Here is a 115,343-nt window from a genome sequence, read left to right as displayed (position 1 = left end):
CCTCTTCAACCATTTCATAGGTTTCTTCAGCGGTGAACGCGGCGATGATTTCGCCATTTGGGCGGCGGTGGGTGCCGTCCATGGCGATCTTGATCAGGTCGACGCCATCCTTGGCCTGTTTGCGAATTTCCGCCAAAGCTTCGCTGCGGCTGGTGACCAGGCGTGCGGTGAAATACTCCGGTGCGCCGACGCGGCTCGGGAACCAGTCATTGAGGCTCTGCCGATTGGTGATGACCCGGCTGCTGGCGGCAATGCGCGGACCCTCGAACAAACCGGCAGCGATTGCGTTGCGCACAGCGATACTGAGCTGGCCGCTATCGCCGGGGCAGACCATGCTGGTCACACCCGCGGCCAGCACATGTTGGGCGAAAAACATGCCACGCAGCGCGCGGAACTCGTCACTGGTCCAGATATCGATGTCTTCTTCGCTCTGCGCGTTACCGAAGGCCAAATGGGTATGCACATCCACCAGACCCGGCATGACAAAGTTATCACCGGCGTCCAGAACGGTGTCTCCCGGTTGCGGCAGCGGCGCCAGGGCAGTTGGGCCGACATATGAGAGCAGGCCGTTTTCCACGACCAGGGTTTGCTGTTGACGAGTTTCCAGGCCGGTACCGTCGAACAAGGTCTGGCATTTCAGGTGCAGGGCGTTCATGGCGTTTTCACTTTGCGGATTGTTATGCAACGCGAGGCTAGGGTGCGGCCCTGGTCACCACCAGCCACTTGCATCAATGCTCACGTATTGATGGCGTCAATAGCGGCTGCACATCAGCAGTGACGGGGCTTTGCGGCGACGAGTGACCTCAAGGGACGAGTATCGCGAGTCACGATGGCTGGCATCGTGATCGGCGATTTTTTATCAGCCGAGACGGGCGTCTATGGTGCGCGCTCGTCATCCACAGAGATCCCTTCATATGACCATCGCCACTGTAAAAACCCAACTCCTGGCACTTGAGCAAGAACGCCGCCGGGCCCTGGTTGAGGAAGACTATTCGCGCGTCGCCGAACTGTTCGCCGATGACCTTGTGTATGTGCACACCACCGGTTTGGTGCAAGGCAAGGCGGACTATCTCGAGTACGCCAAAAGCGCCGTGCAGTATCTGGACATTGAACGTGGCGAACTGCTGATTCGCTTCTACGGCGAGCGCCTGGCGGTCATGACCGGTACGCAGTGCAACACCTTGCGTAAACGCGGTGGTGACCAGTCGATTCGCGGTGAAAGCTTTGCCACGCAGGTCTGGGCACTCGGTGCCGAAGGCTGGCAGATCAGCTCGTTCCACGGCACACGTGCGCCCAACTGAATTCGATTGCCCAACAACAAAAAACGCCGGAAACCCTAGGGTTTTCCGGCGTTTTTTTGTGCTTCGCGAAACCTGTTAAGCGGTGTGGCCACCCAGCGTTTCAGCAATCCAGTCAGCGATGTAGTGACCGGCGTTGATGCTGTTATCGAAGCTGGAATGCTGCACGCCACCTTCGCGTTCGGTGAAGATCTTCAGCTCGCGCTTAGGGCTATTGACCAGTTGCTCGTAAGTGCGCTGTGCCCACTTCAGTGGGATTTGCGAGTCCTTCTCGCCATGGGTCACCAGGAACGGCACCTTGATACGATCGAGGACGCCATCCAGGTGCACGTTTTCGGCGATGGCCATGAATTCATCCATGTCTTTTGCCCCCCACACCCAGCACACGTGCGCCCAATAGTGCGGTACGGGGAAGCTGCCTTCTTTTTCCAGGCGACGTTTTTGCACATCACGCCAGTCATGGTTCGCGCCCCACACCACACCGCAGGCAAATCGTGGTTCAAACGCCACCGCACGCGGGCAGTAATAGCCGCCGAGAGAGACGCCTTCCAGGCCAATACGTTTGGCATCCACGTGACTTCGGGTTTCCAGCCAGTCGGCTACGCGGCTAGCCCAATGCTCGCTGTCGAAACGGGCAATCAGGTTATGCAGGCGCAGCGCTTCACCTGTGCCGGGCTGGTCGATGATCAACGATGAGATGCCGCGTTTCGCCAGCCAGGCCGGCAGGCCGACGCGGTATTTCATTTCCTTGGTTGAATCCAGTCCGTTGACCTGCACCAGGATCGGAGCCGGACCGGTCACACCCTCGGCACGCACCAGCAGGCCGGAAATATGTTTGCCCTCGTAGGGGATTTCTACGCGCTCACAATTCTCGCGTGACAACTCGATGCCGCGTTTGAAGGTCTGCAAAAAACGCTGGTACAGCTCAGTCCGGCCCGGCGCGCCATGGGCCTGCAAACGTTCACAAGTGAGGTAATAAGTGGCGGCGCGGTTGTACTTTTCGCCTGCGGACAGCAGCCGGCCATTACCTTCATCTTCCTCAGCCAGGCCACACAGTTTGTCAGCCATCTTCGCCCAGGTTTCGCGGAACGCTTTGGTTCCCGCTGCATCTGGCTGCTGGGCGGCTTCCTGCAATGGCGCGCACATCTCTTCGATTTCGCCTATTCGGGCGCCCATCTCGATGGCCAGATCGACAGAAAGATTCCACACATAATTGGTTGGAAAGTAACGGAACATGATGGTTGTTGTCCTTGTGATTGTCTTGACGTTCACAAGGCACGTTAAGGACGCGCCGGCTATTTGGCCAATCGTGCCTCGGGATGGGAGGTATCGCGACCGGCGATAGGAGGATTCTCCAGGTGCTGGATAAATGCGCTGATGCGTTCGCGCAGCCACCGGTGCATCGGGTCGCCCTCGACGCTGCGGTGCCAGAGCATGAACTCGCGCATGACGGGGATCTTGACCGGTGGTTGCAGGATGCGCAGCGGCAGGTACTCGGCGTACAAATAGGCCAGGCGCTGATGCATGGTGGCGATTCGTTGGGTGCCCACGACCAGCTGCGGCAGGGTATTGAAGTCGTTGGTAATCACTTCGAGTCGGCGGTTGAACCCGTATTGATTCATGAACCACTCTTCGATACTCATGTGCCGGGTGCGACCAAAACCCACGGAGACGTGACCCATGTCCATGTACTGCTCCAGGGTCAGGGTATCGCCGACTTGGGTGTTGCCTTGCCACACCACACAGACGTGTTCTTCTTCAAAAAGCAACTTCGAGGGATGACCTTCGATGATGTAGCGCTCAGGCACGATCATCAGGTCAACCTCACCGCGAATCAGCAACTCACCGGAATTGTCGCTGGGGCCCAGCATCTCGAAGGTGATGTTGGGCGCTTCCTGGTGGATCTTTTGAATGACCTGGGCAAACAGCACGCTGATCAGGTAATCCGAGGTCACCAGGCGGAAGTGCCGTTTGCTGGTGGTGGGGTCGAACACGGGCTTGGCAGTGATCGATGACTTGATCGTCAACAGCACCTCGCGGATGGGCGTGGCGAGCTCCCTGGCATAGGGAGTGAGTTGCATTTTTCGGCCGACCTGCACCAGCAGTTCATCTTCGAAATAGGTACGCAGGCGTCCCAATACACCGCTGGTGGCAGACTGCGTCATGTGCAGGCGTTCGGCGGCGCGGGTGATGTTCTGTTCTTCGAGCAGCACATCGAGTGCGACCAACAGGTTCAAATCCAGGTGGTTAAAACGCATCAGGCACGTCCGTTTTTTGTATTTATTTTTGCGATACATTCGGATGAATACATCAACGCGTCAACCTCCCGCTGTTTCTTTTCCTCTCCCCCAAAACGTGCGCCCGGGGTTTTTCGGGTATCGCGTTTTCTGATAGGTCACATCCCGACACGCGATTAGTCAGCTGCCAAACCACCCGGCAATCTTCGTGGCAGTCGGCGCCCTTGCCGACACCACCACCGGACACCCTGCGTCACTGATGGGCCTATCGAGCCTGCGGCCGCTTCGTCCGGATACTAATTTCAATGGAGTGGTAGCCATGAACATCCTTGGCCTTGATGCCCTGATCTTTGGCGTCGATGACATCCAAGCCTGTACCGATTGCCTGCGTGACTACGGCCTTGCCGCTGTCGCTGTCGACAGCAACGGCGGGCGTTTTGAAGCATTGGACGGTACCGCCGTGATCATTCGACGGTCGGACGATCCAGACTTGCCTGTCGCCATTGGCCCGGCACCCTCGATTCGCGAAACTGTTTATGGCGTCGCCAACGCGGCTGACCTCGATGCCATCGAAGATGAGCTGGCGCGAGATCGTCAGGTCACCCGTGACGGCAATGGCGTGTTGCACAGTGTTGACGACATGGGTTTTGCGATTGCTTTCCAGGTCACAGTCCGCAAGGCGTACAGCGCTCCGGACGACCTGACCAACGCCGCCGGCCATGCGCCACAGCGTCCGCTTAATCAACCGGGCATCACCCTGGAAATGAATGCCACGCCGCGCACCTTGTCGCACGTGGTGTATTTCGTTCCCGATGCGGCCAAGGCCGAAGCGTTCTATGCCGAACGCCTGGGCTTTCGAACCACAGACACCTTTATCGGCGCCGGGCCGTTCATGCGCCCGGCGGGTTCCGATGATCACCACTGCCTGTTCATGATCCAGACCCCACCGCACATGAAGGGCTGCGAACACTTCACCTTCCACATGGGCAGCGGCACCGAAGTGTTGTTGGCCGGTACGCGCTTCGAGCAAAAAGGCTGGACCAGTTTCTGGGGCCCTGGCCGCCACCTCTTTGGCTCCAACTGGTTCTGGTATTTCAACAGTCCGCTGGGCTGCCACATCGAATATGACGCCGACATGGACAAGCACGATGACGCCTGGGAGGCGCGCCGTGCGCCACTGTCGGCGGATAACTCGCAGCTGTTCCTGTTCAACTCGAAAGAAAAATGGGCACCGGGCGGCCCGCCACCCAAGCACGGCTGAGTGCGGGTGTTGACCATGAGCCACAGCGATTTTTTTCTGTGCCGGATGGACGAGTTGGCAGAAGGGCAGGCGCGCGGTTTCGACCCGTTGCAGCGTGGCAAGGACAGTGTTTTTGCCTTGGTGCACGAGGGGCAAGTGCGGGTTTATCGCAACAGCTGCCCGCATCTGGACGTGCGCCTGGAGTACCGAAAGGACCGGTTTTTATCGGCCGACGCCCAGTTGATCGTCTGTTACGCCCACGGTGCGCAGTTTCTCCCGAGCACTGGCGAATGTGTCTACGGCCCGTGTCTGGGCCAGCGTCTGGACGCGTTGCCATGGCGTCTGGAGGAGGGCTGGCTGGTGCTGGAAATGCCTGGATCTACCGCGTTGTCGGGGCCGGTTGAGGTATCGCGTTTGGCGATACATCGCATCCCTACTCGCGATTAGTCAAATCCCTGCTTTGACCGGAAGCTGGACCTAACGACGTAGCGCCCGGCGCTGCATCGAATCACAAGAATAAAAAGAGAGTAAGCCATGAGTGCAGTGAACAAAGTTCTGATCGTGGGTGGTGGGATTGGCGGCTTGTGTGCGGCCATCGCACTGCGGCGCAAGGGCATTGAGGTCGACCTGATCGAGCTCAAGTCAGAGTGGACGGTTTACGGTGTCGGCATCATCCAGCAGAGCAATGTGGTTCGCGAGATGGCCAAGCTGGGCGTGCTCGATGGTTATCTCGATGCCGCGTATGCCTTTGAAGACGTCGCCATCTATGGCCCGGCCGGTCAGCAACTGGCGCGCATCCCGGGTCAGCGTCTGGCAGGGCCTGCCTATCCGGCGAACGTTGGCATCTCCCGTTTGGCGCTGCATAAAGTGCTCAGCGAAACCGCCCTCGAACTGGGCGCCAACGTACGGCTGGGCCTCAGTGTCGAATCTCTGAAGGACCTTGGCGACAGCGTTGAAGTGGTGTTTACCGATGGCAGCAGCGGCGGTTACGACCTGGTGGTGGGTGCCGACGGTTTGTTCTCCAAAGTTCGCGACCTGCTGCTTGGCGATACGTACACACCCAGATTCACTGGCCAGGCGGTGTGGCGCTACAACTTCCCGCGCGACCCGCACATCGATCACCTCGCCAATTACCAGAGCGCCGACGGCAATGCGGGGCTGGTGCCATTGGCCGGCGACCTGATGTACCTGTTCCTGACCTCCGATGAACCGACCAATCCGTGGATGGATCCGGCCACCCTGGCCGAGCAAATGCGTCAGCGCTTGCACGGGTTTACCGGCCTGATCGGCGAACTGCGTGAACAAATCACCGACAGCGGCCAGGTGGTTTACAAGCCGATGGAAGTGGTTTTCGTCGACGAACCTTGGTATCGCGGCCGCGTTTTGTTGATCGGTGATGCGGCCCATGCCACCACACCGCACCTCGGTCAGGGAGCTGGCATGGCGATCGAAGATGCCATCGTGCTCAGTGAGGAACTGACCGGTGAAGGCAGTGTTGAGCAACAGCTCAAGCGCTTCATGGAACGCCGTTTCGAGCGCTGCAAATACATCAGCGAAAGCTCGGTGCTGGCCGGCGAAAAAGAGATGCAGCACGACCGCGACTTCGACCGAATTGGCTTGGTCAAGCAGATGCTCGCACGCACGGCCGAGCCTATCTGATTCAACGCATCCGCAGCAGTTACCACTATAAAAACAAGAGGTTAACGCGATGGTCAATTCCACGACTGCGACGCTTGCGCGTCGCCCGGTCAGCACGTCTGCACCCTTTGGTTTCAGTTTGGCAGCGGTTTTGGTGCTGTGCAGCCAGGCTGCCCATGCCTTTCAAGTGGATACCGGCAATCCAGACTTCAGCCTGCGTTGGGATAATACGGTCAAGTACAGCGCCGCATGGCGCACCCAGAACCCCAGCAGCAAATTGACTGAAGGGCAGGTGTCACTCAATCAGGACGACGGTGATCGGGCCTTCAAAAAGGGCCTGATCTCCAACCGCACGGACATCCTTTCCGAACTGGATATGTCCTTCAAAAACGTCGGCGCCCGCCTCAGTGGCGCCGCCTGGTACGACACCGAATACCAGCAAGACAACGACAACACTGATCCGGCACGCGCCAACGCCCGTTCCGTGGCCTATGACCAATTTACCGATGACACCCGTCACTTGCACGGCGGTGACGGCGAATTGCTTGATGCATTCGTGTACTGGAACGGCGAGCTGGGCGATCACGCCACGTCCGTGCGCGCCGGCCGCCACGGGTTGGTCTGGGGCGAGAGCCTGTTTTTCGGTGCCAACGGCATTGCCGGTGGTATGGGACCGGTCGACGTGGTCAAAGCGCAGTCCGTTCCTAACACCCAGTTCAAGGAAATCACCCGTCCGGTCAATCAACTGTCGGGGACTTTTCAACTGACCGACGCCGTGTCGCTCGGCGCCTTCTATCAACTGGAATGGGAAGAGACGCGCCTGCCGGGCGCCGGCAGTTATTTCTCCACCAGCGACACCATCGGCGAAGGCAACGAACGCTTGATCGTGGGAGCACCTTTCCCCGCATTCCTCGGTGGCAATCCCAACAGCCCGGCGGCGTTTTTCCATGGCAATGACAAGGAAGCGAAAAGCTCAGGGCAGGGCGGCCTGCAGTTGAAGTACAACGCGGAGACCGTCGAATACGGCCTTTACGCGATCCAGTACAACGACAAAACCCCCAAGCTGTACCTCAAACCTTCTACGGGTGTGCCGAACTTCAGTACCGGGCAAATCGGTGAGTACTACTGGGTGTACCCGGAAGACATCCGCGCCCTGGGCGCCAGCTTTTCCACCACCGTGGATGAATACAGTTTCGCCGGTGAAGCCTCGATGCGCTGGAACATGCCGCTGGTTTCCAACGGCCAAACCGTGTTGCCCGGCGTTGACGCTGATAACGATAACAACCCGCTGTATGCCGTCGGCCGTACCGCCCACATCAACCTCAACGTACTGGCCTCGTTCGGGCCGAACTTCATTGCCAATGAGTCGGGACTCGTCGGTGAGGTTGCCTGGAACCGTCTGCTCAGCGTCACTAAAAACCGTGCAGCGCTTGACCCCAATGCCACCGATGACGGTCTCGGTTTCAAGGTGGTTTACACCCCGACCTACCGCCAGTTTTTCTCGGGCGTCGATATCGGCATCCCGGTCGGCCTCAGCTACTTCCCCCTGGGCAAATCCGCAGTGGTCAGCTCGTTCGGCCCGGACAACGGTGGCGACATGAACATCGGCATTACCGCCACCTACCTGGACCGCGTGACCGCCGGCCTGACTTACACGCACTACTACGGCCCCGAGGACACCAACCTCAATGGCGCCAACCAGTTCAATTTCAAGCAATCGCTGAAAGACCGGGACTACTTGTCTTTCTCCGTCAAGACCACGTTTTAAGAGGACTTGCGCATGACCCACTACAAAAAGACCGGAGCGTTCAAGCTCAAAGCCCTTTGCTTCGCGCTACTGGGCAGCCTGGCCATTTGCAGTCAGATGACCGTGGCAGCGACGGCTGAAGACGCGGCGAAACTCTCGAAAAACCTGACGCCTTTCGGTGCCGAGCGTGCCGGCAACGCTGACGGTTCCATTCCCGCCTGGGACGGTGGTTACACCAAGGTCGATCCCTCCTATAAGGAAGGTGGAAAACGCACCGATCCGTTTGCCGCGGACAAACCTCTGTTCAGCATCACCTCGAAAAATCTCGCGCAATACGCCGGCAAGCTCAGCGATGGCACCAAGGAAATGTTCAAGCGTTTCCCCGACACCTACCGCATCGATGTTTACCCGACCCGGCGCACGGCCGCCGCACCACAGTGGGTGTATGACAACACCCTGAAAAACGCCACCCGCGCCAAACTGGTCGACAGCAGCGCCGGTCCCGTGCCGCAAGGTGCGTTTGGCGGCATCCCGTTCCCGGTGCCAAGTAATGGCGCCGAAGCCATGTGGAACCACGTGCTGAACTGGCGCGGCACCTCGGTGGCGATGCATTTTCGTCACTACCTGATGACCGCCGATGGCAAACAGGTGATGACCACCGACGGCAAGGCCATTCAGGAAATGCCGTATTACTACCAGGATGGGTCGCCGGAAACGTTTGCCGGTGACTACTGGCTGTTCCGTCTGCTCAACGTCGGGCCACCGTTGCGTGCCGGCGAGCAAATCATGGGCCGCACCAACATCAATGGCGACTTGTCCCAGGCCCACGTTTACCTGACCGGTCAACGCCGGGTGCGCAAGCTGCCGAATGCCTGCTGCGATACCCCGACACCCGCCACTGCCGGCGTGATGTCGTTCGACGAGTTGAGCGTTTTCCAGGGGCGCATGGACCGCTTCGACTGGAAACTGGTGGGCAAGCAGGAGATGTACATCCCCTACAACACCAACAAGGTGCAAACCGCCAGCAAACCTGAGGACCTGTTCCTCGCACACCACATGAACCCCGATTACGTGCGTTGGGAATTGCACCGGGTCTGGGCCGTGGAGGCGGACTTGGCGCCGGGCAAACGTCACCAGTTGCCGAAGGGCCGCTACTACCTCGATGAAGACACCTGGCAAGCGATGCTGGGCGACCGCTGGGACGCCAACGGCCAACTGGCCAAGACCCTATGGTCGTTGCCGGCAGTCATGCCGGACCTGCCGGCTCAAGCGCAATTGTCCTCGGGCTTTTATGACCTGACCTCCGGCGCCTGGTTTATCCAGAACGTCTACACCGGCCTGCCAGAGCAGTACGGCTTGGTGGATCGCTACAAGGCTTCGGAGTTTTCGCCTGCAGCGATGGCGGGTGCCGGGGTTCGTTGAGTCAGGCCGGATCGCGGTTTGCGGAGCGCGATCCGGTTTTTAACGGTTTTTCGAGGTCGGTAATGAACAGAATCTGTCAGGTGGTTGGTCGGCTGATGTGGCTTATGGCGTTGCCTCTGGCGATGCCGTTGAGCCTGGCGCAGGCCGCGGCGGTGGGCGAGGTACTGAACACCCCGGCGATGCAGGTACCGCAAGCAACCTCCGCGGTGCTGCTGGATCTGGCCCGGGCGGGTTCACGCCTGGTGGCGGTAGGGGAGCGGGGCATCGTGCTGCTTTCCGATGACAACGGCGCCACCTGGCGTCAGGTCGCCGTGCCGGTTTCGGTCAGCCTTACGGCGGTGCAGTTCGTCAACGCCAGCACGGGCTGGGCCGTGGGGCATGGCGGTGCGGTATTGGCCACCCGCGACGGGGGGGAACACTGGATCGTGCAACTGGATGGCCTGCGAGCAGCGCAACTTGAGCTGGCCGCCGCCAGGGAGCAATTGCCTGCCGCCAACGATCAGGATGCAGCGGCCGCCCGTGTGCAAACGGCTGAACGCTATGTCGGCGAGGGCGCTGACAAGCCGTTTCTTGCCCTGCAGTTCGTGGATGACCAACACGGCGTGATTGTCGGGGCTTACGGCTCGGCCTTTCGCACCGATGATGGCGGTTCCACCTGGCAATCGATCATGGGGCAAATCGACAACCCGATGGGCGCGCACTTGTCTGCCATCGCTCAACAAGGTGACCACTGGTTTTTGGCCGGCGAGCAGGGCTACCTCGCGCGCTCGAACGATGCCGGCCAGTCATTCTCTCAGCTGCAAAGCCCCTACGCGGGCAGCTTTTTCACCCTGCAATTGCGCGATGACGGCACCTTGCTGGTGGCCGGCCTGAAGGGCAATGCGTTTTCCTCCGGCGATCTGGGCGACAGCTTCCAGCCAGCACCGGTGTCGATGCCAGTGTCGTTCAGCGATGCGATCCGCACCGATGACGGCCAGTTGCTGCTGGTCAATCAAACCGGCGCCTTGTTTCGCACCAACAGCCAACCCGGGGCACTGCTCCAACCTTATGGCAAACCGCTCGGCAAGCCCGTTTCCAGTGTTATTCAGGCCGCCGATGGCAGCCTGGTACTGGCGGGTTTCACTGGGTTGACGCGCCTTTCGCCGTCAATCGTTACCGCTTCGGAGTGAGGTTATGAAGTCTTTCGACAACGCCACGCAAAGCCTGGCGAATTTCGATCCACGCTCCGGTTCGGTGGTGGAACGCACGCTGTTCAATCACCGCCTGTGGGTGCTGCTGGTGTGTGTGCTGACAACCCTGGTATTGGGTTATCAAGCGACCCGCATCGAGCTCAATGCCAGCTTCGAAAAGATGATCCCCACCCAACAGCCGTACATTGCCAACTACCTTGAGCACCAGAAACAGCTCACCGGTCTGGGCAATGCCCTGCGCATTGTGGTGGCCAACCGGCAAGGCAGTATCTACGACGCCGAGTACCTGAAAACCCTGCAGGCCATGAGCGACCAACTCTACCTGCTGCCGGGTGTCGACCGGGTTTACATGAAGTCGTTATGGACACCCGCCACCCGCTGGGTCGCGGTGACCGAAGACGGTCTCGATGGCGGCCCGGTGATACCCGATGACTACAGCGGCACCGCGGCCAACCTCGATGCACTGCGGCGCAATGTGCAACGCTCAAATGAACTCGGTCAGCTGGTGGCGTTCGATCAGACTTCCAGCATCATTTACGTGCCGTTGTTGGCAACCACTTCTGACGGCAAGGCGCTTGATTACGCGGTCCTGTCCGAGCAGCTGGAGACGCTGCGCAGCACCCATCAAAGCGCAAAAATCGACATTCACATCACCGGTTTCGCGAAAAAAGTCGGCGACCTGATTGCCGGTCTGAAACAGATTCTGCTGTTCTTTGCCGTCGCGATCCTGATCACCACCGCCGTGCTGTTTTGGTACACGCGTTGCCTGCGCAGCACCGTGCTGGTGGTGTTGTGCTCGCTGGTCGCGGTGGTCTGGCAACTCGGTTTGTTGCCCTTGCTGGATTACCAACTGGACCCGTATTCCGTGTTGGTGCCGTTTCTGGTGTTTGCGATTGGCATGAGCCACGGCGCGCAGAAGATGAACGGCATCATGCAAGACATCGGTCGAGGCATGCACCGGGTGGTGGCAGCACGCTTCACTTTTCGGCGTTTGTTCCTCGCCGGGCTGACGGCGTTGCTGTGTGATGCCGTGGGGTTTGCGGTGCTGATGCTGATCAAGATCCAGGTCATTCAAGACCTCGCGGTGATCGCCAGCATTGGCGTCGCGGTGTTGATCTTCACCAACCTGATTCTGCTGCCGGTGTTGCTCTCCTATGTCGGCGTTTCACCCCGTGCGGCACAACTGAGCCTCAAGAGCGAACAAGCCGAGCAATCCGGTCAGGCGCGCCATGGGTTCTGGCGCTTTCTTGACCTGTTCACCCATCGTCGTTGGGCCAGCCTGTGCATCGCCATCAGCCTTGCGTTGGCGGTTGTCGGTTTTCTAGTGGGCCTGCAACTAAAAATCGGTGACCTCGACGTCGGTGCGCCGGAGCTGCGTGCGGACTCGCGCTACAACCAGGATGATGCCTTTCTGACCCGTCACTACGGTGCCAGTAGCGACCTGTTTGCGGTGATGGTGAAAACGCCGGCCGGCGGTTGTGCGCGCTACGACATCCTCGCCAAGGTCGATGCCCTGGACTGGCAACTGCGCGCTTTGCCGGGTGTGGATTCGACCAACTCACTGGCGTTGCTGAACCGTCGCATGCTGGTCGGCCTCAGCGAAGGCAACCCGAAGTGGTACGAGCTACAGAACAACCAGGCGATGCTCAACATGATCACCGCCAGTGCGCCGCGTGGGTTGTACAACGAAGACTGCAGCCTGTTGACCTTGTATGCCTACCTCACCGACCACAAGGCCGAGACGCTGACCCGCTTGGTCGACCACGTGGAAAAATTTGCCGCCGAGAACAACACCGACGAGGTGCAGTTCCTTCTGGCCGCCGGTAACGCCGGTATCGAAGCGGCGACCAATATCGTGGTCAAACAAGCCAACCGCGAGATGCTCGTCTGGGTCTACGGCGCGGTGATTGTGCTGTGCCTGATCACCTTCCGTTCCTGGCGCGCGACGCTGTGCGCGGTCATTCCGCTGATGCTGACGTCCATCCTCTGTGAAGCGTTGATGGTCTGGCTGAACATGGGGGTGAAAGTCGCCACGCTGCCGGTCATCGCCTTGGGTGTCGGCATCGGTGTCGACTATGCGTTGTACGTGATGAGCATTCTGCTGGGGCATTTGCGCCAGGGGGCAAGCCTGTCCGAAGCGTATTACCGCGCGCTGGTGTCCACCGGCAAGGTGGTGATGCTGACCGGTATTACCCTGGCCATCGGCGTAGCAACCTGGACGTTCTCACCCATCAAATTCCAGGCCGACATGGGTGTGCTGCTGGCTTTCATGTTCATCTGGAACATGGTCGGTGCCTTGGTGTTGCTGCCGGCATTGGCGTACTTCCTGTTACCCGTACGCAGCGCTACGGCCGATGCGGTTGTAGCGGTGAATGAGGTCAACGTGGCGGGTTCTGACACGCCGGTTATTGCGAACGTGCACAACTTGCGCATTAAGGATCACTGCCATGGTCGCTAATTCCTTCGTAGAAAACCCCTCCCGACACGCCGGGTTGCCGCAGTCGCTGTTGCTGCTGCTGGGAAGCTGTTTGCCGGTGCTGGGCGCCGTATTGCTGGCCCCGGTATTGCCACGGATGCAGGCGCATTTTGCTGAGGTGGCCGGCAGCGCCGTGCTGGTCCCCGTCGTACTGACCTTGCCGGCATTGGTGATTGCGATGCTGGCGCCGTTTGCCGGGCTGATAGCCGACAGGCTGGGGCGCAAGCCATTGCTGCTCGCCAGTATGTTGCTGTACGTCCTCTGCGGCGTGCTGCCGCTTTGGCTCGACTCGCTGCAGATGATTGTGCTCAGCCGAGCGGGCATCGGATTGGCCGAGGCGGGCATCATGACCTGCTGCACCACGCTGATGGGCGACTATTACAGCGGAGCCAGACGTGAACGTTTGTTCGCCTTGCAGATGGTCGCCACCTCGTTGTCCGCCGCGGTGTTTATCGCGCTGGGTGGCTTCCTCGGGCAAAACGACTGGCGTACGCCGTTCGCGCTGTACGCCGTGGGTTTGATTTTCCTGCCGCTGATGGCCTGGCAGTTGTGGGAACCACAGGCTCGCCCACAGCCAGAGCAAGCAACGCAAGCGGTGCCGACAGGCAAATTTCCATGGCGCGCGCTCACACCCTTGTACGTGCTGGCGCTGTTGGCAGGTTTGAGCCTGTTTATCGTGCCGGTGCAGGCCGGTTACCTGCTCAATCTGCTGCAAGTGGACGCCCCGGAAAAAATCGGCCTGACCATGGGCGCCAATCAACTGGGGGTTCTGGTCGGCGCACTGAGCTTTCGTTTGTTCAGCGGGATGCGCGGGCAGCACATGCTGCTGATCGCCTATGTGCTGGCGGGCATCGGCGGGTTGTTGATGGCTGATGCCTTGAGCCATGTGCAGGTCGTGGTCGCCGTACTGATCAACGGACTGGGCATTGGCTTGATGCTGCCGACGCTGATCACTTGGATCATGGCGCAAGTCAATTTCCATCAACGCGGGCGGGCGGCGGGGTGTTTTACCGCGGCCATTTTCGCCGGCGAATTTATCAGCCCCCTGGTCGTGCTGGGCATGACCCATGGCGCCGCCAGGGCGCTACCGCAGGCGTTGGCCATTGTCGGTGGGCTGCAACTGTTAGTGGCGGTGTTGTGTCTGGCCGTGCCCCGGATCGCGGGACTGCTGGACGACGCGAACATTGTCGTCGGTGACACCACCATCGGCGACGGCAACTGAACGAGGATTCTCCATGCAAGCGCTTCCTGAATTCAAACGAGTGGTCACCGGTCACGATCAACAGGGTCAGGCCATCGTCGCCATTCATGGGCCGACGCCCAATGTGTTCCCGTTGGCTTCCGTACCGGGCACGGTGTTTCATGAACTGTGGAACAGCAGCACCAGCCCGGCGTTACTCGACAACGCCAGTGATCCGAGCAGCAAACCTCTGCAACTCAGCCCCGGACCACAGGGCAGCGTCATTCGTGTGGTGGACATTCCTCCGGACAGCGTTCAGAACCAGGTCAGCGATGAAAACGCCGCGGCGGTGTTCGCTGAAATCGGCCAGGTCCACGCGGGTACCGGGCAGGGCAGCGCACGGCATAAATTGATGCACCGCACCGAAACCCTCGACTACGGCATCGTCACCGAGGGTGAAGTGTGGCTGGTGCTCGATGAGGAAGAAGTGCACCTCAAACGCGGTGACGTGGTGGTGCAACGCGGCACCAACCACGCCTGGAGCAATCGCACCGAAGCGATGGCGCGCATGGTTTTCATCCTCCTCGACGGGCGCTTCGCTGACGAGTTGAACCGTGAACAAGGAGCCTGCGCATGAAACTCGCCACCCTTAAAAACGCTAGTCGTGATGGCAGGCTCGTGGTGGTTTCACGGGATCTGGCGTGGGCAGTGGATGCCGGCTCCGTCGCGTCTACCTTGCAACAGGCGATAGAGAACTGGAGTAGCACTGAGCCGGGTTTGCAGGCACTTGCCAGCAAACTGAACGCTGGGGAAGCGGCGGATGCCTTTGCCTTCGACCCCGCTCAGGCCATGGCGCCATTGCCGCGTGCTTACCAATGGTGCGACGGCTCGGCATTCCTCAGCCACGGTGCGCTGATGCAGAAAGCGTTCAACCTTGACCCTATCGACGGCGTCGAACACACGCCGCTGATGTACCAGGGTGCCGGCGACGATTTCATGGGTGGGCGCGATGATATCGCGCTGCCAAGCGAAAGCCAGGGCATCGACTTTGAAGGCGAGTTTGTGGTGCTGGTGGATGACGTGCCCATGGGGTGCTCTGCCGAACAGGCGCTGCAACACATCAAGCTGATTCTGCAAATCAACGACGTCAGTTTGCGCGCCCTGGCCCCACGGGAAATGCACACAGGCTTTGGATTTTTGCAGGCCAAACCCTCATCCAGCTTCGCCCCGCTGGCCATCACGCCGGATGAACTGGGTGATGCCTGGCGTGACGGGCGCGTGCACCTGCCCTTGCAGGTGCACTGGAATGGCCAATGGTTTGGTCATCCGCACGGCGGGCAGATGAATTTCAGTTTTGGCCAGTTGATCGCCCATGCCGCCCTGACTCGCCGGTTGGGCGCGGGCACTTTGATGGGTTCCGGCACCGTCTCCAATGCCGAACGCAGTGTGGGTTCAGCCTGCATCGCCGAGCGTCGAGCGATTGAAATGATCGAGCTGGGTGCCGCACAAACCGGCTTCATGCGCTTTGGTGATCGTGTGCACATGGATGTTCAGGGGCGCGACGGCCAGTCGTTGTTCGGTGCAATCGATCAACGTGTGGTTCAGGCTCAGGGCTGAGGAGCGGCACATGCGAGTATTGATTACCGGTGCCAACGGTTTTGTGGGGCGTGAATTGGTGCGTTGCCTGCTGGCGCGGGGCAGCTTGCGCGGTCGCGTCATCGACTCATTGTTGGTGCTGGATACCGACCTGCAAGGCGTGACGGACGACCCGCGTTTGCGCCGTCATTACGGCAGCATTACCGATGTGGCCCTGATGCGCCGGGTGTTGGCCGATGGCATTGATGTGGTGTTCCACCTGGTCGGTGTCCCCGGTGGCGCCGCCGAAGAGCAGTACGAACTGGGTTATCAGGTCAACCTGTTGGCCAGCCTCGAGTTGCTTAACCAACTGCGCAATAAAGCGCTGCCACCGGTGCTGGTGTATGCCAGCAGTGTGGCGGTGTACGGCGCCCATTTGCCGGCAAAAATGAACGAGCAGGCTGAGCTGCGTCCGCAATTGTCTTATGGCACGCACAAAGCCATGGTCGAGAGCGCCATCATCGACCTCGGCCGGCGTGCGGAAGTGGACGGCCGCGTACTGCGCCTGCCGGGCATCGTTGCCCGTCCGCGTGAACCCAACGGCTTGCGCTCGGCATTCATGAGCGATTTGTTGCGCGCATTTGCCGAGGGCGAGTCCTATCGTTGTCCTGTCTCTGCGCAGGCAACAGCGTGGTGGATGTCGGCGCGTTGCTGTGTGAACAACCTGATTCACGCTGCCGAACTCGATAGCAACCAATGGGCGTCGCAACGGGTATGGCAGTTGCCGGTGCTGCATCTGTCCATTGCCCAGGTGGTGGACGCATTGGCGGCGAGTTATGGGCAGGAACGTCGCAGCCTGATCAGCCATGACCCCGATACCCAACTGGAAGCGTTGTTCGGGCGCATGCCACCCCTGAAAACCCCGCAGGCGCGTGCCGCCGGTTTCAGCCATGACGGCAATGCTGCCGCGCTGATTCGCAACGCCCTGAATCCCGCCAACCCACGCCACTTGTCGCTCACTGGAGACACGATTCATGTCGCAGCCAATCAAGCCTAAACGTCGTCTGGTAGATCTTTCGGTCACCCTCGACAACAACCCGTACACGGACCCACCTCCGTTGTTGCCGAAGATTGATTACATGGATCACCAGCAAGGCTGGCCCGAGATGGCGGCGATGTTCCCGGGGTTGCAACTCGATCAGATGCCCGGCAACGAATCCTGGGCGGCCGAGCGGCTGCACATCACCACTCACAGTGGAACGCACATGGATGCGCCCTGGCATTACGCCTCGACCACGAATGGCGGTGAGCCTGCGTTTGGCATCGACGAATTGCCGCTGGAGTGGTGCCTGCAACCGGGCGTGAAGCTGGATTTGCGGCACATGGCGGACGGGCACGTGGTCACCGCCGATGAAATCGAAGCCGAGCTGGCGCGAATTGGCCATGAGTTGCAGCCGCTGGACATCGTACTCATCAACACCCGGGCCGGCGCGCTATTCGGTCAACCGGGTTACCTCGATGCCGGCGTCGGAATTGGCCGTGAAGCCACTCTGTATCTGCTGGAGCGCGGTGTGCGCGTCGTCGGCACCGATGCCTGGAGTTGGGACGCGCCGTTCAAGTACACCCGCGAGCGTTTTGCCGCTGACGGTGATGCCTCGATTATTTGGGAGGGGCACAAGGCGGGGCGCGATATCGGTTATGGGCAAATGGAAAAGCTCGCCAATCTTGAAGCCCTGCCGGCCAGCGGCTTCGTGGTGTCGTGTTTCCCCTACAAGATCAAGCATGCGTCGGCGGGGTTTGTTCGGGCGGTGGCGATATTCGAAGAATAAGCACCGCGCCGGGCTCGTACCAAAATCCATGGTCTTCGATTGAACAGAATAAGAGAGAAAACATGCCTCTTTTGCGCATGCCCCTGACGTTACTGTTGGGTGCACTGACACTCAGTAGCAGCCTGGCCATGGCGGCCAGTGCTGATGCGAAGCAACCCAATATTTTGCTGATTCTGGCCGACGACCTGGGGTATTCCGACCTGGGTAGTTTTGGTGGGGAAATCAATACACCGACGCTGGATGAACTCGCCCATCAAGGCTTGCAATTCACCAGCATGTACGCGGCACCGACCTGTTCGATCACGCGCTCCATGCTGATGTCCGGCACCGACAACCACCTCGCCGGGCTTGGCACCATGGCGGAAGCCTTGCAGCCGTTTCAACGGGGTAAGCCGGGTTATGAGGGTTACCTGAATCAACGTTCCTACTCGATTGCCGAATTGCTGAAGGAGGGCGGTTACAACACCCTCATGGTCGGTAAATGGCACCTGGGGCTGGAAGCGGATCAGGGACCGGATCAACGCGGGTTCGAGCAGTCTTTTACACTGCTGGAGGGCGGGGCTGCACACTTCAAACCCTCGAGTATCGACCCGACAAAAATCGAGCAGGTGCACTATCGTGAAAACGGCAAAGCGGTGGAGGTGCCGGAGAATTTCTACTCCTCGGACTTTTATACCGACAAGCTGATCAGCTACCTGCAAAACAGCCAAAAGGATGGCAAGCCGTTTTTTGCCTACGCCGCTTACACCTCTCCGCACTGGCCCTTGCAGGCGCCCAAGGAATACCTCGATAAGTACAAAGGGCGGTTTGATCAGGGGTATGACAGCGTACGTCTGGCGCGTATCGAACGGATGAAAAGTCTTGGCCTTATGGCGAACGGCGCCCAGCCTGCGAACCCGCTCCCGGTGAATCCAAAACTGCCCGGCTGGCAGCAACTGAGCCCGGAACAGCAACGTATTGAAGCGCGGAAGATGGAAATCTACGCGGCCATGGTCGATAACCTCGACCATAACATTGGCCGAGTGGTGGATTACCTGCGCCAGAGCGGCCAGTACGACAACACGTTGATTGTATTTATGTCGGACAACGGCGCGGCAGCAGAGAACCACGCCCAGTTCTATCCCCCAGGCCCGCGCACCGATAACAGTTACGCTAACCTCGGTCAGGCAGGGTCGCAAATCGACTACGGCCTGCGTTGGGCAGAGGTCAGCGCCGCGCCGTTCCATTTGTTCAAAGGCACCACGGCCGAAGGTGGCATCAGCGTACCGGCAATCATCCAGCTGCCCAAGACACTGCGTCGTCAGGGTGTGGAACGCGGTATAGCGCGGGTGGATGACCTGGCGCCCACCTTCCTCGATCTGGCGGGTGTCGAGGCGCCCACCGACGTGAGCAAACACCCGATTACCGGTAAATCAATGCGCTCAATGCTCGCCGGAGAAGGTAGCCCGCACCGTCATGACAGCCTGGCCGGCGAACTGTTCGGCAATGCCTATTACCGGGAAGGAGACCTGAAACTGTTGGGCATCCGCCCGCAAGCAGGGTTTGGCGGCGACGCGCAGCCGCCACAATGGCAGTTGTTCGATGTGGCGCAGGACCGCGGCGAAACCACAGACCTGGCCGCCGCCCGACCAGAGACGGTGCAGCGGCTCAAAGCCGCTTGGTTGAAATATGCCGAGGAGGTCGGTGTGGTGTTTGCAACGCAATAATCAGCATCCGCTTTAAATAGGCGTTCCGCTGGGATGGAAAGGTTTTCATGTGCCTGACTTTTCGGTTAAGCACCGCCACAGCAGCTGATAGAGGGTTCAAGTAAACCATCTGGTTTGCTTCTGAAGTGACACATTGTTCTCAATTCGCAAACACTGAAGTCGCCGAGAATGGAATTGTTGGCGTAGTAGCAGGCTTGTAGCCTCCATTACGCCGAACACCACGATCCGCCAACGGTCGGGTGGAGCTCAAGCCAGGGCTCATCAAGACGTCATACCTTGCTTTCGGCCACATGCCCCTTCGGGGGATTGGCGCCTAATAAAAATAAGGAAGGCAGGTATGAGTATTCGTGCATGGGTTTGCGCAGCGACCCTGTTCGCTCCCGTTCTGGGGGCTGACGTTTTGTTTCCCTCTGTGGTCCTGGCGGCAGACGATCCCATGGGTTCGCTGGTGCGTAATGTCTTCGGCGACAGCCTTGAGCGTGAACACGGGATCAAGGTCTACGGCTGGGCTCAGGCCGGTGTGATCTACAACAATAACGGCACGGATGACGTCAGCAAGCAGAGCTTCTTCAATACCGACGAAGGCGTGAACCTCAACCAGTTCGCCCTCGCCGTGGAGAAAAAACCCAAGAGTAATGTGATCGGCCGCGTGGGTCCGTTTCCGGGTCCGATGCCGCAAGAGGCAGATTGGGGTTTCAATGTCACCACGGTGTACGGCAAGGATGCACGCTACTTCAAGACCTACGGCTGGGACGAAGATCTGAGCGCCAACCGCAGCAACAAGCCGGATAATCCGGCGCTTACCTTCGCCCAGGCCTACGTCAATTTTTACTTCCCGGTGCTCGGCGGTTCGGAGCTGATGGTCGGGATTTTCCACACGCCGCTGGAAAATGAAATCGGCTTCGCTTTGCCGTCACCTGCACCGACTGATTTCTACTCGCACACCTATTCCTTCATGCACGGCCCGGCCAAACATGCCGGCGCGCTGTACTCGTTCAAACTGCCTTCGGCGCCCGGCGAAAGCATGCTCGGCTTCGAGTTGGGTGTGGTGCAGGGCTGGAACAACCTGCAAGACCCCAACCACGATCCGGATGTGATCGCCAACGTGCGCTGGCGCTCGGCGGATTTCAGCACCTGGATCGACTGGGAAAACATCTACGGCAACGGCGCAGGTGACAGCTTTGCCGAATGCAGTTGCGGCTCGCCATTGCCCGCCGGGACCAAGGATGACGACTACAAACGCCTGGCGTCTTACCTGACGCTGTCGCAGGTGCTCGACCCGAACAACCGGGTGGCGCTGGAGTTGAACTACGGCAAGCAGGAGCAGGGGGCTTTCGCCGGGTTTGCCAACAAGAACGATGCCACCTGGTACGGCACCGACATCAACTGGTATCACAAACTCAGTGAAAACCTGATGTGGAACAGCCGAGCCGAGTGGTTCTACACCGATGCGCCGGTCCACGTGATGATGGCCAATATCGACCCTAACACCGGTATCCCGGACCCGACCTGGGGCAGTTTTTACGGCGTGACCACCAACGTGGCCTGGACGCCGACACCCAACGTGCGCCTGCGTCCGGAATTGCGTTACGACATTCATTCCGGTCCCGGTCGCGATGCCTACGCCGATGGGCAAAAAGACTCGCAGGTCGTGGCGTCCTTCGACGTCAGCTTCTTCTTTTAAACCGACTTCTTCCGTTTACCCCTGATCCTGCGTGATGGCCCGGCCACACGTGGCGACCCCGTTCGTCCAGGCTTTTGGAGTACTGACATGACAGACAACAACGATAACAACCTGTTTGGCCGCAACTTCTCCCGCCGCGATTTCCTGCGCAGCACCGGCCTTGCTGCCGGTGGCGTGGCACTGGCGAGCATGCCGTTCACCTTTGCCATCGGCAGTGAGCGGGTGATCAAGCTCGGCTATGTCAGCCCGCAGACCGGGCCGTTGGCGCCGTTTGCGGCGGCCGACAACTACATCATCGAATCGCTCAAGCAAGTGCTGAAGAACTCGATCAATGTGGGCGGCAAGGCCTATCGCCTGGAAGTCATCGTCAAGGACAGCCAATCCAACCCCAACCGCGCGGCGGAAGTGGCGAGCGAGCTGATTCTGTCGGATCAGGTCGACTTGATGCTGGTGTCGTCGACCCCGGAAACCACCAACCCGGTGTCCGATCAGTGCGAAATCAACGAGATTCCCTGCATTTCCACCGTCGCCCCGTGGCAGCCGTGGTTCTTCACCCGTGGCGGCAAGCCGAATCAAGGCTTTGAGTGGACTTACCACTTCTTCTGGGGCCTGGAAGATGTGATCGGCGCATACAGCTCCATGTGGGGCGCGATGCCGTCGAACAAAGTGGTCGGTGGACTCTTTCCCAATGATGGCGATGGCAATGCCTGGGGCGATCAGAAGCTCGGTTTCCCACCGGTTCTGGCGCAGAAGGGTTTCCAACTGGTCGACCCCGGCCGCTTTCAAAGCCTGACCGACGATTTTTCCGCGCAGATCGCCGCGTTCAAAAAGGCCGATGTCGAGATCGTCACCGGCGTGGTGATTCCACCGGACCTGAGCACGTTCTGGACCCAGGCTCGCCAACAGGGCTTCAAGCCCAAAGCGGTGTCGGTGGGCAAGGCGTTGCTGTTTCCCACCGCCGTCGAGGCGCTGGGCAAGGCCGGCAATAACCTGTCGACCGAAATCTGGTGGAGCCCGACACACCCGTTCAGCTCTTCATTGACCGGCGCCAGTGCCGGGCAACTGGCCCAGGGTTTCACCCAGGCCACCGGAAAACAATGGACGCAACCGCTGGGCTTCGTGCATGCCTTGTTCGAACTGGCGGTGGACATCCTCAAGCGCACCGAAGAAGTCGGTGATGCACACGCGGTTCGCGATGCCTTGCTCAAGACCAACCTCAACACGGTGGTCGGGCCGATCAACTGGAAGGGCGGACCGGTGAAGAACGTCGCCAAGACTCCGCTGGTCAGCGGTCAGTGGCGCCTGGGCAATGACAGCAAATACGACCTGATCGTGACCAGCAATGCCACCGCACCAGCGATTCCGTTGGGCGGTGAGATGCAGGCCATTACGTATTGATCGCGCAACAGGACACGGGTGCACCATGCAACAACCACTTCTGCAAATGACTGATGTGCACAAAAGCTACGGCTCGGTGAAGGTCACGGATGCCATCGACCTGACCCTGCAATCGGGTGAAGCACTGGGCATCATCGGCCCCAACGGCGCGGGTAAAAGCACGCTGTTCAACCTGATCGCCGGTGGCGTGGCTGCGGACAAAGGCACGATTCATTTCGAGGGCCGCAACGTCACCCGCGAACCGGTGTTCAAGCGCTGTAAGCAAGGCATTGGCCGTTCCCACCAGATACCGCACCCGTTCGTGAAAATGACCGTGTTCGAGAACCTGCTGGTGGGCGCGACCTTTGGTGCGCGGCTGCGGGACAAGGAGGCCAGCCAATGGTGTGCGCAGACGCTGGAACTCACCGGCCTGATGCACAAGGCCAACGTGCTGGCCGGTTCGCTGACCTTGCTCGACCGTAAACGCCTGGAAATGGCTCGTGCCTTATCGACTCGACCGCGTTTATTGTTGCTCGACGAAATCGCCGGTGGCCTGACGGAACCGGAGTGCCTGGCACTGGTGGAAACCATTCAGGGCATCCACAAGTCCGGTGTCGCCATTATCTGGATCGAACACATCGTGCACGCCTTGCTGGCCGTGGTCAGTCGCCTGACGGTGATCAACTTCGGCGCCAAACTTGCCGAAGGCGAGCCACGCAACGTCATGGCCGACCCTCGGGTCCAGGACATCTACATGGGCATCGGGAGCTGACGCATGCTGACCATCGAAAAACTCTGCGCCGGCTACGGCGATTTTCAAGCGCTGTTCGACATCAGCCTGACCCTTGAGGCTGGTGAAACCGTGGCGATCATCGGCTCCAACGGCGCGGGCAAATCGACATTCCTGCGTTCGCTCGCCGGGCTGATCAAGAACCAGCCGAGCGCCATTACGTTCAAGGGGCAGGCCATTGGCGACATGGCCGCCAATCAGGTGCTGGAGCGCGGCATCGCGCTGGTGCCGGAGGGCCGCAAGCTGTTTCCGTCACTGAGCGTCGAAGAAAACCTGCTGATTGGCGCCTACAGCAAACGCCCGGGACCGTGGACGCTGAAGCGCATCTATCAGCTGTTTCCGGTGCTGGAAACACTGCGCAAGCGACCCGGCACCGCACTGTCCGGCGGCCAGCAGCAGATGGTTGCGATTGGCCGTGGCCTGATGGCCAACCCGCACCTGCTGTTGTGCGATGAAATCAGCCTCGGCCTGGCGCCGACGACGATCAAGGACATCTACGCCGCATTGCCCTCGATCAAGGCCGACGGCACCACGGTGATTCTCGTCGAGCAGGACATCAATCAGGCACTGAGTGTGTGCGACCGCTTCTATTGCTTCCAGGAAGGGCGCGTGTCCCTGACCGGGCGCCCAGGAGACGCGGACAAAGCGCACATCAAAGCCGCGTATTTCGGGATCTAGTGATGGAATGGCTCAATACTTTGCTTCAAGGCGTATTACTCGGTGGCCTGTACGCGATGTTCGCGGTGGGGCTGTCGCTGATGTTCGGCATCATGCGCCTGGTCAACATCGCCCACGGCGACTTCATTGTGCTGGCGTCGTACCTGGCGCTGATGGTGGTCAATCATCTGGGATTCAGTCCGCTGGCCAGTTTGCTGATCGTGGTGCCGCTGATGTTCTGTTTCGGCTACCTGCTGCAACGGTTGTTGCTCAACCGCACGCTGGGCACGGACATTCTGCCGCCATTGCTGGTGACGTTCGGCCTGTCGATCATCGTGCAAAACGTGCTGCTGGAATTTTTCAGCGCCGATAGCCAGAAGCTGTCTCAGGGCGATCTTGAGGTCGCCAGTGTCGGCATCGGCAACCTGAGCGTCGGCGTGATGCCGCTGATCGTGTTTGGCAGTGCATTGCTGATCATCGGCGGTCTGCAACTGCTGTTCTACAAAACCTCGCTGGGCCGGGCGTTTCGCGCCACCTCGGATGACCAACACACCGCACGATTGATGGGCGTCAACAACGCGCACATCTTCGGCTTGGCCATGGCACTGGCGATGGCGGTGGTGTCGATTGCCGGAGTGTTTCTGGCGATCCGCACCAGTTTCGACCCCACCGTGGGGCCTGCACGGCTGTTGTACGGTTTCGAAGCGGTGATCATCGGTGGCTTGGGCAGCCTGTGGGGCACGCTGGCGGGCGGGGTGATTCTAGGCGTTGCGCAAACACTGGGCGCCAAAATCGATCCCGGTTGGCAAATTCTCGCCGGTCATCTTGTGTTTCTGCTGATCCTGGTCGTGCGTCCGCGTGGCCTGTTTCCCCGGAGTGTCGACTGATGAATGCCTTGAACAATCCCGCGCCGGTTTATCGCGTACAACGCACCACCACCAGCAGCACCATTGGCCTGGCCTTGCTCGGGCTCTGTGTGCTGGTGTTGTTCAGCGCGCCATTGTGGGCTGACCGCGCCAGCCTGCGACTGGTGGTGGAATTCGCCTACTACCTGGCCCTGGCACAAATGTGGAATTTGCTGGCGGGGTACGCCGGCATGGTTTCGGTGGGGCAGCAGGCGTTTGTCGGTCTCGGCGGGTATCTGTTGTTTATGCTGGCCACCCGGTTTGGCATTCCACCGTTGTTCGCGGTCCTGCTCTCGGGCGTGTTGGTTGCACTGTTGGCGATTCCCACGGCGCTGATCGTCTTTCGCCTGCGTGGCGCCTATTTCGCCATCGGCACTTGGGTGGTCGCGGAGGTCTTCCGCTTGGGCCTGGCGCAGATGAGCAGCCTTGGCGGCGGATCGGGACAGAGTTTGCCGGCGGCGATCGTGCGGCAAATCGGCAATGACCGTGACGGGCGTGAAACGCTGATTTATTTCACTGCCCTGGCGATTGCCATTGCCGCCGTGGCGGTGGTGTTCTTTTTGCTGCGTTCGCGGCAGGGGCTGGCCCTGGCGTCGATTCGTGATTCGGAACCGGCCTCCGGCAGCCTCGGTGTCGATACGTTCCGCACCAAACTGATGGTCTACGTACTGGCCGCTGGGTGGACCGGTGTGGTCGGGGCGTTGATCTTCCTGCAAAAGTTGCGGATTTCCCCGGATGCGGCGTTCAACCTGCAGGACTGGACCGCGGTGGTGATCTTCATCGTGATCATCGGCGGCATCGGCACCCTGGAAGGCCCGTTGATCGGCACGCTGATCTACTTCGTGTTGCGCGGTTGCCTGGCGCAGTACGGCGCGGTGTACATGATCATCCTCGGCGTGGTGGCGGTGGTGATGATGCTCAAGGCCCCGCAAGGGGTGTGGGGACTGATCAGCGAGCGCCTGGGCTGGCAGGTTTTCCCGATGCAGCGACGGTTGTCGATACAGCCCCGGCCATGACGCGCAGCATGGTTCTGGAGTGCGAGGTGCCGACAGGCTAACCTCGCTGTTCCTATAAGAACAAAAACATCCAGAGAGCCTGCCCCATGGATCGTTTACTCAGTGTCGAAGCCTTTGTGCGGGTGGCCGAAACCGGCAATTTCGCCAAGGCCGCCCAGCAACTGGGCGTGACCCGCTCGGTGATCACCCACCGTATCCAGCAACTGGAACAGTTCATCAACGCGCCGCTGTTCCATCGGAGCACCCGGCATGTGCGGCTCTCCGAAGTGGGCGAGACTTACTACAAGGAATGCGCCGACATGGTCGCGGGTTTCAACTCGCTGACCGAGCACATGCGTGAATTGCGGGCCAAGCCCACCGGCAAACTTCGGGTGCAGATGCTGCCGGGGTTTGCCATTGGTCACTTCGGCCGGATGTTGGCCGAGTTCACCCGGCTGTATCCGGACATCGAAGTCGACGTGATCGTCAACGACCGCGTGGTGGATCCCATCGAAGAAGGCTTCGACGTGGCGTTCCAGATGTTCCCACCGATGGCCGAGACGCTGATCGAGCGCAAGCTGTTCAGCGTGCGTCGTTTGTTCTGCATGTCACCCGATTACGCCAGCGAGTTCGGCGTGCCGACCCATCCCCAGGAACTGCTGCAACACAAAATTGCGTTGTACGAGGGTTATCCGTCGCGCAACCGCTGGATTTTCAGCCGTGAAGACGAGCAAGTAGAGCTGAGCTTGCCGGGGCAAGTGCGTTCGAACTCGGTGCATTTACTGCGCGATTACGCACAAACCGGGGTGTGCATTGTCTGCCTGCCGACGCTGGTGGCCAGCGATGATTTGCTCAGTGGCCGGTTGATTCCGGTACTCCCCGAGTACGCCTTGTCCTCCTTCAATTTCTCGGCGGTGTATCCCGCGACCCAGCGCCGGGCCTTGAAAGTGCGCACGTTGATCGACTTCCTGGTGGAGAACTTCGGCGATGAGCCATGCTGGGACAAGCCCTTGCTGGAGCGTGGCTGGGTGCGCTGAAAATATAGGTCGCTGGCTGAATACAAAACCTGTGGGAGCGAGCTTGAACTGGCGATAGCGGCGGGTCAGTCAACACTGATGTTGAACAGTAGTCCCCCATCGCGAGCAAGCTCGCTCCCACAGGGATTGCAGTGACCCCAATGTTTGCGTTTCGCGAACACTGTTGTCGCCGGTCCTCTAATTGTCCCAAGAGCAGCTGCGACGTACTGTTGGCTCACTGTTACTACAACAACAAAACGGTGAAAACCATGAGTAGCGCGGCAATCGAAACAGTCTTCGGCTCGCTGGACAACTACAGCAAAGGTTCGGTTGAAATCATCAGCGGCCAGGCCAGCCACTACGCCTTTTCGAACATTTTCGAAGTGGCGGAAAAATCCCTTCCATATGAAAAAGTCGTCGTCGGCCTGAACCTCGGCTACGTGATTGAAACCTTGCGCGCCGAAGGCCAGTCGCCTTGGTTCACCGCAGCGCACGACGAGTTCGCCATCGTCATGGACGGCGAAGTGCGGGTGGATTTCCTCAAGCTCGATACGCCGCTCAAGACCGGCGAGGGCACGCAATTGGCCGGTGACCTGCCGGCGGGCAAGCCAATGGGTTATGTGCTGCTCAAGCGCGGCCATCAATGCCTGTTGCCGGTGGGCACCGCGTATCGCTTTGAGGCCAGCCGCCCGGGTGTGATTCTGCAACAGACCATCAAAGGCCCGTTGTCGGTCGAGAAGTGGGCAGACATCTGCTTCAAGTGATCTGCCGAGCCCGACCGCCCATCCCACAACAACAAGAGGAAACCCGCCATGGCCATGCTTGAAACCGCCGCCGATACCGCCCTGTTTGCCGACGATGACGTCCAGGCCAGCGCGGCCCACGCCGTAACCGGCTACCGCTCATTCAAACTCGGCGCCTTCGAACTGTCGCGCGACGAGTATTTCGCCCGCATCACCTGGCCCGCCAAAGGTCAGACCCGCTCGCACCTGATTCCGGTCGATGCGTTCCTGCGCGCCATGATGCGCGACGTGGCCTGGGGGTTTTTCTACGGCTGGGTCAACTTCGACCAGGTCATCGGCACCCGCAATTACTACGGCAAAGTCGACCTGTACGCCGGTACTTTCAATGGCACGCTGAAGGCCGCAGGCGTCAACTACATCGAAAATTTCGAAACGCCGCTGATCATGGCCACCTTCAAGGCCATCCTGCGCGACTGGACCAACGCCACGTTCGACCCGTTCGCTGCACCGGAAGAGACCGGCAGCGCGTTCGGCCGCAAGAACGGTGACAACATCGAAGCCATCGAACGGTTCCGCATCGCCACTAAACGCATGCCGGGCCTGCCGGACGATTCGCCGCTGCGCAATGATCTGCCGGTCAATCGCCAGTTCATCGACGTGCCGCAGGACGAACCGCAGATCCACGCCGCCGAAGGTTTCGAAGGTGAGCTGCATGCGTTCAACCTGCACAAGTACCTGTCGCGCTCCGACGTGACCTGGAACCCTTCGGTGACTTCGGTGTGCAAGGCCAGCCTGTTCTGCCCAACCACCGAAGAATTCATCCTGCCGGTGTTCCATGGCAATGACCGGGTCGAGTGGTTCCTGCAAATGTCCGACGAGATCATCTGGGACGTCGGCGACAAGGACGACGGCAATCCCCGCGCCCGGATCACCATGCGTGCGGGAGACATCTGCGCCATGCCCGCCGACATCCGCCACCAGGGCTACTCGACCAAACGCTCAATGCTGCTGGTCTGGGAAAACGCCACGCCGAACCTGCCGCAACGTTACGAAAGCGGCGAGCTCAAGCCGTACCCGATCGAGTTCTAAGACCCCGTGTCTTGCCCGGCATCACGTCGGGCCATGCTTCCAGCCATTCAGTCAGACACTGCGCGATAGGCGCGGTGCGAGGAAACCATTATGCAAAATCAGCTCTATATCGATGGCCGCTTCGTCGATGCGGTCGCCGGTGGCACCATCGACGTGGTGTCGCCCCATGACGGCTCGTTGATCACCCGCATTGCCGCTGCTGAAGCCGCTGATATCGACCTCGCTGTCGCTGCGGCCAAACGCGCGTTCCCGGCCTGGTCGGCGCTGGGCGCGGCCGAGCGTGGACGCCTGTTGCTCAAACTCGCAGACAAGATCGAAGCGTGCAGCGAAGAACTGGCGCAGCTCGAATCCCTGAACACCGGGCATCCGATTCGCGATTCCCGCGGCCTCGACGTGCCACGTACCGCCGCTTGCTTCCGCTACTTCGGCGGCATGGCCGACAAGATCGAAGGCGCGGTGATTCCGGTCGAAGCCGGGTTCCTCAATTATGTGCAGCGCAAGCCGATCGGTGTGGTCGGGCAGATCGTGCCATGGAACTTTCCGCTGATGTTCACCAGTTGGAAAATGGGCCCGGCACTCGCAGCGGGCAACACCATCGTGATCAAACCTTCGGAAATCACCCCGTTGTCGACCTTGCGCATCGTTGAGTTGATGACCGAAGTCGGTTTCCCCAAAGGCGTGGTCAACGTGGTGCCGGGTTACGGCCACACCGCCGGGCAAGCGCTGGCGGAACACCTCGACGTGGGCAAGATTGCCTTCACCGGTTCAACCGCCACCGGGCGGCGGATCGTTGAAGCGTCGAAGAGCAACCTCAAGCGCATCCAGCTGGAACTGGGCGGGAAGGGGGCCAACATCGTTTTCGAAGACGCCAACCTGGAAGCGGCCGTGAATGGCGCGGCCTGGGCGATCTTTCACAACCAGGGCCAGGCGTGCATCGCCGGTTCGCGTTTGATTCTGCACAAGGACATCGCTGATCAATTCCTTGAACGCTTCATCGCCTTGGCCAAATCCATTCGCCTTGGCGACCCGATGGACCCGGAAACCGAAATGGGCCCGCTGACCTCGGCGCTGCACCGCGACCGCGTGATGGCCTACATCGATATTGCCATCGAGCAGGGCGGCAAGATTCTCGCCGGTGGCAAGGCGCCGGACGACAAGGCCCTGGCCAAGGGTTTTTATGTCGAACCGACGATTGTCGAGGCCAAGCCGAGTGATCGGGTGTGTCAGGAAGAAGTGTTCGGCCCGTTTGTCACCGTGGTGCGTTTCAGCACTGACGAAGAAGCCCTCGCCATCGCTAACAGCAGCGAGTACGGACTGGGCAGCGGCCTGTGGACGCAGAACCTCAGCCGCGCACACAAAATGGCAGACGCCATTCATGCCGGCATGTGCTGGATCAACTGCTACAAACGCGTCAGCCCTGGCAGCCCGTTTGGTGGCGTCGGTCAGTCCGGTTACGGCCGTGAGATGGGATTTGAAGCGATCCACGACTACACCGAAGCCCGTTCGGTGTGGGTCAACGTCGACGCGAAAATCCCGCCACACTTCAAACGCTGAGGCTTGTCATGAATCCATTTATCTACCAAAGCCTGCCGACCCGCGTGGTGTTCGGCTGGGGCAAACTCTCGGCGCTGGCTGAAGAAATCGAACGGCTAGGCGCGCGGCGAGCGTTGATCCTCACCACCCCTGAACAGCAAGGTCTGGGCGAACGGGTCGCCGCGTTGCTCGGTGACCGCGCTGCGGGGGTTTATGCCAAAGCGGTGATGCACGTTCCATTGGAAGTGGCGCAGGCGGCGCGGGTTGAAGCAGCGCGTCTGGATGCCGATTGCTGCGTGGCCATCGGCGGTGGTTCGACCATCGGTCTGGGCAAGGCGATTGCCATGGATTCCGGTCTGCCTATCGTCGCAGTGCCGACCACTTACGCCGGTTCGGAGATGACGCCGATCTACGGGCTGACCGAGAACCGCCTGAAAAAAACCGGACGTGATCCGAGGGTTTTGCCAAAGACGGTGATCTACGATCCGCAATTGACCCTGACCCTGCCGGCGCAAATCTCGGCCTGCTCAGGCATGAACGCCATGGCCCACGCGGTTGAGGCGCTGTATGCCCAGGAGGCCAATCCGATTATCGGTTTCATGGCCGAAGAATCGATCCGCTCGCTGGCGCAGGCATTGCCGGGCGTGGTCAAGGATCCCAATGACGCCGAGGCCCGCAGCCAGGCGTTGTACGGCGCGTGGCTGGCGGGCATTTGCCTGGGCTCGGTCGGCATGGCCTTGCACCACAAGCTTTGCCACACCTTGGGCGGGACCTTCAATCTGCCTCACGCCCAGGCCCATGCCATCGTTCTGCCGCACGCCGCGCATTACAACCGCGAGGCAGCGGCGGGGCCGTTGCAACGTGCCGCTCGCGCACTGGGTGGCAGCGACTCCAGTGAAGTCGGCGCCTTGCTGTATGCGCTGAACCAGAAGCTGGGTATTCCACTGGCATTGGCGGACATCGGCTTCCCCGCAAACGGTCCGGATGAAGCGGCGAAAATCGCCTGTGCCAGTCCTTATTACAATCCACGGCCATTTGAACAAGGCCCGATCGAAGCGCTGTTGACCCGCGCCATGCAAGGGCTGGCGCCAGCCTGACAGTCCAGCCATGACCATTCTCATCGGAATAACAACAATGACCGATCAAGACAAAGCTACGGAATCGCTGATTTCCGCGCAAGCCGTGAGCAGTTTCAACGACGCGCCCAATGCGCGTTACAAACAGATCATGCAAAGCCTGACGCGGCATCTGCACGCCTTTGTCAGCGAGGTCGAATTGACCGAACAGGAATGGTTTGAAGGCATCCGCTTCCTGACCGAGACCGGGCATAAATGCGACGGTCTGGTGCGTCAGGAATTCATTCTGCTGTCGGACACCCTCGGTGTGTCGATGCTGGTGGATGCGATCAACCACAGGCACAGCGCAACGGCGACCGAGACCACGGTGTTCGGGCCGTTCTACATCGACGGCATGCCTGATCGCGCTTTTGGAGAAAACATGGCCTTCACCCCAGGTGAGACCGCGCTGGTGCGTGGCCGCGTGGTCGATGTGCATGGCAATGCCTTGGCCGGTGCGGTGCTCGATGTCTGGCAGACCGCCGAGAACGGCATGTATTCCGGTCAGGACACCGAGCAGCCGTTCGGTAATCTGCGCGGTCGCTATCGCACCGACGCGGACGGCTGTTTTGCAATTCGCACGATTGTCCCGGTGGCTTACCCGATACCGACTGATGGACCGGTGGGGCGTATGCTCGATGCGGCCAGCCGTCATGCGTGGCGGCCCGCGCACTTGCATTTCATGATTGAGGTGCCCGGCTATCGCAAACTGGTCACGCACCTGTTCAATCACGATGACCCCTATCTGGCGTCCGATGCGGTGTTCGGCGTCAAACAGTCATTGCAGGTGATCTACGAAGACCGGATCAACCACGACGATGTGTCGGCCAGACTGGGTATGGACGTGCCGTTCAAACGCGCGTGCTACGAATTTGTGATGGAAGCCGAGTGAAGCATGGGCCAGTTTTTTGCGGTGTTTGCCACAGATCATCCGGATTCGTTGGCCTTGCGTCAGCGTTTGCGACCCAGCCATCAAGCGCATTTACGCGCGACCGAGCGCCATCGCGTGGTCGTGCGGTTCGGCGGTCCGACCCTCGATGAGGCCGGTGTGGCGATGAATGGCACGTTGCTGGTGATCGAGGCGCACAGCTTGCCGGAAGTGGAGGCGTTCGTTCAGGACGATCCGTACGTACAGGCCGGGTTGTTTGCGAGCATCCAGATCCGTCCGTGGTACTGGAGCCTCGGCAATCCGGAATTGCGTGGCTGAGCATGACCACGATCACGTTGTGCCAACTGGACGACATCGCCGACGGCGGCGCCCTCGGCCTGCCGCAGCATCAGCAACTGCATCCCGCCGGCCTGGTGGCGGTGCGGCAAGGCCGGCAGGTGTGGGTCTACATCAACCGTTGTCCGCATTTTTCGGTGCCCTTGGATTATCGCCCGCAGGAGTTTTGCACGTATCGTGGCAAGGTCTTGATGTGCGCGCACCACAGCGCGATGTTTCTTTTTGAAAACGGGCACTGTATCGACGGACCCTGCAAGGGCGCGCAGTTGGAGCCAGTGCCTGTGCGATGGGTCGACAACCGAGTGGTCATGGACGTCAACTGAGCGCTGCCGGCTTCTCCTCGTGCTCTTGCGCTACCCCCTCAGGCATCGCCAATGCCATAGCGAAATTTAACGCCGACATGTACATCAACCCTCTGCCAGGCTCGGCCAACCTGGCGTTTACACAAATAAAGTCGAACACCTCTTCTGCCTGAGCTACATCTACCACCACATTAACCATCCGGGTGAGCACCGCCTCTGGCACTTCGTAGCGGGGAGCTTTGGCGGCCTGCAGTATGGCCACGCCACGGCAATTAACGCTGTCCGCCCGGGTAATGCCATGCGTCTCTCGCAATAGCTGCAGCAGCGTGCGCTCGGTGCCATCGTCGGGCAACACGCAGGTAATGAGTTTTGCAGCCCCACCCGGTACGCCCGCGACCGCCAGACTCACGAGGGATTCTCCTGTTTCAGCATCTCGCGGGGGATGTAGGTCGCGACTTTTTCCACGGGGGTCGCATAGATCATTCCAGCGCCGGGAACATTCAAATTGGCCGCGTGATAGATCGCCTCGAGTACCGCGTCCTGGTAGTCGGCAGCGACCAGCAGGCTCACCACTTCCTTCTCCGCGTCGATGGCGATGCTCAGCAGGCCGAGCCGCTCACGGGGGCCAATCCCGCTGGCGTGGTAGACAATGGCGCCCGGCGCGCCCATGCCCTGGGCCGCCCGGATCACCAGATCGGCGCGCCCGACGGGAACAATGCAGGTGATCAGTGCAACGTCAGTGAGGTAGGTAATTCCTTCAGCTTTCATCCTGCTTCTCCCGTGTCCAAAAATTGCTTCGCAGGTTGTTCTGCGGCGGCCTTTGTCTGTCTCCACAACTGGAAACGCGCCCAGTGCCCGAGGAGCATGACGCTGATGACCGGGCCGACGGAGGCCATGCAAAGAATGCCGAAACCCTCGACGGCGTTGGTCGCATTGCCCAGTCCCAACCCCATGGCCAGAACGAGCGGAACGGTGATTGGCCCCGTGGTGACACCCGCGCTATCCCAGGCCACGTTGACGAACTCTTCGGTCGAAAAAATCGTCAGTACCACCGCGAGCAAGTAGGGCGGTACCACCAGCCAGACCAGTGGCAGGCCGAACACCAACTTGGCCACACCCAGGGCAATGCCGCAGGCGACACCTATCGATACCGCACGGATAAGGCCGCGCTTGCGGATAAAACCGTTGGTCAGCGTCTCGGCGGTGACGCCGAGCGCATTCAGCGCGGGTTCGGCGACGGTCGCCCCGTACCCGAGCACCCAGGCGAACACCAGTGCCACTACCAACCCCACCTCATACCGGTAGAGCGGGGAGTCGTCCGCGCCCGGCGTCTGCATGAAGGCCGCTGGAATCAGCGAACCGGCACTCCCGCCCAACTTCGACAGACCGTAGGTCAGGCCGAGATTGAACAGGCACATGCCCACCACGGTCAGGGCGATGCCGAGGAAAATCTCGCCGCGCCGTGGCAGGCTTTGCCGCAGCAGCAGTCTCAGTACGATCAGCAGGAAAATCACCAGTGGCACGATGGCCCGCAGTCCGGAAACGATCTCCAGTCCGGGGCTGACCGTGTACCAGTCAGCCGCCAGTTGTCCGGCGCTGGCCGCCGCCTGCGCCGCGGCGATGATGTCTGCCGGCGAGGAGATGGCAGACACATACAGGCCCAGCAGCATGACGCCGATGACGGGAAACAATGAGGCGAGGGTGACAATACCGAACCCGGACAGCCCGGAACCGCCCTTGCCGGCAGCCGCTGCGATGCCGATGCCCAACGCCAGCACCAGCGGGACAGTGACCGGCCCGGTGGTGACCGCGCCGGCATCCCAGGCCAGGCCGATAATCTTTGCCAGCTCAGGATCACTGCTCATGTACACCGTCAGCAGCAGCACGGGCGCCAGTGATAAATAGATCAACGGCTTCAGGCTCCAGCCGTAGAGGAAGCGCAGCGTGCCGATGACCGCGGCCAGGCCGACGCTGGCCCCCACCACCAGAACCAGTGCGCCGGTCCACTGATTGAGGATCGCCCAGAGGTAGGGCGCGCGCTCTGAAGAAACGTTCTGCCCGGCGGCGCGCAGCGCGCCAATGGCGGGCTCGGCGAAGGTTACCCCAATGCCCAACAACAGGGTCACCAGCAACACCACCGGCAGGGATAACTTGCGTGGAAGGTTGCTGCCGATGATTTCGCCGAAAGGCATCAGGCCAAGTTTCAGGCCTTCCATGAACAGCATCAGTCCGACGATGACGGCGAACAGGCCGGCCGTGACAAGCACCGAGTCCTCGACCAACTGGCGCAGGATGATGATCTGAAACAGCACCAGGTACAGGGCCAGCGGCACCACGGCGCGAAGCTGCTCCATGAAACGGACATTGAGATAGGGCTTGAGGATGGCGGCGATCTCGCCTCCATGTAATTTCACCGCTTTGTGGGGGGCGGCCTGCCAGTGGCCATCGGCATCGCGAACCGGTGCGGACACCAGTTCACGCATGGGTATTTCGCGGCGACCCGCTCCGATCTTATGCAAGTATTCGGCGTAGCGAATGGTGTCTTTCATAGAGTCATCTGTTGAGGTTGATCTACGGGTGTTCGACCATCAGGCGGTCTCGAATTGTTGCGACTTTTCTGCCCTCCGTTGAGTCATCAGCGTAGCAGTGGAGTTGAGGAGTGAGCCGATGTGAACCCGTTCCCCTTTAAACCCAGTTCCAACTGAACCAGATTGATCAACTCGTAGGCATCAATAGGCTTCAACAGAAAATCGACCACATTCAAATGCATGGCCTCGATGGCATCTCGAACCTCTGCATCTGCGGAAACGATGACAACGGGCAGGTCCGCCCACTCCGACTTTCGGATCTTGCGAATCAACGCCAGGCCATTGAGCGGGTACATATTCAGGTTAGTAATCACCAGCCCGATTGAACTGTCGATTTCCAACAAACACAGAGCCTCGGCAACACTGTCAGCCGTCACACACGCGATGCCGTTGACCTGGAGAATTTCGGCCAGTAACTCACGTGTAGCGTCGTCGTCATCGACGATCAAGGCTGTTTGAAGTGGCAATCCCGGGCCCTGAATGGCGGCGTTGATTGCCGCTCGCTCGGCGTCACTTAAAAGGTCGTAGTCGATCATCGGCTTCTTGGTAGGGAAGAGGGTTTCGAGGGTTTGAATTGAGCGACCAGCACGGCCGCTCAATTCAACTGCGCATTACCAGAGAATGTAAGCAGAGGCCGTTGTTTGATTCAGATCGATTTCACCGACTTGCAGTACTTCATATTCGGCACGGATACCAATATTGCGGAATACATCAAATTCAACACCGGCACCGTAAGTCAGGTCCACGCCAGTGTCGTCATCGCTGGCATTACCGTCCGCATCCCAAGCATGGGCACCGACACTACCGAACACTCGCAGGCGATCTCCTATTGGAAATCCAATATGAGTAGCGGCCTGAACTGATTTGCCATCGAAATCAAGATTCTTGTCCTCGAACTGCCCGAGATCAACAAAGGCACCTTCGAACGCCAGATAACTGTTGAGACGATAGCCTGCAAAAACCTTATAGCTGGTGTCGTCACCGCTCAGCTGGGATTTGTCGGCTTCAATGCTGCTGACGCCAGCGCCAAGATACAACCCTTTGTCATCCGCAAATGCCTGAAAAGACAGTAACGAAAGCAGCGAAACGAAGCCAAGGTTTCGAAATAACATGTGAGGTGAAGTCCTTCTACAGGTTGTCGGTGGTGAGGTGAACGCTAAGAATTTGAGTGATCGCGAAGGTTGATAGAAATCAATGATTGATATTTTGTGCGCGTTATAAGCCGTCAATCAGCCAGGCCAACGCCACGCCACATAAATACGCAGCCAGGCAAAAGAAAATCTTCTGTTTGAGCGGTAATGAATTCAATCGATAGCGCATGTTTGTCCCTTCGAGTGAGAAATAAGCAATGTTGGCCATTTGACTTGGCGAAGGAAAATTAATGATTGTTATTTTTGGGTCAGGTGCTTATCGAAGTTGCAGCTTTGTTGAGTGGCGCCGGGCGGTTTCCGAGGGCACTTCCCCATAAGCGTCGTGATACGCCTTGGAAAACCTGCTCAGGTGATGGAAGTTCCAATACATTGCCGTTTCAGTGACGGTTGGCCAGGTGTTGCGGATCAAGTCTCGGCGAACATTGGCGAGCCTTACATTCCTGATGTAGGCAATCGGCGTCACGCCGAACGTTTCGACGAAACCATGATGCAACGTGCGAGTCGTCGTGCTGAGTTGTTTGACCAGCGCTTTCATGCACAGCGCTTTTTTTGCATTGGCGTGGATGTATTCGATTGCTTCTAGCGCAACCTTTCTTCTCGTTGGGATTTTAAGCGCGGAACGCCCAACCGGCGTCAGTGCACGTAGCAATGAAGTCAGCAGTGCACTTTCAATGCCTGAAGCTTTTGAACTGCCACGCGGTTCTAAAGAGGGGGCTTTGACGTCGACAGCGCAAGCGCTGATGGCTTGAATGGCAGATTGTATTAATTTGAAATTGGCTACCTGAAAGCGCTGTTCCTTTCGATTGGCCAATACGTCGACAGCAGGATGATTTTCGACACACTGGGCGTAGTGCTCCAGCGTCGTGGTCAGGGTGAACAGCGTTTCATTCGGCTCGCAGGTGTAATGCACGGGTTCATCGCTGTGCAGCGCAATGATTTCGTTAGGGCGCAGTTCATGATCATTGACGATAGGGCGGCCAACGGACGTCTGTGAAATGGCGAAGCTCACACAGCCATGAGGAACAGCGCTGATCATCGTGACAGCCGAATCAAACTCCAGTCGACTGCATTGCACTCTGGGGCTGTGCATGAGCTTGTGCTGCCGAATGTTCGCCTCATGTTCCGATGTGATGAGGTTCATTTCCCATCGGCCAATGGTTCTGTTGGCGTTGTCCGCAGGCGCAGCGGTTATATGAAAGACTTCATCAGGGATGTTCATGGAATTGAAGGCTCTTCAGCTAAATGGAAGGTGCCAGGCAATGCCGGCATAAGCTCCAGCGACGCGGAAAAAACGTACGCGTCGCTCAGGGGTGAATCCACCAGGCTCTGAAGTTTACAGGGCGCTATCTTCGAGCCGAAGATGGCCGATGTTTCACTTGCCGGGCCGATGGCGGCGGCATCAAAGGCAAAAAAATCGTCGACTCGATAGTCTGTGCAAATCTTGTAACGAGAGTGTTCATCGTCCAGCGTCTTCTTGTTGCTTTCAACACGCGTCATCTCGGCACGATAAACTTCCTTGTCATAGGCCATGGCCTTGAGAGAAAGCAATACACCAAACGAAACGGTTGCGAAGTTTTTAAGCTGCATTGACGTGCTTTCCTTGTTAATGATTTTTCAGTCAGAGCCTGGTGGCAACCGCATTACGCTCACGGCTTGGTCGGTGGATGATCACGCGCCAGCGGTGCTGATTAAAGTCAAAAACTCATATTGCCCATGGTCAGGCACTCTGCGAAAACAATTATCAAAGCGGGATCAGAGAAGGGTCGTCATTGATAACGTAGTGTGGAGGAGGCGGTAGGGAGTTGTCGTTTGCCGCTTTGTCGTCATGAGATTCATTCTGGGTATAAATCTGTAGATGCGACAATTTCAGCTTTTCATTCGGACTCAATTCTATCGAGTAGAAATCAATCTCCGTGCTGCCGTTGGAGTATTCATCATGTGCCACTGAATGAAAGGGCAATGCCGCTAGAGACAGGACTGCCAGCATCTTGGTCATCATCGGTATGACGGCTCGCAAAAATGTATGTTTCGGGATAAGCCCAGAGCCGTTTTTGCTGATTAACAGCAGGCGCGGCTCCGAAAGCCATAGAGAAGGGACTTTGAAGGGGAGGGGCGCTTGATACAAATTAGTAATTATTATTTTTATTATTGACCCGGTTTCAGCGGGCTCAGTGATTCATGCAGCGCAGACGTCCAAGATCATGCACATAAAAACACACCGCTTTTTTATCATTGGTAGGGATCAATTCGTAGTTCAGAACCGCACCTTCTTGCAGAACATATTGGCGTCTGAAAAAAAGATCAGGCGTCTTTTCAATGGCAAAAAGTTCGGAGTCCTGGCTGAGTTTGACGTTGCTTATTTTGATCTGAACGTGATGTTTACTTTCGCGAATGATGTCCGCCGTAATCGTAGCGTTACGGCTTTTGCCGTTCAGACTCTCCAGAGTCGTTTGCGTCAGTCGACCGTGGCCAATGGTCAGATACTCTTCGGTATTGAGCTGATTCAGATCTTCCAGCCATTGACGGGTAATGGTTTGATAGCTGGTATTTTCCATGTAATAGGATGGCGAATAAAACAGGGAGAAAATGCAAACGGCGTTGATGATAGCCAGCACTGTCCAGTGCGCAAACGGCGGTATTGACTTCATAGGGTTGTCTCCAGGCATTGTCGGATCATCAATGCGAGGTCTTTTTGATCGCTATTTAATTGCAGATTTACAGTGCTTTCATCCGGGCGAATGCACGAAACGGAATAGTTTGACTTGAATAGATTCAGCCAGACCTGACCTTTCAAGTTCAGCGACGCCTGTTGCACCTGTTTAGCCGAAAGATCTCTCAAAGATTCAGCTTCAGCGACGCTATTGCCGACTGCATGGATTGTCAGGTCGTTCTGTTTGACGCTGGAAACCTCTACCTTTCGTTTGTCGAAATCAGAGTGGAAACCAGCAAATGCGCAGACGCCCAAGGTCAGGACATAAGCGACTGACAGAGCCTTGGTCATGTAAGTCGATTGTGTGGTTTTACCAAGCCGTAGCGGGACAGGCTCATTTTCTGCAGGCGCAGGCTCTTCAACAATGGGCGCAGAACGTTGCGCGGTTTCCTCTGTAGGCACCGGCAAGTCTGTCTGTGCATCGACGACATACTGACGGTTGAAACAATAACCTCGTCGAGGAACCGTCATCAGAATCTCATGATCCCGACTGTCATTAAGCAGGTTTCTAAGGGAAAAAACGGCCTGATTCAAACTGCCGGAGGCAACAACGCGGTCATTCCAGGTGTAGTCGATGATCTCCTCACGGCTTTTGGTCTGGCCGGGTTCCATCAGTAGCAGGTCCAGCAGACGCGATTCAGCTCTGCCAATCGTGGAGCTTTGAACATCGCCATGGGGCGTGGTGATGGAAAGCAAGGCGGTCTCGGGGTCGAAAAGGGCCATGGCACCATTTTTCAACGTGAAGGCGTAGCGCATGGGGGTCCTCCGTTCGGCGGTTCTGGCTGAGTATACAGACGGTTTGGATAGGCTGGATTTGACGCGATCCCTACGGGTCAGGGAGCTGAGCGAACAAGCGCGGAAGGTGCGGAGGGAGCCATTAGCGACGGCTGGAATAGCGCGTAAAAAGCATCACTGGAATCAGGCAAGGGTAACCCACGGAGTTTCTATCGAGGGCCGTGATGATGCTCGATTAGGGTCTTCGGCGCTATCCGAAAACTGCGAGGCAGGTTTTACAGGCAGGCCGGCGCTCCCTCAGGGAGCACCTGGATCAAGGCAAAACGTTGTAGCCACGCTGTTGCAGGCAACTGCTGTACACGGAGTTGTTGGCAGTGACGCTTTGCTCGGTGGCGGCAGCGTCCTGCCTGCGTTCCTGACGTTGTCTTGATCCCCCGATCACCACGCCGGCCGCGGCGGCGCTGCGCGCACGGTTCTGGCGATAGTCTTGCTTGATATCGTCGTCGACCTGATCGTAGAGGTCGTCATGTTGCCGGCCTCGAACCTCAGCGGCAGTGGCTCCGACGACCGCCGCTTTGGTCGCGCCTTTTACCCGACCGCCGGAGGGCGTTGTGTTTTGGATCGGGAATTGCGCATTGGCCTGTGATTGGCAGGCGCTGGTGTCTTGCTGGATCGTTTGGGAAGTTTGACTTTTTAGTGGCACCACCGTCACCGCCAATGCCTGCGAACTGGCGAACAATGCCAGGGCCGATAAGGTAAACGTCAGTATTTTCATCAAGCCGGACTCTCGTAAAACGTCGTTTCGTGGCCTGACGGTTTGTTCAGGCCAGCCGCTGAAACCCCACGCACGTCTACTCGCAATGGGGTACTCCGCAGGGGTTATTGCTTGGTCAGCACCGCGTGCATGTCATTCGTCACGTCTTTGAGTGCGGCCTTGAAGTCATTGGCGGCGATAGGCTGGCTGGCGTTTTTCAACGTCGCGCCGAACACCTTGCGGACCACCTTGGCGACCGCTAAACCGGTGTTGGCATCGATCAGATCGGCTTCAATAAACATCTCCGCCGTCTGATCGCGATGGCCGGTAGCGGCTTGAGTGGCGCCGATAATCCCGCCGATTGGAACGGCCTCATACCAATGCATGCCCTCGTTGTTGGCGCTGACATGGGTAATCGCCGCCTGCAGGATCAATGTCCGCGAAGCGGCCGGTGCCTGTTTTGCATTCGAGACAATGGTGTAGGAGGGGGCCAATGCTGTCTTGATGCTGTTGCTGGCCATCGTCTGTACATCTTGCAAGGTTTTCAGGTTGACGCGTTCAGTAGGTTTCGGTGCCGGATACAGCTCGACTTCCTTGAACACGACAGTGGAATAGGCGTGAGGATCAAACCCGGGCGACACCCAGCGCAGCACCTTCTGTTCACTCGGCGTCGTTTGTTCTTCCAGGCCCTGATAATTGGCCAGGAAGCCCGAATACTGCTCTTGCTGCGCCACCTTCGAGACGCAACCGACCTGAAACACGCAGCTCAAGGCGATACCCGCGATCCATTTATTCGACATGCTCATGTGTTCTGTTCTCAAGTGATGAAAGTTGTCATTCAGGTTCCGGCAAAGCGGGGCGGATGCTGCCCGCAATGGCTGGATAATCCGAATCAATAACCCTCAAATACTATTAAACGTCCCCGCCATTGCATGTCTGACCTCAAACCCGATTCCTTCCTTCACGCCTGTGTCATGAAATGAAAAGCCATTGTCGTCTGATGAGAAGCGGTTCCCCAGGCGGCGGTCAGGCGCTCGGCAACCCAGGCCAGGCCGGCACACCGTGACTTCCGAGTCGCTGCTCAAGAACGTCTTGCACCTTGGGTAGATAAACGAACGTGGCGTGAGTAAACCTCACGCCACGTTTTCGTTTATGGCTGTTTGTTGTTTATCGATCGTTAATTAAAGATTTGTCCTACGTCCATATCCTACTTCCCTGACTTCTTTCCTGATTGATCCCCCGCAAAGTCTCGCGCGCTCCATTTTCTGCGCGAGGGATTGCTCATGTTCGACCCGATTTTCCACTCCACTCCATGCCGTTCGGTGCGTTGATGGCGCACATCGCCCGCATCGAGCAGGAACTCGACAGTTTTCCGGACACCCTGTCGCTCTACCGTGAACAGCTGAAACGCTGGTTTAGCCAAGCGGCGGACAAAGCCAGTCACATGGCTGATTTGCCTTCGCTGATGGGTATGGAGCGGATCATTCGGTTCGGCGACACCCTCACCACGGTGAGCAGTGGTGATGACGAATTTTTCTCAACCGTCGTGCAGTGCCCTAAGGGCAAAACGCTAGAGATCGAGAGCAAGTTCGAATCGGTTTATGACATTCCGTTGGGGAATATTTCGGTCGATGTGATTGCCATGGATGGCGGCAAGATCACACCGGTCACGCTCGATGAAAATGGCAAAGGGACTTTTACGGGGGAAGCGGGCAAGTTCTATCGCATTCACGTCAACGATGCAGTAACGCCACAGCAAGTTGATGATCTTTTCTCGTCCTACGACGGCCTGACCCAGCAACTGGAAGGATGGCTACGCAAAGAGTGGGAAGGGTTCAAGCCGCAGTGGACGCAGTCGACCTTTGCGGCCGCCGGGAATGGATTGCTGGCGGGAGGCTGGGCGGCGGTCATGGGGGTATGGGATGGCCTGAGCCTTGTCTTTGACATCCTTAAAAATCCTGGTGCTCACCTTGAAAAGCTTGGCAGTGGTGCGCAGCACCTCATCGATCTGGCGAAACAATCACCAGCAGCGATGGAAAAAGCCATGCTGCTGGCTAGCGATGAAGCAGCGCTTTGTTTGCTGCTGCGCACAGCCAGCCTTTGGCTGGATATGCTGCCGCCGAGTGTGATTGCGGGCGAGTCGGCAAAGATCACCAGCCATGTGGCTACCTCTTTACTGATCGACCTGTTGATCGCTTATGCGCTGGCGTCCACGCGGGTCGGAATACCTGTCGCGAAAGCGTATTTAGCCTCGCGCGGACTTCAGTACGGGAAGGTATTGGCCGGTCTCGCGATACGTTTCGTCGAGGCAACTTTCAACATCCTCACCACCTTCATGAAGTACGTCGACCAGTACAAAGCAGTCGCCGCACGCGGTGTTGCTGCAGGTGTGAAAAAAGGTGGAGTGCTGTTGCGCTGGGATGCCAAACGCAACACCACCCTCAAGCAAAACGAACACCACGACAACGCCCCGGACCAGGCGAAAAACCCCAACGGCGACAGTGCCGACTCCGCCAACAAAACCGCCACCAACAAATGCCCGGTGTCGATGGTCACCGGTGAAGAACTGCTGACCCTGACCGACGGTGCGCTGGACGGCATTCTGCCGTTTGACTTCACCCGGCTCTATCGCACCAGTGCTGCCGAAATCGATTGCGGCCTCGGTTTCGGCTGGAGTCATTCGCTCTCCCATCGACTGGAGATCGACGGTGACAGCGTCATCTGGATCGACCACGAAAACCGTCGCACCCCGTTCCCGCTGCCGTCCGCTGAACGCCCGGCGATCCACAACAGCCTGTCGCGCGCGGCGATTTATCTCGGGGCTGAAGCCGAAGAACTGATCCTCGCCCAGGCCGGCGACGACACGCGGTTTTATCACTTTCGAAATGGTTTTTTGACCGCGATCAGCGACGCTTACGACAACCGCCTGCGCATCACCCGCGACCGCCAGAACCGCATCCAGCGCCTCGACAACGGCGCCGGCCGCGCCCTGCGCTTGCGTTATGAACGCAGCCATTTGGTCGCCGTCGATTACCAGGTGTTCATCCCGGCGCAGACGCTCGATGAGTGCTGGAAAACCGAGCAAACCCTGGTCAGTTACACCTACGACGAACGCGCACAACTGATCGAAGCCAGCAACGCCGCCGGTGAAAGCGAACGCTACGACTACGACGACCAGCACGTCATCCTCCAGCGGCAACTGGCCGGTGGGGCGAGTTTCTTCTGGGCGTGGGAACGGTCCGGCAAGGCTGCCCGATGTGTCCGCCACTGGGCCTCGTTTGCGCAGATGGATGCGCGCTACGTCTGGGATGACGTCGGCAGCGTCACCGTGCACAACGTCGACGGCAGCGAAGAGGTTTACGTCCACGACGAGCGGGCGCGACTGGTGCGCAAGGTCGACCTGGATGGCGGTGAACAGCTCAAGGCCTACGACGATGAAGGCCGGCTGATTGCGGAGCAGGACCCGCTCGGGGCGGTGACTGAATACCGCTACGACGAAGTCGGACGCCTGGTGGCGCTGATTCCGCCAGAAGACGAGCCCACGGCCTACGAGTACCGCAACGGTTTCCTGCACGCGCGCTATCGCGGCAAAGCGGTCTGGAAGTATCAGCGCAATGCCCAGGGTGACATCACCGAAGCGACCGACCCTGTCGGCCAGGTCACCCATTACCACTACGACGACAAAGGTCAGCTGCTGTCGATCCGCTACCCGGACACCAGCCGGCATGTGTTCGTCTGGAACGGCTTGGGGCAACTGGTCGAGGAGACGCTCCCGGACGGTGGGGTTCGGCGCTTTTCCTACGATGCACTGGGCCGGCAGATTACCCGCCAGGACGAACATGGCGCGGTCACCCAGTCGCAATGGGACGCCGTTGGCCGACTGATCCAGACGATGCTTCCTACCGGCGCCAGCCGCGCCTACAGCTACAACGCCTACGGCAAGATCACCGCCGAGCGCGACGAACTCGGTCGCATCACGCGCTACGACTACCTCGACGACCTGCACCTGGTCAGCCGCCGGCTCAATGCCGATGGCACCCAGCTGAAGTACCGCTACGACAACGCGCAGCTGTTGCTCACGGAAATCGAAAACGAATCCGGCGAGCAATATCGGCTGGACTACACCGCCGGCGGATTGATCCGACAGGAAACCGGCTTCGACGGCCAACGCACGGCCTACGCCTACGACCTCAATGGCCAGTTGCTGGAGAAAACCGAGTTCGGCGCTGACGGTTCGAAGCTGATCACTGCGTATGAGCGAGATTCAGCCGGGCGACTGCGGGTCAAAACCCTGCCCGACGGCGTCAAGGTCGAATACCGCTACGACAGCCTCGGCCGGCTGATCGGCGTCGACGACGGCCACGACCATCCACTGGAATTCGAGTACGACTCACAAGACCGCCTGATCACCGAACATCAGGGCTGGGGCACGCAGCGCTATGGCTACGACGCCTGCGGCCAACTCAATCGCCTGCGCCTGCCCGACGGCAGCAAACTCGATTACCACCACGCCAAGGGCGGCGCACTCACCGCCATCGACCTCAACGGCGCGCGGCTCACTAGCCACCAGTTTGCCTTCGGTCGCGAACAACAACGCCAACAAGGCCAGTTGCTCAGCGACTTTGCCTACGACGATCAGGGCCGTCTGCAAGCCCATGCCGTCAGCCAACAGCAACAACCGCTGTATCGCCGCGACTATGCCTACAGCGCCAACGGCAACCTCGACAGCATCGCCGACACCCGTCACGGCCAACGCAACTACACCTACGACCCGCTCAACCGCTTGACCCGCGTGCGCCACACCCGCGACACCCCAGCGGAATCCTTCGCCCACGACCCCGCCGGCAACCTGCTGATGCAGGACCGCCACGGCGCCGCGAAAGTGCTGGGTAATCGACTTCTCCTACAAGGCGACCGCCACTACGACTACGACGCCTTCGGCAACCTGATCCGCGAACGCCGTGGCACCGAGCAAAAACTCGTCACCGACTACCGCTACGACTGCCAACACCGCTTGATCGGCGTCACCACCCCGGACGGTCGCACCGCCAGTTACCGCTACGACGCCTTCGGCCGCCGCATCGCCAAAACCGTCGACGGAAAAACCACCGAATTCTTCTGGCAAGGCGACAACCTCATCGCCGAAAGCAGCCGCGAACACTACCGCAGCTACGTCTACGAACCCGGCAGCTTCCGCCCGTTGGCCATGCTCGACGGCAAAGGCCCACGCAAAGCCTGCCCGTTCTACTACCAACTCGACCACCTCGGCACACCGCAGGAACTGACGGATTACAGCGGCGAAATCGTTTGGTCGGCGAAGTACAACGCCTACGGCAAAGTCACGCAGTTGACGCTCGGCGGGGGCGAGCAGCTTGAGCAGCCGTTACGGTTTCAAGGGCAGTATTTCGATGCCGAGAGCGGCCTGCATTACAACCGGCATCGGTACTATGATCCGCAGGTTGGTCGCTACCTGACGCCGGACCCGATCAAGTTGGCGGGTGGGCTGAACCCGTATCAGTACACGCCGAATCCGACGGGGTGGGTTGATCCGTTGGGGTTGAGCGGGAATTGCCCACCGCCGAATAAGCCTGGGTGTCAGGCGCCGGATGATACGACTGGCGTTAGGGTTGATGAGGGAACGCCAACACTTCCAGAGCCCAGGGATAACTCAGCTCATAATGTGGCTCTTTTTGAGAGACAACGCGCGGGCTATGCAGCACAAGAAATAAATGCTGCTCAACCAGTAGGAAGCGCTCTGAAAGAAGATCCAATGCACAGAGCCCCTAGCTACGTTGTTGATCAGATACCTGCTCAGGGGAGGGTCTTTTCACTAAAGGGCGGTGATGGATCAAATAATACGCTCACACAGTTGGTAGGGGTGGTGAATAATAAAAATGGTGTTTATGAATGGATTGTAAATTTAAAGCTAGAGTTAACTCATCAGAGATTTATTCCGGATGGAAAAGTAACTGGAACACCAAATCAGACTCCATCCAGGCTACCTAAGTAGATGCTAATGAAAAAACTATTACTCGATGGCCAATACATACACAACAAAACCCCGTGGCTAAACTGGGCTGAACTTCTCTATGGGTTCGAGCACGGATTTATAGATGAAAAAGGAGTTTCGGAATACGCATGCGAAGCCTTAACTACTGAATCCTCACAAGAAGCTATTGAGCTGGCCTCACTGCTACTTGAAGAAAAATATTTGGTAAGCAACCTACTTGAATCACTGGTAAATAAAGAGCCGTCACCCAAAACGGAAGAACCTGCAAAGCCTTGGATTTTTTTATTGCTCTCGTTTCTATTTGAGCATCAAGATGAGTATGAAGATCCACTTGAGATAGTGGGGGAGCTGTACGCAGACTTCGATTATCCAGTAGAGATTTCCTCTATAATTAGGTATATGCCTCCTCCTGAAGGACTAGAAGGCTCTGAAGAGCAACTATTTGAAAATTGGAAAGAGGTTATTCTCACCTACAAAGTTTTTTTTGAACAACAAAATAGATTCACCTAGCAACGATAAATATAGAAAATGTAAATAATTCTGTCCCGTTATTTTAAAGTCAGTATCGTATTGATATAAAGATATTGTAAGCCATCACAGTATTTTCAATGGTATCGATGAGATTGAAGAGTCTGCCGATAATGTAGGGCATGATAGGTTGGTGAGGGCAAGAAGATGAAAAACGAAGATTTAGAATGTTTGATTGATGACTTTCTGGCCCACGTAGAAAAAGCTACAGACTTGCTTGAGGAACGATTTGGTAAAAAATGTATTCTGCGGCTGTGGCGAGCAAAGGAAATTCCGCAGCGAGGTGAAATTTTAGATGGCATAAATTACGAATTGCATGGTGTTGGTTGTAGGGTGTATTTTCCGGAGATATGCGTTGATTTCGATTACGGGCCAGGCGAGCGAGTAGATGGATTTGATGTGTGGAGATTATACATTTACGCATGTGAAGTTCCTCTGTTACACCCTAAATACATAGATCAGGGTGCGCTAAAGCGAGACTTCAATGAATATATTAGTCTCGGAAAGGTAGATAGGGTTTCTGGCTCTATGGTAAGCGCTCCATAAACCCCACATTCAAAGCGCTTAGCTGATCCCGGATGCTGTGCTCCCGATTCCCTCAGGAGCCAGCTCGCCATGATGCGACCCGATGCTAAAGTCGAAAAAGTGTATCTGTACCCCAAGCCGGTCGACTTCCGAAAATCCATCGACGGCTTGGCTGCGCTGGTCGAGCTGGATATTAAAGTCGCAGTATTTGACCCCGTGCTTTTCGTTTTCCTCAACAAGCCCCGCAACCGAGTGAAGATTTTATATTGGGAGCGCAACGGCTTCTGCCTTTGGCTCAAGCGACNGTAAGCGCTCCATAAACCCCACATTCAAAGCGCTTAGCTGATCCCGGATGCTGTGCTCCCGATTCCCTCAGGAGCCAGCTCGCCATGATGCGACCCGATGCTAAAGTCGAAAAAGTGTATCTGTACCCCAAGCCGGTCGACTTCCGAAAATCCATCGACGGCTTGGCTGCGCTGGTCGAGCTGGATATTAAAGTCGCAGTATTTGACCCCGTGCTTTTCGTTTTCCTCAACAAGCCCCGCAACCGAGTGAAGATTTTATATTGGGAGCGCAACGGCTTCTGCCTTTGGCTCAAGCGACTCGAGTCCGAACGATTCAAAACATCGCCCGATGTCAGAGACGAGGCGATCGTTCTGACCGTCCAGGAACTCAACTGGATGCTCGATGGCTTTGACCTTTGGCGCAACCGTCCTCATCAAGTTTTGACGCCGCGATTCGTAACCTGATTCGGTATAATCCAGGGCATGAATTCCTTGCCCGAAAATCTTCCAGATGATCCCGTTCTGCTCAAGCAAATGCTTGGGCAGATGCTCGACGAGCGTCAGTTGGATAAGGGAAAGATTGTTCGGCTAGAAGAACAGAATGCCCTCCTGCTTCAGCGTCTGTTCGGACGTAAGTCCGAGCAAACAGCTGATGCGGCAACGCCGCAACTGGCCCTCTTCAATGAAGTAGAAAGCGTCGTCGAGCCTGTGGACGAAGCCTCAGATGAAGAGGTCGTTGCCCCGTCCAAGCGCCGCGGCAAACGCAAGCCATTGCCCGCCGATCTGCCGCGCATCGAGATCATCCACGAACTTCCCGAGGATGAACTGACGTGCGTCTGCGGCTGCCGCAAACACACTATTGGCGAAGAAGTCAGCGAGCAGCTTGAAATCGTGCCGATGCAGATCCGTGTGATCAGACACGTTCGGAAAGTTTACGGTTGCCGCGACTGCGAGATGGCGCCGGCCACTGCTGACAAGCCGGCTCAACTGATTGAAAAAAGCATGGCCAGCCCAAGTGTTCTGGCGATGCTGCTGACCACCAAGTACGTCGATGGACTACCGCTTCACCGTTTCGAAAAAGTCTTGGGCCGCCATGGCGTCGATATCCCGCGCCAGACGTTGGCACGCTGGGTTATCCAGTGCGGTGAACACTTCCAGCCGCTGCTGAATTTAATGCGCGATAGCCTGTTTGGCAGCCGTGTTATCCACTGCGATGAAACACGGGTACAGGTGTTGAAAGAGCCTGACCGAGACCCAAGCAGCCAGTCCTGGATGTGGGTGCAAACCGGCGGCCCGCCAGATAAACCAGTGATCCTTTTTGACTACTCCACCAGCCGCGCGCAGGAGGTGCCGACACGCCTGCTCGATGGCTATCGTGGCTACGTGATGACCGATGATTACGCCGGTTATAACGCGTTGGGCGCGCAGGCCGGAGTCGAACGTTTGGGCTGCTGGGCGCACGCAAGGCGCAAGTTTGTTGAAGCCCAAAAAGTGCAGCCGAAAGGCAAGACGGGACGCGCTGATATCGCACTGAACCTGATCAACAAACTCTATGGTGTAGAGCGTGATCTGAAGGATGCGTGCGACGACGATCGTAAAACCGGCCGTCATGATCGGAGCCTGCCAGTGTTGACTCAGTTAAAAAGCTGGATGGAAAAGACGCAGCCACAAGTTACGTCTCAGAACGCCTTGGGCAAGGCCATCGGCTATCTGGCGAGTAACTGGAAAAAACTGGAACGGTACACCGAGGAAGGCTATTTGCCGATCGACAACAACGCTGCCGAACGTGCGATCAGGCCCTTCGTCATCGGAAGAAAGAACTGGTTGTTTAGCGACACACCCAAAGGCGCGACGGCCAGTGCTCAACTTTACAGCCTGGTCGAGACTGCCAAAGCCAACGACCAAGAGCCCTATGCGTGGCTGCGCCACGCATTAGAACGGCTGCCACTGGCGACCTCGGTTGAAGATTACGAAGCGCTGTTGCCGTGGAACTGCTCGCCGGCATCGCCTAGCTAAGCGCGTTACCCATCTTGAAGTCGGTGGGGTTTATGGAGCGCTTACAGGTCTGGTTTTTAAAAGGATCGGTGAGTTTGACGATTACGAGTGGGGCTTCCTGGCGATTTGTTCACCAGACTCGATGAGAGCTTTGCTGGATTAAAAAGAAAAGAAGGACGTAAAGGGGACGAATTTATTTATTGCCTGTGCCCAGGAAATAAATCTATCTCTGAGAAATCTCCGATTTTTCGTACGGCAAATCGAAGAACCGAGATTGTCAGGTTTTTGGTATGAACCATATAAAACGGGCGACCTACAGGTCGCCCGTTTTCATTCACTCCGCTGCCTGCGCCCGCAACCGCCGACCAATCACATCCATCAAATCACTGGAAAAGGGGACGGATTTATTTGTCTGGAAGAAACGTCGGGTGTTTTTTTTGTTGGTGCTCAAACAATAAATAAATCTGTCCTCTTTCTATCTTCAAATAAACTTCCTGATGGTCAGCACGGTTCAATGACATAATTGATAACTATGCTGGTGAAGCAGCTAAGTTTGAGATACCAACCAAAGGACCTGGTGGCGAGGTGGTGAGAGTGTCCGAGTTAAGACAAGTCGAAGGCAGCAATAACGGAGTTGGTGGAGTTTTTGAATGGATTGTTGATGAAGGCAACGTGACTTATCGACGTTTTATCCCCGGCGGTCAAGTAACTGGCCTGCCCAACCAGATTCCGAAAAAATAAGGAGGAAGTAATGTCTCCACTTGGTGTATTGATTAGTTTGGGTTTGGATTGTTGGTCAACCATTTTTTTGGGATTTAGAAAGCGCTGGATAAGGCGAGAAGATATTTTTGAATATGTCATGAGTCAGCTTTAAACGGTTGCGAAAGCGAAAGTGTCGCCATCATTGCTGGAGGTGAATACTTAAGCGATGAAGAGCTTCTTGAGGTTATCTCAAAACAAACGGAGATGACGAATTATGTTGCCGAAATGGATAAGTGGCGTTTAGCTTTCCTGCTTTGTATTGAAGCGTCGAATGATAATGACGAAAATAAAATAAATAGGCTTCAGGAAGTCTATGCGGACTTTGATTATCCGGAAGATATGGCTTCTTGCAGTATTTACTCTCAAGATGGTGTTGACCCGCTGGTAGCCATGAGCCAAGTTGTGAAAAAACTAAGAGAGAGGTTTTTGCCCCGATAATTTGATGGTGAGCAGAAAAGGGGACAGATTTATTTGTCGAGAAAAAAGGACAGATTTATTTATAAATTCTGCGGCGGAAAAATAGAACCCTACCGTTTCTATTGGTCCGGTTACGGCGGGTTAACCAGTTGAGGGTTGACCCCCGGGAAAAGTTCCGCTCGTTGGCCGCAGGGTCCTGGGTGTTACTGATCCTTCACGGCAATGCACATGTCCATTTCCAGCACGCCGCTGCTCTCGTCGTAGGAAGCCTCCACCGGGTAACGTTCAAACCCCGGACGCTGGTCGTAGGCCAATCCGCTTTGCGGCATCCACTGTCCGCACAGCTCACCCCATGCCGCCGGGATTTCACTTGCCGGGCCTTTGAAGTGGGCAACGGCGTAGCGGCCGCCGGGCAGATGGGTGACGGCAAACGGGTATTTGGGTTCGAAGTCGGCGGGCACTTCGACGCAGTCGTCGTAGCGGCAATATTGCGCTGGCGTGGTGCTCGGGTCGTCGTGGCCTATGCCGTAACGTACGCGGTTGAGGAGGTTGTTTTCGATCATCCACGGGGCGACGGTTTTGCGCCAGAAGGTGCCGATTTTCGGGCCGTAGGGGCCGGTGTAGCGCAGGTAGGCGACGCGGGCTGGAGGTAGGGTTTTCAGGGTGACGTTCATGTCTGGGGTCTCGGGGGCTGATTCGCTCGAAATGGTGAGTGACTGGGCGGGCCTCTTCGCGAGCAGGCTCGCTCCCACAGGGGAATTGGTGGCGTACGTAATCCAATGTGGGAGCTGGCTTGCCTGCGATGGCCGCGCCTCGGTCTATGAAGCTAGCCCCCATGGCAGCAGCTAGCCGCGGCTTTGTCTTCATAGCGGTCGTGATGCCGCACCCATTCCATGATCTCTTCTTCGTTGCGGCCTTTGGGCGTCAGGTCGAGGTAGTTGTAGGCGCCGACCAGCAGGTCGAGGCCGCGGGCATAAGTGGAGTAAGTGTGAAAGATGTCCCCCGTTTCATTGCGATAAAACACGCTCAAACCGGGAAGTTCTTCTTCGGCCCCGTCGGTTTTTTCGTAGTTGTAGGTGGCTTTGCCGGCGGCGACTTCTTCGGCCCGGGCGGAGACGCCGAAGTCGTAGTTAAAGGCGCAACCCGCTGACGACACCCAGTCGAATTTCCAGCCCATACGCCGTTTGAAGGCCTGGAATTCGGCGAACGGTGCGTGGGAAACCGCCACGACGGCGATGTCATGGTGCGCCAGATGCTGGTTGGCGCCGTCGATGTGATCAGAGAGGAACGAGCAGCCCGGGCAGCCTTCGTCCCATCCGGCCGCAAACATGAAGTGGTAGATCACCAGTTGGCTGCGGCCGCCAAACAGGTCAGCCAGTTTCAGTTCGCCCTGGGGGCCTTGGAAGTGGTAGTCCTTGTCGATTTTCACCCAGGGCAGGGCGCGGCGTTCGGCGCTGAGTTTGTCGCGCTCCTTGGTGAAGGCTTTTTCGTGGGCCAGGTGTTGTTTGCGCGCGGCGAGCCATTCTTCGCGGGACACGACGGGATGATTCTGAATGTTCATTGGCTTTTCTCCTGCGGGGAGCGGGGAGGTGACTTACACAGCCTAGTCGTTTGACCTGTGCCGGATTCGACATACCGCCGGTCGGTGCTGTTCAGCGCCTTGGCTGAACGGCTGCGTGCGGTACCGGTCACAACTTAAGAAGGCCATCACAATCACGCGGTCTGGAGGCTGAATCAGGATGACGACTTATAACTGGGATTTGATTGAACGCTTGCTGCACGAAGTGCAAAACGGTGCCAGCAGCTTCACGCCACGGCCTTATGCCGAGCAGTACGTGGCGGAGAAAACAGCGGAAGGCGAGCAGACGGAAAACCTCGATCACCTGAAAGCGGTGGCGGGCGAGTACGAAAAGTTGCTACTGGCGCGTGGCTACATCGAACCGCGGCCTGAGGATCAGGGTGGTTCCGGCTCGAATTACATTCTGACGCCGCGCGGCTCCAGTTTGTTGAGCCTGATCGACAGTAGCATTCCGGGGAATGACCATCCGCGGCAGGTGCTGGATGAGCAGGCAGATGCGCTGGATGAAGTGACGTTTGATGACGTAGCGTCTAAAGCGCAGATTGCCTGAAGATTGCGCATAACATTGGGGGAGCGGGCTTGCTCGCGAAGGCGGAGTATCAGTCGACATCATCGTTGTCTGACACTCCGCCTTCGCGAGCAAGCCCGCTCCCACAGGGGATTTGTGTTGGGTTTAAGATTGTTTGGCGGCCTTTAGGCATTTGAGGTCGTTGAAGTCTTTTCTCACGCCTTCGATTTTCTTCAACAACCGCTGACGCTGGGCTGGTGTGCTCTCGGCCATCAAATCCACGATCAACCCACGCGCTTGGGCCTCGGTATTGGCGTAGGCCTGACGATACGCCGGCGTCCACAGGCTCTCGCGATTGACCAGAAGCGTCTCGATTCGTTGTGGGAATTCTGGACTTTGGCGCTGGGCAACCGCCGCGCTGAACTGAGCTTGCCAATGCGCGCGGTTGGCGATCCATTGGGTGTTCTGGTCACCCAGGGCCTTTGACCAAGTGATTACACGTTGTTGTTGGGTAGGGCTCAGCGGGCCGAGCCAGTCATCCAGTCGTTTCTCCATGCGTTCAGCGCGTTGCTTTATCTGCTGATCGAGGGACGGTTTGAGGTATTCCTCTTGGCGTTTGCGCAGGTCTTTGGCGAAGGCGTCGTCCATTTCCGCGACTTGCTTGTCGTCCAGCCCTTTCAGCAATTCGATGGCTGACGGGGTGATTTCCCGGGCGGTCTGGGCGATGGCGGCTTTAGCTTCCTGGGTGCGGGTTTGCAGCGCGGCATCGGTGACCTGATTGGTCGCGACCATGGTCTGCAAGCGGTCCAGCCAATCCAGGTAACCCGGCAGTTGCGTGGTGCAATGCCAGCTCAGGTGCTCTTTGAGGCGCTCGTTGAACCAGCCTTTTTGCTCGCCGTTCATGTCCAGGTAATCGCTGAGCGTCCATGGAATGATCACGTCGAGGTTGCGGTAGGCCAGGCCCACGCGGCTGCATGCACCGAGGACGAGGCTCAAAATGATCAAAGCGGCAAAGCGAATTAGCCAGCGCGACATGGGCGAATCCTTGCAGAAGCGAGCGTAGGTACTCATGTGAACGCAGGATGAGCCCGGCAGTTCAGCCGTTCAATAAAACGCGTGTTCAGCCTTGAGGGTGACCAGCCCGTCGCATTGGCCGTTGTGCCCGGAATAGGCCGAGCAGTTGCTGCCGCTGAGGTTGGAGTCACTGTAGATCAGGTCCAGGTCGATGCCCATGAACGGCCGGGAAAGTTGCACCGACCAGTCGGCAAAACTTCCGACATAGCCACCGTCGACCGACACTGGGGTGTAGAGCTGGTGGGTGGTGTATTTCATGCTGATCCCGATGCCGAACGGTTGATTGCCACCCAAGTCAGCGAACAAGGTTTTGTTCAGTTTGTCCGGGTCGTTGCTGAAGGCGGCGCCAAACCGGCTGCCGAGCAGGGTCAGGCCGCCGAAGAGTTCCTGACTGTCGAGAGTGTCCACTTTCGGGTAGCTGTAGTGAATCATGCCGACTTCATAGCCGAGGGTTTGATCGAAAGGTTGTTTAAATCCCGCGTAAGAATCGACTTCAAGGTTTTTGCCCGGACTCATCCCCATGCTCGGTGCCCATTGGCCGACGTAGAAGCCACTGTCGTGGGTCAGGTCGAGGCCGCCATGGAATGAGCCGGTGCTGGACGGTTTGACCAGCCCCTGGGCCATGCTGCGGCTGGGCGTGGTGCCGAGCTTGAGGTCGTAGTCGCCCAGCTCACGCTGGAAGATTTGCGCGTTGGCGAGCGGACATGCCAGCAGCATGCAGAGCAACAGGAAGGAGGGTTTGAGCATGCGTCACTCCATTGACAGCGAGGAGCAGGAATCGAAAACCTACTGAAACGCTTGTTCTAGACGTGTGCAAGGATACCGGCGAATGCGCGGTATTGAGGGCCGTTCGTCGATTTTTGAGATTTTGATGGGTTTGGCGGGTGTTGCGGGAGGGTTCCAGTCCAAGCGCTTCGAAGCTCAAAGCGCTTTGGGACCAGTTAAAGCAGGGTGTTACTTTTTGCCGAGCGTGATTTGCTTGGACGGGCCGAACGTCTGGCCGCTGACGCCTTTGGCAATTTGCTGGATTTCACCACCGGACTTGAGGAACGCAGCGATCTGGTTGTTGATCGATTCGCTGGTTTCAACGGCTGGAGCTGGCTTTGCTTTGCTGTTGGATGCTTTTACACGCATGGCGGCCATTAACCTGTAGAAAATTAACTTGGCCAGGCATCGTACAGGAAATACTTGACAATTGCTTGGCTAATATCCCCTCAAAATACACAGCGCAAAGCTGGGATTTATCTCGGGTGATTATCTGAAATAAGTCTCTAACACGCTGTTTTAACTAACAACGTTGCTGGAAATTGTCCGTATTTGGGTGGGCTGGCAGGCGGCAAAACGGCCTCTTCGGGCTGACGAGTGGTGAAGCCGTCCGGGTCAGCCACTCAGGAAAATCAAGGATTGCGCAGTATTTTCGCCCGCCACCGGGCCGGCCGCCGAACGCCGTCCGCAAAACCGGGTAGAATGCCGCCCACGTAATGAGGGTATTTGAAATGGCTTTAGTCGGGCGTTACAACAGTTTGCAAGTGGTTAAACACACTAACTTCGGTTTATATCTGGACGGTGGGGCGGATGGCGAAATCCTTTTGCCTAATCGTTATATCCCTAAAGATATTCCCAGCGAAGATGAAGACTGGCTCAACGTTTTTGTTTATCTGGACAGCGATGACAAACTCATCGCAACTACCGAAAAGCCGAAAGTTCAGGTCGGTGAATTCGCCAGTTTGAAAGTCGTTGAAGTCAACAGCATCGGCGTGTTCCTGGATTGGGGTCTGCCGAAGGACCTGCTGCTGCCGTACTCCGAAGAAAAACGCCAGATGACCGCCGGTGAGTATGTGGTGGTGCATGTCTACCTCGACAAGCACACCCGTCGCATCACCGCGACCGCGCGTCTGGACCGCTACCTGGACAAGACCCCGGCCAGCTACACACCGGGCCAGGAAGTTGATTTGCTGGTGGCCGAAGCGACCGACATGGGCTTTAAGGCAATCATCAACAACAAGCACTGGGGCCTGATCCACAAGAACGAAATCTTCAAGTTCATGCGGGCCGGCAAAGAAGAGAAGGGCTTTATCAAGGAAGTCCGTGCCGACGGCAAGATCAGCCTGAGCCTGCAACCGGTGGGCGAAGAAGCTGCCACCAGCCTCAACTCGAAGATCCTCGCCAAGTTGCGTGAAAACAACGGCAGCCTGCCGGTCAGCGACAAGAGCGACCCGACGGTGATCACCAGCATGTTTGGTGTTAGCAAGGGCAACTTCAAGAAGGCCATTGGTGCGCTCTACAAGAATGGCCAGATCGTCATTCATGCGGATCGCATTGAACTAAGCTGACCTCACGCCGGCCCCATACAGGTCGACCGCATGGGGCAGGCTGCAATGAAAAAGTTTTTGTTGGCTTACGTCGGCACCTTGCTGGCGTTTTTGGTACTCGACGGCCTTTGGCTCGGCGTGCTGATGGCCCCGACCTATCGGGTGCTACTCGGGCCGTTGATGCTCGATCACCCGCTGCTGGTCCCAGCAGCGGTGTTCTACCTCCTTTATGTTGTGGGTTGTGTGGTGTTCGTGGTGTTGCCCGCGACTACCTGGCCGCGTGCTGCCCGTTTGGGAGCGTTGCTGGGGGTGGTGGCCTACGGCACGTATGACCTTAGTAACTGGGCGACGCTCAAAGGGTGGTCGGCACAGTTGGCGTTGATGGACATGGCGTGGGGGGCGTTTGCCACGTGCGTGTCGTGCAGTGTGGGCTATGCGGTTTCGCGCAAGACGCGCTGAGCTCGGTGGCCGGTGATGACGCAATCGGGCATTTAAAGGTCCCGCCGAGGCGGCAAATTCTGGCCGTTTGGTTAATAATCCAGCGCCGATTTTTCGCCCCACACCGGTTGTACTGCAAGCCGTCGGGGCTTTGTTTTTATTTGTCGAGTGACTGCTATGGATTGTGTTGTCGAGGTGTCACGGTGAGCGCCAGCCGGCGTAGCGCCGACGGGTTTGCCCTGCAGGTGATGATCGGATTGTGCCTGATCTGGGGCGTGCAGCAGGTGATGATCAAGTGGGCGGCGCCGGACATCGCGCCGGTCATGCAGGCGGCGGCGCGGTCGGGCATGTCCGCCTTGCTCGTCGGGTTGCTGATCTGCTGGAAGGGCGGCTGGGATCAGGTCGGCGCAACCTGGCGCGGCGGTTTGCTGGCCGGTGCGCTGTTTGGTCTGGAATTCTTTTTCATCTCTGAAGGTCTGCAGCTGACCACTGCGGCGCACATGTCGGTGTTCCTCTATACCGCACCGATTTTCACCGCGTTGGGCGTGCATTGGTTGCTGCCGAGTGAACGTTTGAGGCCGGTGCAGTGGCTGGGGATTTTCCTCGCCTTTGTCGGGATCGCCATCGCGTTTGCCGGTGGAGTGTCCTGGGACAACCTCGATCACCGCATGTTGATGGGCGATGCGCTGGGCGTGCTGGCCGGTGCAGCGTGGGGTGCAACCACGGTGGTGGTGCGCGCTTCACGGCTGTCGGAAGCGCCGGTGACGCTGACCTTGTTTTATCAATTGATCGTCGGTTTCGTCGGCCTGATGCTGATCGCGATTCTCAGCGGCCAGGTCACTCACGTCAGCCTGACCACGGTGGCGGTGGCCAGCGTGCTGTTCCAGGGATTGGTAGTGTCGTTCTTCAGCTACCTGACCTGGTTCTGGCTGTTGCGGCGTTATCTGGCGGCGAACCTGGCGGTGTTCTCATTCATGACGCCGCTGTTCGGCGTCACGTTCGGCGTGGTGTTGCTGGGCGAGGAACTAAGCCTCAACTTCGTTATCGGCGCCGTACTGGTCTTGCTCGGTATCACCTTTGTCAGCGCTGAACAGTGGGTGCGCCGTCGTTTGCGCAAAGCCCTTGGGCAGTACTGAGCGGACGCAGCAACAGGCCGCCGGCGATCAGTAATCCGCTGCCGGCAACGACTAGCGCGGGCTGCAAACCACCACTGAAATGGCTGCTCAGGGCGGCCAGCAACGGCCCGGCGAGTTGACCCACGGCGAAACACGCGGTCAGCAGCCCGGCGTTGCGCTGGGTAGCGTGGGGCGCCAGTTCGCGGGAGCGTTGCATCACCAGTTGCATGCAGGCCAGGAATGGCGTGCCACACAGCAGCACGCCCAACGCCAGACCCGTTCCGCTGCCCAACAGGCACGCGAAGACCCCGACGGCTTGCAGCCACAACGTGATCATCAGCCAATGGCGCGTGCCATTCAGGGATTGTCGACGCAGACTCACCAGCAGCACGCCCACAGCCGACGCCAGGCCGAAGCACGGCCAGAACAGGTCGGCCTGCCATTGGCCATGAAACTGCGCGTTGGCCATTTGCGAGAGGAATGTGGCGGGGATGATGTAGCCCAGACCGTACAGGCCATAGATCAGGCCCAGTCGAGCGATGCCCTGATTGTTCGATGTGGAGGTGACGGGTGCGGCCGCCACCGTCGCCGCAGGTTGAGGCAAGAACGGCAGAATCCCCAGCAGCATCACCAGCGCTACGCCGGCATACACTAGCCACAGCGTCGCGGAGCTCTGCCCCAGTAGGTTCGAACCCAAGGCCAATAACCCCGTGAGAAAAATCCCCAGGCCCGGGCCGGCAAACACCAGGGCGCCCAGCCGTGGACGACCGGCCGCTGCCGCCAATGGCTGGCTCAGCGCGGTGATCATCACCAGAACCCAGGCGCTGGCCACGCCGGTGCCAAAACGCAGCAACAGATGCGACCAGAACCCGTTGGCCCAGAACGACGCCAGGGTCAGCAGCACACAAAGCCACAATCCGCCCAGCAAGCGCTGACGGACTTGCACCGGCTTGCGCGAGAACATCGCGTCCAGCGCACCGACGAAGTAGCCCAGGTAATTGGCGGCGGCAATCAGGCCGGCGGCGGTCAGGTCAATCTGACCTTCGCTGAGCAAGTGCGGCATTTGCGGGGTGAGGGCGAAGCGCCCGATGCCCATGGCCATCATCAGGGCGATAAAACTGGCGGTTAAGCGAATCAGCGCAGACATGGTCGCAGTTCCGGTAAAGGATCAATGACCGTCAGGCTAGGACTGATTGACTTTCTTTTAAAATGAATAATAGTGAGTAACTTGTTCTGATTTGGAGAGGATCGTGGAATTCAGTCAATTGCGGATCTTCCAGGCGGTGGCCCAGGAGGGGTCGATCACCCGTGCCGCCGAGCGATTGCATCGGGTACCGTCCAACCTGTCGACGCGTCTAAAACAACTCGAGGAGCAACTCGGTGTAGAACTTTTCCTCCGCGAGCGTCAGCGTTTGCAGTTGTCGCCTGCAGGAAAAGTCCTGCTGGACTACACCGCCAAGCTGTTCGCCCTCCATGACGAAGCCAGCGCCGCAGTACAGGGCGGGCAACCGGCCGGGGACTTTGTTCTGGGCACCATGTACAGCACGGCAGCGATTCATCTCCCGCCATTGTTGGCGAGTTATCACCGCACCTTCCCGGCGGTAAACCTGCAAGTGCAATCAGGGCCGAGTGGTGAATTGCTTGAAGGCCTGCTCACCGGCCGGCTGGATGCGGCGCTGGTGGACGGACCGCTAGAGCTCGCGGGGCTGGACGGCGTGCCATTGTGCGACGAACGGCTGGTGCTGATCACTGAGGCGGATCACCCGCCGGTGCGCAGCGCGCTGGATGTGGAAGGGCGCTCGGTGTTCACCTTTCGTCAGGGCTGTTCCTACCGCATGCGCCTCGAGGCCTGGTTCGCCCACGACCATGCGGCGATGGGCCGGGCAATGGAGATTGAATCCTATCCGGGGATGCTCGCTTGCGTGATTGCCGGCTCAGGTGTGGCGTTGATGTCTGAGTCGATGCTTGCCAGTCTTCCGGGCCGTGAGAGCGTCGCGGCGCACCCGTTGGCCGAGCCGTTCGCCCGTGCGACGACGTGGCTGATGTGGCGCAAGGGCATGGTCGGGGCCAATCTGAATGCGTGGATCGAACAGCAGCAAACGGTCTATCCGTGGGCACCGGATGAGGCCCAGGCGATTGCTTGAACGAACGGTCAGGTATTTTGTTCGATTCAGTAACAGATCATTGTGTCTTTTGATGAGCATTGCGTAGGACTTCGGACTATTATCAGTGCGAAGCGGCCTCAGAATTCCGGTCGCTCGGCACTACCCTAAAGGGGGCACCATGAAAGAGAAAATCCAAAACTGGCTGCACGACTTGGGTGTTGCACTCGGTTTGATCGAACCGCCTCTGCAACCTGTGCCTATTCGTACGGACGACGAACAGCGCCGACGCCAGCAGCGCCGCCGGTAACAGCCCATTAGGGCCTGTGGCGAACGGGCTTAATTGGCTTGTTGTGGCAAGGAGGCTTGTCTGTGGCGAGGGGGCTTGCCCCCGTTCGAGTGCGCAGCACTCGTAATCCGCCTCATGCGGGGTTCCAGTTAAAACACGCACGAAGATGGTGAATGGACTGGGGCTGCTTCGCAGCCAACGGGGGCAAGCCCCCTCGCCACAAGTTCACTCGCCATAACGGCACCTGCGACAAGTAGGGGTGTTTGACAATCCATCTCAATGCCGCCCGATCTCCAGCAAAAACCGACTCAAATCATTCGCCGTCCTGGCGGTCTTGAGCATCCGGTCTTCTTCCGCCGTAAACGCCGTCAACCCCAGCTCATCTTCCAGATGGAAGATCAGGTCTTCAATGTCCGCTTTATCCAATCCCAACTCCACCAGGCTGGCGTCGTCGCTGAAGTCATCCCGGCCCTCCAGCAAGCGGCTGATGAACTGATGGACGGCGAGGCGAACGGCAGCTCTTTTCATGGTTGCTCTTGGAGGGCGTTATTGTTGTTGTCCCTGTGCTTGAGTACAGCAGGCTTCAGTCGTGTGAGCGCTGCCACTCGTCAATCATCGTGCGCAAATGCTCGCCGGAAAAACTGCCGAAATGCCCGCCATGCACGGTGCGGATCGGCAATGCACGCAAGCGTTGCAGGCTGCGGGCGTAGTCATTGAGATCGGAGTGGTAAGCGTCTTCGATCAGTGGTCCGTCATAGATGATGTCGCCACTGAACAGCGTCTCGGTCGCCGCTTCATACAGGCTGATGCCGCCCGGTGAATGCCCTGGTGTGTGCAGCACTTGCAGCACGCGGTCACCCAGGTCCAGCACATCACCTTCTTCAATCAATCCGGTGGCCGGCGCAGCCTTGACCCGGTATTCGGCGTAGCACAACGGGCAATCGGGGTGAGCCTCGAACATCTCGTCGCCGACAAAGGCTTTGCTCAAATCATTGTCGCCGTCCGGTGCGGCGAGAATGTCGGCCTCGGCCGGGTGCACCAGCCGCTCAGGAAACTCGTGATGCCCGGCGATGTGATCGAAATGGCAATGACTCGCCACGGCCACCAGCGGTCGTTCAGTGATCCACGGCAATTGCTCGCGCAGGCTGACCAGTCCCGAACCGCTGTCCAACAGCAGGTCCTTGTCGCGGCCCTGAACGTGCCAGAGGTTGCAGCGATAGAACGGCCGAATGTACGGCTCGTGAATCAGGCGAATGCCGTCGCTAAGCTGTTTGACTTCGAACCACTGATCGCGAGAAACAATCTTCATCAAAGGTTTTCTCCAGACGAAAAAAAACGGGTGTGGCAACCGACGCCACACCCGTCGAAGAAAGCATAAAGTCGTTATGTTCAGCTTAGGCGGCGTTGGCCACCATTGCCGGGCGACGGGACATCAGGCTGACCAGCACGAAGCTCACCAGACCCACACCGAGGCTGTAGTAGATCGGGGTGTTGGCTTCCAGGCCATCCTTGAACATGAACACCAGCGCCGTGGCGAAGCCCATGCCCATACTGGCGATAGCGCCAGCGGTGGTTGCACGTTTCCAGAAAATCGCGCCGATCAGCGGGATCAGCATGCCGCCCACCAGCAGGTTGTAGGCCAGGGTCAGAGCGCTGATCACGTCATGTACGACCAGAGCGATGCCGAGTACCACGATGCCGGTCAACAGGGTGAACAGGCGGTTCATGCCCAGGCTCGACTGTTTACCGCCGCGCAGTTTCGGCAGCAGGTCTTCGGTCAGGGTGGTGGCAGCGGCGAGCAGGCCGGCGCTGGCGGTGGACATCATGGCCGCCAGGGCAGCAGCGATTACCAGGCCACGGATACCGTCCGGCAGGGACAGTTTGACGATGGCGGCGAAGGCGTTGTTGACGTTGTCCAGGTCCGGGATCAGCACGTGAGCGGCCATGCCGATCAGGGCGCAGGCCAGGCCGTAAACGATGCAGTAGAAGCCTGCGAAGGTACCGGCGACCTGAGCCACTTTGGCGCTCTTGACGGTGAACACACGCTGCCAGATGTCCTGGCCGATCAGGATCCCGAAGAAGTAGATCATGAAGTAGGTGATGATGGTGTCCCAGCCAATCGTGGTGAAGCTGAAGGCGCTCGCCGGCAGTTTCAACACCAACTCATCCCAGCCGCCAACGCGGTACAGGCAGATTGGCAACAGGATGAACATCAGGCCCACGGTCTTGATCACGAACTGGACGATGTCGGTCAGGGTCAGGGACCACATGCCGCCGATCGCGGAGTAAACCACCACTACGCCACCGCCAAGCAATACCGAGACCCAGAACGGCAGGCCGAACAGCACTTGCAACACGGTGCCAATGGCCAGGATCGAAACCACGCCGATCATCAGCGCGTACGCCAGCATGATCACCGCGCTCGCGGAGCGGGCCATCGGGTTGTAGCGTTTTTCCAGCACTTGGGTAACGGTGTAGATCTTCAGTTTCAGCAGCGGTTTGGCGAGGAACAGGTTCAGCGCCACGATCCCGCAACCGAGGGCCGCGCAGAGCCAGAAACCGGAGATGCCATGGACGTAGCCCAGGCGTACGGTACCCACTGTGGACGCGCCGCCCAGAACGGTGGCGGCCATGGTGCCCATGTACATGGTCGGGCCGAGGTTACGACCGGCGACCAAAAAGTCTTCGTTGGTCTTGGCCTTGCGCATGCCGTAATAGCCGAGCATCAGCATCGCGGCGGCGTAGATGAGTACGACGAATAAATCCAAAGCCATGTTGCGGTGTCTCCGATTGTCTTTTTTATGGTGAACTAAAAAGCAATGTGGCTTGGGAACCGCATTTGTGGCGAGGGAGCTTGCTCCCGCTGGGCTGCGAGGCAGCCCCAAATCCTGCAAGCGGGTTTCTTCAGGAGAAACCCGTCAGCCTGTTTTGCGACTGCTGCGCAGTCGAGCGGGAGCAAGCTCTCGCCACAGAGGTTCCAGTTACCACGTTGTGTGTTTGATCAGGCGGCTTGTCGCATCGCTGGTTTGGCGAGCGAATGGGTGCCCTTGCTGCGTGAATCATTCGGGCCGAACACCGCGGCTGTTTCCGGGAACAGGCTCAGCAGCGCCAGGTACACCAGTGAGGCCAGGCCCAGGGTGACCGGCAGGCTGATGTCGATACCGCCGGCCATTTCGCCCAGTGGTCCGACAAACTGCCCCGGCAGGTTCACGAAACACAGGCCGATGGCCGCGCTCGGGATCCAGGCACCCAGGCCACGCCAGTTCCAGCCGTGGGTGAACCAGTAGCGGCCACCTTTCTCGCCGCGGGTGAACACTTGCAGGTCATCCGGGCAGTAGAAGCCGCGACGTACCACCAGGCCGATGATCATGATCACCATCCATGGGGTGGTGCAGGTGATGATCAGCACAGCGAAGGTCGACACGCTCTGCACCAGGTTCGCCGCGAAGCGACCGATGAAGATGAAGGCAATCGACATCACACCGATCAGCAACGTAGCCTTGACCCGCGACAGCACACGAGGGAACACGCTGGACATGTCCAGCCCTGTGCCGTACAGCGACGTGGTGCCGGTGGACATGCCGCCGATCACTGCAATCAGGCACACCGGCAGGAAGAACCAGCTCGGCGAAACCGCCAGCAAACCGCCGACGTAGTTGTTGGCTGCGATGTAGTCCGGTGCCTTGATCGCCACGATGGTCGCGGTGGCCAGGCCAAACAGGAACGGGATGAAGGTGGCGATCTGCGAGATCACCACCGCCGCCATGATCCGGCCTTTTGGTGTGTCACGAGGGATGTAGCGCGACCAGTCACCGAGGAACGCACCGAAGGAAATCGGGTTGCTCATCGCTACCAGTGCAGCACCAATGAACGCGGCCCAGAAACCTGGCTGACCCATGCTGACGGTGCCGGCGTAGTTCACATCGAAAGGACCGGCGAAGGCGAAGGCGCCCAGCAGGAACAGCAGGCTGGCGCTCCACACCGCGATCTTGTTGACCCACAGCAGGAAACGGAAGCCATAGATGCAAACGGTCAGTACCAGAATCGCGAACAGACCGTAGGCCAGGCCCAGGGTCAGGTCGGTTTCCGGCAGGCCGATCAGACGCTTGGCGCCACCGATCAGCGCGTCACCCGAACTCCACACCGAAAGAGAGAAGAACGCGATGGCGGTCAGCAGCGAAAGGAACGAACCGACGATCCGCCCGTGCACGCCGAAGTGCGCACCGGAAGACACGGCGTTGTTGGTGCCGTTGATCGGGCCAAACAGGCCCATCGGCGCGAGGATCAGCGAGCCCAGCAGCACACCCAGCACAATCGCCAGCACGCCGGCCTGAAACGACAGGCCGAACAGTACCGGGAAACTGCCGAGCACGGCGGTGGCAAAGGTGTTGGAGCCACCGAAGATCATCCGGAACAAATCCGTCGGGCCTGCGGTGCGTTCGCTGTCCGGGATCTGTTCGACCCCGTAGGTTTCAATTTGCGTAAGGCTTTGGTCTTTGTTGTTGTTATTCATGATCAGCTCCGATCATAAAGGCGCGCTCATCGTGCGTGAGCGTCACCTGTTTGGCTAAGGGGTTGGCAGCCCTTCCGGCATCGCGGACAAATGTTCGTGGCAGGCCAGCCATAGGCCTTGTTGTTCTTGGCCAGACGCTTGTTTCTTGAAAACAATCGTCTCGCGCTCCTGGCTGAAGTGTTGTTCCCCTTGCATGCGCAGCTCGGTGGCGACGTCATGGATGAAAATCGCCACGTCACCCTGCAGGCTGACGAAGGCGTTGCTCGAGGTGCACGAAAGCACCTCGAAGCCGTCCTCCGAGCGCCAGGTGTCCCACAACGCCTGATAGGCATCGCGCGACAGCAGGGGCTGTTCGAGGGTGTAGAAGACGAAGCTGGCATCGGTGCTGAACGCACCGAAGTAGGCTTCGCGATCATTGCGGGCGAAGGCGGCTACCAGATCGGCAGCGGCTTTCAAAACCTGATCACGTTCGTTCACAAGCAATCCTCAGCGGTGGACCACGCCAGGCAGTACGCAGAGCATCTCGTACAGCAAGTTGGCGGCCAGCAGCGAGGTGTTGCCGGTGGTGTCATAAGCGGGCGAGACTTCTACCAGATCGCAACCGACCAGGTCGAGGCCTTGGCAGCCGCGAACGATTTCAATCGCCTGAATGGTCGTCAGGCCACCGATTTCCGGGGTGCCGGTGCCAGGTGCCCAGGCCGGGTCGATGCCGTCGATGTCAAAACTCAGGTACACCGGACCGCCGCCGACTTTCTCGCGAACTTCGGCCATCAATGGGGCCAGGGATTTGTGCCAGCACTCTTCGGCCTGAACCACACGGAAGCCCTGGTTGCGGCTCCAGTTGAAGTCGTCAGCGGTGTAGCCCTGAGCGCGCAGGCCGATTTGCACCACACGGTCGCAATCCAGAAGGCCTTCTTCGACAGCGCGACGGAAGGTGGTGCCGTGGGCGATTTTCTCGCCGAACATGTGGTCGTTCACATCGGCGTGAGCGTCGATGTGCACCAGGCCGATCTTGCCGTGCTTTTTATGAATGGCACGCAGGATCGGCAGGGTGATGGTGTGGTCGCCGCCCAGGGTCAGGGGGATCACATCGTGTTCGAGGATCTTGTGGTAGGACTCTTCGATGATGCGTACCGCATCCAGCAGGTTGAACGTGTTGATCGCGATGTCGCCGATGTCAGCCACCGACAACGAATCGAACGGTGCAGCGCCGGTCGCCATGTTGTACGGGCGGATCATCACCGATTCAGCGCGGATTTCGCGAGGCCCGAAACGGGTGCCTGGGCGCAGCGAGGTACCGATGTCCAGTGGCACGCCAACGAAGGCAGCGTCCAGACCGGCAGCGGTATCCAAATGGGGGAGTCGCATCATGGTGGCGATGCCGCCGAAGCGCGGCATTTCATTGCCGCCCAGTGGTTGGTGAAGAATCTTGTCCACAGGTAGGGCCTCATCGTCGTTGTTTTATTTATGTCGGTTGCACAGGTCATGACAGACACAGGCACCGTTGGGGCCGATTCTGCGAAATGTAGTGGCCGGGAAGAATCGCTACGGGCAAATACTTAGTTCAGATTTTTCTAAACTAATGGTTCAAGCGGCGATAGACTCATCGGCGACCACTGAACCCCTGTGGCGAGGGAGCTTGCTCCCGCTGGGCTGCGAAGCGGCCCCAAAACCATTCACCCCTTTGTGTCAGACAGACCGCGCTGTCTGGATTACGACTGCTGCGCAGCCGAGCGGGAGCAAGCTCCCTCGCCACAAAAACAACATGCATTACCTTGAGATCGGAGCACCCCATGGCCAACGCTTTACCCGACCTGAAACTATTGCGCATCTTCGTCAGCGTGGTCCGCCATCAGGGGTTCGCCAACGCCCAGCAAGAGCTCAACCTTTCGACCTCGGCCATCAGCACCTACATGAGCCAGCTCGAAGCAGCCCTCGGCCTGGTGTTGTGCCATCGCGGTCGTGGTGGGTTCAGCCTGACCAGCAAGGGCGAACTGTTCCATCAGGAAACCCTGCGTCTATTGGCCGAGCTCGAAGGCTTCGAGCAATACGCCGCCGCACTCAAGGGCGAACTGCGCGGCACACTGAACCTCGGCGTGATCGACTCGACGGTCAGTGACAAGGCCTTGCCCTTCGCCGAAGCCATCGGCGCCTACAGCCAGGAACACCCGGCGGTGCATCTGCATTTGTCGGTGATGAGCCCCTACGAACTGCAACTCGGCGTGCAGGACAATCGCCTCGACCTCGCCATCGGCGCGTTCTCCACGCGCATGAGCGGCCTGGTCTACATGCCGCTGTACCGCGAACAGCACTGGCTGTATTGCAGCAGCCGTCATCCGCTGTTCACCGAGCGGCGCATCCCCGAGCAAGTCATCACCCAGCAACGCATGGTCGGCCGGGGTTACTGGAGTCAGGCGGAACTGGCGCGGCACGGTTTCAAACACAGCGCGGCCACGGTGGAAAGTATGGAGGCGCAACTGATTCTGGTGTTGTCCGGTGCCTACATCGGCTACCTGCCGGAGCATTACGCACAAGCCTGGGCGGACAAGGGCGATTTACGCGTATTGCTGCCGGCGACATTCGGTTATCAGGCACCGTTCTCGATGATCGTGCGCCGTGGCCGAAGTCGCGAACCGCTGATCCAGACCTTTCGCGATTTGCTCAAAGCACAACTGAATCAGGCTTGATCGATGTCCAGAATCCAGTGTCCTCGTTGCCTGCGCCCGCAAACCCATTGTTTGTGCCCGCTGATCCCGTGCCTCGACAGCCGCACCCGGGTGTTGCTGTTGCAGCATCCGAGCGAAGTGAACCACGCGTTGAACACGGCTCGGTTGGCGGCGTTGGGTTTGAACAATTCAGAGCTGATTGTCGGCGAGGTGTTCGAGGATTTGCCGGCGCTGTTGAATCAACCGGGGTATCAGGCGCGGTTGTTGTTTCCGGGCGAGGGCGCGCAGCCGATGCAAACCTATACGGCGACTGACGAGCCGCTATTGCTGGTGGTGCCGGACGGTACCTGGCGCAAGGCGCGCAAGATGCTGCACCTCAATCCGTTGCTGGCGGCGTTGCCGAGGGTGACGTTGGCGGGTGGCGGGGTGTCGCGATACCGACTGCGCAAGGCCCCGGGACCGGGGGCGTTGTCGACGGTGGAGGCGATCGTTCAGGCGCTGCAGACGCTGGAGGTGCCGAGCACGTTTGAGCCGTTGTTGAAACCGTTCGAGGCGTTGATCGAGGGGCAGATTGCGGCGATGGGGGAGGAGACCTTCCAGCGTAATCATGGGCCGAAATAGTTGTTGATTTTAGGGCCTCTTCGCGAGCAAGCCCGCTCCCACATTTGATCGCATTTCTTCTGAAGAAACTCGACCGAATGTGGGAGCGGGCTTGCTCGCGAAGAGGCACTGACAAACACAGAAAATTCAGACCAGAAACTACCTTTCTCGCATCGCCTCGGTCCGGGCTTTCAACACCGGTTTCAGCAGGTAATCCAACACACTCTTCTCACCCGTAATGATGTCCACCGTGGCAACCATCCCCGGAATGATCAGCAGCGGTTTCACATCCCCGCCCAAGTGGTTTTTATCCGTGCGTACCTGAATCAGATAAAAGCTGTTGCCCTTGTCGTCGGTGATGGTGTCGGCGCCGATCAGTTCGAGCTTGGCGCTCAACCCGCCATAAATCGTGTAGTCATACGCACTGAACTTCACCATCGCTTTCTGCCCTGGATGCAGGAACGCCACGTCCTGTGGCCGCACCTTGGCTTCGATCAGCAGGTTGTCTTCCAGCGGCACGATTTCCACCATGTCACTGCCGGGCTGGACCACGCCGCCGATGGTGTTGACCTTCAGCACTTTGATAATCCCGTGCACCGGCGACACCACCGTCGTGCGCGTCACTCGGTCATCAATGGCAATACTCGACGCGGTGATTTTCGACAGGTCAGTGCGTTTCTCGTTCAGCTCTTTCGCAGCGTCGGACCGGAAAGATTGTTCTGACTCGTCAATCTTGCTCTTGATCTCGTTGATCGCCGATTCCGCCCGGGGGATCGCCAGCGTCGTGGCGTTCAGCGAGCCGCGAATCTCCACGGCGCTGCGTTTGAGCCGGAGGATTTCCACCGGCGAAACGGCGCCAGTGCCCACCAGCGGCGTGGACATGTTCATCTCTTGTTGCAGCAACGCCAGGCTGGAACTGAACTGCCCCTGTTTGGAGCGGAATTCTGCCAGTTCCTGGGTTTTTTGCCGAAGTTGTTCGCTCAGCGTGCGCTGCTCACTGGCCAGCCGACGCTGACGCTGGTCGTACAGCGAACGCTCGTCCTCGGCCACTTGCGGAGCCTTGGCGATCACTTCTTCTGACAGCTTGAAGGGCCGTCCTTCTGCTTCCGCCGACAAGCGCTCGACCTTCGCGGTCAACGCATAGCGATCGGCCTCGCTTTCACCCTTGTTCGACAGAAACCGCGTGTCATCCAGGCGCAGCAGGGTGTCGCCCTTGTTCACCATTTGCCCTTCGCGCACGAAAATCTCGGATACGATGCCGCCCTCCAGGTTCTGGATCACCTGGACCTTGCTCGACGGAATCGCCTTGCCTTCGCCCATGGTGACTTCCTGAAGCACCGCAAACTTGGCCCACACCACCGCGCTGATAATCAGCCCGGCAGCCAGCCACACCGTAATGCGCGACCAGCGCGGGGAATCCTGCAACGAGGCGCCGGCTGTTTCCGGCATGAACTCGCTCTCGGCGGTTTTGCCGAAGCTGCCGAAGTAGCCACGGTTCTTGGAGGTGTCGGACGATGAACGGGCCATGGGTAGCTCCTAGACAGCCGCAGAGCCGACACGGCCCTTGCGCAGTGCATCGATGACCGCTTCTTTCGGACCGTCGGCGACGATCCGTCCGTTATCCAGTACCACCAGCCGATCCACCAGGCTGAGCATCGAGGTGCGGTGCGTGACCAATAGCAGGGTTTTGCCCTCGACCCAGGTGTGGAGCTTCTGCCGCAGAACATCTTCACTGCTGTTGTCCATGGCGCTCGTCGGTTCGTCGAGCAACATGATCGGCGGGTCGAGCAATAAGGCCCGCGCCAGCAACACGGCCTGACGTTGCCCCCCAGACAGCAACTGCCCGCGTTCGCCGACCGGACGATCAAACCCTTGCGGATGTTGGCGGGCGAGTTCGGTGACGCCAGTCAATTCGGCCACTTCGAGCATCCGTGAGTCGCTGATGTAGCGGGCGCCGAGGGTCAGGTTGTCGCGCAGGCTGCCGGCCAGCAGTGGCAGGTCATGGGCGACGTAGCCGATCTGTTGGCGCAGGTCGGCGACGTCCAGTTGCCGCAGGTCCAGGCCGTCGAGCAGCAACTGGCCTTCTTCCGGCGCGTAGAACCCCATCACCAGGCGCGCCAGGGTACTTTTGCCAGAACCGCTGCGACCGATGATGCCGATGCGTTCGCCCGGCTTCATGCTGAAACTGACGTTGGACAGCGCTGGCGCGTTCTGGCCGTTGTAGTGGAAGGTCACGCCGCTGACTTCAATGGCGCCTTGCAGTTGTGTGCGTTCCAGCGGCCGCTGTTTGGCGTCGCGTTCCTGCGGCAGGCCCATCAACGCATCGGTGCTTTTCATGGTCAGTTGCGCTTGCTGGTAGCGGGTGATCAACCCGGCAATCTGCCCCAGTGGCGCGAGCACGCGGCTACCCAGCATGTAGGTCGCCACCAGCGCCCCGACGCTGAGGTTGCCGGCGATAATGCTGTAGACCCCGGCGACGATGGTCGCCATGCCGGAGAACTGCTGGATGAACAGCGTGCCATTGGTGGCCAGCGCCGAGAGGTTGCGCGCGTGGCTGTCGAGGCGGGTGAGGGCGCCGTGGGTGCTTTCCCATTTGTGCTGGCGCTCGCTCTCGGCGCTACACGCCTTGAGGGTTTCCAGGCCGCCGAGGGTTTCGATCAGCAAGGCCTGGCGTTCGGCGCCAAGGCTCAGGCTTTTTTGCACGGTGTCGCGCAGGCGCACCTGGATCACCATCGCGAAGATGATCGTGATGGGGAACGCCAGCAACGGAATCACCACCAGCCAGCCGCCGAGCAAGCCGATCACTACCAGCATCAATACGGCGAAGGGCAGGTCGATCAGGCTGGTCAGGGTGACCGCGGTGAGAAACTCGCGCAGGCCCTGGAAGTCATGAATGCTCTGGGCAAAACCGCCGATGGTCGCCGGACGGGCTTTCATCGACATGCCGGTGATGCGCTCGAACAAGGTCGCTGACAGGATCACGTCGGTTTTCTTACCGGCAGTGTCCAGCAAATGTGCGCGCACGACGCGCAGCACCAGTTCGAAACCGGTGCCGATCAGCAAGCCGATCGACAGCACCCACAAGGTCGAGGTGGCCTGGTTCGGCACCACCCGGTCGTAGGTCTGCATCACAAACAGCGGCACCATCAACCCAAGCAGGTTGATCAGGAAACTCGCCAGGATCGCATCGCTGTACAGCCACTTCGACAGTTTCAGCGTGTCGCGAAACCACGCTTCGACGCGCGGCACCAGCGGCGAGCGCAAGTCTTCAAGTTCATGGCGTGGCCGGGCAAACAAGGCCTGGCCACTGTAATTTTCGGCCAGCTCATCCGTGCTGACCCATTGTTCGCCGCCGTCGGCTTCGCTGGGCAGGATCAACACCTGACCGTCATCGCCGAAGCGTCGCAAGATGGCCGTTCGGCCGTTGTTGAGGATCAGCATCACCGGCAGGTTGAGGGCGGAAATATCCCCCAGTTCCCGGCGCAGCAGTCGCGCCTGCAAACTGGCCCGGGCTGCTGCGCGCGGCAGCAGGTCCAGGCTCAAGCGTTGTTTGTGCAGCGGTAGCCCCGCACTCAGGCTGGCGCGACTGACCGTCGCGCCGTGGAGTTTGCAGAGGATCAACAGACCGTCCAGAAGCGGGTCATCGAAGCTCAGCCGCGGATCGACACCGGTGTTGCCGGATTCCATGCTGGTCACATTGATCGCTCCAGTGAGCTACTTCAGTTCAGGCAAGCGGGCTTCGTTCTTCACTTCGGAGGAGGCGATGGTATCGGCAGGCAATACCACCCGTTGCTTGCTCAGCAACTCACCCATGCCGGCCAACACGCGGTACATCGAGTATTCCTCGGTGTAGCGCACTTCGGTGTAACGACGGTTGGCGTTGTAGAGCTCGTTTTCACTGTCGAGCAAGTCGAGCAACGTGCGTTGACCGAGACCGAACTGGTCCTGATACGCCACGCGCACCCGTTTACTGGTTTCAGCGTATTCGCGCGCGGTCGGGGTTTGTTTTTTCGCATTGACCATGGCGTTCCAGGCCAGGTGCATGTTCTCGTTGAGTTGGCGCAGGGCGTTGTTGCGGATGTCCATGGCCTGGTTGATCTGGTGCGCATCGGACGCCAGGCGTGCCTTGTCGCTGCCACCGCGGAACAGGTTGTAGTTCATCACCACACCCACGCGCCACTCGTTGTCGTGGCCTTCATCGCCTTGCACGTTGTTGTTCGCGCCCACCGCGGCTTCGGCGTCGAAGCGTGGGTAGAACGGCGACTTGGCAACTTCGTACTGGCTCTCGGCCGATTGCACGTCGGCTTGGGCGGATTTCAGGTACGGGTTGTTTTCCACCATGCTCTGCTGGGCATCTGGCAGGGAGGTCGGCACCTCGCCGCGGATCGACGCTGGGGTTTCCAGTTCATCGGGCAGGCGTCCGACGACGCTGGAGAAGTTCGACTCGGCGTCCGCCAGATCGACTTCGGCGGTATCGAGGTTGTTTTGCGCCAGTGCGCGGCGAGCGCCGGATTGATCGGAGTCGGCGTTGCTGCCGATGCCACGCTGGGTGCGCAGGCCAATCTGGTCGTTAACGCGCAAGTGCGCTTGCAGGTTGTTCGTGGCCAGGGTCACCAGTTCGCGGCGCTTGAGCACTTCGAGGTAGACCTCGATGGTGCGCAGGGCCAGGTCCTGAGCGGTGCCTTGAGCGTAATAGGCCCGGGAGTTGACCACACCTTTGGTGCGTTCGACTTCGTTCGCGGTGTTGAAACCGTCGAACAGCATCTGCCGCAGGCGCAATTCCGACTGGGTGTAATTCATGGTTTCGGTGTTGTGATTGCCAGGGCCGAGCGCTCGGGTATTGGTGTTGTCGCTGTACCCGCGCCCGTAGGCGGCATTCAAATCTACGGATGGATAAAAGCCCCCTTTGGCAACTTTCACCTGCTCATCCGCGGACAGGCGCGAGTCCACGCGCGAGGCCAGGTCCGGATGGGTCGCGATAGTGCTCTGGATTGCCTCGGTCAACGACATGGCTTGAGCGCCGGAAGTGCAGGCCATGGCCAGCAGAACCGCGCTGCATAGGGGGGTTAAAACGCGCATGGGTGCATCTCCCTGAATTCCTGATGGTGCTTATTAGACGCCAATTATTTGACGGCATTTATAGGTAAAACCGTTTCACCCTTGTAACAACAGAGCTAAGAACATTCTAGAGAATAGCTAAGAAATTTTTCTCATAACCCTTATGCCAAAAAAAACTTATGCCGTCAGCAAATTCCAGCACATTGTTCATTACGGAAGCCTTTGAATTACGAGCTTTAGGGAGCTTTCAAGGGTTCCAGGAAAAGTTCCATCCACTTATCGACATAGGGCGGAGAAGTGCTGGAGGGGAGGGACGCGTAACGAATTGTGGTGACGGTTTTTTGTCACTTTAATGAGTCAGAATCGTTACGCAGCGCTCACCGAGCAAGTGCGACGCAATTGGGCCTTCGAAGCCATTGATTGCAGAGGGTTTTATCCCCCAGTCGCCGATGTTGCCGGTGAGCGACACGCTGGGCGAGGACATCGCCAGGGCAGCGGCTTACTCAGGTAAACGCGCCCTGCAGGCGATCCGCGCAGCCACCTGCTTTCAAACCATGAGCACATTCTTCGCTAAAAACAGGATGCCGACAGCGGTTGGCAGCGGAGGAAATGCACATGGCTACGCTCATCGGTATCGTCAGTAAAGTCATTGGTCAGGTGTTCGCGGTAGCGAGCGACGGTACTCGGCGCGCGTTGATCGAGGGCGACCGATTGTTCGCCGGCGATCAACTGGTCACCGGGGCCGAAGGCGCGGTGGCGGTCCATCTGCAAAATGGCCATGAACTGACCCTTGGGCGTGGCAGCAGCCTGGAGATGAGTCCCCATCTCCTCGCCAATGAGTCGCCGCACGTAGGCACGTCAGAGGCGGTGACGCCAAGCGAAGCGCAACTGACCGATGTCGAGCAACTGCAAAAAGCCATCGCGGCGGGCGCTGACCCGACGCAGACCGGTGAAGCCACTGCGGCCGGGCCGAGCTTCACAGCGGCGCCCAATGGTGCGCAGGGCGGGGGCCACAGTTTTGTCCTGCTCGAAGAAGTGGGCGGGCGGGTCGATCCGACCATTGGCTTCCCGACGGCTGGTTTTGGCGGCATTCCCGAATTTCCTGAAGAACGCCATAACGCCGATATCCAGCAGAACGCCGACGGCACCCCGGCCGTCATTGCTCCACCGGTAACGCCGGTCAATAACCCGGTTACGCTCGATGGGCTGTCGGTGGCGGGTGGCGAACTAACCCTCAACGAAGCCAACCTTGCCGACGGTTCCGCGAGCAATCCGGGTGCGCTGACCCAGAACGGCACGTTCAGCGTGTCGGCACCGGATGGGCTGAACAGCCTGAGCATCGGCGGTATCAACGTGATCACCGGTGGCGTGGCGATTGGCTTTCCACAGTCGATCACCACGCAACTGGGCAACACCCTGACCATCACCGGTTACAACCCGGCCACGGGCGTAGTGAGTTACAGCTACACCCTCAATGGCAACGATACCCATTCGGCCGGTGACGGTGCCAACTCCCTCGGCGAACAGTTCACCGTGGTGGCCCACGACAGCAACGGCGACACCGCCACTGGCACGCTGGACGTCAACATCACTGACGATGTGCCCAAGGCTGTCGATGACAGCAATGCCAACACCGCGTCGGAAACCTTGCTGACCCTGACCGGCAACGTGCTGCCAAACGACACGCAAGGCGCCGACCGCATTCCCACGGGTCCCAACAGTGGGCCGGTGATTGGCGGCACCTTCACCGGGACCTACGGCACCCTGGTGCTCAATCCCAACGGCACCTACACCTACACTCTGAACACCAGCGACGCGGACTTTAAAGCATTGCATGGCGGTGGTAGCGGCACGGAAACCTTCACCTACACGCTGACGGATGCTGATGGCGATACCAGCACTGCCAACCTGGTGCTGCAAATCCATAACAACGATGACCCGGTGACGATTGGTGGCCTGAATGTCGAGGGCGGCGAACTGACCGTCTTCGAGAAAAACCTGAGCCTTGGCAGTGCACCGGATTCTGCTGCGCTGACTCAAAGCGGCACCTTCACCATCACCGCCCTCGACGGCGTGCAAACCCTGAGCGTCGGCGGCATCAACGTGGTGGTTGGCGGTGTGTCTTCAGGCTTCCCGCAATCCGTTACCACCCCGCTGGGCAGCACGCTGACCATCACCGGGTTCGACGCCACTACCGGCGTGGTCAGTTACAGCTACACCCTGGCCGACAACGAAGCCCACCCAACCGGCAACGGCGCGAACACGTTGCCTGAGCAATTCGCCGTCACCGTGGTCGACGACAACGGCAGCACGGCCAACGGCACGCTCGACGTCAACATCGTCGACGATGTGCCAAAAGGTTTGGACGACAGCAACGCCGGCACCGCGTCGGAAACCCTGTTGACCCTCAACGGCAACGTGCTGACCAACGACGTCCAAGGCGCCGACCGCGTGACCACCGGCGAAAATGCCGGTCCGATCACCCCAGGCACGTTTGCCGGGACCTACGGCACTTTGGTGTTGAACGCCAACGGCACGTACACCTACACCCTGAACACCAGCGACGCTGATTTCAAAGCGCTGCACGGCGGCGGCAACGGCACCGAGAATTTCACCTACACCATCACCGATTCGGACGGCGACACCAGCACCGCCACGCTGGTGCTGCAAATCCACAACAACGATGATCCGGTGACCATCGACGGCCTCAACGTCAACGGCGGCGAACTCACCGTCTACGAAAAAAACCTCGACTACGGCACCAGCCCCAACACCCCGGCGCTGACCCAGAGCGGCACCTTCACCGTGACCGCGCTCGACGGTCTGCAAACCCTCGACGTTGGCGGCATCCATGTGGTGACCGGTGGCGTGGCGGCAGGCTTCCCGCAAACCATCCTCACTGCGCTGGGCAACGCGCTGACCATCACCGGCTACAACCCGGTCACCGGCGTGGTCAGTTACAGCTACACCCTGGTGGATAACGAAACCCATCCAACCGCCAACGGTGCCAACAGCATCACCGAGAATTTCAACGTGGTGGCCACGGACACCGATGGCAGCACCGCGTCGGGTCAGATCAACGTCAACATCGTCGATGATTTGCCGACTGCCAATGCGGACACGGCGAGCGTGGTCGAAGGCGGTACAGTCAGTGGCAACGTGCTGTACAACGACATCGGCGGCGCCGATGGCCCGGCAGTGACGGGCGCCGTGGTGGGCGTGCGTGCTGGCAGCGACACCTCGACCTCGGCCATTGGCGGCCTGGGCTCGAACATCAATGGCACCTACGGTTACCTGACGCTGGATGCCAATGGCAACGCGACTTATCACAGCAATCCCAATGCGGTGAGTGGTCCGGGTGCAACTGACGTGTTCACCTACACCATTCGCGATACCGACGGTGATGAAAGCACCACCACCGTCACCATCGACGTCTCGAACAGCTGCATCAAAGCGGTCAGCGATACCGACGTGACGGTCTACGAAAAAGCCCTGGACTTGACCAAGGACGGGCAGGACCTGGCTGCCGGCACTGTCACGGGTAGCGAGCCTGGCAATACTGGCGAAACCGCCACCGGCACGCTGGTCGGTTCGGTCACCGGCGCGACCGGCGCAATCACTTACACCCTGGTGGGCAGCGCCACCGGTACGTACGGGCAGATCCTGCTCAACCCCAACGGCACGTACACCTACACCCTGACATCGCCGGCGACCACCACGCCGCACGCGAACGACGGCGCGAATACCCTGACCGAAAGCTTCACCTACCAGGCCACCGATTCGCTGGGCAACAGCACCACCAGCACCATCGTGGTGAGCATCGTCGATGACGTGCCAAAAGCGGTGAACGACACGAATGCAGTCACCGCGACGGAGCACGTGCTGACGCTCACCGGCAACGTGCTGACCAACGACGTTCAAGGTGCGGACCACGTCGCGACCGGACCGAATGCCGGGCCGATCACGCCTGCCACGTTGAATGGCACTTACGGCACCCTGGTACTCAATGCCAATGGCACGTACACCTACACGCTAGACACCAACGATGCCGACTTCAAAAACCTGCACGGCGGCGGCAATGGCACCGAAACCTTCACCTACACCCTCACCGATGCCGACGGCGATACCAGCACCGCCACGCTGGTGCTGAACATCCAGAACGCCAACGACCCGGTGACCCTCAACGGCCTCGACGTCAGTGGCGGCGAACTCACCGTTTACGAGAAAAACCTCGACTACGGCACCAGCCCGAACACCCCGGCGCTGACCCAGAGCGGCACCTTCACCGTGACTGCGCTCGACGGTCTGCAAACCCTCGATGTCGGCGGCATTCATGTGGTGGCCGGTGGCGTGGCGGCGGGCTTCCCGCAAACCATCCTCACTGCGCTGGGCAACGCGCTGACCATCACCGGCTACAACCCGGTCACCGGCGTGGTCAGCTACAGCTACACCCTGGTGGATAACGAAACCCATCCAACCGCCAACGGTGCCAACAGCATCACCGAAAACTTCAACGTGGTGGCCACCGACACCGACGGCAGCACCGCGTCGGGTCAGATCAACGTCAATATCGTCGATGACCTGCCGACTGCCAATGCGGACACGGCGAGCGTGGTCGAAGGCGGTACGGTCAGTGGCAACGTGCTGTACAACGACATCGGCGGCGCCGATGGCCCGGCAGTGACGGGCGCCGTGGTGGGCGTGCGTGCTGGCAGCGACACCTCGACCTCGGCCATCGGCGGCCTGGGCTCGAACATCAATGGCACCTACGGTTACCTGACGCTGGATGCCAATGGCAACGCGACTTATCACAGCAATCCAGACGCCGTCAGCGGCGCGGGGGCCACGGACACATTCACCTACACTTTGCGCGATGCCGACGGTGATGAAAGCACCACCACCATCACCATCGACGTGTCGAACAGCTGCATCAAAGCGGTTTCAGATACCGACGTGACCGTCTACGAGAAGGCACTGGACTTGACCAAGGACGGGCAGGATCTGGCTGCCGGCACTGTCACGGGTAGCGAGCCTGGCAATACTGGCGAAACGGCCACCGGCTCCCTGGTCGGCTCGGTCACTGGCGCAACAGGCGTGATCACTTACACCTTGGTGGGCAGTGCCACGGGCAACTATGGCCAGATCCTGCTCAACCCCAATGGCACGTACACCTACACCCTGACGTCGCCAGCCAGCACCACACCGAACGCCAATGACGGCGCGAATACGCTGACCGAAAGCTTCACCTACAAAGCCACCGATGCCCTGGGCAACAGCACCACCAGCACCATCGTCGTCAACATCGTCGACGATGTGCCCAAAGCGGTAGCGTCGGATCGCGCGGTAGCGGCGGTGGAAGTCGACTCCAATGTGCTGATCGTGCTCGATATCTCCGGCAGTATGGCCGACGCTTCCGGCGTGCCAGGCCTGTCGCGGCTGGCCCTGGCGAAACAAGCCATCGGCGCCTTGCTCGACAAGTACGACGACCTTGGCGATGTGAAAGTGCAACTCGTCACCTTCAGCAGCAACGCCACCGACAGAACCTCGGTGTGGGTCGACGTGGCGACCGCCAAGAGCCTTCTCGCCGGCCTGACAGCGGGCGGTAACACCAACTACGATGCCGCTGTGGCCACCATGCAGACGGCGTTCAATACCTCCGGCAAACTGACCGGCGCGCAGAACGTTGGCTACTTCTTCTCCGACGGCAAACCCAACGAAGGCGACATTGGCAGCTCGGACGAGGCCGCACTCAAAGCCTTCCTCGACGCCAACGGCATCAAGAACTACGCGATCGGCCTGGGCAGTGGCGTGAGTAACGCCAACCTCAACCCGTTGGCCTACGACGGCAGCACCCACACCGACACCAACGCGGTGGTGGTGACTGACCTCAACCAACTCAACTCGGTGCTCTCGGGCACTGTGATGGGTGCACCGGTCACGGGTACGTTGCTGGAGGGCGGTACGTTCGGCGCCGATGGCGGTTTTATCAAAACCCTCGTGGTCGACGGCACCACGTACACCTTCGACCCGAAAGGCAACGCCAACCAGGGTTCGCTGAACTTCAGTGGCGGCGCCAACCACGGCACGTTCAACACGGTGAACAACAGCATCAGCATCGCCACCAACAGTGGTGGCACGCTGGTGGTGAACCTCGACACCGGCGAGTACAACTACACCTCGCAAAAAACCACCGCCGTGGTCATCACCGAAAACATCGGCTTCACCGTCAGCGACAACGACGGCGACCTGGCCAGCTCCACGCTGACGGTCAAAGTCATTCCGAATGCGGCACCGGTGGCGGTCGATGACCACATCATCACCAACGTGCTGTCGGGCAACATCGTGGTGCCGGGCGAGCTGTTGCTGGCCAATGACACCGATGCCGACAAGGATCCGCTGACCGCATCGCCGACCAACTTCACCACCGGATGGGTGGCCAAGGGTGCGGATTTCACCGGGACTGGCGCGATCAATTTCAAAGGCACCAATGACACGGCGGCTAACCAGTCCCTGGCGGACGTGCGCAGTGCCTTTACGGCTAACACCGCGGCGATGACGGCGCTGCTGGTGGTCAGCGGGTATCTGGACAAGGTGACTGCCAACAACGCCAATGATGAAGACCTCATCACCGTGAAGCTCAAAGCGGGTGAAACCCTCAACCTGGATCACAATCTGGCGGCCGGGCACATCACCATGGAGTATTCCCTCAATGGTGGCGCCTTCATCAGCATCGCGGACGGCCAGACGATCACCGCGACGTCGGATGGGACCTACCAGATCCACATCACCAACATCGAAAACACCAGTGGCGGAAACGCCAAAGGAGATGAGAACTACCAGTTGACCATGACCGTCAACTACGCCGGCGCCCACGACATCACCCCGGACGCCCACAGTACCTACACTGCCAACGACAACCACGGCGGCAGCGACACCGCCGCCGTGACCATCAGCTACCAGGATGGCCACACCCTCACCGGCACCTCGGGCGACGACGTGTTGGTGGCAGGCACCGGCAACAACGTGATCAATGCCGGTGACGGCAACGACGTACTCACCGCCGGCACCGGCAACAACGAACTGCACGGCGGCGCTGGCAATGACTTGCTGTTCAGCGGCACGGGCAACGACCTGCTCGACGGCGGCACCGGCATCGACACCGTGAGCTACGCCCACGCCACCGCCGGGGTCACCGTCGACCTGAGTCTGGTCGCACCACAAAACACCGGCGGCGCCGGCACCGACACCCTCACCGGGATCGAAAACCTGCTTGGCTCCAACTTCAACGACACCCTCACGGGCGACAACAACAGCAACGTCATCAACGGCGGTTTGGGCGATGACATCCTCAAGGGCGGCGGGGGAGACGACTTCCTGATCGGCGGCCTGGGCAACAACACCCTCACCGGCGGGGCAGGGGCCGACACCTTCCAGTGGCTCAAAGGCAACAGCGGCCACGACGTCGTCACCGACTTCACCCCCGGCACCGACAAGCTCGATCTGTCGCAACTGCTGCAAGGCGAAAACGGCACGTCGGCTTCGCTGGATGACTACCTGCACTTCAAAGTCACCGGCAGCGGCGCCTCACTCGTCACCAGCATCGACGTCAGCGCCATGGCCGGCGCCACGCCGAACCAGACCATCGACCTGGCCGGCGTCAACCTCGCCAGCCACTACGGCGTCACGCCGGGAGCGGGCGGGGTGGTGGCGGGTGGTCACGATACGGCGACCATCATCAATGGCATGTTGAATGACCATTCGTTGAAGGTGGACACCGTGTGACCTGAAGTCTGAAACGACAAAACCCGCCATTCCTGGGTCAGGAATGGCGGGTTTTTTGTTGCCTGTGAGAAAGCAATCGCGATGAGGCTCACTCCACAAGCTTTGAGTGTTGAACACAAAATATGTGAACGACAAAAATCCCCTGTGGGAGCGAGCTTGCTCGCGATGAGGCCCGACCAACCACCACAAAACTCTACGGCTAACCTGACCAATGTGGCGAGGGAGCTTGCTCCCGCTGGGTTGCGCAGCAACCCCAAAACCATTAAACGCGGTATGCCTGAAGGAAAACGTTGTCATTGATTGGGGCCGCTTCGCAGCCCAGCGGGAGCAAGCTCCCTCGCCACAGGTACTGCGTGCTAGCTATGCGGATCGACGTTATCCAGCATCCGGTTCACCGCCATTTCTCCCAACATCACGGAGTTTTGAATGCCCAGCAGGGTATGGCGCTGCGTACCGTTCAGTTGCCCGGCGAAATCACTCAACATCACACTCGCTGACGCCAATGTCTCACAGGCGTTGACCAGCAGGGTTTCGTGATCGGTGTCGGGGCCGACGAAGTAGATGGTGCTGGGTTTACGCGGGGTGTCTTTGGGGATGACCGGTTTGAGGTAGTAATCGAGGGCGCGGTCGGCGGCGGTGTTGAGTTTTTTGGAATCGGTGGATTCGTATGGGGAAACGTCGTCGGTTTCGGTTTCTGGTGGATTGGGTGTGATCTTGAACATAGATGATGCTCCAGGTAAGACATTAAGGAGCCATCACCCTCGCTACCAAACGAAGGGTGGCGGCCATACGCAGGTTGGTAGACCGGTTACCTGGTGCAAGACCCGGCGCATCCGAGGATGCCCTGCGCATGACCGCCATAAATACAGAGGACGAAATGAGTCTCTGCATTATGAGCATGTAGCGACAGGTAACCGGGCTACCAAACCCGATCGCTGTTTTTCAGCGACGAGCAAACAATAGAGCCCAGCCCCAAGGCGCACAAGCCGGCGGATTCTGGCGCAGTCGTAGGCAACGGCGCAAGAATGTGTAGCCTGAGAGAGTTTCTGGAGATGTCGATTAAACACCGCTGTTTAATCGGACTTCGCCATCAAGATCGAACGAAAAATAAATACGTCCCCTTTTCCCTTTTCCCTTTTCCCTTTTCCCTTTGAGCTGATGATGTTAGAGATTTCCCTTCATTGCGATTACCGGGTTGAGGTCGATTGCTGTACTGACGTACGCTTTCCAGCTTCCCCCCGGTGGCACCGCTGTGTTGGGCCCTAGGGCGACCGCGCCGTTACCTGGGACCCGGTCAGTGCTCCATGCAATGAATGACGCCGCGGCGCGAAACTTTACCCCCAAAACTGATAGGTTTGTTTCATAGGGTATTATCGCGGTTGCTCCAATTGCCGCCGTCCATGCGGCCGCTTGATACGCATCCATGGGGGTTGGGTTCCAGACGATATGGTTCACATTAGTACAATTTACGTCGTAGCTCGCCGACCGCAGCAATCCGTCGGTTACTGTGATCCGGGCAGTTCCGTTCCCTTCGCTGCGAACGCGGCCAGAACCGTCGACGATGGCGATCTTATTGTCGGATGTAAAATATTCATATGGGAGGATTCCGCTTGTTGGGGTCCGATCTGCGTAGGTGCCGACAGGGTCGGCACCGGAGTGGGTCCATGGTAACCCTGCCCCTCTGATAGAAAAGTTAGCCCCTGTGAGAAAGAGTGGTGACTCATCTATGATGAGGTCCGGGATGACTTTGACCCGATAGGTCCGTATCGGGAAGGTCACCGCTTTACTTTCGTCGGTCCCCTTGTCCAGTGCCGCCGTGAACCACACTTCCAAGACACTGCCATCGCCCAGGTCCTTGAGGTAGCTGTAAAGCACCGAAACATCGTAGTACCCCGCATTCAGCCAGGCTTGGTGCACGGCATTGGTCGGATGCCGCAACAGGGTTATGTTGTGTTCCCCGCCGATAGCGTTTTTGCCGCGCAGGTGCAGCCAGACCGGTTGACCAAACGCGATCAGTGGCCAGACCAGGCACCGCACCGTGGCGCCCGGCGTCAGGTTGGAGACGTCCAGTTCTGGTCCGTCGCCGTTGTTGGCGGCCTGAAGGATCTTGGGCGTTGGCAGACGGTCATCTTCATTCAAAATGGGCAGCACCGTCAGCACCAACGGCAACGACTGGGCAATCACTTTCCCGCCTCGAATCAGGTCCCAGCTCAACTCCGGCGCCTTGCCGTGCCACAACCCCAAAAACACCACATCCAGATTGAAGATGGCGAATGTCTGATCCAGCGACAGCTCCGGAAAATCGGGCGAGCCCGGTAATGGATTGCGCAACACCAGTTGCGCCTTGTCACCGGGCTGCGCCGCCGCGAAGTCGACGCGCACGTTGACACCTTGCTCGTGATCCAATGCATCGACGGGAATGGTGGCTGGAGCCAACAGCCTCGGCGCATCGATTTCAATCGTGTTTTCACCCACCACCAACGCCGTCGCCGCTTTCGAGCGGCCCACCAAAGTGGCGCCATCGAACAATTCATACATCACCGTCACCGTGCGTCCGGCCAGGACCTTGTCGTTCGGCACCTCCAGCACACAGATCTTTTTCTGCCCGAACTCGTCCGCCTCGACCATTCCCGACACGCGCACAACCACATCCGCTTGCCCGGTCAAGGTGGCGGTGTAGACGGCGTTGAGGGTGTAACCCACCCGAAAGCGCGAATCGGCCGTCAGGATGACCAGCAACAGCGGTTTCCCGCCCAGTTTTTCCAGGTCGATGACGCTCAAGTCATCGTCGGGGTCGTTCAGCTGTTCGCGCAGCAACGCGGCCGGCAACAGGAGGCCAGCGAGGTCTTCATCCACCGTTTGCGTCGCCGACCACACCGCGTCGGTGTCCGTTGTGTTGCCAATCTGGTCGGTGCAGGTGCAGGAAAAATGGAGCTTGCCGCCCGGTCTTACCGCGCTCTCCAGGTAGGCGCGGGTCACGGTGAAACACACCGCGATCGGGTCCGCCGAGCCCGGATTTGGCGGCTGTGGCGCTTCATCCGGGCGAACCTTGTACGTCATGATCTCGCCGTTGCACTTCAAGGTAATCGTGTCGTAGGCCCGGCAATACGGGTAAGACACCCACACCTGGGCGCTGACAAAGTCAGGGCCGACGCCGTTCTTGATGTCGTCAGCCAACCGCAGTTCAAGTTCGGAATGGCCGTCGGTCTCTGGAAACCGGTCTTTTAGAGCGGGGCGGATCTTGTTGTAGAGCAGGGTCAGATTGGGCTCGGATTTTCCGACGTTCGAACTGCCGCGCGTGATGGTGTAAAACAGCTTGTTGATCTGGTCAGAATAAAGGCGGCCTTTCGGGATGCGCAGACTCGTTTTGGCGTTCACATCGGTAATGAACGCACTGCTCAGGAACGTGGCGTCCCCCACTAGCCATAGCCTAATGACGTCATCCAATTCAACCGTGCCTGACAACGGCGGATTCACCACGGCCGTCGCACCCTCGCCATCGGGGATCAAGTCATAACTTGCCAGGGGGAGGCCGACGTCCGCGTCGACGACCGGCTGGGTGGCGAGTAGCACCCAGGGCGGGTCCATCACGAGGACGCTGTTGTCGGGTGATTCGGGGGTAGTCATGGCTGAGGCTCCGGCACGATTGTGGGCGACTGGAGCAATCAAATAGCAGGACGGAAAATACGGCTACTGTCAGATCTGACAGTAGCGACGAGTGGTCATCAGTTAAGGACAAATAGGAGAACAAATAGGTGCGTCCCCTTTTATCCACGACATCAGGATCAGATGGAAAATAGATACGTCCTCATTTTTGGCCTCGCCAGCCACTACGGCGTCACGCCGGGAGCGGGCGGGGTGGTGGCGGGTGGTCACGATACGGCGACCATCATCAATGGCATGTTGAATGACCATTCGTTGAAGGTGGACACCGTGTGATCTGAAGTCTGAAACGACAAAACCCGCCATTCCTGGGTCAGGAATGGCGGGTTTTTTGTTGCCTGTGAGAAAGCAATCGCGAGCAGGCTCGCTCCACAAGGTTTGAGTGTTGAACACAAAATATGTGAACGACAAAAATCCCCTGTGGGAGCGAGCTTGCTCGCGGTGAGGCCCGACCAACCCCCACAAAACTCTACGGCTAACCTGACCAATGTGGCGAGGGAGCTTGCTCCCGCTGGGTTGCGCAGCAACCCCAAAACCATTAAACGCGGTATGCCTGAAGGAAAGCGTTGTCATTGATTGGGGCCGCTTCGCAGCCCAGCGGGAGCAAGCTCCCTCGCCACAGGGGCTGCGTGTTAGCTATGCGGATCGACGTTGTCCAGCATCCGGTTCACCGCCATTTCTCCCAACATCACGGAGTTTTGAATACCCAGCAGGGTATGGCGCTGTGTACCGTTCAACTGCCCCGCGAAATCACTCAACATCACACTCGCAGACGCCAACGTCTCGCAGGCGTTGACGAGTAGGGTTTCGTTATCGGTGTCGGGCCCGACGAAGTAGATCGTGCTGGGTTTGCGCGGCGTGTCTTTGGGGATGACCGGTTTGAGGTAGTAGTCGAGGGCGCGGTCGGCGGCGGTGTTGAGCTTTTTGGAATCGGTGGATTCGTAGGGGGAAACGTCGTCGGTTTCGGGTGGGTTGGGTGTGATTTTGAACATGGTGAAACTCCTTGATTAATGGAGCTGTCACCGCTCGCTGCGAAACGAGGGGAGGTGGCAGCTGTACGCAGGTTCGCAGACCGGGAATCAAGGAACCCGGCAGACCCGAAGATCTCCCGCGCACAGCCGCCATAACGCAATGCAGTAGACGAAAAAAAACGCCAGCTGAAAGGAAACGGTGGCGCTATGCGCCTTGATTGACCCGGGCTGCGAAACCCGACCACTGATAGGCAGTGGCAGGGAAACGATAGAGGCCGGGCCCAAGGCGCACAAGCCGGCGGATTCTGGCGCAGTCGTAGGCAACGGCGCAAGGATGTGTAGCCTGAGAGAGTGTCTGGAGATGTTTTTTAAACATCGCTGTTTATTTCTCACCCAGGCTTGGGGGCAAGGCAAGTAGATATGTCCACATTGCCTCCTTAAGTACGACCCATGGTGAAATAGTCAAAGGTAACTAAGTCCCATACGCTCGTAATGATGTCTATAAACCAGATAGAGTTTTCTGAAGTTGAAAAGAAAACAGGTAAAGGTCCAGGGTTATTAACGAGATGTTGATCGGACAGACTGTTCCCGTTTTTGTCTAAAAAACGAACCAATATCCCGTCGCTTTGAACAAATCGGTAGTAGAAGCCGACTGAAGAGTAGCCCCAGCGAAATTCAATTCGCATGTATTGTCCTTGGCCATATGCATCTGTGTGCATTTCTAAAACTTGTGCAGCGCTCTGGTTGTGTATGGGAGGGTAAGGGCCAGTGAGAATTGTATTAATTGAGTTAATACCTAAATAACCCAGACCTCCGAGATGGCGTATGTTCATGCTAGGGATTGATATGGACTGATTCGATGATATAAAGCGAGAATAATGGGCGTCGAAATCTTCCGACAAAATAGGTTGGAGGTTCTTGATTGTATAAATAAAGGAGTTTGGGAAGATAACCGTCTTGGAGGAGTCTTTGAAGTGGGCTTTGATCTCGATATGGAGGGTTGAACTGTCTTTGAGTAATAACAGTTGTACTCGCGACAGAGGTCTGCTGAACCCTTTTATTTCCTCGTCAAGGGTCAAGGAGCCTCCGGTAACCACATTAATAATATGCGCGCTCCCATTGGTGCCGGTTCCAATGACTTTTATATCAACCAAATACTCTCCGCCCCTAAATGGCCAGCTAGTGTGAGAGACGGTGGCATCGCCTTTGAATTCATTGATATCCACTACCTGTGTACTATCAGCCTGATCGATTCTTGGGGTTCCCAATCGAACATCCCCGTCAGCAATCGGTTCAATCGTCAGCTTCAACGGCGACGATGTTCCTATCGGCTTCCCATTGCGAATCAACTCCCAATACAATTCGACATTGCGACTCATCCAAGCCAGTAAAAGCTCGAAAGTTAATGTGAAATTTGCCCTTTTGTTTTGATTAAACGTCTGCGCAGGAAATGTTTTGTCGCTGGCGCTCGGATTGTTAATTATTAAAAGTGCTTGATCATTCAACTCCGCTGTCAGGTGTTGAACCCGCACCGTTACCCCATTCAGAAAAGCCAGCACATCAATTGGGTTCACCGCAGGATTCACCAGAAACGGCGCAAGCAGTTCAACAACGTCCCCACCGATGATATTGGCAGTGGCGGTCTTGGACGTGGCGATGACATCCCCGTTTCTGATCAACTCATACTTCGCCCGCGCCACGCTGCCGGCGACTACCTTGGCATTGGGCACCTTCAGCGGGTAGACGAACGGAATCCGCGCAACGTCTGCTTCCACGATGTGTGTCACGACCGTTCCGCTGGCTGGCGTGGCGGTAAAGGTCACGCGGATCTTGTCGTCGGGTTGCCACTGCGGGGCAAAGGTGTGCACCAACACGGTCAGGTCGTTCTTACCGAGTTTGTCCCGGTCGATGGTGGTCGGGTCATCGTCCGGGTCGCCCGGGGCTTCGGCCATATCGGGTGCGACCAGCCGGGTCTCCTTGAGATGCACGTCGACCACGTACGACGCTGAAAACGGCGAGTCGGTGTCCGGGCCATTACCGAGCTGGTCGTGGACGGTGTAGGAAAACACGAATGTCGGGCTGTCGCCGGCTCGCTCGAACACAGACTCATCGACCATCACGCAAACAGTGGTGGGTACGGCGGTGGGAATGGTGGGTGCTTCGGCTACGGTGACGGTGCGGTAGACGTCCTGTCCGTTGCAGTTCAGCCAGATCCGGTCATGCGCGCGGCAATAGGGATAAGAGAAACACACGCGTACGCCCTGTTTCGCACGGTCGGCGTCGATGCCGTCTTCGATTACGTCTGGCGGCAGGATCAGTTCCAGCTCGGAATGAGCACCATCACCCGGTGTGGTGTCTTCGATGCCAGGGCGGATGGCGTTGTACAGCAACGTCAGGATCGGCGTGGAAGTTGCGATGTTCTGACTGCCTCGGGTAAAGGTGCAAACCAGCTCGTTCAGCCGATTTGTCAGCAAAAGGCCCTTCGGGATGTACAGAGTGTTGACGGCGTTTTCCTCGCCAGGGTTGATGGATTTACTGGCGACGGATTGCCCGTTCAAGATGAGCGCCAAGACATCGTCGGGATTGACTGTACCGGCAAGAGGCGGATCGGTTTCCACTTCCAGGCCCATAGGCGTGAGGTCATACACACGTTTCGCCACCCCGCAATCGGCCCCGAACACCGGGTAGGTTGCCTCGGGAACACGGGGCGGATGTAGCACCAGTACGGTGTTTTCGAGTGATTCGGGCGTGGTCATGTCTGAGGCTCCTGACGCATTGATGACGCAGAGAAGCTATCAGAGCGTTTTTCAGGGATATGCGCACCTGTCATATCTGACAGGTAGATGCGGATTTAAGACGAACGGTCGCCCCCCTCACATCGGCTCCGGCGGCCCAATCAGTCTTCCCATCACCCCAAACAACCCCAGTTCCCGAATCACCTCCAACTCCCCCTGCGTCTCCACCATCTCCGCAATCAACGGTAAATCAATGCTGTTGGTCGCCCGGAAAATCGCATCAATAAATAGTCTTTTGTCAGGCTGCACATCAATGCTGCGGATGTATGCGCCATCGATTTTCAAATACGCCAGGCCCAGCTGCGTCAGGTTGCCGATCTGGCTGAAGCTGCCACCAAAGTGCTGCAAGCCGATGCGGTAACCGGTGTCGAGCAGGCTGTGGCTCAGGCGTTGCAGTTCATCGGGGGGCGGTAGTTGGCGTTCGTCGATTTCCAGTATCAGCAGATGGGCCAGCTCGGGCAGTGAGTCGAGCAAGTCGATGATTTCTCGCAGCTGCGCCGGATCGCGCAGGGTGCTGCCGGACAGGCTTAACGCCAGGGGCCAGCGGTTGACGACGAGGTAGTCGAGGGTCGCTTCGAGCATCGCCAGGTCAAACCGCGCTGACCAGCCGAGGCGCTCGATCCACGGCAGGAAATGCCCGGCGGCGATGGCTTCACCGCTTGGGTCGAGCAGGCGCGCGAGGACTTTGTGGTGCAGCACCTGGCTGGTGTCGGCGCATTGCACCACGGGTTGGAAATACAGCTGCAGTTTGCCGTGGGTCAGGGCGTCGTCGATCCAGGCGCGCCAGTCATGCTGGGAGTGGTTGTTCGCGGCGGTGGTATCGGCCAGATGAACCCACGGCCGCTCGGGGTGTTGTCGGGCTTGCGTCAGCGCTTGATCGAGGCGCAGCAGCACGTCGCTGGGCGGTTCGCCGGGGTGGTAGGGGACGATGCCCAAATGCGCCACCGGCATGCAATCGCTGGCGCCGGTCAGGCGCAGGTTTTCCAGGGTCGCACTGATTTCCGAGGCCAGGCGTTCAGCGTCGGCACCGTCCAGGCCCGGTGTCAGCAGGCTGAATTCACCGCCGCGATTGCGTGCCGCCAGCCAGGTGCGACGTTGCGGCAAATGCGTCAGGCGCTTGAGCAGTTCGCCGACGGCGCTGATCAACGCATCGGTGCGCTGACCACCCAAACGCTGGTTGAGGCCGATCAGGTCGTTGACTCTCAGCATCAGCAAATGGCCGGTGCTGCTCTGTTCGCTGATCAGCAACTGATCGGCCAGTTGTTCATCCAACAAACGGCGATTGGCCAGACCGGTGAGGTTGTCCTGATAGGACTCGGCCCGCAGTTTTTCACTGCGCGTGGCTTCTTCGGCGAACAGCGCCTTGAGCTTCTCGACCATCTGGTTCATCGCCAGCACCACGCGCCGCAGTTCCGGGGTGCGCGGCAGTTTTGGCAGGCTCAGGAACTCGCGTTTGCTGATGGCCTCGGCCTGTTTGACCATTTTGTCGAGCGGGCGCAATTGCCGACGCAACAACCAACCACCGAACACGGCACTGAGCATTCCGCAAACCAACAGCCAGAGCAGACTGCCGAGCGTGCTGTCCCAGAGTTTGGCCAGGGCGAATTGCGGATTGCTCAACACTTCGACCCGCGCCACCTGTTCCCAGCCACGCATGATCAGCGCGTCGCCGCCTTCGGGACGTAGATTGACAAGCCTGACGAACCAGCCCGGAACGCCATCGATTTTTTCGGGGGCGCTGCGTTCCACCAACACCTGTTCATCGACGATATTGACCACGCGGATGCTGCGGAAATAGCCGCTGTCGTAAATCGAGCTGACCATCAACTCGATCATGGCCGGGTCGTCGATTTGCGCGGTCAGTGACAAACCCAGGGCGGTCGCGGCGTCCTGGGCGTGGGAGCGCAACTGGCCGAGCATCTGTTCGCGAGAGCTTTCCAGGCTGACAAAAAAACTGCCGCTGAAGGCCACCAGCAGGAACAGCCAAATGGCGAGAAACAACTGTTTGCGCAGTGACATAAAACGCTCCTTGCTATGACGGCTAGCCCTCGCCCACGGCGAATCCTTCGGCTTGCATTTTTTTCAACACGTCTTGCCAGCGCGACAGTTTTTTTGTATCGCCGCTGCGTTTGCCGCCATTGGCGCCGGGCAAGTACAAACCTTCGGCGTTGAAGGCGTACACCGGCAACAGGTCCTTGCGCTGGGACGCGGGACGAATTTCGCTGATCAGGTTATCCAGCACCAGCGGTTCGGCCGTGGGGCTGCTGTAAAAGGTCAACACCATGTGCGCCTGGTTCTGGGTGAGGGCTTTGACGTAGGTGATGCGCAGTTTCTCGCTGGGAACGCCGAGGTAGCGCAGGCTGAAATACTTTGCCAGTGCGTAGTCTTCACAGTCGCCGGCGCCTTTGATCAGCGATTCTTCTGGCGTGGCCCAGTAATCGGTCTGACGCCAGATGCGCATGTCGTCCTGAAAATTCAGCTGCTGATTGAAGAAGCGATTGACCGCGTTCAGTTGCTCGCGCTCGGGCTGGTTGAGTTCGCCCTTGAGCATTTGACTCCAGGCCTCGATTCTTCCTTGAGCGGGGCCGAGAGGGCCGTAGCGTTTTTCGGCGGTTTGCAGGATCAGCGAAAAGTCCCAGTCAGCAAGGACACTGCCCAACCCAGTCAGCAGAAAACTGACCAACAGCAGCCACCCGCCGAGCCGAAGTCGGAGCGTTGACCATCCTGGACTACGCGGACGACGTGACATGTCTGGCTGCTCGCGTGCAGATGACTGAAGTCTAGGCGGAGTTTCCAGCGAGGACGGACAAATTGTCGGGTGGGTACTGACTGCCTGTAGTGAGGAGGCTCTTGTGGCGAGGGAGCTTGCTCCCGCTCGGCTGCGTAGCAGTCGCAAACCAGTCAGCGTGTTGTGTCAGGAGGAATTTGGTCTGCAGGGTTGGGGTCGCTTCGCAACCCAGCGGGAGCAAGCTCCCTCGCCACAAAAGCGCAACAGTCAGGGCTTTTGCAGGGTTTTTTGCTTGAGGATGTAGAACGTGACGAGCACGGCGCTGGTCAGCATGAAGCCGCGGGCCCACGGCAGGGGCACCAGGTAGCAGGAGAACAGGATGCTCGCCCACATCAGCCCGATGGCGTAGACCTTGCCTTTGAGAGGGATGCCGTTGCCGTCGAGGTAGTCGCGAATCCACGGGCCCAGCCGAGGATGCTCCACCAGCCACTGATAGAAACGCGGCGAACTGCGGGCGAAGCACGCGGCGGCCAGCAACAGGAAAGGCGTGGTGGGCAATATCGGCAGGAAAATCCCGATCACTCCCAGCGCTACGCTCAGCCAGCCGATGGCCAGCAGCACGTAACGCAACATCAGGGAGCGGTTGCCTATGGGGTTGTCCATAGGCAAAACCTTAGTGGTGACGTGGCTTGAGGATCGCCGGTTTTTCGTCTGGCGCGTTGCACAGCAGGTACAGGGCGGTCAGGGCTTCCGGGATCTGCACGATCATGTCGTCCATCAGGTTGGCATCTTTGGCGATGTCTTCGAACTCTGGCTGTTCGTCGAACAGGCCCGAACCAACCATGATCGGCAGGAGCATTTCGCTGACTTCGTCTTCGGCGGTTTCGAACCAGGCGGCTTCGCGCAGGAACACGCCTTCCATGAAACCGATGCACCAGCCGCGCAGGTCGGAGTCATCCGGATCTTCACCCAGGTCCAGCTCGCACGGCAGCTCGAACTCTTCGTCGGACGCCAATTGGCGAGCGATGTGAGCCTTGAGGGCGAGCAGGGTGGATTCAATGGCTTCACGCTCGGTGTCGTCGGCGTAGTGCGGCTCTTCGGCGAAGAGGGCGTCGATCCATTCGCGGTCCGGTACTTCTTCCGAACAGATCGACAGCGCAGTGAGGTAGCCATGGGCGGCCACATAGTCCAGCGCCTCGTCATGCAGTTCGTCGGCGTCGAGGAAGACTTGCAAACGGGTTAGTTGCTCAGCGAAGGACATTAAAGGGCTACCTTGGGAAATAAACAGATGCGGGAATTCTAGGCCTTCTTGAGCGCTCAGGCCAGCCGCGCGGGATATTTGCAGCCTCAGAACACCGCATTCCCTGTGGGAGCGAGCTAGGTGGCGAGGGGGCTTGCCCCCGTTCGGCCGCGTAGCAGTCGTAAAAAATTGCACCCTGTGTATCTGATACACGGTGATTGCAGTTTTGGGGCCGCTCCGCGACCCAACGGGGGCAAGCCCCCTCACCACATTGCTCACTCCACAGGGTTCTTTGTTGCATTGGGTTCATGTGTCTTATCAGCGGTGCCCTGCGCAAGGGAGGCCTCGGGTATACTCGCGCGTTTTGTGATGCCCTGCCGGCGTCGCGGCTGGAATGTGAAGCGCCATGCAATGCGCACTTACGATTTGTCAGTGCAGCTTGTGTAGTTCTGAACCAGCCTTGCAGGGATGTTTTTGTGATTTTTGGAGTTTTTATGCTCGAACAGGCTCAACGCGTCCTCAAGGACATCTTCGGCTACGACAGTTTCCGTGGCCGTCAGGGTGCAATCATTGAGCGCGTGGCCAGCGGCGGCGACGCCCTGGTACTGATGCCTACCGGTGGCGGCAAATCCTTGTGCTTCCAGGTGCCGGCGCTGTTGCGCGAAGGCCTGGCTGTGGTGGTATCGCCGCTGATCGCGTTGATGGACGACCAGGTCGCCACCCTCGAAGAGCTTGGCGTCGCGGCCGCTGCATTGAACTCCACGCTGAGCGCCGAACAACAGCGTGACCTCGCGGCCCGCATCAAGCGCGGCGAAGTGAAGATGCTCTACCTGGCGCCCGAGCGTCTGGTCCAGCCACGCATGCTGGCTTTCCTGCAAAGTCTTGAAATCGCCCTGTTCGCCATCGACGAAGCGCACTGCGTATCGCAATGGGGCCATGACTTCCGTCGCGAATACCTGCAACTGGGGCAGTTGGCAGAGTTGTTCCCTAACGTGCCGCGCATCGCCCTGACCGCTACGGCCGACAAGCGGACCCGCGAAGAAATCGTCGAGCGCCTGCATCTGCAAGACGCCGAACGCTTCCTGTCGAGCTTCGACCGCCCGAACATTTTCTACCGCATCGTGCCCAAGGAGCAGCCACGCAAGCAGTTGCTGGCCTTCCTCGCCGAGCGTCGCAGTGATGCCGGCATCGTTTACTGCCTGTCGCGCAAGAAAGTCGACGAAGTGGCGGTGTTCCTCAGCGAACAAGGCTTCCCGGCGCTGCCGTATCACGCGGGTTTGCCCAACGAAACCCGGGCCCATCACCAGAAGCGCTTCCTCAACGAGGAGGGCCTGATCATGGTCGCCACCGTGGCGTTCGGCATGGGCATCGACAAACCCAACGTGCGTTTTGTCGCTCACCTCGATTTGCCAAAATCCCTTGAGGCGTATTACCAGGAAACCGGTCGCGGCGGTCGTGACGGCCTGCCGGCAGATGCCTGGATGGCCTACGGCCTGCAAGACGTGGTGATGCTCAAGCAAATGTTGCAGAACTCCGAAGGCGACGAGCGACACAAACGTCTGGAGCAGCACAAGCTCGACGCGATGCTCTCGCTCTGTGAAGAAACCCGCTGCCGTCGCCAGACGTTGCTGGCCTACTTCGACGAAGACATGCCCGAGCCATGCGGCCATTGCGACAACTGTGTCGACGGCGTGCAGACCTGGGACGCCACCGAGCCGGCCCGTCAGGCGCTTTCTGCGATTTACCGCACCGGTCAGCGTTACGGCGTCGGGCATCTGGTCGACGTATTGCTGGGTAAGGACAACGAAAAAATCCGCAGCATTGGCCATCAGCATCTGTCCGTATTTGGCGTCGGCAAGGCGATGGGCGAGAGCGAATGGCGCTCCCTGTTCCGTCAGCTGGTTGCCCGCGGTCTGGCCGACATCGACCTCGAAGGCTATGGCGGCCTGCGCCTGAGCGACACCTGCCGGCCGCTGCTCAAGGGCGAAGTGACCCTGGAACTGCGCCGCGACCTCAAGCCGCAAACCACCGCGAAAAGCAGCAAGAGCCCGGCGAGCCAACTGGTGCGTGGCGAAGAACGCGAACAATGGGAAGCCTTGCGTGCCCTGCGACGCAAACTCGCCGAAGAACATGGCGTGCCGCCGTACGTCATTTTCCCCGATTCGACGCTGCTGGAAATGCTCCGCAGCCAGCCGACTTCGCTGGCGGAAATGGCCGCGGTCAGCGGTGTGGGTGCGCGCAAACTCGAGCGTTACGGCGAGGCTTTCCTCGAAGTGCTGGGCGGTCAGGTCGAGGCACCGAAAGTCGTGGCCGACGTGCGCCACGAACTGATCACTCTGGCTCGCGCCGGCATGACGCCCGTACAAATCGCCGGTCAACTGCAGTGCTCGGAGAAGAACGTCTACACCATGCTTGCCGAAGCGATTGGCAAGCAGCAGCTGTCTTTGGAACAAGCGCTGGACCTGCCTGAAGAATTGATGGGCGAAGTCCAGGATGCGTTCCTCGACGGCGAGGGTGAATTGCCAGCGGTGTCGGAGATCGCCGCGCTGTTCGCCGGGCGGGTGCCGGAAGGCGTTTTGTACTGCGTGCGTGCCGCCCTGCAATCGGAATTTGAGGTTTAAGCGGTCCTGTAGGTTGATGTAACGATTCACTACAGACCAAACCTTGCCTCAATCCAGCGGCCATGCTTAGCTGACTAATAATTAGTTTTAATTAATTTCAGTCTAATCATGAGTGTTTTATGCCGTTAACCGATCAACACCGCTTTGGCATGCAATTGGCCCAGATGTCGCGTGGCTGGCGTGCCGAACTGGACCGCCGTCTCGCCGGTCTAGGACTGTCCCAGGCACGCTGGCTGGTGCTTCTGCACCTGGCCCGTTTCGAGGAAGCCCCGACCCAACGTGAGCTGGCGCAAAGCGTTGGTGTCGAAGGGCCGACGCTGGCCCGTTTGCTCGACAGCCTTGAAACCCAAGGCCTGGTACAGCGCCAAGCCGTGCTGGAAGACCGTAGGGCGAAAAAAATTGTCCTCTGCGCACCGGCCCGTCCCCTGATCGAACAAATTGAAACCATCGCCACGCAACTGCGCCTTGAGCTGTTTGAAGGTGTCGATGAGGCGGATCTGAAGGTGTGCATGCGGGTTCACGGACATATTCTGGGCAATCTGGAAAAATCTTGAGGCATAACCACTCGCCAGACTTTTGAGATACCCCGTTGGGCAGACTATAAAGAACTACTAGGCAATATCGTGTTCGTACCGGATGTGCAAACACGCATAGGTTGGTTCTGTTATCTAAGGGATGCTCATGCTCGAGAGTTGGCGGTTGGTTTTACGGTGTGGCGTCAGGCTGTTTCTGGTCGGTGGCGCTATTACCTACTCGGCATTGGCACCTGCGCTGGGCTTGGGGGACATCACGCTCCACTCGGCGCTGAACCAGCCGTTGAGTGCAGACATCGCCCTGGTGGATGTCGGTGGCCTGGAGGAGGGCGAGTTGTCCGTCAGCCTGGCGACGGCGGATGAGTTCAGCCGTGCTGGCGTCGAGCGGGTGTTCTTCCTCAACAACCTGAAATTCACCCCTATTCTGCGAGGCAATCGCAGCCTGATCCGGGTGACCTCCAGCAAAGCGGTCAAAGAACCTTTTCTGAATTTCGTGGTGCAGCTCAATCAGCCCAACGGGCGCTTGCTGCGCGAATACACGGTACTGATTGATCCGCCGGGCACTCCGGGGATTGAACCCGTCGCTGATGAGCCGGTTGCCGAACCTCAGCCTTCTGCATTTCCGACCGTCAAACCGGCCAGTGCGCCAGCAGCCCCCGTGAAGAAACCCGCTGCCGCGCAACCTGCCGTCGCGCCTGTGAGTGATCCCGTTGTGGCCGAGCAACTGGCCGCCACTGTCCTGCAAAACCAGCAGCTGCAAAAAACCATCGATGAGTTGAATGCGAAGCTGGCGGCTCAGGACGAGCAGATCGCCGATCAGAAAAAGCAGATCACCGAACTGCAAACCCAATTGGCTGAAGTCAAACAACCACCAGCCGAGCCCACTGCGCCGTTGGCTGCCGTGCCCGCGCCTGCCGTTGTCGAGGAAGCGACGAATTGGCCATTGATTATCGGGCTGCTGGCACTGCTGGCACTGGTGGCTTTGGTGCTGCTCGGGTTGTTCCTTCGTCATCGACGTCAGCAGGTGGCGGACTTGCCCGAGGCCGCCCCCGATTTGCCAACACGGCAGGAGCCGATGCTCGATCATCCTGCGCCGTCATTGGTGCAAAAGCCTGTTTTTAGACCAGCGTCCGATCATCGTGAAGAAGCCCCAGCGAGCAATGTGCTGGAAGGGGTCGGCATCTACCTGACCTATGGCCGATTTTCCGAAGCCGCTGCCATGTTGCGAGACGCGCTGATCAAGGAACCTCAGCGCACGGATCTGGCGGTACAGTTGCTGGAGGTGCTCGGCAAACAAGGTGATGTGACGGCCTATGACACGCAGGAAAGCAGCCTGCGAGACGCCGGGTTCGACCCACAAAAACTACAGGATATCCGCGCCAGCCTTCCGAAGCTGAGCAGTGCCGCACCTGTGGAGGCTGCGCCCGTAGTCGCCCCTGTGGACGCTGTGCCCAACGATGAATTCCAGTTGAACCTGGATGAAATGTCGATGGATTCAAATTGGGATCTGGTCAGTCCTTTTGACAGCCCACCGGCTACCGCTAAACCTTCGGACGAGCTGACCTTCACCTCGAACCTGCACGTGATGCCCGACGTGTACGAGCTGCCTGACGAGTTGTCTCAGCAAGCGTCTGAACTGGAATGGGACCCTGAACCTGACACGCCAACGCTGGATGACGACTTCCTCGACGAATTCAACGATGCGCCTCAGTCTCTGCAACTTGAACCGCTGAGCCTGGCCCCGGCGGTGCCATCCAACGCCGGCAAACTGGAGCAAGCCCAGACCTGCATCGACGATGGCGACCTCGACCGCGCGATCAAGCTGCTCAACGAATTGCTCAAGGACGGCGACGAACCGCTCAAGCAGACCGCCCGCAGTCTGTTGGCCGGTATCGGCTGAGGCTCTATGATGGCTGCGCTCCCAGACTCAGAGACTCGCCTGTCATGACCGCGCACAAACCGGAAATCGTCATCACCTACTGCACACAATGCCAATGGCTGTTGCGTGCCGCCTGGCTGGCCCAGGAACTGCTCAGCACCTTTGGTGATGACCTGGGCAAGGTGTCGCTGGTGCCCGGCACCGGTGGGGTGTTCCATATTTTTTGTGACGACGTGCAGCTCTGGGAGCGTAAGGCCGATGGCGGTTTTCCCGAGGCCAAGGTGCTCAAGCAGCGAGTCCGCGATCAGATCGATCCGGACCGCGACCTGGGCCACAACGACCGCACTCAGTGAGACGCCGCTTCAGCCGCCACGGTCTTTTTGCTTGAACCACCGGACAGCCGGCTGGAGACCACGATCGCGACGATGATCAGCGCGCCGCCGATCAGCATCCGCAGCGTCGGGTTTTCATTGAACAACAGCCAGGCCATGCTGATCCCGTAAACCGGTTCCAGGGCAAACACCACCGCCGCGGTGCGGGCCTTGATCACCGCCAGGCTGGCGACGAACAGACTGTGGGCGACGCCGGTGCAGAACACCCCAAGCAGGCCGATCCACAGCCAGTCGATGCCACGCACTTCGCTCAACTGCGGTGCCGCCATGGGCAGCAGGCACAGCGCGACCACCACGTTTTGACACAGCGCGGCCTGTACCGGCGGGATCCGTGCGGAACTGGCCCGGTTGGTCAGCGACAGCAGGGCAAACAACAACCCGGAACCGACGGCCCAGAGCAGGCCGGTGGTGGCGCCGCTTGCCAGATCGAAGTTCGGTGTGACCAACACCAGCCCGACACTCACCAACACCACCAGCAGGATTTCATTGGCGCGAATCCGCTCGCGGAAGATCAGCCCTTCGAGAATCACGGTAAACGCCGGGAAACTGGCAAAGCCCAGGGTCGCAATCGCCACGCCCGCCACCTTCACCGCAATAAAGAAACTCACCCAGTGCCCGGCCAGCAGCAAGCCGCTGAGCAGCAGGCGGCGCCAGTCCACGGCTTCAAGCTTCTGCCAACGGGTGTTGCTGGCGAAACGCGCAAAAACTGCGAGTGCCAGCACCGCAAACGCGGCACGGCCAAAGACGATGACAGCGGGGGAGGCAGCGGCGAGTTTGCCAAACACACCGGTCAGGCCAAACATCAATGCACCGATATGCAGGGCGCCAAGGGCGGTACGGGGAGTCATTGCAATCCTTGATCAATACAACCAATAGAGGTGCAGTCTAGAGCGCTGGCGGCGCACCTGTCTGTCGTCAGACTCGCCTCATTTGTCTCCAGCCTCGCGCCGCAATTTGCCGGGGGAGGCGCCAAACTCGCGCAACACCGCGGCGGCGAAGGCGCTCTGTGAGCTGTAGCCGACCCGACTGGCAATCTCGCCGATGGGCAACGGTGAATCCCGCAGCAATCCCACCGCAATATGCAGCCGCCGACTGCGGATGTAGTCCATTGGCGTCTGTCCGCATTCAGCCACAAACCGTGCATGCAACCGGGCGCTGGACAACCCGGCGACACCGGCCAGGTCCGCCACTTGCAGCGGATAAGCTGCATGCTGATCGATGTGTGCATTCATCGCCGCATACGGCAGGCGTCGTCCGCCCAGGCTGGCCGGTTTGGCGTTGTTGAGGCTGGCCAGCAACAGCACCGCGCCTTGTTGAGCAATCAACGGGTCGTTGACCTGACTGCTCGCCAACCAACTGACCAATTGGCTCTGCCCGGCATCCAGCGGCAAGCGTCCGGGGTTATCGAGCAGGCGGCGACTGGCCTCGGCGTGATTGCCCAGTGACTGTGAAACCCATTGATCGTTCGGCACGTCCAGCACCAGGCAGCGGCTGCCATTGCTGCTGCCGCAGGCGTGATGAAAACCGGACGGCACCACAACAAAACTCTGCTGCACCACCTGACTGCCACGCCCGTCGACTTCAAAATCCAGCGCGCCCGACAAGCCGAACACCAGTTGGGCGTGATCGTGGCTGTGGACGATCAGGTCGTCGGTGTACTGGCGTAGTGTGAGGATCGGTCGCATCACCGCTCTCCTGGGCAAGATGACGCCAGTCTACACCGGCCGGTTGCTGTCACAGGAATGACTCACCACTGTCATGGCCGATTAACCCGACCGGCGCAAGCTTGGAAAAACCATCGCAGAGGGTTGCCCATGACCAGCGCCGAGCTCGCCAAACCCAGTCGTAAGCAACGTGTGCGGACCTTGTGGATTTCTGATGTGCATCTGGGCACCCGAGACTGCCAGGCAGAACACCTGTCGCAGTTTCTCAAGGGCTACCACGCGGACAAGATTTACCTGGTCGGCGACATCATCGATGGCTGGAAACTGCGCGGCGGTATGTACTGGCCTCAGGCGCACACCAACGTGATTCGCCGTTTGCTGACCATGAGCAAGCGCGGCACCGAGGTCATTTACGTCACCGGCAATCACGACGAATTTCTGCGTCGCTATTCCAAACTGATCCTGGGCAACATCCAGTTGGTCGACGAAGCGGTGCACGTGACCGCCGATGGCCGTCATTTGCTGGTGATCCACGGCGATCAGTTCGATGTCATCACTCGCTATCACCGCTGGTTGGCCTTTCTCGGGGATTCGGCCTACGAATTCACCCTGACCCTCAACCGTTGGCTCAACCACTGGCGCGCCCGGTATGGCTACGGCTATTGGTCGTTGTCGGCGTACCTCAAGCACAAGGTGAAGACTGCGGTCAGCTTCATCAGCGACTTCGAGGAAGCCATCGCGCACGAATGCGTGAAACGCGAGTTGCATGGCGTGGTGTGCGGGCACATTCACCATGCCGAGATTCGCAAGGTGGGCGAGGTGGATTACCTCAATTGCGGGGATTGGGTGGAGTCGTGCACGGCGTTGATCGAGCATTGGGACGGGTCGATCGAGTTGTATCGGCTGGCGGATGCGCAGGCGCGGGAGGCGGAGTTGAAGGCGTTGAAGGTTGCCGAACCGGCTTGAGATTTACGGTGACTGGGCTGGCACCTTCGCGAGCAAGCCCGCTCCCACATTTATACCGAGTCTTATGTGAGAACGCGGTCAAATGTGGGAGCGGGCTTGCTCGCGAATGGACCGCGCAGCGGTCCCGCTCGGTCTATCAGGCCGGTGAATATTCTTCCATCGCCGCCTTGTAGATCGAGTTCTTGGGCTGCGCAAACAACCGTTCCATCATCGGCTCAAAGAAGCTCAGCGGTAGCGTGTCATACGCCGGGTCAAATGCCGCCGCATCGTACTTGGCACAGAACTCGATGGTCGCCTGATACTGCGGATGCTCGCTGAACTGCTCACGCAGGTGCCGATCCATCCCCAGGTGATGGAAGAAGTAGTAGCCCTGGAAAATTCCGTGTTTCTCCACAATCCACAGGTTCTCGGCGCTGACGAACGGCTTGAGAATCGCAGCGGCAATGTCCGGATGGTTGTAGGAACCCAAGGTGTCGCCGATGTCGTGCAGCAACGCGCAGACCACATATTCTTCATCACGGCCATCGCGCCAGGCGCGGCTGGCGGTTTGCAGGGAGTGGGTGAGACGGTCCACCGGGAAGCCACCAAAATCGCCCTCGAGCAACTTCAGGTGCGCCAAAATCCTTGAAGGCAATTGTTTTGCGTAGGCGCTGAAATCGGCGGCGATGATCGCCCAGTCCTCCTGCGTGCCGTCCTTCATGTGGGTGAAACGGGCATTGGCATTCATCGACTATTCTCTCTTCGTGTTCACGGTGCTTAGAACGGCACGCGACCCAGGATCATGTCGCGGTACATGACAAAGTCGCCGAGCAGGCTATACAAAGGATGTTGGAAGGTCGCAGGCCGATTCTTCTCGAAAAAGAAATGCCCGGCCCAGGCGAAGCTGTAACCCGCCAGCGGCAGGGCCCACAACAGCAGCCACGCGCCTTTGCCGATGGTCAGGGCGAGAATGAAGATGACTAGCGTCGTGCCGATGAAGTGCAGCCGTCGGCAAGTGCTGTCGCTGTGCTCGCTGAGGTAATACGGGTAAAACTCAGCAAAGCTGTTGAAACGTTTGATGTTTTCCACGACTGCGATCTCTGTGGTTATTGTTCTGATTGCAAGATGTGCTGCGGGTAGCTTATTTGAGTCTAGAGTGATCATTGGCATCAGCCAGTGACAATAGGCGCCACTTTAGTATCCTTCGAAAACTAGCCGCGTCAGACGGCTCACTGAAGTAAGCAAACGCCATGAGCGAACGAACGACTTCTGCAAGCTGGGCGATGGGGATTGTCAAAGCACTGGAGATGGACGGCCTGGATTGCCGGGCACTGTTCAAGCAGCTAGGGCTCGACTACGCCTCACTGGATGATCCGGATGCACGTTTCCCGCAGGATTCCATGACGCGGCTGTGGCAGCGCGCGGTCGACCTGTCCGGCAACCCGGCGATCGGCCTTAACATGGGCAAGGTGGTGCGACCGGCGTCCTTCCATGTCGCGGGTTATGCGCTGATGTCCAGCCAGACCCTGGCCGAAGGTTTTCAGCGACTGGTGCGCTATCAGCGGATCATTGCCGAAAGTGCCGACCTGAGTTTCCGCCTGTTGGATGAAGGTTATGCGCTGATTCTGACGGTCCACGGCGATCACCTGCCGCCGACCCGGCAAAGTGCCGAGGCGTCACTGGCCTGTGCACTGGCGTTGTGCGGCTGGTTGACCGGGCGGACCTTGCAACCGCGCAAGGTGCTGATCCAGGGTGACCAGCCCGTCGACCTCGAACCCTACAAACAAGCCTTTCATGCGCCGTTGCTGTTCAACGCACCTTACGACGCATTGATCTTCGAACGGGCCGACATGGAAGCGCCGCTGCCGACCGCCAACGAGGCGATGGCGTTGTTGCATGACCGGTTTGCCGGCGAGTACCTGGCGCGGTTTTCCGAGAGCCGCGTGACGCACAAGGCGCGGCAAGTGTTGTGCCGTCTGCTTCCGCAGGGCGAACCCAAGCGCGATACCGTGGCGCAGACGCTGCACCTGTCGCAACGCACTTTGCAGCGACGCTTGCAAGAAGAGGGCACCAGTTTCCAGGCCTTGCTCGATGACACCCGGCGCGAATTGGCCGAGCAGTACCTGGCCCAGCCAACCATGACCCTGCTGGAAATTGCCTACCTGCTGGGGTTTGCCGACCCGAGCAATTTCTTCCGCGCGTTCCGCCGCTGGTTTGATGCCACCCCCGGCGAGTACCGGGCGCACATGTCAGAGGCGGCGGCGCAGGTCAGTGGCGCCAGAACGCAGGAATGCACAGAACAAACACCGTAATGATCTCCAGTCGGCCCAGTAGCATGCCGAACGACAGAATCCACTTGGCGGCGTCCGGCAACGTCGAAAAGTTACCCGACGGCCCGATGGTCGGACCCAATCCCGGCCCGACACCGGACACGGTACTGGCCGCGCCGGTCAGGGCAGTCATCCAGTCCACACCAAGCAACGACAGCGCCAATGCGATGACGCAGATGGTGATGGCGAAGAAGAACGAAAAGGTCAGGATCGAGCGCACGATTTCTTCGTCGAGACGGTGACCGTTGTACTTCTGCTTGATCACCGCACGTGGGTGAATCAATTGGTTAAGGTTGGCTTTGAGCAGGATATAGGCGACCTGGAAGCGGAATATCTTGATCCCGCCGGCCGTCGAGCCAGAGCAGCCGCCGACAAAGCCCAGGTAAAAGAACAACATCAGCGAGAAGTTGCCCCACAGGCTGTAATCCCCCAGCGCAAAACCGGTGGTGGTGACCACCGATGTCACGTTAAACGCCACATGCCGCAAGGCGTCGAGCCAATGCAGTTGGGTGGTCCACCAGTACCAGGTGCCGAGCACCAGCCAGGTCACCAGCAGCATGCCGAGCATCCCTTGAACCTGTTGATCCTTGATCAAGGCCCGACGGTTGCCGCGCAAGGTTGCGACGTACAGGGTGAAGGGCAGGCTGCCGAGAATCATGATGACAATCGCCACCCAGTGCACCGCCGGCTGCGTCCATTTGGCCAGCGACTGGTCCGAGGTGGAAAAGCCGCCGGTGGAGATCGCTGACATCGCGTGGTTGATCGCATCAAACAGGCTCATCCCGGCCCACCAGAGCGCCAGGCTGCCGATAATGGTGATGCCGACATAGGCCGCCACGATCAGACGCGCCACCATGTGCGAGCGAGGCATGACCTTTTCCGACCGGTCTGAGGACTCGGTCTGAAACAGGCGCATGCCACCGATGCGCAGCAACGGCAGAATCGCGACCGCCATGCCGATAAAACCGATGCCGCCGAGCCAGTGCAGCAGCGAACGCCAGATCAGGATGCCGGGGGACATGGTGTCCAGGCCGCTGAGGACCGTGGAGCCGGTGGCGGTGATGCCGGACATGCTTTCAAATATCGCATCGGTGAAACTGACGTGTTGAGCCAGCATAAATGGCAGCGAGGCGAAGAGGCAGACCACCAGCCAACTGCTGACGGTCAGCAGGTACATGTCCCGTGGACGCAGGTGGATGTGTTCGGGACGACCGGGGATAACTATCGCCAGGCCGGCGACAAAGGTAATCATGCTCGACCACAGGAACGAGGGCAGCTCGTGGGTGCGCTCGAAAATCACCAGGGTCGCCATGGGCACAACCATGGCAATGGCCAACGTGATCAGGAAGATGCCGATGATAAAACCAATGATCCGTAAGGTCGGCAACGCCATGAAATCCGCTCGGGCTGTTGTGGAAGTGGGCGCCATTCTACCTGCGGGGCAGGGCATGTAAACCGACGCCGCTTGCGCACTTGCAGCTAGAATAGCCAAACATTTTTTCTGGAGGTGGCCGATGCAGGCTCTCGACGCTTTGCTCAACCGTGTTTCCGTTCCACGACTGCTCGACCCGGCACCGACTGCAGCGCAGCGCGAAGTCCTGTTTGGCGCCGCCATGCGTGCCCCGGACCATGGACATTTGCAGCCTTGGCGTTTCCTGACCGTCGAGGGCGCAGCGCGCGAGCAAATGGGCGAGCTGCTGGCCGAAGCGGCGAAGCTGCAAGACACCGAGGTGTCGCAAGCGCTACTGGACAAGGCGCGCAACGGCCCGCTGCGTGCGCCATTGGTGGTGGTGGTGATTGCGCGGGTGCAGGATCACGTCAAGTACCCGAAGTCCGAGCAACTGTTGGCTGCGGGGTGTGCGGCGCACGGGATTTTGCTGGCGGCGTATGCGCAAGGGATTGGCGCGGTGTGGCGTACCGGCGAACTGGCCTACTCGGCGCATGTGGCCAAAGGGCTGGGGTTGGCGGAAGGGGAAGAGGTGATTGCGTTTCTTTACCTCGGCACACCGCAGAAAGAGCCGCGGGTGGCCGAGAAAGTCGACCTCGCCGAATTCGTCAGCGCGTGGCCCGGTAAGTCCTGACATTCACATCAAATCAAATGTGGGAGCGGGCTTGCTCGCGAAGACGGTGGGGCAGTCAACATTTCCGTTGAATGTGAAGCCGCTTTCGCGAGCAAGCCCGCTCCCACACTTGATCTAAGGTGAACGCACATTTTGTGAGTATCCGTTAACCCTACAAAGGGTTCAGGGCTGGACGACGGCCCCCGGCACCAACGGCAATTCCAGACTGGCCACAAACCCGCCCTGCGGGTGATTGGCCAGCACCAGACTCCCGCCATGACGCTCTGCCGCACGTCGCGCAATCGCCAATCCAAGGCCATGCCCGGCGGCTGTCTGCCCTGGGGCTCGATAAAACGGCTCGCCCAGCTGATTCAAATGCTCGGCGTTCACGCCCGGCCCATGGTCACGCACGCTGACTACAATGCGCTCACCCTGACGCACGGCCTGCATTTCAATCGACTGCCCCTGCGGGTTAAACCGCTGGGCGTTGCGCAGCAGATTGTCGACGGCGCGCTCGATCATCGTCGGCCAGCCCCTGAGGTTCAGTTGCGGCTCCGCTTCAAGTCGCACGTGCTGCTCCGGCGAGCCCAGTTGCGCATCCTTTTGCAGCGTATTGAGCAACGCGTTGAGGTCGACGTCTTCGGCGCTGGCGTTGTCGGCATCGACCCGCGCCAGCACGAGGATTTCGCTGATCAACGCTTCCAGTCGGTCGCATTCGCGGGTCAGGCGCGGCCAGAGTTTCTCCCGTTCTTCAGGGCTGGCCCGTTCCGCCAATGCCAATGCAATGCGCAGGCGGGCGAGCGGGGAGCGCAATTCATGCGACACATCACGCAGCAATTGCCGCTGACTGCCGATCAAGCTTTGCAGGCGGGAGCCCATGCGGTTGAAATCGTTGGCCAGCACGCCAAACTCATCGCGCCGGTTGGCCAATTTCACCAGGCTGTTCTGCTGATAGGTGGTTTGTCCGAGGTCATGCACGGCACTGCGCAAACGGCTGAGAGGGCGGGTGATGGACAGCGTGACGAACAGGCTGAACAAGGTCAGCACCACCAACGCGATGCCCAGCGCACTCAGCGGCCACAGCAGGCTTTCGCGGTGCCAGGAATCCAGTTCCGGGTGCGGAATGCGATAAATCAGCAGGTAGGTGTCACCGGTTTTTTCGCTGGTGTATTCCGCGGTCAAACGACGCCATGGCAGGCGCCGGTCATCGTTGTTCTGCCGGGCTTCGAACGCGGCTGCGCGACGAGGGAAGGTCCCACGGACGACCGGGTCGCCGCTTTCGTTCAACACCTGAACGTCAATGTGATATTGACGTTTGCGTTGTTCCAGAATGTCCTGGGCGGCTTCTTCACCCTGGGATTCGTAGGTTTGCGTCCACTCTTGCGCCAAGGTATTGAGGCCCGGATGGCGGCTGAGGATCCACGCGTCCTGGTTGAGCATGTGCCCCAGCAGAATGGAGAGCCCAGCCACCAGGGCAATGGCCAGCCAGAAGCTGGCCAGGATACGCCAGAACAATGAACGCACAGAAAATCCTCGAACAAACACAAATCCCTGTGGGAGCGGGCTTGCTCGCGAAGGCGGTGTTTCAGGCAAATCACTTTTGACTGACACACCGCTTTCGCGAGCAAGCCCGCTCCCACATTAGATTGGGTGGTAACAGACCCAACGGGTTGGCCATTGGGTCCGGGGTCAGCGCATTATTGCGCTTTTTGCGGTTGTTGCGCTTTCCAGGCCTTGAACTCGGCCCACTCGGCGCGACGCTCAGCCTGCTTTTTCTGGATTTCGTCGAATTTCTTCTGTTGATCCGGTTTCAGCACGGCGCGTACATCGGCTTCGGCCTTCTGATGCTTGGCGGCCATTTCGTCTTTCAGGGCTTTCTGGTCGGCTGGCGAGAGTTTCTCCAGGTACTTGTCGACCAGTTGCTTACGCTCGTGCATCTGCTCGCCCATGATCTTGCGGATCTGCTCGCGCTGTTCGCGGCTCAGGTCGAGTTGGCTGTACGGGCCTTTGCCGTGCATGCCGTGCATCTGACCGCCGTGGCGCGAACCGTCCATCGGCCCACCCATCGGGCCGGTGTCTTCAGGCATGGCCATGGCAACGGTAGGCAAAGCGGCGGCGAACATCAGAGCGATAAGAGTCTTGCGCATGGTGAATCTCCTTGTCTCGTTCCCGGTACGTTCCGGATGAGTACAGATTACGCAGATCAAGGTCAGCGGCAGTCAGCGGAGCGTAAAGCTTGGGTAAAGACGATTTCTCGCCGACCTGACAAAACGGCAAGCGGGCACTGGTCTGTGGCGAGGGAGCTTGCTCCCGTTGACTGCGCAGCAGTCCCTTTTTTGGGGCCGCTACGCAGCCCAGCGGGAGCAAGGTGCGCTTTGCCCGTTACAGGCTGTAGTAGTAACCACGGCTGCGAAGCGCAACGATGCGCGGGCGGCCGTCGGGGTGCGGGCCGATTTTCTTGCGCAGGTTGCTGACGTGCATGTCCAGGCTGCGGTCGTACAGGGTCAGCTTGCGGCCGAGGGCGATTTGCGCCAGTTCCTGTTTGTCCAGCGGCTCGCCAGGTTGCTTGAGCAGGGCTTCAAGCAGACGGCTTTCGGAGACGGTGAGGGTGAATTCCTGTTCATCGATGCTGACCACGCCGCGCACCGGGCTGAAACACAGATCGCCCAGTTCCAACTGGCTGGACACCGCCGCCGGATGGCTGCGACGCAACACGGCGCGCAAGCGGGCTGTCAGTTCCCGCGGGTCGCAGGGTTTGGCCAGGTAATCGTCGGCGCCCAGTTCCAGGCCGAGGATGCGGTCCAGTGGTTCGCCGCGTGCCGACAGCATCAGCACCGGCAGGTCCGGGTGATCGCTGCGCAACTGCTTGAGCAGCTCCAGACCGCTGCCGTCCGGCAGCATCACGTCCAGCACCACGGCGGCGGGAGAGGTTTCGGCCAACGCGCGGCGGGCACTCTGGCCATCGTGACAGGCACGGACCTGAAAGCCTTCCTGGCTTAACCAACTGCTCAGGAGCTCGCACAGCTCCTGGTCATCATCAATTAGTAACAGCTCGCTCATGAATCACTCAATTTAGCCATTGCCGACGTTTTCTGGTGGCACCACTGGCGAAGATACCGCAGAGCAGGGCCAATAGCGCTACTCCACCGCCGATAACAAACCATTGCTGCTGATCAGTCAGCAGACGCGGCAACGGGCTACTGGCCTGGATTTCCTTGAGTTGCAGCTTGAGGCGCTGATTCTCTTGGCGCAACCGGCTCAGTTGAGCGCTTTCGCGTTCGGCATCGGTATTTTGCAGTTGCTTGCTCAACTCTTCCCGTTGCTGCTCGCTGACCTTCAAGCGTTGCTGCAACTCGCTAATCTGGCTGCCGGCGCTCAGGGACAGCGGCGTCGAATTAGCGCCCTCAGCGCCTGCTTCACCGTGGGCCGGGGCCATGATCGACAACGTCACCAACAACAGACACAACGGACCCTTGCGCATCGCGACTCCTGATTCCAATCGAGTGATTGGGCAGGTTGTCGGCAGGCAAACGAGAATAATGAGCGTTGAGAGCGCGATGAACCGACAAGGTTCACCGCGCGGGGGCATTTATGGGGGAAAGTTACGGCAGGACTTGCTTGAATGGCTTGACCGAAACGTTGGCGTAGACGCCTGCGGCGATATACGGATCAGCGTCGGCCCAGGCCTGTGCGGCGCTCAGGGAATCGAACTCGGCGACGATCAGGCTGCCGGTGAAACCCGCAGCGCCCGGATCATTGCTGTCGACCGCCGGGTGCGGACCGGCCAATACGATGCGGCCTTCGCCCTTGAGCACTTGCAGGCGCTCAAGGTGGGCAGGACGCGCAGCCAGTCGGGCTTCCAGCGAGTTGGCGACGTCTGTGGCAATGATTGCGTAGAGCATGTCAGTCCTCGGTTTTTGGCGTAGTGGTGTCGGTGTCGTGCAGGTGGCGGGACAGGTAAATGCCCTGGCCGACCAGGAACAGCAGCGTCATGCCCAGGCTGCCGAAGACTTTGAAGTCGACCCAGTAGTCCTGAAAAGTGAACGCGACAAACAGGTTGGCGGCACCGCAAAACAGGAAAAAAGCGATCCAGGCAATGTTCAGGCGCGTCCAGACGGGCTCCGGCAGGGTCAGTGCGTGACCCATGATGCGCTTGATCAGCAGGCTGTCACCGACGAAGTGGCTGCCAATGAATGCCAGGGCAAACAACCAGTTCACCACCGGCGCTTTCCACTTGAGGAAGGTTTCGCTGTGGAACGCCAGGGTCAGGCTACCGAAGACCAGGCAGGCGATGAGGGTCAGCCATTGGCTTTTCTCAAGCTTGCGCTGCTTGAAGAACAACGCGCCGTAAACCACCAGCGAGCTGATGATCAACATCGCGGTGGCGCTGTAGATACCGCCTACAGTGAACTCATGACCGCCGATGTCGACGACCCGTGGGTCAAGTTTGAAGACGATGAAAAACAGCAGGAGCGGGATGAAATCGATGAATTGTTTCACAGTGGCAGCCAGAAGCAGGATGTGGCGGCATAATAACAAACATATGGGCGCGCGATAGCGCCAGCTGATTTGAGGTAACAAAGTCCTGTGAATGTTGATTTGCACTGCCATAGCACAGCCTCCGATGGCGCCCTGGCGCCTGCGGTACTGGTTGCGCGTGCGTTCGAGAAAGGCGTGCGAGTCCTGGCCTTGACCGATCACGACACCCTCGAGGGCCTCGACGAGGCCCGCACCACCGCGACGGCGCTGGGGATGCAACTGGTCAACGGCGTCGAATTGTCCTGCACCTGGGGCGGCGCGACCATTCACGTATTGGGTTATGGATTTGATGTCACGGCGCCGCCGTTGGTCGAGGCGATTGCAAAATTGCACGATGGTCGTTGGCTACGGTCCGAAGAAATAAGTCGCAAGCTGGCGTTAAAAGGCATGCCGGGGGCGCTGGAAGGTGCCCGTGCCATGCAACAGGAACTGGGCGACAGCGGCAACGCGCCGGCCCGCCCGCACTTCGCCGACTGGATGGTGCGTGAAGGGTTTGTAAAGGATCGCGCCGAAGCGTTTCGCAAATGGCTGGGCGCCGGCAAGCTGGGCGACGTCAAGCAACACTGGCCGACCCTCGAAGAAACCGTCGAAACCCTGCGCGCAGCGAAAGCCTGGGTCAGCCTGGCGCATCCCTGGCACTACGATTTCACTCGCAGCAAGCGTCGTCGCCTGATTTCTGACTATATTCAAGCCGGGGGCCACGCGATTGAAGTGGTCAATGGCCATCAGCCCGCCGAACAAGTGGGCAGCCTGGCGATTCTTGCTCGTGAGTTCGGTCTGCTGGTCAGTGCCGGCAGTGATTTTCATGGCCCTGGAGGCTGGTCCGAGATCGGCGAATACCGCCCGCTCCCGGAGGATCTGCCACCACTGTGGTGTCGATTCAAACATGACCCAATTATTGCCGCCGTCTGAACAGGTAGAGAATGTGAGTCAATTTTTCCAGATTCATCCGGAAAACCCGCAAGCGCGCCTGATCAAACAGGCGGTCGAGATCATCCGCAAAGGCGGGGTGGTGATTTATCCCACAGACTCGTCCTACGCCATTGGTTGCCAGATCGGCGACAAGAATGCTGTGGAGCGTGTGCGCCGGTTGCGCGGGCTGGATGACAAACACAACTTCGCGCTGATTTGCAGCGACTTGTCGCAGCTGGGGGTGTTTGCCAAGATCGACACCGGCACATTCCGCCTGCTCAAGGCGCACCTGCCAGGGCCGTACACCTTCATTCTCAACGCCACCCGCGAAGTCCCTCGCCTGTTGTTGCACCCGAAAAAACGCACCATCGGCCTGCGGGTCCCGAGCCATCCGATTGCCCTGGCGCTGCTCGAAGAGCTCGGTGAGCCGCTGATGAGCGTGACCCTGATCATGCCGGGCGACACTGACCCGCTGACCGACCCGTTCGAAATGCGTCAGTTGCTTGAACATCAAGTCGATCTGATCATCGATGGCGGATTCGGCGGGATCAAGGCGTCCACCGTGATCAATCTCGCCGACGGCGAGCCGGAAGTGATCCGTGTCGGTTGCGGCGACCCTGCGCCGTTCATGGCCGAGGCGTAGATGTCTGCAGTAGAACCCGTCGTCGACAGTCAGGCCGGAGCCCAGCAAGAGCTGCCCTTCGCGATGGTGTATGGCCAGGCGGTCCTTGAAATGCCGCTGGACCTGTACATCCCGCCGGATGCGCTCGAGGTCTTTCTCGAGGCTTTCGAAGGCCCGCTCGACCTGCTGCTGTACCTGATCCGCAAACAGAACATCAACATCCTCGACATCCCGGTGGCGGAAATCACTCGCCAGTACATGGGCTATGTCGAGTTGATGCAGTCGGTGCGCCTGGAGCTGGCCGCCGAGTACCTGGTGATGGCCGCGATGCTGGCTGAGATCAAGTCGCGGATGCTGTTGCCCCGCGCCGAAACCATCGAAGACGAAGAAGACGACCCGCGTGCCGAGCTGATCCGCCGCTTGCAGGAATACGAGCGCTTCAAGGCGGCCGCCGAAGGCATCGACGGCCTGACCCGCGTCGGCCGTGACGTGGTGGTGCCCAAGCTGGATGCCCCGGAAGCCCGGGCGCGCAAACTGTTGCCAGACGTGCGTCTGTCAGAATTACTGTTGTCCATGGCCGAAGTCCTGCGCCGTGGCGACATGTTCGAAAGCCACCAGGTCAGCCGCGAGGCGCTGTCCACCCGCGAACGCATGAGCGATGTGCTGGACCGGCTCAAGGGCGGCGGTTTTGTGCCCTTTGTCGAGCTGTTCACCGCAGAAGAGGGGCGACTGGGGGTGGTGGTGACCTTTATGGCGATCCTCGAACTGGTCAAGGAATCCTTGGTCGAGCTGGTGCAGAATGAGCCGTTCGCAGCGATTCACGTGCGGGCCCGAGCCGAATAACGAGTTGAATCATGAACCTGACTGAACCCCGCGAGCTGGCGCCACTGCTTGAAGCCTTTCTGTTGGCCTCGGGAAAACCGCAATCGCTTGAACGCCTGTTCGAACTCTTCGAAGAGGGCGAACGGCCGGAGCCGCCGGTCTTTAAGAAAGCGCTGACGATATTGGCCAAGTCCTGTGACGGCCGTGCCTTCGAGCTGAAGGAAGTCGCCTCCGGCTACCGCCTGCAAATCCGCGAAAAGTTTTCGCCGTGGGTCGGGCGTTTGTGGGAAGAGCGGCCGCAGCGATATTCCCGCGCCATGCTCGAAACCATTGCGCTGATCGCCTATCGCCAGCCGATCACCCGGGGCGAGATTGAAGACGTGCGGGGCGTGGCGGTCAACAGTCAGATCGTCAAGACGCTGATGGAGCGTGAGTGGATTCGCATCGTCGGCTACCGCGATGTGCCCGGCAAACCGGCGATGTTCGCGACCACCAAGGCGTTTCTCGATCACTTCAACCTGAAAAACCTAGACGATCTGCCGCCGCTGGCCGAACTGCGCGAGCTGGAACCGGACCCGGTGCTCGATTTCGACGACGCGCCCGTGCCTGCCAGCCTGCAGGAATTGGCGGATGCCAGTGCCGAGCCGGAAGAGCCGAAGGAAGAAACCAGCTTCCACACGTTGTTGCTGGAACTGGACACCATGGAGGAGGGGCTCAAGACCGATTTCGATGATTTGTTGCGCGATGGCGAGATGACTGCGTTTGAACCTGAAGTCGACAGGGAACTTCAGGTTGAGCCCGCGGCTACAGCCGAAACAGAGCCGGAACCGGAGCTTGAAGACGATATTCTGGGCGTCGCCGAAGCCCGCGAAAAACTCCTGGCCGCGGTTGCCGCCCTCGAACAATCGAAACCCGAACCTGAATTGAGCGACGAAGAAGCCGAAGCCCGCGCGCTGGCCGAAGCCATCGAAGCCGAACGCCGCGAATTCGACGACTGATTCAAATCTGATAAACACTGAAAATCCCCTGTGGGAGCGGGCTTGCTCGCGAAGGCGGAGTGTCAGTCACACTATTAATTACCTGACACACCGCCTTCGCGAGCAAGCCCGCACACACATTTGATTTGCGATGACTGGAGTTTTGATGAGCTCAACCAAAGACCCCTGCATCAATCTCTGCAAATTCACCGACGACATCTGCCTCGGCTGCGGCCGCAGCAAGCGTGAAATCAGGGCCTGGAAGAAACTCGACAAGCTCGACAAACACACCGTTCTCGCTGAAGCAGCGCTCAGGTTGATCAAACTCGGCGCCACCGGTCGGCGGAAAAACAAGTAACTCTGCGTTCATCAGCTAGTCTCTGATGCGCAAATGCCCACATGAGCGTATGATTCGCGACCCTTCGGCGATCCCTTCGCCCAAGTGAACAGATTTACATCGCTTCAGGACCCTCACTTCAGAGCTTCCTGAACAGACCACACCGGGAGGTGCCCAGATGAGTATCAACGACCAGAAAGACGACCAGGAAATCGGCCCAGCAGGCGAAAAACTGCAGAAAGTCCTCGCCCGTATCGGCGTCGGCTCTCGCCGTGACGTAGAAGCCTGGATCAGCCACGGCCGCATCAAGGTCAATGGCAAAGACGCCACGCTCGGTCAGCGTGTCGACATGCATGACGCCATCACCATCGATGGCCGCGTGATCAAGCGCGAAGAAGCCGCCGAGTCGGTACGCCGCGTGATCATGTACAACAAGCCCGACGGTGAAATCTGCACCCGCCTCGATCCGGAAGGCCGTCCGACCGTTTTCGACAAGATGCCAAAACCGAAAGAAGGTCGCTGGATCAACATCGGCCGTCTGGACATCAACACCACCGGTCTGCTGATGTTCACCACCGACGGTGAGCTGGCTAACCGCCTGATGCACCCTTCCTACGAAATGGACCGTGAATACGCGGTACGTGTGCGTGGCGAAGTCGATGACGAGATGATCGAACGTCTCAAAGCAGGCGTCGTCCTTGAAGACGGCCCGGCCAAGTTCACCGACATCAAGCAGGCACCAGGCGGCGAAGGTTTCAACCACTGGTACCACTGCGTGGTGATGGAAGGTCGCAACCGCGAAGTTCGTCGTCTGTGGGAATCCCAGGGCCTGGTGGTCAGCCGTCTGAAGCGCGTGCGTTTCGGTCCGGTGTTCCTCAACTCCGACCTGCCGATGGGTCGCTGGCGCGAAATGAGCCAGTACGAAGTCGACATTCTGAGTGCTGAAGTCGGCCTGACACCGGTTGCCATGCCGCAGATGAACGCGAAGAGCAAAGACAAGCTCGACCGTATGCAGCGTAAATCGTCGCGTCCGATGGGCAAGACCGAGCGCGTGCGTTCGTTGCGTCCAGCCATCGGTAACCAGACCGCCGCTACGCCGCGTGATACCCGCGAGCCGCATTTCGAAGGCGAGCGTCCAGCCCGCAAGCCAGCAGCACCTCGTGCCGATGGCGAGCGCGCTCCACGCACGCCACGTCCGGCCAATGGTCGCACCGAGCGCGGCGAAGGCCGTGGTGCGCCAAGCGGCGGTCGCAGTGATCGCGGTGCTCCGGCAGGTCGTGGTGAGTCGGGTCGCGGTACGCCAGTGGCCGACCGTCCTGCCGACACCAAGCGACCGGCCAAGCCAGCGCCGAAGAAACGCCCAGGCATCGTCCTGGTCGACAAGGACGCGCCATCGGGCAAGCGTCGCGGCGCGCCGGCCGGTTCGGGCCAGCGTCCGGGGTTTGGTCGTCGCAAGCCTGAGTAATCGGTAAGCGCCCCATAAAAAACGCCATCCCTCGGGATGGCGTTTTTTTTGGTTTGGTTTGAGTAATGTGGTGGGTATTCTGGCCTCTTCGCGAGCAAGCCCGCTTGTGTCTTGCGCAGGAATTAGACTGGTGATGAGAGCGGTGAGTGGCAAGCTGAATGCCCGGAGTGCTTAAAAGCACGTGTGGGAGCTCACGCTGCCATTCACCCCTCCACTCTGGTTATTGAGCCCGAACAGTTGAACGAGCCTACCTCGAACAGTTACAAGCGTGGTGCCCAGCCAGAGCGCTCTCACCTTTGAGTGTAAGAGGGTTTGGCTATGTTTTCCTGCGCAGGCATCGACGTTTCTAAAGACAACCTTGAAATCCGGATCAATCCGCAAGAC

General features: G+C 59.0%; 107 protein-coding genes (1 of these 107 running past the window's edge). 59 read left to right on the top strand and 48 right to left on the bottom strand.

Annotation, left to right across the window (positions count from 1 at the left end):
• A protein-coding gene (locus tag EAH78_RS07130) for a metal-dependent hydrolase family protein (protein WP_140666968.1) crosses the window boundary here: on the bottom strand, positions 1-655 show its 5' end (the start). Its footprint begins 695 nt before the window's first position; the window shows 655 of its 1,350 coding nt (coding positions 1-655); it begins with the start codon at positions 653-655; the stop codon falls past the left edge of the window.
• A 259-nt stretch (positions 656-914) separates the two neighbouring features.
• Between EAH78_RS07130 and EAH78_RS07125 the strand changes: the two genes are divergently transcribed.
• A complete protein-coding gene (locus EAH78_RS07125; protein ID WP_140666967.1) occupies positions 915-1,301 on the top strand; it encodes a nuclear transport factor 2 family protein in 387 nt (128 codons plus the stop codon).
• A 75-nt stretch (positions 1,302-1,376) separates the two neighbouring features.
• Here EAH78_RS07125 and EAH78_RS07120 read toward each other — a convergent pair whose 3' ends face one another.
• Both EAH78_RS07120 and EAH78_RS07115 read right to left on the bottom strand, forming a co-directional pair.
• On the bottom strand, positions 1,377-2,534 hold the full coding sequence (locus EAH78_RS07120) for an alpha/beta hydrolase family protein (RefSeq protein WP_140666966.1): 1,158 nt from the start codon (positions 2,532-2,534) through the stop codon (positions 1,377-1,379).
• A 59-nt stretch (positions 2,535-2,593) separates the two neighbouring features.
• Entirely contained in the window at positions 2,594-3,556 is a 963-nt protein-coding gene (locus EAH78_RS07115) for a LysR family transcriptional regulator (protein WP_140666965.1), read from the bottom strand.
• A gap of 298 nt (positions 3,557-3,854) precedes the next feature.
• On the opposite strand from EAH78_RS07115, the gene EAH78_RS07110 reads away from it, so the two are divergent.
• The 27 genes from EAH78_RS07110 to EAH78_RS06980 all read left to right on the top strand — a co-directional run bounded on the left by EAH78_RS07110 (position 3,855) and on the right by EAH78_RS06980 (position 32,990).
• Positions 3,855-4,796, top strand: coding sequence for a VOC family protein (locus EAH78_RS07110; protein WP_140666964.1), 942 nt, complete (start codon positions 3,855-3,857; stop codon positions 4,794-4,796).
• A 15-nt stretch (positions 4,797-4,811) separates the two neighbouring features.
• Positions 4,812-5,222, top strand: a complete 411-nt coding sequence (locus EAH78_RS07105; RefSeq protein WP_140666963.1) for a Rieske (2Fe-2S) protein — start codon at positions 4,812-4,814, stop codon at positions 5,220-5,222.
• 87 nt (positions 5,223-5,309) lie between these two features.
• Complete coding sequence (locus EAH78_RS07100) at positions 5,310-6,434, top strand: FAD-dependent oxidoreductase (protein WP_140666962.1); 1,125 nt, start codon at positions 5,310-5,312, stop codon at positions 6,432-6,434.
• A gap of 49 nt (positions 6,435-6,483) precedes the next feature.
• Positions 6,484-8,181, top strand: coding sequence for a DUF1302 domain-containing protein (locus EAH78_RS07095; protein WP_140666961.1), 1,698 nt, complete (start codon positions 6,484-6,486; stop codon positions 8,179-8,181).
• A 12-nt stretch (positions 8,182-8,193) separates the two neighbouring features.
• Positions 8,194-9,582, top strand: coding sequence for a DUF1329 domain-containing protein (locus EAH78_RS07090; RefSeq protein ID WP_140666960.1), 1,389 nt, complete (start codon positions 8,194-8,196; stop codon positions 9,580-9,582).
• A 62-nt stretch (positions 9,583-9,644) separates the two neighbouring features.
• Positions 9,645-10,751, top strand: coding sequence for a WD40/YVTN/BNR-like repeat-containing protein (locus tag EAH78_RS07085; RefSeq protein ID WP_140666959.1), 1,107 nt, complete (start codon positions 9,645-9,647; stop codon positions 10,749-10,751).
• 4 nt (positions 10,752-10,755) lie between these two features.
• Positions 10,756-13,230 carry an efflux RND transporter permease subunit gene (locus tag EAH78_RS07080; RefSeq protein ID WP_140666958.1) on the top strand — a complete coding sequence of 825 codons (2,475 nt, stop codon included), beginning with the start codon at positions 10,756-10,758 and terminating at the stop codon, positions 13,228-13,230.
• Positions 13,220-14,470, top strand: coding sequence for an MFS transporter (locus EAH78_RS07075; protein ID WP_140666957.1), 1,251 nt, complete (start codon positions 13,220-13,222; stop codon positions 14,468-14,470). Before EAH78_RS07080 ends, EAH78_RS07075 begins: the two co-directional genes overlap by 11 nt.
• Positions 14,471-14,483: 13 nt before the next feature.
• The gene (locus tag EAH78_RS07070) at positions 14,484-15,065 is read left to right on the top strand and encodes a cupin domain-containing protein (RefSeq protein ID WP_140666956.1); all 582 of its coding nucleotides are present in this window, start codon (positions 14,484-14,486) and stop codon (positions 15,063-15,065) included.
• On the top strand, positions 15,062-16,045 hold the full coding sequence (locus EAH78_RS07065; protein ID WP_140666955.1) for a fumarylacetoacetate hydrolase family protein: 984 nt from the start codon (positions 15,062-15,064) through the stop codon (positions 16,043-16,045). The genes EAH78_RS07070 and EAH78_RS07065 overlap by 4 nt, the downstream gene beginning before the upstream one ends.
• Positions 16,046-16,055: 10 nt before the next feature.
• Positions 16,056-17,060, top strand: a complete 1,005-nt coding sequence (locus EAH78_RS07060; protein ID WP_140666954.1) for an NAD-dependent epimerase/dehydratase family protein — start codon at positions 16,056-16,058, stop codon at positions 17,058-17,060.
• Complete coding sequence (locus tag EAH78_RS07055) at positions 17,038-17,832, top strand: cyclase family protein (protein ID WP_140666953.1); 795 nt, start codon at positions 17,038-17,040, stop codon at positions 17,830-17,832. The genes EAH78_RS07060 and EAH78_RS07055 overlap by 23 nt, the downstream gene beginning before the upstream one ends.
• 62 nt (positions 17,833-17,894) lie before the next feature.
• On the top strand, positions 17,895-19,538 hold the full coding sequence (locus EAH78_RS07050; RefSeq protein ID WP_140666952.1) for an arylsulfatase: 1,644 nt from the start codon (positions 17,895-17,897) through the stop codon (positions 19,536-19,538).
• Positions 19,539-19,875: 337 nt separating this feature from the next.
• Positions 19,876-21,222: an outer membrane beta-barrel protein gene (locus EAH78_RS07045; protein ID WP_140666951.1), complete on the top strand. Its 1,347-nt coding sequence runs from the start codon at positions 19,876-19,878 to the stop codon at positions 21,220-21,222.
• Positions 21,223-21,309: 87 nt separating this feature from the next.
• Positions 21,310-22,620 carry an ABC transporter substrate-binding protein gene (locus EAH78_RS07040; RefSeq protein WP_140666950.1) on the top strand — a complete coding sequence of 437 codons (1,311 nt, stop codon included), beginning with the start codon at positions 21,310-21,312 and terminating at the stop codon, positions 22,618-22,620.
• 25 nt (positions 22,621-22,645) lie between these two features.
• Positions 22,646-23,371 (top strand): ABC transporter ATP-binding protein, encoded by a 726-nt coding sequence (locus EAH78_RS07035; protein WP_140666949.1) that lies wholly within the window; start codon positions 22,646-22,648, stop codon positions 23,369-23,371.
• Positions 23,372-23,374: 3 nt separating this feature from the next.
• On the top strand, positions 23,375-24,067 hold the full coding sequence (locus tag EAH78_RS07030; protein ID WP_140666948.1) for an ABC transporter ATP-binding protein: 693 nt from the start codon (positions 23,375-23,377) through the stop codon (positions 24,065-24,067).
• Positions 24,068-24,069: 2 nt separating this feature from the next.
• Positions 24,070-24,933: a branched-chain amino acid ABC transporter permease gene (locus tag EAH78_RS07025; protein ID WP_140666947.1), complete on the top strand. Its 864-nt coding sequence runs from the start codon at positions 24,070-24,072 to the stop codon at positions 24,931-24,933.
• A complete protein-coding gene (locus EAH78_RS07020) occupies positions 24,933-25,967 on the top strand; it encodes a branched-chain amino acid ABC transporter permease (RefSeq protein WP_140666946.1) in 1,035 nt (344 codons plus the stop codon). The genes EAH78_RS07025 and EAH78_RS07020 overlap by 1 nt, the downstream gene beginning before the upstream one ends.
• An 86-nt stretch (positions 25,968-26,053) precedes the next feature.
• Complete coding sequence (locus EAH78_RS07015) at positions 26,054-26,983, top strand: LysR family transcriptional regulator (protein WP_140666945.1); 930 nt, start codon at positions 26,054-26,056, stop codon at positions 26,981-26,983.
• Between the two features lie 248 nt (positions 26,984-27,231).
• Entirely contained in the window at positions 27,232-27,726 is a 495-nt protein-coding gene (locus EAH78_RS07010) for a hydroxyquinol 1,2-dioxygenase (RefSeq protein ID WP_140666944.1), read from the top strand.
• A 48-nt stretch (positions 27,727-27,774) separates the two neighbouring features.
• Positions 27,775-28,794 (top strand): hydroxyquinol 1,2-dioxygenase, encoded by a 1,020-nt coding sequence (locus EAH78_RS07005; protein WP_140666943.1) that lies wholly within the window; start codon positions 27,775-27,777, stop codon positions 28,792-28,794.
• Between the two features lie 90 nt (positions 28,795-28,884).
• Positions 28,885-30,348 carry an aldehyde dehydrogenase family protein gene (locus EAH78_RS07000; protein WP_140666942.1) on the top strand — a complete coding sequence of 488 codons (1,464 nt, stop codon included), beginning with the start codon at positions 28,885-28,887 and terminating at the stop codon, positions 30,346-30,348.
• 8 nt (positions 30,349-30,356) lie between these two features.
• Positions 30,357-31,424: a maleylacetate reductase gene (locus EAH78_RS06995; protein ID WP_140666941.1), complete on the top strand. Its 1,068-nt coding sequence runs from the start codon at positions 30,357-30,359 to the stop codon at positions 31,422-31,424.
• Between the two features lie 37 nt (positions 31,425-31,461).
• Complete coding sequence (locus tag EAH78_RS06990; protein WP_140666940.1) at positions 31,462-32,334, top strand: dioxygenase; 873 nt, start codon at positions 31,462-31,464, stop codon at positions 32,332-32,334.
• 3 nt (positions 32,335-32,337) lie between these two features.
• Positions 32,338-32,649 carry a YciI family protein gene (locus tag EAH78_RS06985; protein ID WP_140666938.1) on the top strand — a complete coding sequence of 104 codons (312 nt, stop codon included), beginning with the start codon at positions 32,338-32,340 and terminating at the stop codon, positions 32,647-32,649.
• A gap of 2 nt (positions 32,650-32,651) precedes the next feature.
• Entirely contained in the window at positions 32,652-32,990 is a 339-nt protein-coding gene (locus EAH78_RS06980) for a Rieske (2Fe-2S) protein (RefSeq protein ID WP_140666936.1), read from the top strand.
• On the opposite strand, the gene EAH78_RS06975 is transcribed toward EAH78_RS06980, so the two are convergent.
• From EAH78_RS06975 to EAH78_RS06920, 11 genes are all read right to left on the bottom strand, one after another.
• Positions 32,983-33,378 carry a hypothetical protein gene (locus EAH78_RS06975; protein ID WP_193560072.1) on the bottom strand — a complete coding sequence of 132 codons (396 nt, stop codon included), beginning with the start codon at positions 33,376-33,378 and terminating at the stop codon, positions 32,983-32,985. The genes EAH78_RS06980 and EAH78_RS06975 overlap by 8 nt on opposite strands.
• Positions 33,375-33,737, bottom strand: a complete 363-nt coding sequence (locus EAH78_RS06970; RefSeq protein ID WP_140666934.1) for a P-II family nitrogen regulator — start codon at positions 33,735-33,737, stop codon at positions 33,375-33,377. Before EAH78_RS06970 ends, EAH78_RS06975 begins: the two co-directional genes overlap by 4 nt.
• Positions 33,734-35,518 carry a DUF1538 domain-containing protein gene (locus EAH78_RS06965; protein WP_140666932.1) on the bottom strand — a complete coding sequence of 595 codons (1,785 nt, stop codon included), beginning with the start codon at positions 35,516-35,518 and terminating at the stop codon, positions 33,734-33,736. Before EAH78_RS06965 ends, EAH78_RS06970 begins: the two co-directional genes overlap by 4 nt.
• A gap of 86 nt (positions 35,519-35,604) precedes the next feature.
• On the bottom strand, positions 35,605-36,093 hold the full coding sequence (locus tag EAH78_RS06960; RefSeq protein ID WP_140666930.1) for a response regulator: 489 nt from the start codon (positions 36,091-36,093) through the stop codon (positions 35,605-35,607).
• A gap of 75 nt (positions 36,094-36,168) precedes the next feature.
• Positions 36,169-36,669: an outer membrane beta-barrel protein gene (locus EAH78_RS06955; RefSeq protein ID WP_140666928.1), complete on the bottom strand. Its 501-nt coding sequence runs from the start codon at positions 36,667-36,669 to the stop codon at positions 36,169-36,171.
• A gap of 295 nt (positions 36,670-36,964) precedes the next feature.
• Positions 36,965-37,927, bottom strand: a complete 963-nt coding sequence (locus EAH78_RS06950) for an AraC family transcriptional regulator (RefSeq protein WP_140666926.1) — start codon at positions 37,925-37,927, stop codon at positions 36,965-36,967.
• Positions 37,924-38,295, bottom strand: a complete 372-nt coding sequence (locus tag EAH78_RS06945) for a hypothetical protein (protein ID WP_140666924.1) — start codon at positions 38,293-38,295, stop codon at positions 37,924-37,926. Before EAH78_RS06945 ends, EAH78_RS06950 begins: the two co-directional genes overlap by 4 nt.
• A 581-nt stretch (positions 38,296-38,876) precedes the next feature.
• Entirely contained in the window at positions 38,877-39,356 is a 480-nt protein-coding gene (locus tag EAH78_RS06935; RefSeq protein WP_140666920.1) for a hypothetical protein, read from the bottom strand.
• Positions 39,353-40,174 (bottom strand): transcriptional regulator, encoded by an 822-nt coding sequence (locus EAH78_RS06930; RefSeq protein ID WP_140666918.1) that lies wholly within the window; start codon positions 40,172-40,174, stop codon positions 39,353-39,355. The genes EAH78_RS06935 and EAH78_RS06930 overlap by 4 nt, the downstream gene beginning before the upstream one ends.
• A 292-nt stretch (positions 40,175-40,466) precedes the next feature.
• Positions 40,467-40,928 carry a hypothetical protein gene (locus EAH78_RS06925; protein ID WP_140666917.1) on the bottom strand — a complete coding sequence of 154 codons (462 nt, stop codon included), beginning with the start codon at positions 40,926-40,928 and terminating at the stop codon, positions 40,467-40,469.
• Between the two features lie 104 nt (positions 40,929-41,032).
• The gene (locus EAH78_RS06920) at positions 41,033-41,713 is read right to left on the bottom strand and encodes a DUF3313 domain-containing protein (RefSeq protein ID WP_140666915.1); all 681 of its coding nucleotides are present in this window, start codon (positions 41,711-41,713) and stop codon (positions 41,033-41,035) included.
• A 524-nt stretch (positions 41,714-42,237) separates the two neighbouring features.
• Between EAH78_RS06920 and EAH78_RS33225 the strand changes: the two genes are divergently transcribed.
• The 8 genes from EAH78_RS33225 to EAH78_RS32575 all read left to right on the top strand — a co-directional run bounded on the left by EAH78_RS33225 (position 42,238) and on the right by EAH78_RS32575 (position 51,449).
• Positions 42,238-46,917, top strand: a complete 4,680-nt coding sequence (locus EAH78_RS33225) for an RHS repeat-associated core domain-containing protein (RefSeq protein ID WP_430539921.1) — start codon at positions 42,238-42,240, stop codon at positions 46,915-46,917.
• A 6-nt stretch (positions 46,918-46,923) separates the two neighbouring features.
• Complete coding sequence (locus tag EAH78_RS06910; protein WP_161599673.1) at positions 46,924-47,427, top strand: DUF2247 family protein; 504 nt, start codon at positions 46,924-46,926, stop codon at positions 47,425-47,427.
• Positions 47,428-47,592: 165 nt separating this feature from the next.
• Entirely contained in the window at positions 47,593-47,991 is a 399-nt protein-coding gene (locus tag EAH78_RS06905) for a DUF6896 domain-containing protein (RefSeq protein WP_140666911.1), read from the top strand.
• Positions 47,992-48,060: 69 nt separating this feature from the next.
• On the top strand, positions 48,061-48,279 hold the full coding sequence (tnpB, locus tag EAH78_RS06900) for an IS66 family insertion sequence element accessory protein TnpB (RefSeq protein ID WP_240051851.1): 219 nt from the start codon (positions 48,061-48,063) through the stop codon (positions 48,277-48,279).
• A gap of 80 nt (positions 48,280-48,359) precedes the next feature.
• Positions 48,360-48,719 (top strand): IS66 family insertion sequence element accessory protein TnpB, encoded by a 360-nt coding sequence (gene tnpB / locus EAH78_RS06895; protein WP_240051850.1) that lies wholly within the window; start codon positions 48,360-48,362, stop codon positions 48,717-48,719.
• Between the two features lie 18 nt (positions 48,720-48,737).
• The gene (gene tnpC / locus EAH78_RS06890; protein WP_140666909.1) at positions 48,738-50,270 is read left to right on the top strand and encodes an IS66 family transposase; all 1,533 of its coding nucleotides are present in this window, start codon (positions 48,738-48,740) and stop codon (positions 50,268-50,270) included.
• Positions 50,271-50,843: 573 nt separating this feature from the next.
• On the top strand, positions 50,844-50,990 hold the full coding sequence (locus EAH78_RS32120; RefSeq protein WP_161599672.1) for a hypothetical protein: 147 nt from the start codon (positions 50,844-50,846) through the stop codon (positions 50,988-50,990).
• 225 nt (positions 50,991-51,215) lie between these two features.
• On the top strand, positions 51,216-51,449 hold the full coding sequence (locus tag EAH78_RS32575) for a DUF2247 family protein (RefSeq protein WP_240051849.1): 234 nt from the start codon (positions 51,216-51,218) through the stop codon (positions 51,447-51,449).
• A 182-nt stretch (positions 51,450-51,631) separates the two neighbouring features.
• Here EAH78_RS32575 and EAH78_RS06880 read toward each other — a convergent pair whose 3' ends face one another.
• Positions 51,632-52,102, bottom strand: coding sequence for an AraC family transcriptional regulator (locus EAH78_RS06880; protein WP_140666907.1), 471 nt, complete (start codon positions 52,100-52,102; stop codon positions 51,632-51,634).
• A gap of 152 nt (positions 52,103-52,254) precedes the next feature.
• Positions 52,255-52,989, bottom strand: a complete 735-nt coding sequence (locus EAH78_RS06875) for a DUF899 domain-containing protein (protein WP_140666905.1) — start codon at positions 52,987-52,989, stop codon at positions 52,255-52,257.
• A gap of 178 nt (positions 52,990-53,167) precedes the next feature.
• Here EAH78_RS06875 and EAH78_RS06870 point away from each other — a divergent pair, with 178 nt between their 5' ends.
• Positions 53,168-53,557, top strand: a complete 390-nt coding sequence (locus tag EAH78_RS06870) for a transcriptional regulator (protein ID WP_140666904.1) — start codon at positions 53,168-53,170, stop codon at positions 53,555-53,557.
• A gap of 123 nt (positions 53,558-53,680) precedes the next feature.
• Here EAH78_RS06870 and EAH78_RS06865 read toward each other — a convergent pair whose 3' ends face one another.
• From EAH78_RS06865 to EAH78_RS06855, 3 genes are all read right to left on the bottom strand, one after another.
• Positions 53,681-54,550 carry a DUF6279 family lipoprotein gene (locus EAH78_RS06865; protein WP_140666902.1) on the bottom strand — a complete coding sequence of 290 codons (870 nt, stop codon included), beginning with the start codon at positions 54,548-54,550 and terminating at the stop codon, positions 53,681-53,683.
• A 69-nt stretch (positions 54,551-54,619) separates the two neighbouring features.
• Positions 54,620-55,336: a TorF family putative porin gene (locus tag EAH78_RS06860; RefSeq protein WP_140666900.1), complete on the bottom strand. Its 717-nt coding sequence runs from the start codon at positions 55,334-55,336 to the stop codon at positions 54,620-54,622.
• A 207-nt stretch (positions 55,337-55,543) separates the two neighbouring features.
• Entirely contained in the window at positions 55,544-55,732 is a 189-nt protein-coding gene (locus EAH78_RS06855) for a hypothetical protein (protein ID WP_017337097.1), read from the bottom strand.
• Positions 55,733-56,085: 353 nt separating this feature from the next.
• On the opposite strand from EAH78_RS06855, the gene EAH78_RS06850 reads away from it, so the two are divergent.
• The 3 genes from EAH78_RS06850 to EAH78_RS06840 all read left to right on the top strand — a co-directional run bounded on the left by EAH78_RS06850 (position 56,086) and on the right by EAH78_RS06840 (position 58,475).
• Positions 56,086-56,922 carry a CvfB family protein gene (locus EAH78_RS06850; protein ID WP_140666898.1) on the top strand — a complete coding sequence of 279 codons (837 nt, stop codon included), beginning with the start codon at positions 56,086-56,088 and terminating at the stop codon, positions 56,920-56,922.
• A gap of 45 nt (positions 56,923-56,967) precedes the next feature.
• A complete protein-coding gene (locus EAH78_RS06845) occupies positions 56,968-57,360 on the top strand; it encodes a DUF2177 family protein (protein WP_140666896.1) in 393 nt (130 codons plus the stop codon).
• A gap of 182 nt (positions 57,361-57,542) precedes the next feature.
• The gene (locus EAH78_RS06840) at positions 57,543-58,475 is read left to right on the top strand and encodes a DMT family transporter (protein WP_140666894.1); all 933 of its coding nucleotides are present in this window, start codon (positions 57,543-57,545) and stop codon (positions 58,473-58,475) included.
• Here the strand turns inward: EAH78_RS06840 and EAH78_RS06835 are convergent.
• A complete protein-coding gene (locus EAH78_RS06835) occupies positions 58,420-59,601 on the bottom strand; it encodes an MFS transporter (protein ID WP_140666892.1) in 1,182 nt (393 codons plus the stop codon). The two genes, EAH78_RS06840 and EAH78_RS06835, sit on opposite strands and share 56 nt — an antisense overlap.
• A 103-nt stretch (positions 59,602-59,704) precedes the next feature.
• Here EAH78_RS06835 and ptrR point away from each other — a divergent pair, with 103 nt between their 5' ends.
• Positions 59,705-60,598 (top strand): putrescine utilization regulator PtrR, encoded by an 894-nt coding sequence (gene ptrR / locus EAH78_RS06830; protein ID WP_140666890.1) that lies wholly within the window; start codon positions 59,705-59,707, stop codon positions 60,596-60,598.
• Between the two features lie 139 nt (positions 60,599-60,737).
• Positions 60,738-60,866, top strand: a complete 129-nt coding sequence (locus EAH78_RS32985; RefSeq protein ID WP_007914492.1) for a PA1414 family protein — start codon at positions 60,738-60,740, stop codon at positions 60,864-60,866.
• Between the two features lie 255 nt (positions 60,867-61,121).
• Here the strand turns inward: EAH78_RS32985 and EAH78_RS06825 are convergent, their stop codons facing one another.
• From EAH78_RS06825 to speB, 6 genes are all read right to left on the bottom strand, one after another.
• Complete coding sequence (locus tag EAH78_RS06825; RefSeq protein ID WP_027925813.1) at positions 61,122-61,373, bottom strand: phosphopantetheine-containing protein; 252 nt, start codon at positions 61,371-61,373, stop codon at positions 61,122-61,124.
• Positions 61,374-61,428: 55 nt separating this feature from the next.
• Positions 61,429-62,154: an MBL fold metallo-hydrolase gene (locus EAH78_RS06820; protein ID WP_140666888.1), complete on the bottom strand. Its 726-nt coding sequence runs from the start codon at positions 62,152-62,154 to the stop codon at positions 61,429-61,431.
• 85 nt (positions 62,155-62,239) lie between these two features.
• Positions 62,240-63,619: a sodium:solute symporter gene (locus tag EAH78_RS06815; protein WP_140666886.1), complete on the bottom strand. Its 1,380-nt coding sequence runs from the start codon at positions 63,617-63,619 to the stop codon at positions 62,240-62,242.
• A gap of 227 nt (positions 63,620-63,846) precedes the next feature.
• The gene (locus tag EAH78_RS06810) at positions 63,847-65,358 is read right to left on the bottom strand and encodes a purine-cytosine permease family protein (RefSeq protein WP_140666884.1); all 1,512 of its coding nucleotides are present in this window, start codon (positions 65,356-65,358) and stop codon (positions 63,847-63,849) included.
• Between the two features lie 54 nt (positions 65,359-65,412).
• The gene (locus EAH78_RS06805; protein WP_140666882.1) at positions 65,413-65,835 is read right to left on the bottom strand and encodes a YybH family protein; all 423 of its coding nucleotides are present in this window, start codon (positions 65,833-65,835) and stop codon (positions 65,413-65,415) included.
• 9 nt (positions 65,836-65,844) lie between these two features.
• Positions 65,845-66,795: an agmatinase gene (speB, locus tag EAH78_RS06800; RefSeq protein WP_027925808.1), complete on the bottom strand. Its 951-nt coding sequence runs from the start codon at positions 66,793-66,795 to the stop codon at positions 65,845-65,847.
• Between the two features lie 356 nt (positions 66,796-67,151).
• On the opposite strand from speB, the gene EAH78_RS06795 reads away from it, so the two are divergent.
• Positions 67,152-68,045, top strand: a complete 894-nt coding sequence (locus tag EAH78_RS06795) for a LysR family transcriptional regulator (RefSeq protein WP_008013540.1) — start codon at positions 67,152-67,154, stop codon at positions 68,043-68,045.
• 3 nt (positions 68,046-68,048) lie between these two features.
• Complete coding sequence (locus EAH78_RS06790; RefSeq protein WP_140666880.1) at positions 68,049-68,645, top strand: tRNA-uridine aminocarboxypropyltransferase; 597 nt, start codon at positions 68,049-68,051, stop codon at positions 68,643-68,645.
• Positions 68,646-68,783: 138 nt separating this feature from the next.
• Here the strand turns inward: EAH78_RS06790 and EAH78_RS06785 are convergent, their stop codons facing one another.
• From EAH78_RS06785 to EAH78_RS06775, 3 genes are read right to left on the bottom strand one after another with little or no spacing between them, the layout of a single operon-like run.
• On the bottom strand, positions 68,784-70,151 hold the full coding sequence (locus EAH78_RS06785) for an HlyD family type I secretion periplasmic adaptor subunit (RefSeq protein ID WP_140666878.1): 1,368 nt from the start codon (positions 70,149-70,151) through the stop codon (positions 68,784-68,786).
• Positions 70,152-70,160: 9 nt separating this feature from the next.
• Positions 70,161-72,320, bottom strand: a complete 2,160-nt coding sequence (locus EAH78_RS06780; protein WP_140666876.1) for a type I secretion system permease/ATPase — start codon at positions 72,318-72,320, stop codon at positions 70,161-70,163.
• Between the two features lie 18 nt (positions 72,321-72,338).
• Complete coding sequence (locus tag EAH78_RS06775; RefSeq protein WP_140666874.1) at positions 72,339-73,703, bottom strand: TolC family outer membrane protein; 1,365 nt, start codon at positions 73,701-73,703, stop codon at positions 72,339-72,341.
• Positions 73,704-74,297: 594 nt separating this feature from the next.
• Between EAH78_RS06775 and EAH78_RS06770 the strand changes: the two genes are divergently transcribed.
• On the top strand, positions 74,298-81,464 hold the full coding sequence (locus EAH78_RS06770; protein WP_140666872.1) for a retention module-containing protein: 7,167 nt from the start codon (positions 74,298-74,300) through the stop codon (positions 81,462-81,464).
• A 356-nt stretch (positions 81,465-81,820) separates the two neighbouring features.
• On the opposite strand, the gene EAH78_RS06765 is transcribed toward EAH78_RS06770, so the two are convergent.
• Both EAH78_RS06765 and EAH78_RS06760 read right to left on the bottom strand, forming a co-directional pair.
• Positions 81,821-82,186 (bottom strand): DUF6124 family protein, encoded by a 366-nt coding sequence (locus EAH78_RS06765; RefSeq protein ID WP_140666870.1) that lies wholly within the window; start codon positions 82,184-82,186, stop codon positions 81,821-81,823.
• Positions 82,187-82,628: 442 nt separating this feature from the next.
• On the bottom strand, positions 82,629-85,091 hold the full coding sequence (locus EAH78_RS06760) for a hypothetical protein (RefSeq protein ID WP_140666868.1): 2,463 nt from the start codon (positions 85,089-85,091) through the stop codon (positions 82,629-82,631).
• 162 nt (positions 85,092-85,253) lie between these two features.
• Between EAH78_RS06760 and EAH78_RS32115 the strand changes: the two genes are divergently transcribed.
• Positions 85,254-85,403: a hypothetical protein gene (locus tag EAH78_RS32115; RefSeq protein WP_161599671.1), complete on the top strand. Its 150-nt coding sequence runs from the start codon at positions 85,254-85,256 to the stop codon at positions 85,401-85,403.
• Positions 85,404-85,759: 356 nt separating this feature from the next.
• On the opposite strand, the gene EAH78_RS06750 is transcribed toward EAH78_RS32115, so the two are convergent.
• From EAH78_RS06750 to EAH78_RS06720, 6 genes are all read right to left on the bottom strand, one after another.
• Complete coding sequence (locus tag EAH78_RS06750) at positions 85,760-86,119, bottom strand: DUF6124 family protein (RefSeq protein WP_140666866.1); 360 nt, start codon at positions 86,117-86,119, stop codon at positions 85,760-85,762.
• Positions 86,120-86,535: 416 nt separating this feature from the next.
• Positions 86,536-88,854, bottom strand: coding sequence for a hypothetical protein (locus tag EAH78_RS32290; protein ID WP_170219104.1), 2,319 nt, complete (start codon positions 88,852-88,854; stop codon positions 86,536-86,538).
• Between the two features lie 117 nt (positions 88,855-88,971).
• Positions 88,972-90,912 carry a cyclic di-GMP receptor LapD gene (gene lapD, locus EAH78_RS06740; protein ID WP_140666864.1) on the bottom strand — a complete coding sequence of 647 codons (1,941 nt, stop codon included), beginning with the start codon at positions 90,910-90,912 and terminating at the stop codon, positions 88,972-88,974.
• A gap of 22 nt (positions 90,913-90,934) precedes the next feature.
• Complete coding sequence (lapG, locus tag EAH78_RS06735; RefSeq protein ID WP_140666862.1) at positions 90,935-91,642, bottom strand: cysteine protease LapG; 708 nt, start codon at positions 91,640-91,642, stop codon at positions 90,935-90,937.
• A gap of 246 nt (positions 91,643-91,888) precedes the next feature.
• Positions 91,889-92,284, bottom strand: a complete 396-nt coding sequence (locus EAH78_RS06725; RefSeq protein WP_140666860.1) for a YbaN family protein — start codon at positions 92,282-92,284, stop codon at positions 91,889-91,891.
• A 10-nt stretch (positions 92,285-92,294) separates the two neighbouring features.
• The gene (locus EAH78_RS06720) at positions 92,295-92,882 is read right to left on the bottom strand and encodes a YecA family protein (RefSeq protein ID WP_027922285.1); all 588 of its coding nucleotides are present in this window, start codon (positions 92,880-92,882) and stop codon (positions 92,295-92,297) included.
• Positions 92,883-93,355: 473 nt separating this feature from the next.
• Here EAH78_RS06720 and recQ point away from each other — a divergent pair, with 473 nt between their 5' ends.
• From recQ to EAH78_RS06700, 4 genes are all read left to right on the top strand, one after another.
• Positions 93,356-95,482: a DNA helicase RecQ gene (gene recQ / locus EAH78_RS06715; RefSeq protein ID WP_140666858.1), complete on the top strand. Its 2,127-nt coding sequence runs from the start codon at positions 93,356-93,358 to the stop codon at positions 95,480-95,482.
• 119 nt (positions 95,483-95,601) lie between these two features.
• Positions 95,602-96,036 (top strand): MarR family transcriptional regulator, encoded by a 435-nt coding sequence (locus EAH78_RS06710; RefSeq protein ID WP_140666856.1) that lies wholly within the window; start codon positions 95,602-95,604, stop codon positions 96,034-96,036.
• A 127-nt stretch (positions 96,037-96,163) separates the two neighbouring features.
• Complete coding sequence (locus EAH78_RS06705; protein ID WP_140666854.1) at positions 96,164-97,915, top strand: FimV/HubP family polar landmark protein; 1,752 nt, start codon at positions 96,164-96,166, stop codon at positions 97,913-97,915.
• A gap of 44 nt (positions 97,916-97,959) precedes the next feature.
• Entirely contained in the window at positions 97,960-98,247 is a 288-nt protein-coding gene (locus EAH78_RS06700; protein WP_140666852.1) for a SelT/SelW/SelH family protein, read from the top strand.
• On the opposite strand, the gene EAH78_RS06695 is transcribed toward EAH78_RS06700, so the two are convergent.
• Both EAH78_RS06695 and EAH78_RS06690 read right to left on the bottom strand, forming a co-directional pair.
• Entirely contained in the window at positions 98,241-99,134 is an 894-nt protein-coding gene (locus tag EAH78_RS06695; protein ID WP_140666850.1) for a DMT family transporter, read from the bottom strand. The genes EAH78_RS06700 and EAH78_RS06695 overlap by 7 nt on opposite strands.
• A 78-nt stretch (positions 99,135-99,212) precedes the next feature.
• Positions 99,213-99,971 (bottom strand): helix-turn-helix transcriptional regulator, encoded by a 759-nt coding sequence (locus EAH78_RS06690; RefSeq protein ID WP_140666848.1) that lies wholly within the window; start codon positions 99,969-99,971, stop codon positions 99,213-99,215.
• A gap of 129 nt (positions 99,972-100,100) precedes the next feature.
• Between EAH78_RS06690 and EAH78_RS06685 the strand changes: the two genes are divergently transcribed.
• Complete coding sequence (locus EAH78_RS06685; protein WP_027922292.1) at positions 100,101-100,916, top strand: UDP-2,3-diacylglucosamine diphosphatase; 816 nt, start codon at positions 100,101-100,103, stop codon at positions 100,914-100,916.
• 136 nt (positions 100,917-101,052) lie between these two features.
• On the opposite strand, the gene EAH78_RS06680 is transcribed toward EAH78_RS06685, so the two are convergent.
• Positions 101,053-101,643 (bottom strand): HD domain-containing protein, encoded by a 591-nt coding sequence (locus tag EAH78_RS06680; RefSeq protein WP_140666846.1) that lies wholly within the window; start codon positions 101,641-101,643, stop codon positions 101,053-101,055.
• Positions 101,644-101,672: 29 nt separating this feature from the next.
• Positions 101,673-101,984, bottom strand: a complete 312-nt coding sequence (locus tag EAH78_RS06675) for a DUF962 domain-containing protein (protein WP_027922294.1) — start codon at positions 101,982-101,984, stop codon at positions 101,673-101,675.
• A gap of 161 nt (positions 101,985-102,145) precedes the next feature.
• Between EAH78_RS06675 and EAH78_RS06670 the strand changes: the two genes are divergently transcribed.
• The gene (locus EAH78_RS06670; RefSeq protein ID WP_140666844.1) at positions 102,146-103,207 is read left to right on the top strand and encodes an AraC family transcriptional regulator; all 1,062 of its coding nucleotides are present in this window, start codon (positions 102,146-102,148) and stop codon (positions 103,205-103,207) included.
• Here EAH78_RS06670 and EAH78_RS06665 read toward each other — a convergent pair.
• Positions 103,164-104,618 (bottom strand): TrkH family potassium uptake protein, encoded by a 1,455-nt coding sequence (locus EAH78_RS06665; protein ID WP_140666842.1) that lies wholly within the window; start codon positions 104,616-104,618, stop codon positions 103,164-103,166. The genes EAH78_RS06670 and EAH78_RS06665 overlap by 44 nt on opposite strands.
• A gap of 121 nt (positions 104,619-104,739) precedes the next feature.
• Between EAH78_RS06665 and EAH78_RS06660 the strand changes: the two genes are divergently transcribed.
• On the top strand, positions 104,740-105,306 hold the full coding sequence (locus EAH78_RS06660) for a nitroreductase family protein (RefSeq protein WP_140666840.1): 567 nt from the start codon (positions 104,740-104,742) through the stop codon (positions 105,304-105,306).
• 162 nt (positions 105,307-105,468) lie between these two features.
• Here EAH78_RS06660 and EAH78_RS06655 read toward each other — a convergent pair whose 3' ends face one another.
• The 6 genes from EAH78_RS06655 to EAH78_RS06630 all read right to left on the bottom strand — a co-directional run bounded on the left by EAH78_RS06655 (position 105,469) and on the right by EAH78_RS06630 (position 109,785).
• The gene (locus EAH78_RS06655) at positions 105,469-106,809 is read right to left on the bottom strand and encodes a sensor histidine kinase (protein ID WP_140666838.1); all 1,341 of its coding nucleotides are present in this window, start codon (positions 106,807-106,809) and stop codon (positions 105,469-105,471) included.
• 173 nt (positions 106,810-106,982) lie between these two features.
• Complete coding sequence (locus tag EAH78_RS06650; protein WP_140666836.1) at positions 106,983-107,432, bottom strand: Spy/CpxP family protein refolding chaperone; 450 nt, start codon at positions 107,430-107,432, stop codon at positions 106,983-106,985.
• 235 nt (positions 107,433-107,667) lie between these two features.
• Positions 107,668-108,345, bottom strand: a complete 678-nt coding sequence (locus tag EAH78_RS06645; RefSeq protein WP_027922300.1) for a response regulator transcription factor — start codon at positions 108,343-108,345, stop codon at positions 107,668-107,670.
• Between the two features lie 7 nt (positions 108,346-108,352).
• Positions 108,353-108,766: a translation initiation factor 2 gene (locus EAH78_RS06640; protein WP_140666834.1), complete on the bottom strand. Its 414-nt coding sequence runs from the start codon at positions 108,764-108,766 to the stop codon at positions 108,353-108,355.
• Between the two features lie 121 nt (positions 108,767-108,887).
• Positions 108,888-109,187 (bottom strand): YciI family protein, encoded by a 300-nt coding sequence (locus tag EAH78_RS06635; RefSeq protein WP_008156126.1) that lies wholly within the window; start codon positions 109,185-109,187, stop codon positions 108,888-108,890.
• Between the two features lies 1 nt (position 109,188).
• Entirely contained in the window at positions 109,189-109,785 is a 597-nt protein-coding gene (locus EAH78_RS06630) for a septation protein A (RefSeq protein ID WP_140666832.1), read from the bottom strand.
• A gap of 87 nt (positions 109,786-109,872) precedes the next feature.
• Here EAH78_RS06630 and EAH78_RS06625 point away from each other — a divergent pair, with 87 nt between their 5' ends.
• The 6 genes from EAH78_RS06625 to rluB all read left to right on the top strand — a co-directional run bounded on the left by EAH78_RS06625 (position 109,873) and on the right by rluB (position 114,959).
• Positions 109,873-110,736, top strand: a complete 864-nt coding sequence (locus EAH78_RS06625; protein ID WP_140666830.1) for a PHP domain-containing protein — start codon at positions 109,873-109,875, stop codon at positions 110,734-110,736.
• A gap of 13 nt (positions 110,737-110,749) precedes the next feature.
• Positions 110,750-111,379: an L-threonylcarbamoyladenylate synthase gene (locus EAH78_RS06620; RefSeq protein WP_140667231.1), complete on the top strand. Its 630-nt coding sequence runs from the start codon at positions 110,750-110,752 to the stop codon at positions 111,377-111,379.
• Complete coding sequence (locus tag EAH78_RS06615) at positions 111,380-112,201, top strand: segregation and condensation protein A (protein ID WP_123434000.1); 822 nt, start codon at positions 111,380-111,382, stop codon at positions 112,199-112,201.
• A gap of 11 nt (positions 112,202-112,212) precedes the next feature.
• Positions 112,213-113,178, top strand: a complete 966-nt coding sequence (gene scpB, locus EAH78_RS06610; protein ID WP_140666828.1) for an SMC-Scp complex subunit ScpB — start codon at positions 112,213-112,215, stop codon at positions 113,176-113,178.
• Between the two features lie 145 nt (positions 113,179-113,323).
• Positions 113,324-113,515: a DUF1289 domain-containing protein gene (locus EAH78_RS06605; protein ID WP_140666826.1), complete on the top strand. Its 192-nt coding sequence runs from the start codon at positions 113,324-113,326 to the stop codon at positions 113,513-113,515.
• Positions 113,516-113,672: 157 nt separating this feature from the next.
• The gene (gene rluB, locus EAH78_RS06600; RefSeq protein ID WP_140666824.1) at positions 113,673-114,959 is read left to right on the top strand and encodes a 23S rRNA pseudouridine(2605) synthase RluB; all 1,287 of its coding nucleotides are present in this window, start codon (positions 113,673-113,675) and stop codon (positions 114,957-114,959) included.
• Positions 114,960-115,343: the final 384 nt, after the last annotated feature.

The organism is Pseudomonas arsenicoxydans, from assembly GCF_006438915.1.
Taxonomy (GTDB): domain Bacteria; phylum Pseudomonadota; class Gammaproteobacteria; order Pseudomonadales; family Pseudomonadaceae; genus Aquipseudomonas; species Aquipseudomonas arsenicoxydans_A.
The sequence above is the reverse complement of the archived record's forward strand: the minus strand, read 5'-3'. Positions and strand labels throughout refer to the sequence as shown.

Excerpts from the sequence above, each read along its gene's own strand:
- EAH78_RS06925 (WP_140666917.1), bottom strand. The coding sequence starts at position 40,928 with ATGAAAATACTGACGTTTACCTTATCGGCCCTGGCATTGTTCGCCAGT.
- lapD (WP_140666864.1), bottom strand. The coding sequence starts at position 90,912 with ATGTCACTGCGCAAACAGTTGTTTCTCGCCATTTGGCTGTTCCTGCTG.
- EAH78_RS06820 (WP_140666888.1), bottom strand. The coding sequence starts at position 62,154 with ATGAAGATTGTTTCTCGCGATCAGTGGTTCGAAGTCAAACAGCTTAGC.
- EAH78_RS06790 (WP_140666880.1), top strand. The coding sequence starts at position 68,049 with ATGTCCAGAATCCAGTGTCCTCGTTGCCTGCGCCCGCAAACCCATTGT.
- EAH78_RS07080 (WP_140666958.1), top strand. The coding sequence starts at position 10,756 with ATGAAGTCTTTCGACAACGCCACGCAAAGCCTGGCGAATTTCGATCCA.
- EAH78_RS07125 (WP_140666967.1), top strand. The coding sequence starts at position 915 with ATGACCATCGCCACTGTAAAAACCCAACTCCTGGCACTTGAGCAAGAA.
- EAH78_RS06920 (WP_140666915.1), bottom strand. The coding sequence starts at position 41,713 with ATGAGCATGTCGAATAAATGGATCGCGGGTATCGCCTTGAGCTGCGTG.
- EAH78_RS06875 (WP_140666905.1), bottom strand. The coding sequence starts at position 52,989 with ATGAACATTCAGAATCATCCCGTCGTGTCCCGCGAAGAATGGCTCGCC.
- EAH78_RS06795 (WP_008013540.1), top strand. The coding sequence starts at position 67,152 with ATGGCCAACGCTTTACCCGACCTGAAACTATTGCGCATCTTCGTCAGC.
- EAH78_RS32115 (WP_161599671.1), top strand. The coding sequence starts at position 85,254 with ATGGAAAATAGATACGTCCTCATTTTTGGCCTCGCCAGCCACTACGGC.
- EAH78_RS06650 (WP_140666836.1), bottom strand. The coding sequence starts at position 107,432 with ATGCGCAAGACTCTTATCGCTCTGATGTTCGCCGCCGCTTTGCCTACC.
- EAH78_RS07110 (WP_140666964.1), top strand. The coding sequence starts at position 3,855 with ATGAACATCCTTGGCCTTGATGCCCTGATCTTTGGCGTCGATGACATC.
- EAH78_RS07010 (WP_140666944.1), top strand. The coding sequence starts at position 27,232 with ATGAGTAGCGCGGCAATCGAAACAGTCTTCGGCTCGCTGGACAACTAC.
- EAH78_RS07000 (WP_140666942.1), top strand. The coding sequence starts at position 28,885 with ATGCAAAATCAGCTCTATATCGATGGCCGCTTCGTCGATGCGGTCGCC.
- EAH78_RS07005 (WP_140666943.1), top strand. The coding sequence starts at position 27,775 with ATGGCCATGCTTGAAACCGCCGCCGATACCGCCCTGTTTGCCGACGAT.
- EAH78_RS06605 (WP_140666826.1), top strand. The coding sequence starts at position 113,324 with ATGAGCTCAACCAAAGACCCCTGCATCAATCTCTGCAAATTCACCGAC.
- EAH78_RS06660 (WP_140666840.1), top strand. The coding sequence starts at position 104,740 with ATGCAGGCTCTCGACGCTTTGCTCAACCGTGTTTCCGTTCCACGACTG.
- EAH78_RS07075 (WP_140666957.1), top strand. The coding sequence starts at position 13,220 with ATGGTCGCTAATTCCTTCGTAGAAAACCCCTCCCGACACGCCGGGTTG.
- EAH78_RS06845 (WP_140666896.1), top strand. The coding sequence starts at position 56,968 with ATGAAAAAGTTTTTGTTGGCTTACGTCGGCACCTTGCTGGCGTTTTTG.
- EAH78_RS06665 (WP_140666842.1), bottom strand. The coding sequence starts at position 104,618 with ATGGCGTTGCCGACCTTACGGATCATTGGTTTTATCATCGGCATCTTC.
- EAH78_RS06615 (WP_123434000.1), top strand. The coding sequence starts at position 111,380 with ATGTCTGCAGTAGAACCCGTCGTCGACAGTCAGGCCGGAGCCCAGCAA.
- EAH78_RS06950 (WP_140666926.1), bottom strand. The coding sequence starts at position 37,927 with ATGAACATCCCTGATGAAGTCTTTCATATAACCGCTGCGCCTGCGGAC.
- EAH78_RS06770 (WP_140666872.1), top strand. The coding sequence starts at position 74,298 with ATGGCTACGCTCATCGGTATCGTCAGTAAAGTCATTGGTCAGGTGTTC.
- EAH78_RS32985 (WP_007914492.1), top strand. The coding sequence starts at position 60,738 with ATGAAAGAGAAAATCCAAAACTGGCTGCACGACTTGGGTGTTGCACTC.
- EAH78_RS06905 (WP_140666911.1), top strand. The coding sequence starts at position 47,593 with ATGAAAAACGAAGATTTAGAATGTTTGATTGATGACTTTCTGGCCCAC.
- EAH78_RS06960 (WP_140666930.1), bottom strand. The coding sequence starts at position 36,093 with ATGATCGACTACGACCTTTTAAGTGACGCCGAGCGAGCGGCAATCAAC.
- EAH78_RS07105 (WP_140666963.1), top strand. The coding sequence starts at position 4,812 with ATGAGCCACAGCGATTTTTTTCTGTGCCGGATGGACGAGTTGGCAGAA.
- EAH78_RS06710 (WP_140666856.1), top strand. The coding sequence starts at position 95,602 with ATGCCGTTAACCGATCAACACCGCTTTGGCATGCAATTGGCCCAGATG.
- EAH78_RS06705 (WP_140666854.1), top strand. The coding sequence starts at position 96,164 with ATGCTCGAGAGTTGGCGGTTGGTTTTACGGTGTGGCGTCAGGCTGTTT.
- EAH78_RS06810 (WP_140666884.1), bottom strand. The coding sequence starts at position 65,358 with ATGAATAACAACAACAAAGACCAAAGCCTTACGCAAATTGAAACCTAC.
- EAH78_RS06680 (WP_140666846.1), bottom strand. The coding sequence starts at position 101,643 with ATGAATGCCAATGCCCGTTTCACCCACATGAAGGACGGCACGCAGGAG.
- EAH78_RS06980 (WP_140666936.1), top strand. The coding sequence starts at position 32,652 with ATGACCACGATCACGTTGTGCCAACTGGACGACATCGCCGACGGCGGC.
- EAH78_RS06935 (WP_140666920.1), bottom strand. The coding sequence starts at position 39,356 with ATGAAGTCAATACCGCCGTTTGCGCACTGGACAGTGCTGGCTATCATC.
- EAH78_RS06910 (WP_161599673.1), top strand. The coding sequence starts at position 46,924 with ATGAAAAAACTATTACTCGATGGCCAATACATACACAACAAAACCCCG.
- recQ (WP_140666858.1), top strand. The coding sequence starts at position 93,356 with ATGCTCGAACAGGCTCAACGCGTCCTCAAGGACATCTTCGGCTACGAC.
- EAH78_RS06670 (WP_140666844.1), top strand. The coding sequence starts at position 102,146 with ATGAGCGAACGAACGACTTCTGCAAGCTGGGCGATGGGGATTGTCAAA.
- EAH78_RS06955 (WP_140666928.1), bottom strand. The coding sequence starts at position 36,669 with ATGTTATTTCGAAACCTTGGCTTCGTTTCGCTGCTTTCGTTACTGTCT.
- EAH78_RS06750 (WP_140666866.1), bottom strand. The coding sequence starts at position 86,119 with ATGTTCAAAATCACACCCAACCCACCCGAAACCGACGACGTTTCCCCC.
- EAH78_RS07115 (WP_140666965.1), bottom strand. The coding sequence starts at position 3,556 with ATGCGTTTTAACCACCTGGATTTGAACCTGTTGGTCGCACTCGATGTG.
- EAH78_RS06725 (WP_140666860.1), bottom strand. The coding sequence starts at position 92,284 with ATGGACAACCCCATAGGCAACCGCTCCCTGATGTTGCGTTACGTGCTG.
- EAH78_RS06765 (WP_140666870.1), bottom strand. The coding sequence starts at position 82,186 with ATGTTCAAGATCACACCCAATCCACCAGAAACCGAAACCGACGACGTT.
- EAH78_RS07045 (WP_140666951.1), top strand. The coding sequence starts at position 19,876 with ATGAGTATTCGTGCATGGGTTTGCGCAGCGACCCTGTTCGCTCCCGTT.
- EAH78_RS06825 (WP_027925813.1), bottom strand. The coding sequence starts at position 61,373 with ATGAAAAGAGCTGCCGTTCGCCTCGCCGTCCATCAGTTCATCAGCCGC.
- EAH78_RS06700 (WP_140666852.1), top strand. The coding sequence starts at position 97,960 with ATGACCGCGCACAAACCGGAAATCGTCATCACCTACTGCACACAATGC.
- EAH78_RS06860 (WP_140666900.1), bottom strand. The coding sequence starts at position 55,336 with ATGCTCAAACCCTCCTTCCTGTTGCTCTGCATGCTGCTGGCATGTCCG.
- EAH78_RS06775 (WP_140666874.1), bottom strand. The coding sequence starts at position 73,703 with ATGCGCGTTTTAACCCCCCTATGCAGCGCGGTTCTGCTGGCCATGGCC.
- EAH78_RS06640 (WP_140666834.1), bottom strand. The coding sequence starts at position 108,766 with ATGCGCAAGGGTCCGTTGTGTCTGTTGTTGGTGACGTTGTCGATCATG.
- EAH78_RS07025 (WP_140666947.1), top strand. The coding sequence starts at position 24,070 with ATGGAATGGCTCAATACTTTGCTTCAAGGCGTATTACTCGGTGGCCTG.
- tnpC (WP_140666909.1), top strand. The coding sequence starts at position 48,738 with ATGAATTCCTTGCCCGAAAATCTTCCAGATGATCCCGTTCTGCTCAAG.
- EAH78_RS06995 (WP_140666941.1), top strand. The coding sequence starts at position 30,357 with ATGAATCCATTTATCTACCAAAGCCTGCCGACCCGCGTGGTGTTCGGC.
- EAH78_RS06880 (WP_140666907.1), bottom strand. The coding sequence starts at position 52,102 with ATGAACGTCACCCTGAAAACCCTACCTCCAGCCCGCGTCGCCTACCTG.
- EAH78_RS06685 (WP_027922292.1), top strand. The coding sequence starts at position 100,101 with ATGACCAGCGCCGAGCTCGCCAAACCCAGTCGTAAGCAACGTGTGCGG.
- EAH78_RS32290 (WP_170219104.1), bottom strand. The coding sequence starts at position 88,854 with ATGACCACGCCCGAATCACTCGAAAACACCGTACTGGTGCTACATCCG.
- EAH78_RS07060 (WP_140666954.1), top strand. The coding sequence starts at position 16,056 with ATGCGAGTATTGATTACCGGTGCCAACGGTTTTGTGGGGCGTGAATTG.
- EAH78_RS07100 (WP_140666962.1), top strand. The coding sequence starts at position 5,310 with ATGAGTGCAGTGAACAAAGTTCTGATCGTGGGTGGTGGGATTGGCGGC.
- EAH78_RS06690 (WP_140666848.1), bottom strand. The coding sequence starts at position 99,971 with ATGCGACCGATCCTCACACTACGCCAGTACACCGACGACCTGATCGTC.
- EAH78_RS06985 (WP_140666938.1), top strand. The coding sequence starts at position 32,338 with ATGGGCCAGTTTTTTGCGGTGTTTGCCACAGATCATCCGGATTCGTTG.
- EAH78_RS06645 (WP_027922300.1), bottom strand. The coding sequence starts at position 108,345 with ATGAGCGAGCTGTTACTAATTGATGATGACCAGGAGCTGTGCGAGCTC.
- EAH78_RS06990 (WP_140666940.1), top strand. The coding sequence starts at position 31,462 with ATGACCGATCAAGACAAAGCTACGGAATCGCTGATTTCCGCGCAAGCC.
- EAH78_RS07090 (WP_140666960.1), top strand. The coding sequence starts at position 8,194 with ATGACCCACTACAAAAAGACCGGAGCGTTCAAGCTCAAAGCCCTTTGC.
- EAH78_RS32575 (WP_240051849.1), top strand. The coding sequence starts at position 51,216 with ATGACGAATTATGTTGCCGAAATGGATAAGTGGCGTTTAGCTTTCCTG.
- EAH78_RS07015 (WP_140666945.1), top strand. The coding sequence starts at position 26,054 with ATGGATCGTTTACTCAGTGTCGAAGCCTTTGTGCGGGTGGCCGAAACC.
- EAH78_RS07050 (WP_140666952.1), top strand. The coding sequence starts at position 17,895 with ATGCCTCTTTTGCGCATGCCCCTGACGTTACTGTTGGGTGCACTGACA.
- EAH78_RS06785 (WP_140666878.1), bottom strand. The coding sequence starts at position 70,151 with ATGGCCCGTTCATCGTCCGACACCTCCAAGAACCGTGGCTACTTCGGC.
- EAH78_RS07030 (WP_140666948.1), top strand. The coding sequence starts at position 23,375 with ATGCTGACCATCGAAAAACTCTGCGCCGGCTACGGCGATTTTCAAGCG.
- EAH78_RS06850 (WP_140666898.1), top strand. The coding sequence starts at position 56,086 with ATGGCTTTAGTCGGGCGTTACAACAGTTTGCAAGTGGTTAAACACACT.
- EAH78_RS06815 (WP_140666886.1), bottom strand. The coding sequence starts at position 63,619 with ATGGCTTTGGATTTATTCGTCGTACTCATCTACGCCGCCGCGATGCTG.
- EAH78_RS06945 (WP_140666924.1), bottom strand. The coding sequence starts at position 38,295 with ATGCAGCTTAAAAACTTCGCAACCGTTTCGTTTGGTGTATTGCTTTCT.
- EAH78_RS06855 (WP_017337097.1), bottom strand. The coding sequence starts at position 55,732 with ATGGCCGCCATGCGTGTAAAAGCATCCAACAGCAAAGCAAAGCCAGCT.
- EAH78_RS07065 (WP_140666955.1), top strand. The coding sequence starts at position 15,062 with ATGAAACTCGCCACCCTTAAAAACGCTAGTCGTGATGGCAGGCTCGTG.
- EAH78_RS07035 (WP_140666949.1), top strand. The coding sequence starts at position 22,646 with ATGCAACAACCACTTCTGCAAATGACTGATGTGCACAAAAGCTACGGC.
- EAH78_RS07070 (WP_140666956.1), top strand. The coding sequence starts at position 14,484 with ATGCAAGCGCTTCCTGAATTCAAACGAGTGGTCACCGGTCACGATCAA.
- EAH78_RS07040 (WP_140666950.1), top strand. The coding sequence starts at position 21,310 with ATGACAGACAACAACGATAACAACCTGTTTGGCCGCAACTTCTCCCGC.
- EAH78_RS07020 (WP_140666946.1), top strand. The coding sequence starts at position 24,933 with ATGAATGCCTTGAACAATCCCGCGCCGGTTTATCGCGTACAACGCACC.
- lapG (WP_140666862.1), bottom strand. The coding sequence starts at position 91,642 with ATGTCACGTCGTCCGCGTAGTCCAGGATGGTCAACGCTCCGACTTCGG.
- EAH78_RS06930 (WP_140666918.1), bottom strand. The coding sequence starts at position 40,174 with ATGCGCTACGCCTTCACGTTGAAAAATGGTGCCATGGCCCTTTTCGAC.
- EAH78_RS06870 (WP_140666904.1), top strand. The coding sequence starts at position 53,168 with ATGACGACTTATAACTGGGATTTGATTGAACGCTTGCTGCACGAAGTG.
- scpB (WP_140666828.1), top strand. The coding sequence starts at position 112,213 with ATGAACCTGACTGAACCCCGCGAGCTGGCGCCACTGCTTGAAGCCTTT.
- EAH78_RS06720 (WP_027922285.1), bottom strand. The coding sequence starts at position 92,882 with ATGTCCTTCGCTGAGCAACTAACCCGTTTGCAAGTCTTCCTCGACGCC.
- rluB (WP_140666824.1), top strand. The coding sequence starts at position 113,673 with ATGAGTATCAACGACCAGAAAGACGACCAGGAAATCGGCCCAGCAGGC.
- EAH78_RS07055 (WP_140666953.1), top strand. The coding sequence starts at position 17,038 with ATGTCGCAGCCAATCAAGCCTAAACGTCGTCTGGTAGATCTTTCGGTC.
- EAH78_RS33225 (WP_430539921.1), top strand. The coding sequence starts at position 42,238 with ATGGCGCACATCGCCCGCATCGAGCAGGAACTCGACAGTTTTCCGGAC.
- EAH78_RS06970 (WP_140666934.1), bottom strand. The coding sequence starts at position 33,737 with ATGAAAGCTGAAGGAATTACCTACCTCACTGACGTTGCACTGATCACC.
- EAH78_RS06760 (WP_140666868.1), bottom strand. The coding sequence starts at position 85,091 with ATGACTACCCCCGAATCACCCGACAACAGCGTCCTCGTGATGGACCCG.
- EAH78_RS07120 (WP_140666966.1), bottom strand. The coding sequence starts at position 2,534 with ATGTTCCGTTACTTTCCAACCAATTATGTGTGGAATCTTTCTGTCGAT.
- tnpB (WP_240051850.1), top strand. The coding sequence starts at position 48,360 with ATGATGCGACCCGATGCTAAAGTCGAAAAAGTGTATCTGTACCCCAAG.
- EAH78_RS06865 (WP_140666902.1), bottom strand. The coding sequence starts at position 54,550 with ATGTCGCGCTGGCTAATTCGCTTTGCCGCTTTGATCATTTTGAGCCTC.
- EAH78_RS06835 (WP_140666892.1), bottom strand. The coding sequence starts at position 59,601 with ATGTCTGCGCTGATTCGCTTAACCGCCAGTTTTATCGCCCTGATGATG.
- EAH78_RS07095 (WP_140666961.1), top strand. The coding sequence starts at position 6,484 with ATGGTCAATTCCACGACTGCGACGCTTGCGCGTCGCCCGGTCAGCACG.
- EAH78_RS06695 (WP_140666850.1), bottom strand. The coding sequence starts at position 99,134 with ATGACTCCCCGTACCGCCCTTGGCGCCCTGCATATCGGTGCATTGATG.
- EAH78_RS06965 (WP_140666932.1), bottom strand. The coding sequence starts at position 35,518 with ATGAAAGACACCATTCGCTACGCCGAATACTTGCATAAGATCGGAGCG.
- EAH78_RS06635 (WP_008156126.1), bottom strand. The coding sequence starts at position 109,187 with ATGCTCTACGCAATCATTGCCACAGACGTCGCCAACTCGCTGGAAGCC.
- EAH78_RS07085 (WP_140666959.1), top strand. The coding sequence starts at position 9,645 with ATGAACAGAATCTGTCAGGTGGTTGGTCGGCTGATGTGGCTTATGGCG.